This window comes from Mucilaginibacter rubeus (assembly GCF_014643835.1).
In the GTDB taxonomy this organism is placed as follows: domain Bacteria; phylum Bacteroidota; class Bacteroidia; order Sphingobacteriales; family Sphingobacteriaceae; genus Mucilaginibacter; species Mucilaginibacter rubeus.
In genome coordinates, this window is sequence record NZ_BMKD01000001.1 from 173,015 (window position 1) to 288,357 (window position 115,343).

At 43.3% G+C, this 115,343-nt stretch carries 83 protein-coding genes (2 of these 83 running past the window's edge); 58 read left to right on the plus strand and 25 right to left on the minus strand.

Annotated elements, in window-relative coordinates; genetic code table 11:
• The 11 genes from IEX80_RS00745 to uxuA form a co-directional block, all read left to right on the plus strand.
• Positions 1-1,052, plus strand: partial view of a hybrid sensor histidine kinase/response regulator gene (locus tag IEX80_RS00745; RefSeq protein ID WP_188831619.1) — the 3' portion only. 3,139 nt of this gene lie to the left of the window's left edge; only the last 1,052 of its 4,191 coding nucleotides appear in the window; its start codon lies beyond the left edge, outside the window; its stop codon occupies positions 1,050-1,052.
• A 32-nt stretch (positions 1,053-1,084) separates the two neighbouring features.
• Positions 1,085-1,867, plus strand: coding sequence for an NIPSNAP family protein (locus IEX80_RS00750; protein WP_188831620.1), 783 nt, complete (start codon positions 1,085-1,087; stop codon positions 1,865-1,867).
• Between the two features lie 366 nt (positions 1,868-2,233).
• Entirely contained in the window at positions 2,234-3,478 is a 1,245-nt protein-coding gene (locus tag IEX80_RS00755; protein WP_188831621.1) for an efflux RND transporter periplasmic adaptor subunit, read from the plus strand.
• Positions 3,479-3,597: 119 nt separating this feature from the next.
• Positions 3,598-5,055, plus strand: a complete 1,458-nt coding sequence (locus tag IEX80_RS00760) for a TolC family protein (protein WP_188831622.1) — start codon at positions 3,598-3,600, stop codon at positions 5,053-5,055.
• A gap of 87 nt (positions 5,056-5,142) precedes the next feature.
• The gene (locus IEX80_RS00765; protein WP_091175395.1) at positions 5,143-5,808 is read left to right on the plus strand and encodes an ABC transporter ATP-binding protein; all 666 of its coding nucleotides are present in this window, start codon (positions 5,143-5,145) and stop codon (positions 5,806-5,808) included.
• Positions 5,809-5,833: 25 nt separating this feature from the next.
• Positions 5,834-7,069, plus strand: coding sequence for an ABC transporter permease (locus tag IEX80_RS00770; protein ID WP_188831623.1), 1,236 nt, complete (start codon positions 5,834-5,836; stop codon positions 7,067-7,069).
• 31 nt (positions 7,070-7,100) lie between these two features.
• Positions 7,101-8,291, plus strand: coding sequence for an ABC transporter permease (locus tag IEX80_RS00775; protein WP_188831624.1), 1,191 nt, complete (start codon positions 7,101-7,103; stop codon positions 8,289-8,291).
• Between the two features lie 21 nt (positions 8,292-8,312).
• Positions 8,313-9,686, plus strand: a complete 1,374-nt coding sequence (locus IEX80_RS00780; RefSeq protein WP_188831625.1) for a sigma-54-dependent transcriptional regulator — start codon at positions 8,313-8,315, stop codon at positions 9,684-9,686.
• Positions 9,670-10,968, plus strand: coding sequence for a sensor histidine kinase (locus tag IEX80_RS00785; protein ID WP_188831626.1), 1,299 nt, complete (start codon positions 9,670-9,672; stop codon positions 10,966-10,968). Before IEX80_RS00780 ends, IEX80_RS00785 begins: the two co-directional genes overlap by 17 nt.
• Before the next feature lie 280 nt (positions 10,969-11,248).
• Positions 11,249-12,919 (plus strand): alpha-amylase family protein, encoded by a 1,671-nt coding sequence (locus tag IEX80_RS00790; RefSeq protein WP_188831627.1) that lies wholly within the window; start codon positions 11,249-11,251, stop codon positions 12,917-12,919.
• Between the two features lie 778 nt (positions 12,920-13,697).
• Positions 13,698-14,891 carry a mannonate dehydratase gene (uxuA, locus tag IEX80_RS00795; RefSeq protein ID WP_229701471.1) on the plus strand — a complete coding sequence of 398 codons (1,194 nt, stop codon included), beginning with the start codon at positions 13,698-13,700 and terminating at the stop codon, positions 14,889-14,891.
• An 83-nt stretch (positions 14,892-14,974) separates the two neighbouring features.
• Here uxuA and IEX80_RS00800 read toward each other — a convergent pair whose 3' ends face one another.
• A complete protein-coding gene (locus IEX80_RS00800; protein WP_090524628.1) occupies positions 14,975-15,337 on the minus strand; it encodes a nuclear transport factor 2 family protein in 363 nt (120 codons plus the stop codon).
• 181 nt (positions 15,338-15,518) lie between these two features.
• Between IEX80_RS00800 and IEX80_RS00805 the strand changes: the two genes are divergently transcribed.
• From IEX80_RS00805 to IEX80_RS00825, 5 genes are all read left to right on the plus strand, one after another.
• Positions 15,519-16,067 carry an RNA polymerase sigma factor gene (locus IEX80_RS00805; protein ID WP_208864721.1) on the plus strand — a complete coding sequence of 183 codons (549 nt, stop codon included), beginning with the start codon at positions 15,519-15,521 and terminating at the stop codon, positions 16,065-16,067.
• 12 nt (positions 16,068-16,079) lie between these two features.
• Positions 16,080-16,895, plus strand: a complete 816-nt coding sequence (locus tag IEX80_RS00810) for a zf-HC2 domain-containing protein (protein WP_090526173.1) — start codon at positions 16,080-16,082, stop codon at positions 16,893-16,895.
• Positions 16,896-16,909: 14 nt separating this feature from the next.
• Positions 16,910-17,773, plus strand: coding sequence for a DUF4097 family beta strand repeat-containing protein (locus IEX80_RS00815; protein ID WP_090524630.1), 864 nt, complete (start codon positions 16,910-16,912; stop codon positions 17,771-17,773).
• A gap of 11 nt (positions 17,774-17,784) precedes the next feature.
• Complete coding sequence (locus IEX80_RS00820) at positions 17,785-18,609, plus strand: DUF4097 family beta strand repeat-containing protein (RefSeq protein ID WP_188831628.1); 825 nt, start codon at positions 17,785-17,787, stop codon at positions 18,607-18,609.
• Positions 18,610-19,063: 454 nt separating this feature from the next.
• Entirely contained in the window at positions 19,064-19,474 is a 411-nt protein-coding gene (locus IEX80_RS00825; RefSeq protein ID WP_090524634.1) for an RNA recognition motif domain-containing protein, read from the plus strand.
• A gap of 88 nt (positions 19,475-19,562) precedes the next feature.
• On the opposite strand, the gene IEX80_RS00830 is transcribed toward IEX80_RS00825, so the two are convergent.
• Positions 19,563-20,906 (minus strand): FAD-binding protein, encoded by a 1,344-nt coding sequence (locus IEX80_RS00830; protein ID WP_188831629.1) that lies wholly within the window; start codon positions 20,904-20,906, stop codon positions 19,563-19,565.
• 252 nt (positions 20,907-21,158) lie between these two features.
• Here IEX80_RS00830 and IEX80_RS00835 point away from each other — a divergent pair, with 252 nt between their 5' ends.
• From IEX80_RS00835 to ligD, 4 genes are all read left to right on the plus strand, one after another.
• Positions 21,159-21,803, plus strand: a complete 645-nt coding sequence (locus IEX80_RS00835) for a carbohydrate-binding family 9-like protein (RefSeq protein WP_188831630.1) — start codon at positions 21,159-21,161, stop codon at positions 21,801-21,803.
• A gap of 31 nt (positions 21,804-21,834) precedes the next feature.
• Positions 21,835-23,130, plus strand: coding sequence for a sugar MFS transporter (locus tag IEX80_RS00840; RefSeq protein WP_188831631.1), 1,296 nt, complete (start codon positions 21,835-21,837; stop codon positions 23,128-23,130).
• A gap of 496 nt (positions 23,131-23,626) precedes the next feature.
• Positions 23,627-23,803 (plus strand): DUF3606 domain-containing protein, encoded by a 177-nt coding sequence (locus IEX80_RS00845; RefSeq protein WP_188831632.1) that lies wholly within the window; start codon positions 23,627-23,629, stop codon positions 23,801-23,803.
• Between the two features lie 7 nt (positions 23,804-23,810).
• Positions 23,811-26,537 (plus strand): DNA ligase D, encoded by a 2,727-nt coding sequence (gene ligD, locus IEX80_RS00850; RefSeq protein ID WP_188831633.1) that lies wholly within the window; start codon positions 23,811-23,813, stop codon positions 26,535-26,537.
• Between the two features lie 351 nt (positions 26,538-26,888).
• Here ligD and IEX80_RS00855 read toward each other — a convergent pair whose 3' ends face one another.
• Entirely contained in the window at positions 26,889-27,395 is a 507-nt protein-coding gene (locus IEX80_RS00855) for a ricin-type beta-trefoil lectin domain protein (RefSeq protein WP_188831634.1), read from the minus strand.
• A gap of 207 nt (positions 27,396-27,602) precedes the next feature.
• Between IEX80_RS00855 and msrA the strand changes: the two genes are divergently transcribed.
• The 3 genes from msrA to IEX80_RS00870 all read left to right on the plus strand — a co-directional run bounded on the left by msrA (position 27,603) and on the right by IEX80_RS00870 (position 29,906).
• Entirely contained in the window at positions 27,603-28,211 is a 609-nt protein-coding gene (msrA, locus tag IEX80_RS00860; RefSeq protein ID WP_188831635.1) for a peptide-methionine (S)-S-oxide reductase MsrA, read from the plus strand.
• Positions 28,211-28,729, plus strand: coding sequence for a peptide-methionine (R)-S-oxide reductase MsrB (gene msrB, locus IEX80_RS00865; RefSeq protein ID WP_188831636.1), 519 nt, complete (start codon positions 28,211-28,213; stop codon positions 28,727-28,729). Before msrA ends, msrB begins: the two co-directional genes overlap by 1 nt.
• Before the next feature lie 145 nt (positions 28,730-28,874).
• Positions 28,875-29,906 carry a class I fructose-bisphosphate aldolase gene (locus IEX80_RS00870; RefSeq protein ID WP_188831637.1) on the plus strand — a complete coding sequence of 344 codons (1,032 nt, stop codon included), beginning with the start codon at positions 28,875-28,877 and terminating at the stop codon, positions 29,904-29,906.
• 47 nt (positions 29,907-29,953) lie between these two features.
• Here IEX80_RS00870 and IEX80_RS00875 read toward each other — a convergent pair whose 3' ends face one another.
• Positions 29,954-31,051 carry an alginate lyase family protein gene (locus IEX80_RS00875; RefSeq protein ID WP_188831638.1) on the minus strand — a complete coding sequence of 366 codons (1,098 nt, stop codon included), beginning with the start codon at positions 31,049-31,051 and terminating at the stop codon, positions 29,954-29,956.
• Positions 31,052-31,058: 7 nt separating this feature from the next.
• A complete protein-coding gene (locus IEX80_RS00880) occupies positions 31,059-32,621 on the minus strand; it encodes a M20/M25/M40 family metallo-hydrolase (RefSeq protein ID WP_229701472.1) in 1,563 nt (520 codons plus the stop codon).
• A gap of 206 nt (positions 32,622-32,827) precedes the next feature.
• On the opposite strand from IEX80_RS00880, the gene IEX80_RS00885 reads away from it, so the two are divergent.
• From IEX80_RS00885 to IEX80_RS00915, 7 genes are all read left to right on the plus strand, one after another.
• Positions 32,828-34,114, plus strand: a complete 1,287-nt coding sequence (locus IEX80_RS00885) for an esterase-like activity of phytase family protein (protein ID WP_090524657.1) — start codon at positions 32,828-32,830, stop codon at positions 34,112-34,114.
• 417 nt (positions 34,115-34,531) lie between these two features.
• Positions 34,532-37,732, plus strand: coding sequence for a SusC/RagA family TonB-linked outer membrane protein (locus tag IEX80_RS00890; protein ID WP_188831639.1), 3,201 nt, complete (start codon positions 34,532-34,534; stop codon positions 37,730-37,732).
• 26 nt (positions 37,733-37,758) lie between these two features.
• On the plus strand, positions 37,759-39,498 hold the full coding sequence (locus tag IEX80_RS00895) for a RagB/SusD family nutrient uptake outer membrane protein (protein ID WP_188831640.1): 1,740 nt from the start codon (positions 37,759-37,761) through the stop codon (positions 39,496-39,498).
• A 97-nt stretch (positions 39,499-39,595) separates the two neighbouring features.
• Positions 39,596-43,165, plus strand: a complete 3,570-nt coding sequence (locus IEX80_RS00900; protein WP_188831641.1) for a VCBS repeat-containing protein — start codon at positions 39,596-39,598, stop codon at positions 43,163-43,165.
• Between the two features lie 144 nt (positions 43,166-43,309).
• Positions 43,310-45,145: a 3-keto-alpha-glucoside-1,2-lyase-like domain-containing protein gene (locus IEX80_RS00905; protein ID WP_188831642.1), complete on the plus strand. Its 1,836-nt coding sequence runs from the start codon at positions 43,310-43,312 to the stop codon at positions 45,143-45,145.
• Positions 45,146-45,157: 12 nt separating this feature from the next.
• On the plus strand, positions 45,158-47,122 hold the full coding sequence (locus IEX80_RS00910) for a c-type cytochrome (RefSeq protein ID WP_229701473.1): 1,965 nt from the start codon (positions 45,158-45,160) through the stop codon (positions 47,120-47,122).
• Between the two features lie 118 nt (positions 47,123-47,240).
• Positions 47,241-48,011, plus strand: coding sequence for a 3-keto-disaccharide hydrolase (locus tag IEX80_RS00915; RefSeq protein ID WP_188831643.1), 771 nt, complete (start codon positions 47,241-47,243; stop codon positions 48,009-48,011).
• A gap of 261 nt (positions 48,012-48,272) precedes the next feature.
• Here the strand turns inward: IEX80_RS00915 and IEX80_RS00920 are convergent, their stop codons facing one another.
• Complete coding sequence (locus IEX80_RS00920) at positions 48,273-49,502, minus strand: MFS transporter (RefSeq protein ID WP_188831644.1); 1,230 nt, start codon at positions 49,500-49,502, stop codon at positions 48,273-48,275.
• Between the two features lie 56 nt (positions 49,503-49,558).
• The gene (locus IEX80_RS00925; RefSeq protein WP_176623919.1) at positions 49,559-50,212 is read right to left on the minus strand and encodes a FadR/GntR family transcriptional regulator; all 654 of its coding nucleotides are present in this window, start codon (positions 50,210-50,212) and stop codon (positions 49,559-49,561) included.
• Between the two features lie 186 nt (positions 50,213-50,398).
• Between IEX80_RS00925 and IEX80_RS00930 the strand changes: the two genes are divergently transcribed.
• The 5 genes from IEX80_RS00930 to IEX80_RS00950 all read left to right on the plus strand — a co-directional run bounded on the left by IEX80_RS00930 (position 50,399) and on the right by IEX80_RS00950 (position 58,900).
• Complete coding sequence (locus IEX80_RS00930; RefSeq protein WP_188831645.1) at positions 50,399-51,007, plus strand: RNA polymerase sigma factor; 609 nt, start codon at positions 50,399-50,401, stop codon at positions 51,005-51,007.
• Between the two features lie 48 nt (positions 51,008-51,055).
• Positions 51,056-51,994, plus strand: coding sequence for a FecR family protein (locus tag IEX80_RS00935; protein ID WP_188831646.1), 939 nt, complete (start codon positions 51,056-51,058; stop codon positions 51,992-51,994).
• A 110-nt stretch (positions 51,995-52,104) separates the two neighbouring features.
• Positions 52,105-55,458 (plus strand): SusC/RagA family TonB-linked outer membrane protein, encoded by a 3,354-nt coding sequence (locus tag IEX80_RS00940; protein WP_188831647.1) that lies wholly within the window; start codon positions 52,105-52,107, stop codon positions 55,456-55,458.
• 33 nt (positions 55,459-55,491) lie between these two features.
• Positions 55,492-57,006, plus strand: coding sequence for a RagB/SusD family nutrient uptake outer membrane protein (locus IEX80_RS00945; protein WP_229701474.1), 1,515 nt, complete (start codon positions 55,492-55,494; stop codon positions 57,004-57,006).
• 58 nt (positions 57,007-57,064) lie between these two features.
• Positions 57,065-58,900 carry an alkaline phosphatase gene (locus IEX80_RS00950; protein WP_188831648.1) on the plus strand — a complete coding sequence of 612 codons (1,836 nt, stop codon included), beginning with the start codon at positions 57,065-57,067 and terminating at the stop codon, positions 58,898-58,900.
• Positions 58,901-58,978: 78 nt separating this feature from the next.
• Here the strand turns inward: IEX80_RS00950 and IEX80_RS00955 are convergent, their stop codons facing one another.
• Genes IEX80_RS00955 through IEX80_RS00965 form a run of 3 tightly spaced genes read right to left on the minus strand, consistent with a single transcriptional unit; the run spans position 58,979 to position 62,887 of the window.
• Positions 58,979-59,710: an MIP/aquaporin family protein gene (locus tag IEX80_RS00955; RefSeq protein ID WP_188831649.1), complete on the minus strand. Its 732-nt coding sequence runs from the start codon at positions 59,708-59,710 to the stop codon at positions 58,979-58,981.
• 24 nt (positions 59,711-59,734) lie between these two features.
• A complete protein-coding gene (gene glpK, locus IEX80_RS00960; RefSeq protein ID WP_188831650.1) occupies positions 59,735-61,249 on the minus strand; it encodes a glycerol kinase GlpK in 1,515 nt (504 codons plus the stop codon).
• Positions 61,250-61,306: 57 nt separating this feature from the next.
• Positions 61,307-62,887 (minus strand): glycerol-3-phosphate dehydrogenase/oxidase, encoded by a 1,581-nt coding sequence (locus tag IEX80_RS00965; protein WP_188831651.1) that lies wholly within the window; start codon positions 62,885-62,887, stop codon positions 61,307-61,309.
• Positions 62,888-63,040: 153 nt separating this feature from the next.
• Between IEX80_RS00965 and IEX80_RS00970 the strand changes: the two genes are divergently transcribed.
• Positions 63,041-63,805: a DeoR/GlpR family DNA-binding transcription regulator gene (locus tag IEX80_RS00970; protein ID WP_176623938.1), complete on the plus strand. Its 765-nt coding sequence runs from the start codon at positions 63,041-63,043 to the stop codon at positions 63,803-63,805.
• 17 nt (positions 63,806-63,822) lie between these two features.
• Here IEX80_RS00970 and IEX80_RS00975 read toward each other — a convergent pair whose 3' ends face one another.
• Together IEX80_RS00975 and IEX80_RS00980 are read right to left on the minus strand one after the other, a co-directional pair.
• Positions 63,823-65,007: a tetratricopeptide repeat protein gene (locus IEX80_RS00975; RefSeq protein WP_090524694.1), complete on the minus strand. Its 1,185-nt coding sequence runs from the start codon at positions 65,005-65,007 to the stop codon at positions 63,823-63,825.
• Between the two features lie 27 nt (positions 65,008-65,034).
• On the minus strand, positions 65,035-66,069 hold the full coding sequence (locus IEX80_RS00980) for a LacI family DNA-binding transcriptional regulator (protein ID WP_188831652.1): 1,035 nt from the start codon (positions 66,067-66,069) through the stop codon (positions 65,035-65,037).
• Between the two features lie 258 nt (positions 66,070-66,327).
• Here IEX80_RS00980 and IEX80_RS00985 point away from each other — a divergent pair, with 258 nt between their 5' ends.
• The 5 genes from IEX80_RS00985 to IEX80_RS01005 all read left to right on the plus strand — a co-directional run bounded on the left by IEX80_RS00985 (position 66,328) and on the right by IEX80_RS01005 (position 74,788).
• Positions 66,328-66,948: an RNA polymerase sigma factor gene (locus IEX80_RS00985; protein WP_176623942.1), complete on the plus strand. Its 621-nt coding sequence runs from the start codon at positions 66,328-66,330 to the stop codon at positions 66,946-66,948.
• A gap of 79 nt (positions 66,949-67,027) precedes the next feature.
• Positions 67,028-68,062, plus strand: coding sequence for a FecR family protein (locus tag IEX80_RS00990; protein WP_188831653.1), 1,035 nt, complete (start codon positions 67,028-67,030; stop codon positions 68,060-68,062).
• A gap of 11 nt (positions 68,063-68,073) precedes the next feature.
• Complete coding sequence (locus tag IEX80_RS00995) at positions 68,074-71,526, plus strand: SusC/RagA family TonB-linked outer membrane protein (RefSeq protein WP_188831654.1); 3,453 nt, start codon at positions 68,074-68,076, stop codon at positions 71,524-71,526.
• A gap of 17 nt (positions 71,527-71,543) precedes the next feature.
• Complete coding sequence (locus IEX80_RS01000; RefSeq protein WP_188831655.1) at positions 71,544-73,076, plus strand: SusD/RagB family nutrient-binding outer membrane lipoprotein; 1,533 nt, start codon at positions 71,544-71,546, stop codon at positions 73,074-73,076.
• Between the two features lie 83 nt (positions 73,077-73,159).
• Entirely contained in the window at positions 73,160-74,788 is a 1,629-nt protein-coding gene (locus IEX80_RS01005; protein ID WP_188831656.1) for an alpha-L-fucosidase, read from the plus strand.
• A gap of 57 nt (positions 74,789-74,845) precedes the next feature.
• Here IEX80_RS01005 and IEX80_RS01010 read toward each other — a convergent pair whose 3' ends face one another.
• From IEX80_RS01010 to IEX80_RS01035, 6 genes are read right to left on the minus strand one after another with little or no spacing between them, the layout of a single operon-like run.
• A complete protein-coding gene (locus IEX80_RS01010) occupies positions 74,846-78,484 on the minus strand; it encodes an ABC transporter permease/M1 family aminopeptidase (RefSeq protein ID WP_188831657.1) in 3,639 nt (1,212 codons plus the stop codon).
• A 22-nt stretch (positions 78,485-78,506) separates the two neighbouring features.
• Positions 78,507-79,394, minus strand: coding sequence for an ABC transporter ATP-binding protein (locus tag IEX80_RS01015; RefSeq protein ID WP_188831658.1), 888 nt, complete (start codon positions 79,392-79,394; stop codon positions 78,507-78,509).
• Positions 79,395-79,411: 17 nt separating this feature from the next.
• Positions 79,412-80,149: a hypothetical protein gene (locus tag IEX80_RS01020; RefSeq protein WP_188831659.1), complete on the minus strand. Its 738-nt coding sequence runs from the start codon at positions 80,147-80,149 to the stop codon at positions 79,412-79,414.
• Positions 80,133-80,540: a GntR family transcriptional regulator gene (locus IEX80_RS01025; RefSeq protein WP_112655279.1), complete on the minus strand. Its 408-nt coding sequence runs from the start codon at positions 80,538-80,540 to the stop codon at positions 80,133-80,135. The genes IEX80_RS01020 and IEX80_RS01025 overlap by 17 nt, the downstream gene beginning before the upstream one ends.
• Before the next feature lie 11 nt (positions 80,541-80,551).
• Complete coding sequence (locus IEX80_RS01030) at positions 80,552-81,322, minus strand: hypothetical protein (RefSeq protein ID WP_188831660.1); 771 nt, start codon at positions 81,320-81,322, stop codon at positions 80,552-80,554.
• Positions 81,315-82,163, minus strand: coding sequence for an ABC transporter ATP-binding protein (locus tag IEX80_RS01035; protein ID WP_188831661.1), 849 nt, complete (start codon positions 82,161-82,163; stop codon positions 81,315-81,317). Before IEX80_RS01035 ends, IEX80_RS01030 begins: the two co-directional genes overlap by 8 nt.
• A 123-nt stretch (positions 82,164-82,286) precedes the next feature.
• Between IEX80_RS01035 and IEX80_RS01040 the strand changes: the two genes are divergently transcribed.
• Together IEX80_RS01040 and xth are read left to right on the plus strand one after the other, a co-directional pair.
• A complete protein-coding gene (locus IEX80_RS01040) occupies positions 82,287-82,478 on the plus strand; it encodes a hypothetical protein (protein ID WP_139159915.1) in 192 nt (63 codons plus the stop codon).
• 110 nt (positions 82,479-82,588) lie between these two features.
• Positions 82,589-83,368 (plus strand): exodeoxyribonuclease III, encoded by a 780-nt coding sequence (xth, locus tag IEX80_RS01045; protein ID WP_188831662.1) that lies wholly within the window; start codon positions 82,589-82,591, stop codon positions 83,366-83,368.
• 654 nt (positions 83,369-84,022) lie between these two features.
• On the opposite strand, the gene IEX80_RS01050 is transcribed toward xth, so the two are convergent.
• Positions 84,023-84,634: a hypothetical protein gene (locus IEX80_RS01050; protein WP_188831663.1), complete on the minus strand. Its 612-nt coding sequence runs from the start codon at positions 84,632-84,634 to the stop codon at positions 84,023-84,025.
• Positions 84,635-84,640: 6 nt separating this feature from the next.
• Here IEX80_RS01050 and IEX80_RS01055 point away from each other — a divergent pair, with 6 nt between their 5' ends.
• Positions 84,641-84,796, plus strand: coding sequence for a hypothetical protein (locus IEX80_RS01055; RefSeq protein ID WP_175489910.1), 156 nt, complete (start codon positions 84,641-84,643; stop codon positions 84,794-84,796).
• On the opposite strand, the gene topB is transcribed toward IEX80_RS01055, so the two are convergent.
• The 3 genes from topB to IEX80_RS01070 all read right to left on the minus strand — a co-directional run bounded on the left by topB (position 84,786) and on the right by IEX80_RS01070 (position 88,955).
• A complete protein-coding gene (topB, locus tag IEX80_RS01060; protein ID WP_188831664.1) occupies positions 84,786-86,645 on the minus strand; it encodes a DNA topoisomerase III in 1,860 nt (619 codons plus the stop codon). The genes IEX80_RS01055 and topB overlap by 11 nt on opposite strands.
• 115 nt (positions 86,646-86,760) lie before the next feature.
• Complete coding sequence (locus tag IEX80_RS01065) at positions 86,761-87,846, minus strand: phosphotransferase enzyme family protein (protein ID WP_090524726.1); 1,086 nt, start codon at positions 87,844-87,846, stop codon at positions 86,761-86,763.
• A gap of 83 nt (positions 87,847-87,929) precedes the next feature.
• A complete protein-coding gene (locus tag IEX80_RS01070; protein WP_090524728.1) occupies positions 87,930-88,955 on the minus strand; it encodes a LacI family DNA-binding transcriptional regulator in 1,026 nt (341 codons plus the stop codon).
• 389 nt (positions 88,956-89,344) lie between these two features.
• Here IEX80_RS01070 and IEX80_RS01075 point away from each other — a divergent pair, with 389 nt between their 5' ends.
• The 9 genes from IEX80_RS01075 to IEX80_RS01115 all read left to right on the plus strand — a co-directional run bounded on the left by IEX80_RS01075 (position 89,345) and on the right by IEX80_RS01115 (position 105,219).
• The gene (locus IEX80_RS01075) at positions 89,345-90,685 is read left to right on the plus strand and encodes a DUF3472 domain-containing protein (RefSeq protein WP_229701475.1); all 1,341 of its coding nucleotides are present in this window, start codon (positions 89,345-89,347) and stop codon (positions 90,683-90,685) included.
• A gap of 24 nt (positions 90,686-90,709) precedes the next feature.
• Positions 90,710-92,059: a Gfo/Idh/MocA family protein gene (locus tag IEX80_RS01080; RefSeq protein ID WP_188831666.1), complete on the plus strand. Its 1,350-nt coding sequence runs from the start codon at positions 90,710-90,712 to the stop codon at positions 92,057-92,059.
• A 590-nt stretch (positions 92,060-92,649) separates the two neighbouring features.
• Positions 92,650-95,760 carry a SusC/RagA family TonB-linked outer membrane protein gene (locus tag IEX80_RS01085; protein WP_188831667.1) on the plus strand — a complete coding sequence of 1,037 codons (3,111 nt, stop codon included), beginning with the start codon at positions 92,650-92,652 and terminating at the stop codon, positions 95,758-95,760.
• Between the two features lie 40 nt (positions 95,761-95,800).
• Positions 95,801-97,321, plus strand: coding sequence for a RagB/SusD family nutrient uptake outer membrane protein (locus IEX80_RS01090; RefSeq protein ID WP_188831668.1), 1,521 nt, complete (start codon positions 95,801-95,803; stop codon positions 97,319-97,321).
• An 87-nt stretch (positions 97,322-97,408) separates the two neighbouring features.
• Positions 97,409-98,809, plus strand: a complete 1,401-nt coding sequence (locus IEX80_RS01095; protein ID WP_188831669.1) for an aryl-sulfate sulfotransferase — start codon at positions 97,409-97,411, stop codon at positions 98,807-98,809.
• A 10-nt stretch (positions 98,810-98,819) separates the two neighbouring features.
• Complete coding sequence (locus tag IEX80_RS01100; protein WP_229701476.1) at positions 98,820-99,836, plus strand: c-type cytochrome; 1,017 nt, start codon at positions 98,820-98,822, stop codon at positions 99,834-99,836.
• A 153-nt stretch (positions 99,837-99,989) separates the two neighbouring features.
• The gene (locus IEX80_RS01105; RefSeq protein ID WP_188831670.1) at positions 99,990-102,971 is read left to right on the plus strand and encodes a glycoside hydrolase domain-containing protein; all 2,982 of its coding nucleotides are present in this window, start codon (positions 99,990-99,992) and stop codon (positions 102,969-102,971) included.
• A gap of 314 nt (positions 102,972-103,285) precedes the next feature.
• The gene (locus IEX80_RS01110; protein WP_188831671.1) at positions 103,286-103,846 is read left to right on the plus strand and encodes an inorganic diphosphatase; all 561 of its coding nucleotides are present in this window, start codon (positions 103,286-103,288) and stop codon (positions 103,844-103,846) included.
• A gap of 251 nt (positions 103,847-104,097) precedes the next feature.
• Positions 104,098-105,219, plus strand: a complete 1,122-nt coding sequence (locus IEX80_RS01115; RefSeq protein WP_188831672.1) for an XrtY-associated glycosyltransferase XYAG1 — start codon at positions 104,098-104,100, stop codon at positions 105,217-105,219.
• A 106-nt stretch (positions 105,220-105,325) separates the two neighbouring features.
• On the opposite strand, the gene IEX80_RS01120 is transcribed toward IEX80_RS01115, so the two are convergent.
• Genes IEX80_RS01120 through IEX80_RS01130 form a run of 3 tightly spaced genes read right to left on the minus strand, consistent with a single transcriptional unit; the run spans position 105,326 to position 107,663 of the window.
• Complete coding sequence (locus tag IEX80_RS01120) at positions 105,326-105,649, minus strand: hypothetical protein (RefSeq protein ID WP_188831673.1); 324 nt, start codon at positions 105,647-105,649, stop codon at positions 105,326-105,328.
• A 35-nt stretch (positions 105,650-105,684) separates the two neighbouring features.
• Entirely contained in the window at positions 105,685-106,617 is a 933-nt protein-coding gene (locus IEX80_RS01125) for a cation diffusion facilitator family transporter (RefSeq protein WP_188831674.1), read from the minus strand.
• A 5-nt stretch (positions 106,618-106,622) separates the two neighbouring features.
• Positions 106,623-107,663, minus strand: a complete 1,041-nt coding sequence (locus IEX80_RS01130; RefSeq protein ID WP_188831675.1) for an AI-2E family transporter — start codon at positions 107,661-107,663, stop codon at positions 106,623-106,625.
• A 227-nt stretch (positions 107,664-107,890) separates the two neighbouring features.
• On the opposite strand from IEX80_RS01130, the gene IEX80_RS01135 reads away from it, so the two are divergent.
• The 5 genes from IEX80_RS01135 to IEX80_RS01155 all read left to right on the plus strand — a co-directional run.
• Entirely contained in the window at positions 107,891-109,129 is a 1,239-nt protein-coding gene (locus IEX80_RS01135) for an MFS transporter (protein WP_188831676.1), read from the plus strand.
• A gap of 7 nt (positions 109,130-109,136) precedes the next feature.
• The gene (locus IEX80_RS01140) at positions 109,137-109,991 is read left to right on the plus strand and encodes an ROK family protein (protein ID WP_188831677.1); all 855 of its coding nucleotides are present in this window, start codon (positions 109,137-109,139) and stop codon (positions 109,989-109,991) included.
• 12 nt (positions 109,992-110,003) lie between these two features.
• Positions 110,004-112,664: a glycoside hydrolase family 2 protein gene (locus IEX80_RS01145; protein WP_188831678.1), complete on the plus strand. Its 2,661-nt coding sequence runs from the start codon at positions 110,004-110,006 to the stop codon at positions 112,662-112,664.
• Positions 112,665-112,827: 163 nt separating this feature from the next.
• Positions 112,828-114,630 (plus strand): M61 family metallopeptidase, encoded by a 1,803-nt coding sequence (locus IEX80_RS01150; protein WP_188831679.1) that lies wholly within the window; start codon positions 112,828-112,830, stop codon positions 114,628-114,630.
• A gap of 120 nt (positions 114,631-114,750) precedes the next feature.
• Positions 114,751-115,343: the start of a S41 family peptidase gene (locus IEX80_RS01155; protein WP_188831680.1), read on the plus strand. 1,642 nt of this gene lie beyond the right edge of the window; 593 of the gene's 2,235 nt are visible here — the first part of the coding sequence; it begins with the start codon at positions 114,751-114,753; its stop codon lies beyond the right edge, outside the window.

Below are 115,343 nucleotides of genomic sequence, written 5' to 3' on the forward strand. Positions count from 1 at the left end.
AACTGGAGCGTTTGTTTAAGCCGTTTTCGCAGGTTGATTCAAGTACCACACGTAAGTATGGGGGCACCGGTTTGGGTTTGGCTATAAGCGAAAAACTGGTTAAGCTGATGGGTGGCGAAATCAGCGTACAAAGCGAAATAGGCAGGGGAACTACTTTCTCGTTCACCTTAAAATCAAAAGTGGGACAAAAGGTAAAACGAAATTACGTTTACCTTAACCTTACCGAGCTTGAAAACAAGCGTATTTTATTTGTTGATGACAATGCTACCAATCGCGATATAATTGACACGCAGCTGAGGCAGTGGAAATATGAGCCTGTAGTTGTGGCATCGGCAACTGAGGCATTGAAAGTGCTTAACGATCAGGATGAGCATGTTGACCTGCTGATAACAGATATGAGCATGCCCGAAATGGATGGCCTGCAGCTGGCTAAAGAAGTAAAACGGAAATTTCCTGAAATGCCCATTGTATTATTAAGCTCGATAGGCAGTGAACAAAGTAAACGGGAAGACAACATATTTAATGCGGTATTGACTAAGCCTACAAAGCATAATCTGTTACATAAGCATATTGTTGAGCAGTTAAAAGCCGGCAGCGGTATTAAAACTGAGTACCAGCAGGTACAAACAGCGTTTTCTAAGGATTTTGCTAAAAATTACCCCATGAGCATTCTGATAGCCGAGGATAATTTAATAAACCAGAAACTTGCTATGCATATGTTAAGTAAAATGGGCTATAGCGCTGATATTGCGGAAAATGGGCATGTTGCGTTAAATGCTATGGTAACAAAACATTACAGCCTGATTTTGATGGATGTACAAATGCCCGATATGGATGGTTTGGAAGCAACGCGCTTTATCCGCAGTAACATGCAGGACCAGCCGGTAATTATTGCCATGACCGCAAACGCAATGCCTGAAGATAAGCAGGCATGTATTGACGCCGGGATGAATGACTATCTGAGCAAGCCCATGAAACTTTCTGACTTAATGGAGATGCTTGAAAAATGGGGTAAATATATAAACGGACATAATGCAGGTTTAATGAATTGACATTATATTTACTTCGAAAATATAACGCAGTTATGAACCCTTTTGTTAAATCATCTATCGCTTTTTTTACCTGTTTATTTATCGCTGCAGTGGCATTGGCAAATGCACCGGCGCGTAATTATTATCAACTTAAAATATACCATTACAAAACCCAGGCACAGGAAAATACCATTGAAAAGTATTTACAAAAGGCCTATATACCTGCGCTGCACCGGGCCGGTATTAAGAATGTGGGTGTGTTTAAGCCTGTAAGCCAGGTAGATACCGCGAAGCTGTTATATGTATTTACACCCTTTCAATCATGGGATAAGTTGATGGGTATCGATCAAAAGTTACAGGCCGATGCGGCGTATCTTGCCGATGGAAAGGATTACATTGACGCCGCTTATAATGAGCAGCCTTATACCCGTTTGGAAACAATTATACTACAGGCGTTTCCGGGCATGCCTTCAACAGCGGTGCCTAATTTGACCGCTAAAAAAGCCGATAGGGTTTATGAATTGCGTAGTTATGAAAGTCCTACCGAAAAATATAATGTCAATAAGGTAACCATGTTTAATGTGGGCGATGAAATAGGCCTGTTTAAACGGCTTGGTTTTAATGCCGTTTTTTATTCGGAGGTTATTGCGGGCAGCCATATGCCTAATTTAATGTACATGACCACTTTTAACAGTAAAGAAGACCGGGACAAGCATTGGGACACTTTTGGTAAAGATGCTTACTGGAAAACGCTTTCGGCTAAAGCTGAGTACCAGCATAACGTTTCCCATGCTGATATTATCTTTCTGCGCCCGGCAGATTATTCTGATTTTTAAGCGAACTTCTTGCTAATGAGCTTGATCTACAGGTGAATTTTTCGTCCCCTCAGGGTCTCTCGCAGAGGACCCTGAGGTATACGCCATGCTTATTCGCCGTTCTGGATAATCAATCCGGTAGATATTTAAATTGCGGTGAATTGCATTTTTAGTGTGCCAGAGGTACACAACATCTCCGCCAGGAACAACTCAACGGTATAAAAATAAATCAGCGGAATCAACGCGATCAAAAAAGAATCAACGGTCGGTATTGAATATTTTGTCCGATATCGATCACTTTTTTAAAAGTTGAAAAATATAACTTATTGATATTTAATGTTTTAATATTGGTATAGCTCTTGCAAAACCTTATCCAAATTTATCACAATGGATAAGGAAATTACACTTGAAGTTACAGCTGCCAAACGCAAAAAAAGCGCGGTTATCATCATTATCAGCATAGCTGTTTTGGTGCTTGCCGTAATGCTTTTGCGCGGATATATTAAATCAACCATTACCAGGGCCGAGATTACAACCGCCAAAGTTGAAATCGGCAATATCGAAAATACCATCAATGCTACCGGCGAGGTTTTGCCTGAGTTTGAAGAGATCATCACCAGCCCGATAAATGCATCTATCAAGAGTGCGCTGATGGATGCGGGTAATAAGGTCAAAGCCGGCCAATCGATATTAACGCTGGATAAATCGGCTACCCAAACCGATTTTGAAAAACAAAAGTTTCAGCTCGAAACCAAACGCACCGAGATCAGCAAACTCAAGCTTGATCTGAACAAAAGCTTCTACGACATTCAATCCAATAATGATATTAAACAACTCCACATCAGCAACCTTGCCGATGCCGTTGAAAATGCCAAACGCCTGTATAAAGCCGGCGGCGGTACCCGCGAAAATATTGAACAGGCCGAGCTGAACCTCAAAGTTGCACAGCTTGAAAAAAAACAGCTGGAAAACGAGATCAAAAGCAAGCAGCAAACCATGCAGCTGGAGATTAAAGAAGCTGAAATAGCGGCAGATATCCAGCAAAACGATTTGAAAGAATTACAACGTAAACTTGACCTGGCCAATGTGGTGGCAACACGGGCAGGAGTGATCACCTACGTAAACAAAAATATTGGCGCCAACATTCACGAAGGTGAAACCCTGGCACGGATTGCCGATCTGGGCAGTTTCAGGATCCAGGGCAGTATTTCTGATAACTCTGCCGATCAGCTGCATAGCGGCTTGCCGGTTATTGTACGGATCAATGATGCCCAGCTAAGGGGGCATGTAAGCAATATATCCCCATCGGTACAAAACAGCATCATTTCGTTTGACGTGCAGCTGGATGACCGGGCCAGCAAATTGCTCCGGCCCAACATGAAAGTCGACGTTTTTTTGGTGACGGCCACGCATAATAAGATCATGCGGGTATCCAACGGTCCGGCATTTAAAGGCCCTTCCGTTCAGGATATTTTTGTGCTGAACAATGGTAAAGCCGAACGCCGCACGGTACACATTGGTCTCACCAATTTTGACTATGTAGAGATCCGGGACGGCGTAAAACCCGATGATGTGATAATCACATCAGATATGAGCGAATATAAAAACTCGAAGGAAGTGACGGTAAAATAAGCATCAGCACCACCCAAACCCTCCCCAGAAGGGAGGGCTTAAAAGAGAGGGCTATAAAAAAGTCTCCCCTTCCGGGGGAGATTTAGAGGGGGTGGCTGTTTATTTAAAAAGATATTATCATGAAATTTCTATACACCATATTATTATTAACCATAACCGCAGGAGCGTTGGCTCACAGTGGCACCGATACCCTGCGGCTAACGCTGCAGCAGGTGGTTGACATGGCCAAGGCCAACTCAATAGCTGCTAAGCAGGCTGCTACCGTACGCGAAACCAAGTATTGGGAATACCGCACTTATAAATCAAACTACCAGCCGCAGCTGGCCTTAAGCGGTACTTTACCGGGCTATACCAAAACATTTTCGCAGGTGCAGCAGCCCGATGGCACTATACTTTTCCAGCCTATTCATAATGACAACTCGTCGTTACAACTTAACTTTAGCCAAAGTATTACAGCTACCGGCGGTACTATTTATGGTACCACACAATTACAGCGGTTTGATGATTTTGACAGGCATAATGTATTGTATAACGGTATCCCTTACGGTATAAATTATTCACAGCCGCTGTTTCAGTTCAACAGCCTTAAATGGGATAAAAAAATTGAACCTTTAAAGTTTAACGAAAGCAAGCAGGTTTACATTGAAGCCCAGGAAAAGATAGCGGTTGACGTGGAAGGGTACTTTTTTGACCTGCTGCTGGCCCAGGTAAACCTCAAGATTGCCGAAACCAACTTAACTAATACCCAGGGGATATTAAAGGTAGCCAACCTCAAGTATGAGTTAGGAAAAGTATCAAAAAACGAGATCCTGCAACTACAACTGGAAAAGATCAACGCGCAGAAAGCCGTTGGTACAGCCAGGCGCGATATGGAGATTGCTACACTGAACCTGCGCAGTTTTACGGGGCAGGAGGGGAGTGAGCGGATAGTACTGGTAGTACCGAAAAATATTAGCCAGATGACCGTTTCATCAGATAAAGTGCTGGCCGAAGCTTACGCCAACCGCTCAGATGCCATCGCTTTTTCACGCCGTATTGCAGAAGCAAAACGCGATGTGGCTAAAGCCAAAGGGCAAAATGGTTTAACCGCCACGCTTACCGCCAGCCTGGGCTTTTCAAATACAGCTACCAATATTCCTGATGTATACAAGAACCCTCAAAACCAGCAATTGCTGCAGGTACAGCTTTCTATCCCGATACTGGATTGGGGCAGGTCCAAATCCCGTGCTAAAACGGCTTTAGCCAACCAGCAGTTTACCGAGTATGCTGTTGAGCAGGATAAACAAACTTTTAAACAGCAGATAGTAACCCAGGTATCGCTTTTTAATGTAATGAAAGAGCAACTGGTTTATACCGCGCAGGCCGATAGCATAGCCGCCGAAAAATACCAGATAGCACGTGAACGCTACGTTTTAGGCGATCTGAGCATTACCGATCTCGGCATCGCCTTCCGCGAAAATGACCAGGCCCAGCGCGATTATGTAGCCGCCCTCCGTGATTTTTGGGGTGCTTACTACCAGTTGCGTTACCTTTCGCTCTATGATTTTGAAACAAACAAAAAAATCACCTATAACTAATTCAATATTTATTTTAACAGAAATCTAAACACATAAACGATAAAAATCACTAAATCACTAATTCATTAAATCAATAATTAATCACTCATGATACGTTTACAAAACATTGAAAAGGTATACCGTACCGATACCGTAGAAACCCTGGCCCTGAACAGCGTAAGCCTTGACATTGCCAAAGGCGAATTTTTATCCATCATGGGCCCCTCGGGCTGTGGCAAAAGCACCCTGCTTAACATCATGGGCCTGCTCGACGCGCCCTCAAAAGGACAGATCAGGATTGACGATCAAAAAACAGAAGGCATGAATGATAAGCAACTGGCAGCTTTCCGCAATAAAAAGCTGGGTTTTATTTTCCAAAGCTATCATCTTATTAACGACCTGCAGGTGCTTGATAATGTAGAGCTGCCGTTGCTTTACCGGGATACCACCGCCAAACAGCGCCGTGAGCTGGCTGCCGAAGCACTGGAAAAGGTAGGGCTTGCTAACCGTTTGAAACATTTTCCTACACAACTGTCCGGCGGTCAGCGGCAGCGTGTGGCCATAGCCAGGGCCATTGTAGGCAAGCCCGAAATTATTTTGGCCGATGAGCCTACCGGTAACCTGGATAGCGCCATGGGCAACGAAATTATGGAGATCCTCCTTAACCTTAACCGTAACGATGGTACAACCATAGTAATGGTTACGCACGATGAAAATATGGCGCATAAAACCCACAGGCTGGTGCGCTTATTTGATGGTGCACAAGTTCAATAATTAACCGGTTTTAACATTAGAAGTTATGCTTAAAAATTATTTAAAAATAGCCATAGCGGTACTCAAGCGCCGTAAGTTTTTTACGTTTATCAGCTTGTTTGGCATCAGCTTTACACTTACCATATTAATGGTAGTTACCTCTTTTGCCGATAAGATGTTTGGTCCTAATTACCCGGATAACAAGCGCGATAGGTCGTTATATGTGATTGAACATGAGGAGTTTGATGATAAAACGCAGGGGATGAATAAAGGGCCCATGTCGTTTTACTTCCTCAATCACTATGCGGCCAGTATGAAAACACCGGCAAAGGTCGCCATTTCATCAATGTTCACTTTTACCAATACGTATGTGAATAATAAAAAGATCAGTATCAGCCTGAAATTTGCCAACGCCGATTATTGGGATGTACTTGATTATCAATTTTTAGAAGGAAGACCCTTTACAAAACAGCAAATTGATAATGCCGAAAAGGTAGCAGTTATATCTGAAGATACACGGAGGGATTACTTTGGCGATATACCATCAGTAGTTGGTAAATACATCGAGGCAGATAATGTTAAATACCGGGTTTTAGGTGTGGTTAAAGATGTGCCTGCAACTTTGTTTACCCTTTATGCAGATATCTACCTGCCGTATACCGTATCTAAAAATGATTACAGGAATAAAGATTTCGGCGGCAACTATTCGGCTATTTTAATGGGAAATTCAAAAGACGATCTTCCTAAAATGAAAAGCGAGTTTGCAAATGTTATCTCCCGCATTTCGATGAAAGACAAGCAGTTTAACCACCTGTATTGTTATGCCGATAGTTATTTTAACACGCTTGTGCGTACTATGGCCGGTAGAAAGGAGAATTCCGGGATGGCCACGTTCGTTGTCATCATATCTATATTCGTTTTCCTGTTTTTACTGCTGCCAACCTTAAACCTGGTGAATATCAACATCACCCGCATTATGGAGCGTTCGTCGGAGATTGGTGTTCGTAAGGCATTTGGTGCTTCGTCAAAAACACTGGTTTACCAGTTTATTATCGAAAATATTATTCTTACATTTTTAGGTGGGCTTATCGGGGTGGTATTATCTGTTATTGTTATAAAAATAATTAACGGGGCCAATCTTATAGCCCATCTTGAACTTACTTTAAACTTTACCGTGTTGTTTTACAGCCTGCTCACCTGTATTTTCTTCGGACTACTATCGGGCGTATATCCGGCCTGGCGCATGTCGCGGCTCAACGTGGTAACGGCTTTAAAGGCGTAATAAAATCAATTGACATTTTAATCAAAATATTATGTTTAAGCACTTATTTAAACTAATCTGGAATAAAAAGAAACAAAACTTTCTACTTATTTCCGAGATGCTGATCTCCTTTATGGTGATTTTCGCAGTATTCACACTGGTTGTGTATTACTACAGTAACTACAAAAACGCTATGGGCTTTGACTATGACAAGGTTTGGGTAATTAATTATAGTAATTCTGTCAAATCAACCCGTGCCGATTCATTGAGCTTGTTTTATGAAACTTTAAAGCAAACTATAAAATCAATGCCTCAAATTGAGGATGCGAGCTTTGTAAGCAGTAACTCGCCCTTTTCGTTTAACCAAAGCAATGGCGGAGTTGAATATAAAAAGAGACATCTTAATAGCGTTGATTTTTTTACAGCGGATAATGATTATCCAAATGTTGTGAAAGTTAAAGTACTTGAAGGGCGTTGGTTTGGCAAACAGGATATAGTATACAAAAATAAGCCCGTGGTTATTAATCAATCGCTTAAGGAAGAGGTATTTGGAAAAGAAAGCGCTATAGGTAAGATTTTAGGTAATGAAAAAGATAAAGAAGCCGATAAAATGCGCATTATTGGCGTAGTGGCCGATATGAAAATAAGAGGCGATTATAAACCTGCCGGCCTTGGCCTTTATAATAGACTGGATACCGGCTCATTCAAGTGGATAGGTACTATACTGGTAAAGGTGCGCCCTACTGCCGACGCTGCTTTTGAAAGCCGTTTGTACAAAACCGTATCGAACGCCATGAAAGAGTCAAATGTAGAAATAGAGCATTTAGATAATAAACTTAAAAAGATAAATCAGGTATCCATTGTACCGGCCATCATTTTGCTTGTAGTGGCTACTTTTTTGATTATCAATGTAGCTTTGGGTTTGTTTGGTGTGTTATGGTATAATATTAACAAGCGCCGCTCGGAGATCGGGCTAAGGCGGGCAATTGGCGCAACTGGTAAATCGGTATCATGGCAACTGGTGAGCGAATCATTGATATTAGCTACAATATCATTAGTTGTGGGTTCGTTTTTCGCGGTGCAGTTCCCGCTGATGAATGTTTTTGATATGCCGGCCACCGTTTACATTATGGCTATTTTGTTGTCGGTTGTTTTTATTTATGCACTGGTGCTTCTTTGCTCATTGTATCCCGGCAAACAGGCTGCGGCTATTTACCCCGCTGTTGCTCTACACGAAGAATAATTACGATATTAACCGCCTGTTATGATATTGGTTATTGATGATGATATTGCTGTACGCACCTCGCTGATCCTGCTGTTAAAAAGCGAGGGGTATGATGTTGCAGGTACCGATGAGCCTGCCGAAGCCTTGAAGATCATTAAGAAAAAGGCTCCTGAGTTGGTCATTTTAGATCTTAATTTTTCGATAGATACATCAGGACAGGAGGGAATGGAACTGCTTGCAAAGATCAAAGCTTTTAACAGCGCTATCCCCGTGATTCTTATCACCGGCTGGGGGAGCATTGAATTGGCAGTTAAAGGTATGAAACTGGGCGCCAATGATTTCATCAATAAGCCGTGGAATAACGAGTACCTTATTCAATCAGTTAAAACCCTGCTCGATCTGCAGGATAAAAAAAACGAGCACCATACCCGTAAGCAACTGGATAAAACCTACAACTTTGAAAATATTGTAGGCGAAGATCCCCGGATGCTCGATATCCTGGAAACCATTGGCCGGGTAGCCTCAACCGATGCATCGGTGCTGATTATGGGCGAAAGCGGTACAGGTAAAGAGCTGATAGCCGAGGCCATTCATCAAAACAGTCTCCGCCGTAATAAGCCATTCATCAAGGTGAACCTTGGGGGGATTTCTACCTCTTTGTTTGAAAGCGAAATGTTCGGCCATATCCGCGGAGCGTTTACAGATGCCCGGTTTGACAGGGTAGGCCGCTTTGAAATGGCAAATAAAGGCACCATTTTTTTAGATGAAATAGGCGACCTGGATGCCGGCAGCCAGGTAAAGCTGCTCCGCGTATTGCAGGACCGCACCTATGAAGTATTGGGCAGCAGCCGTACAAAAACGGTTGATACCCGTGTTGTTTGCGCCACAAATAAAAATCTTAACGAGATGGTGGCCCGGGGTACTTTTCGCGAGGATTTATTGTACCGGATCAACCTCATTACAGTTTACCTGCCGGCCCTGCGCGAGCGGCCAAAGGATATTCCATTGCTGGTTAGCTTTTTTATTAATAACTTGAAGCAGATCTATAACCGGCCCAATTTGTCGGTAGCACCATCGGCTATGAAGTGGTTACAGCAGTTGCCTTTACCGGGCAATATACGGCAGTTGAAAAACCTGGTGGAGCGCTCCATTTTGGTGAGCCGCAGGGATGAACTGAGTATCGATGACTTCCGGTCGCAGTTGGAAATGTCGCCCATAAAAAAGGGGAATATCCAGTTGCCGGGCGTAGGTACTTTAACTTTAGAAGAGGTTGAGGTAGAGATGATAAAACGGGCTTTAGATCATCATAAAAACAAGATAAGCAAGGCGGCCGCTGCTTTGGGGCTTACGCGCAGCGCCCTGTACCGGCGGCTCGAGAAATACCAGATCCCGTACGATGAAGCTGAGGACTAAATACATTTTATTCGTAGTGATCCTGCACCTGCTAACCCTGGTGCTTACTTATTTTATTTTCAACGATAACAAGATCTATTTTATCATATCGGAGGTGGTTGTGATCATCTCTTCGGTAATTGCCGTGCAGCTTTACCGGCAGCTCATTCAGCCACTAAAAATGCTGATGCAGGGCGTTGAGGCTATTAAAGACAAAGATTTTAATGTGAAATTCCTTTCAACCGGCAAGCACGAGGTTGACGCGCTGATTGATGTTTATAACCAAATGATGGACGAGCTAAGAACCGAACGGACACGACAAGAGCAGCAGCATTTCTTTTTAGAAAAGCTGATCCATACCTCGCCAACAGGTATCATCATCCTTGATTTTGATGACCGTGTGCAGCAAATAAACCCTAAAGCTTTGCAGGTTTTGGGTATTGATGAAAAAGCGGTGGTTGGTGAATTGATTGGTGAATTAACCAACCCGATTTTTGAACATATCAAAGCTCTTAAATCGGGCGAAACGGAGGTAGTTAAGCTGGACGGTATCAACTCATTCAAACTCCAAAAATCGCATTTTATCGACCGGGGATTTTCGCGCCATTTTATTATGCTGGAGGATTTGACCGCTGAGATCCTGGCAGCTGAGAAGAAGGTTTATGGCAAAGTGATCAGGATGATGGCACATGAGGTTAATAATACCATAGGCCCGGTAAATTCCATCGTGCAATCGGCCATGAAAACCGATCAGCTTTGGGCCGGTCATGATTTCGACCCTATAAAAGATGCCCTGCAGGTTGCTATGGACAGGAACCAGAACCTCAACCTGTTTATGCGCAATTTTGCCGATTTGGTGAAACTGCCGCCGGCCAACAAACAGCCTGTGGTATTGCAAAAGCTCTTAGCATCGGTAGTAAAGCTGATGAATATCCGTGCCAAAGAAAAAAATGTGGCATTAGTCCTTCATTTACCCGAAGAACCGGTTAATATCATGGCTGATGAACAACAACTGGAGCAGGCATTCATCAACATTGTAAAAAACGCCATTGAGGCTATTGATGGCCAGGGATTAGTAACCTTTACCATCAACCCAAAAGAAAAGAAGCTTATCATTACCGACACAGGAAAAGGCATCTCGGCCGAACAAAACGCCAACCTGTTTACCCCATTCTTCAGCACCAAAAAAGACGGGCAGGGAATAGGCCTCACCCTGGTACGTGAGATCATGCTGAACCACGGTTTCGAGTTTTCACTGAAAACCGTGGCTGAACAGCAGACGGAGTTTGTGGTATATTTTTAACAACGATTTAAATACCTTTTAGAGATTCCCCTCTTGAGAGGGGGCGCGAAGGGAAAGAGCGGTCGCAGGGGTGTGTTTCTGCGATTGGCTTATCAGAGCAGAAACACACCCCTCCGCCCCTCTCAAGAGGGGAATCGCGCAATCCCTTGCTTTAGATTACAGTGCTATATCCACGTCAACAAAAATAATAATTGTATTAGTTTTTGCTTAATCCTTTTAGTAATGTTGTAAACCAATTTAAATGTTACCTTAACAGATAATCACTGCAATTACATCTACTATGCAAAGACGGCATTTTATCAAAATTTCTGCGGCTACATCGGCTGCCATGCTTTTCAGCAAACTTACTTATTCGGCCGCAAACGGTGCCGCGATGATGAACGCTCCCGATGAGGTTTGGGCTCAATCCGGTAGCGATTGGGTTAAGCTTAACCCATCAAACGGCTCGCATTACAACTATAAAGAAATCAGCGTAACACTTAAAACTAATGGCAATGCGCTTGGTGTGTATGCTTCATCGCCAAAACAGGAATTAAACGCGATAAGATTAAAATGGAAGCACAATACCCCCGCTTCAGCTAAATTCCTGGGCGATCATTGGGAACGCTCTTATGGCGACCTGCAATGGAAAACTATAGCTGCCGGCATTAAAAATCCGTGGTATGTAATTATTCATGATGATAAGCAAACGGCCTGCTTCGGGGTAAAGACCGGTGCTAATAGTATTTGCTGGTGGGGCGTAAATAATGACAGCATTGAACTTACCCTGGAAACAACTTCGGGTGGAGTGGGAGTGCTGCTGGGCGACAGGCAATTGCATGCTGCCGATATCATAACTACCAATGCTAAAACAGGAGAGAATACTTTTGCTGCAACCCATCGCTTTTGTAAAATGATGTGCGAAAAGCCGCGGATCCCCAAACAACCGGTATACGGGATTAACGACTGGTACTTTGCTTACGGAAACAACTCGGCCGAACTGATCAAAAAAACCACCGCTATGATGGCCGAACTGGTTACCGATCACAGCAATAAACCTTTTTCGGTTATAGATGCCGGTTGGGCAACTTATTCGCCGTTATTACCCGGTGATGGTGGCTGGAATGATGACTTTTCAAAGCCAAACGATAAGTTTAAGGATATGCATGCGCTGGGCGATGAGATCAAAAAATTAGGTATGCGCCCAGGCTTATGGATGCGCCCGCTTTGCGCAAGGCACGATGAAAAAGCCAGCTTGCTTTCGCCAAAGATTCCCGGCCGTGATGATCCTAAAAACCCAACGCTCGACCCTACCATCCCCGAAAATATAGCACGCATCCAACATAACTTCGATGTATACAAGCAATGGGGCTACGAAATGGTGAAGCACGATTTTTCAACTTATGATATCTCCGGTCGCTGGGGTTTTGATATGAAGGATAGCTTTACTTCGCCGGGCTGGCATTTTAACGATAGGAGCAAGACCAATGCCGAGATCATCCTGCACCTGTACCGCTCCATCCGTGAAGCCGCGGGTGATGGCATTTATGTGATTGGCTGTAATACGATGAGCCACCTGTCGGCCGGGGTGTTTGAACTTTGCCGTATCGGCGATGATACCAGTGGTCATGAATGGGCGCGTACCCGTAAAATGGGCGTTAATACGCTCGCTTTCCGCCTGCCGCAGCACAATGCCTTTTATGCGGTAGATGGCGATTGCGTAGGTCTTACTAAAGATATTGAATGGAAAAGGAACAAGCAGTGGCTGCAACTATTAGCCGAAAGCGGCGCGCCGCTGTTCATCTCCGGTCAGCCCGAAGCCATGGGCGAAGAGCAAAAGAAAGCGGTAAAAACAGCCTTTGCACAAGCCGCCAAAGTACAGCCGCTTGGCCAGCCATTGGACTGGATGGAAACATTAACGCCTGCCAAATGGAAGCTAAACGGCAGGGTGGTGGATTTTGATTGGGCGTAAACCAAGAGAGGGGCTTGTCACCCTGAGTGTTTAAATCCGGGGCCTTTGAAGGTGAAATGACAAAAGAGGGCCTGTCAGTCTGAGCCTGTCGAAGACTCGCGCGCAGAGGCCTGCCCGCCATACTTCGACGGGCTCAGTATGACACCCATTTTTTAAGTTGTCATAGGTAGCCAGTCGAAGGGTCGCGCGTGGAGGCCTTGCCCACCATGCTTCGACTGGCTATCCATGACATCTATTTTTTCTGAATAGCGAAGGATCTTCTTCAATATGCAGAACTGCTATACCGGGCAAGAACATGTTTTGTTATTACCCATAATAAGCTATAGAACCCAGACTTACGAAGTTTTCAAAACTTCGTAAGTCTTTCCCCGTTTCACTTATTCACTTTTCAACCTGCCGAATTCCCAAACCCATGGCGATCATTTTTTTAACTTGTCTGGGGAATGCGCGAAGAAATCCCCTTATGTATTCGTAACTCAAATTATTTGCAATTAACTGTTAATCGATTAAAAAAATATAACGATTATTGGCGCGTGATAATTGCAGCTTGATATGTGTTTACTGACATGGCTGTGTCAGTGTTCAATTTTTAAAAAGAAAGTGTTCAACGAAATAAGCTGTTAAATGTTATTTTATTGATTATTAGCGTTTTAGTTATTTTGCTGTGATATTTTGAACACTTAAGTGCTTGATTATCAATATTGGCTTTTTTTGAAGTGTTCAACCTTTCTAAAATTGAACACCCTGTTTTTGAATATTAAATCTACTACTATATAAAATGAGTGATACCAATACAAGCAATACCTTCAGCATGATCAATACCATGCGCTGGTATGGCCCTAATGACCCTGTAAGTTTGGCCGATATCAGGCAGGCGGGTTGTACAGGCGTAGTAAGCGCACTGCACCAGGTACCCAACGGCCAGGTATGGACAGTTGAGGCCATTAACGAGCGCAAGGCGATCATTGAAGCTGCCGGGCTTACCTGGGACGTAGTTGAAAGCGTACCCGTGCATGAAGCCATCAAAACCCAAACCGGCGACTACCTGCAATACATCGAAAACTATAAACAAAGCCTGCAAAACCTGGCCGCCTGCGGGATCCATATCGTTACCTATAACTTTATGCCCGTGCTGGACTGGACACGTACTGATCTGGCTTTTACTGTTGAAGATGGTTCAAAAGCCCTGCGTTTTGAAAAAGCCGCTTTTATTGCCTTCGATGTATTTATGCTGAAAAGGGAAGGTGCCGAACAGGAATATACTGCCGATGAGCTTACCCGCGCCAAAGCCCGTTTTGATGGCATGAGCGATGATGACAAGCAACTGCTGCAGCGCAATATCATAGCTGGCTTACCAGGCAGTGAAGAAAGCTTTACGCTGGATAAATTCAGGGATGCCCTTGCTGCTTATGACGGCATTGATGCGGAAAGGCTGAGGCAAAACCTGATCTTCTTCCTACAGCAGGTTATCCCGGTTGCCGATGCCAATAATATAAAAATGGTTATCCACCCGGACGATCCGCCGTACGCCATTTTGGGCCTGCCAAGGGTAGTGAGCACCGCCGAACATATCAACGCGCTTATTGAGGCTGTGCCTTCATTAAACAATGGTTTATGCTTCTGCACAGGTTCATACGGTGTAAGGCCGGATAATGACCTGCCGGCCATGGTAAAACAATTTGGCGACAGGATCAATTTCATTCACCTGCGCAGCACCCGCCGCAATGAGTTTGGCGATTTTTATGAGGATAACCACCTGGAAGGTGATGTGGATATGTACGCCGTGGTAAAAGAGTTGGTACAGGTAATGAAGCAACGTAAATTAAGTATCCCTATGCGCCCCGATCATGGTCACCAGATGCTTGACGACCTTAAAAAGAAAACTAATCCCGGTTATTCGGCCATTGGCAGGCTTCGCGGTCTTGCCGAATTAAGAGGGCTTGAGCTGGGTATTATCCGCTCAATGGAATAGTGATCTTTATTGCTCCGAAAATAAAAACAAAAGGCCTTTGCGGAGAGCGAAGGCCTTTGTCATTTATTATTGGTTAGGTGCGCTTAGCCCATATTATAAAAAAACTGCTCGGCTATAATTTTTCCGTCTTTCACTTCATAAACCGCAATTTCATTCATTGGCATACGGCCGCCTTCTTTATAGGTAACATCCATATCCATGGTTACCGCGAAAAAATTACCGGTAACAATCGGGTCAGATACCTCGCCGCTGTGAATCTCCTGAACCGAGGCATACCAATATTCTGTTTTGCCTTTAACTGCCTCTTTACCTTCAGTAAGCTCCATTGGCGAACCTTTTGGCTCCCGGCTCACAATATTATCTGCATAAAGCTCATCAATAGCCTGGGTATGTTTGCCTTCACGGCAATACTGAACTAATTTTTCTGCTACTTCGGTGGTGGTCATGATCTTATGGTTTTAATTGTTTATATAAAGTTAGTTAATAACACTTCAAACCAATTGCCTGTTTGGTTTAAATTTCTGTTAAGTTTGATCTGCAATTGCATCTTCCGAAAAAAAATAAAATTTTCTGTAACCATTTTACGCCGCCGAAGTACTTAAGGTATATTACATAATTACAAACTGATTGAACACGCTTACAGACAATGCCATTATGCTAAAGGTGAAAGCCGGCGACCTTGACAGGATGGGTATGCTCTTTGAACGCTACAATCGGCAGTTGTACGGTTTTCTGTTCCACATGACCTACCAGCGCGAACTAAGCGAGGACATGGTACAGCAGGTGTTTTATAAGATGCTCAAGTACCGGCACACCTTTACCGGCACCGGCGAATATATCCACTGGATGTACTCTATCGCCCGCAATGTGTTAAAAGATCACTGGCGAAAAAACAAACAGCAGGTACAGCATGAGGGTGTGGAAGCAGCCGAAACCATAGCCGGGGGCTTGGTACCTGACGAAGCTTTTGAAAAAAAGCAAGCCAAAGCCGAACTGCACCGGGCCATGGAAAAACTAAGTGAAAGCCAGCGGGAAATTTTGGCCCTGAGCCGTTTCCAGGAACTAAAGTGCCAGGAAATAGCCGAGATACTGGGTATGACCGAAGGTACGGTAAAAGTGCGCATCCACCGCGCTATGCAGGAGCTTAAAAGTATTTATGTAAAAATGGAACGATAAAACAGTAATAAGATGAAATGTGAGTTATATGAGGAGCTGTTTACCGGTTGGATAAACAAAGAATTAAGTCCTGAAGAAAGTGGGGCTTTAGAGCGCCATATTGCAGGCTGCGCCAATTGTCGCGAAGAGCTGCAGGGACTTCAGCAAATGTGGGATACAATGGGTCAAATCGAAACGCCCGAACCATCGGCCAATATGGGAGTGAAGTTTTATGCCATGCTGAATACTTACAAGGAATCGGTGAATGAGCAAAGGAGTTTATGGGCTGATATTAAATACCAGGTAAGCCGGATCTGGGAGTGGCAGCCACGCTGGCCCATGGCCTATAACCTGGCAATGGTTGTGATTTTAGTGGGTGCAGGGTACCTGTTTTTCGGTAAAAGCAAAAGTGATGACCAGGATAAACAACTGAAAGCCCTAAGTTCACAGGTGCATGAGCTTAAACAAACCATGATGCTGGCCCTGCTTGAAAATCCATCAGCCTCCGAGAGGATCAGGGGGGTGAGCTATACCAGCGAGATCAAGCATGCGGATAAGCAGGTGATAGATGCTTTACTGGCTACATTGAATAATGACCCAAATGTAAATGTACGCCTGAGCACGCTTGATGCGCTGACACACCTTACCGGTTACCCGGAAGTAAGGGAAGGCCTTATCAAATCAATAGTTGAGCAGGATTCGCCGCTGATGCAACTGGCCATTGCTGATGTCATGCTGAAACTGCAGGAAAAACGATCAGTAACATCATTTAAAGAACTGCTGAAGCAAAAAGGCCTTGATAACGGCGTTCGCGATAAAATCAAACAAACGATAACCCAACTTATTTAAAAATAAACCAAATCATGAAAAGATCACTATTGCCTGTTTTAGCAGGTCTGGGGCTTTGCCTTGCCCAAATTTCGGCCCATGCCCAGGATTATAAAGAGCATATCAGTAAACAATTCACTTTGCAGGGAGCGGCTTCGGGCACTACGCTGGCTATTTACAATATTTGGGGTTCTATAACCGTGCAGGGATATTCAGGCAACCAGGTATCAATTGAGGTAGATGAAACCATTCGGGGCAAAAGCGCCGGTGATGTTGAAACCGGTAAAAAAGAAGTAAAACTGGGATTTGATCAAAAGGCTGATAGTATTATCGCTTACACGGCCGAACCCTATGATACCCGCCCGCGCCGCAACTGGAACCGGGAGGATCGTCATCATATAGACTATACGGTAAAATTAGAGTATACTGTTAAAGTGCCCTATGGTATGAACCTGTGCGTATCAACCGTAAACGATGGTAATGTTGAAGTTAAAGATGTATATGGGGCATTAAAAGTAAACAATGTAAACGGCGGCATAACCATTGCCAATGCCAAAGGTACAACCAGTGCACATACCATTAACGGGCCGCTTAATGTAACTTACCTGTCGGTACCACCGGACGCCTCAAGTTACTATACACTTAATGGTAAACTCGAAGTAACTTACCCCGGTAATCTGGCCGCGGATCTGGAATTTAAAAGCATGAATGGTCAATTTTATACCGATTTTCCAGATGCTGAGATTTTGCCTACAAGAGTAAGTAAAACCGAATCAAAAAGCGGCAGCAGCACTACTTACAAGCTTAGTAAAAATAATGGCGTGCGAATAGGGGCGGGCGGAAAGCTATTTAAGTTTGAAACACTTAACGGCAATATTTATATCAAAAAACAACAATAAAAAATAACAACATGAAAACGATAAGATTTACAGGTATATTACTACTAACTGCGCTGTTAAGCACGAGGCTTTGGGCGCAGGATGGAGAAAAAGGGCAGTTGGTTGTGCCGTTAAGTGATCCGGGAAAGCCATATAAACTGGAAGTAGGACTGATCAATGGTTCTATAACCATAACAGGGTATGAAGGCAAGGATATTATTATTGATGCCCAGGGCGAAGAAAGAAAACACCATGAAAAGGAAGCGGCCCCGGGCGGAATGAGGCGTTTATCGGCTGGAAGCAACCTGGATGTTCAGGCCCAGGAAAACAATAACCAGGTAAACGTTCATGGCAGCCCTAATAAAACTACTAATTTGACTATTAAAGTGCCCATGAATAGTACCAGCGTTAAATTATCCACAGTAAATAATGGTAACATCAATGCCAGCAATCTGAGCGGTGACCTGGAAATACGGAATGTTAACGGCTATATCAAACTAAACAATATATCAGGATCTGTTGTGGCCAATACGGTTAACGGCAATGTCGAGGTCACCTTTAAAAGCATTGATGCAAAAGCGGCCATGGCATTTTCAACGCTCAACGGTAAGGTTGATGTTACGTTCCCGGCAAGCCTTAAGGCCAATGTAAAGTTAAAATCAGACCAGGGTGATATATTTACCGATTTTGATGTGGTAACCGAACAACGCAAACCGGTTGTTACAAAAAATAACGGTGAAAAAGGAATGTACAGCCTGAAAATGGAGGATTGGGTTTACGGGAAGATAGCTGGTGGCGGTCCCGAATTATTGATGAAAACCACCTTCGGCAGTCTTTATATCCGCAAGGCAAAATAATTAAGCGGCGTTTAATAAGTTTTAACCAGGCATTACAATATTGGGGAACTATGGGTAAATTTATCAGCAAATTTCACCAGTTAAATGGTAATGCCTGGCTTTAAGAGCATTGATAAAAGAAAATGAAGCAGTAAATTGTCAAGCGGTACCCCATACTATATCGATTCTTTGAATAGCATCGATTCACAGGCATAACACTCGCGTATATGTGAGCAGCTAAATAAAAGTAAGTGATTGATTATGAGTTGAAATAATAATTCGGACGCTAAAGAGGCTTGAATGGGAGTAATCCAATACAATTGGCTACACAATTAGTGTGAAAAAGCATTCCGGGATAAGATCCGGAACGCTTTTTTTGTAAATAAGCCTTTAACAGATGGTTAAGCAATAGGCTAAACCATTTTTGTGCACTATATTTGCTGACTGGTTACCTATTGCAATTACTTGGTAGAGTATGATTAAGCTTTTTATCGTGGGTTTTCCGCGGGACATGGAAGAAATTGAACTTGTTGAACTGTTCAGTGCTTATGGCACGGTAAGTACCGTGCGGATAATTACCGATAAAGACAGCGGCATTAGTAAAGGTTATGGTTTTTTAGAAATGACTGATGAGGCAGGCGCTCAACGTGCAATTGACGCTATGAATGGTGCTACTATCGATGAGCGTGAGATAAGCGTGAGGATAGCAGAACAAAAGCACCAGCCGCAACAAAAGCAGCAATTTTCAAAACCTAAGCCGGGTTTTAACAAAGTAAAGCCACAAGGTTACAACAAACCCCGCTTTCCGCGCGAAAATAACCGCTATGAGCAGCAGGACGCTGCGGCTCCGGTAAGAGCAAAACGCCCGCGCAGGCAGCAGCCATAAACTTTTTCGAAAAGCTTAAAGCAAAATGCTCGAGGCTAAAGGTTAATAAATTGATTTTTTAATTAGCAGCAGCCTTAGCCCATTGATTTCAGGAAGTATAAAGCTCGTTTGCTAAAAACTGGTTCCTGAATTTCCCATGCGGATCGTATTCGGCTACCAGAACTTTAAAAGCATCCATCTTTTCGTAACGTGCCGCTAATGTTTTAGCAGGAATAGTGAAGATTTTACCCCAGTGCGGCCTTGCCTTAAACGGAGAAAGTTCCCGTTCAATTTGTGGGAGCAGTTTCATTACTGCTTCCGTTTCCTGTTTCCAGGTGAAATGGATAGCCACCGATTTCTGATTGTGCGCAGGGCTCATCCACAGGTCATCAGCGGCAATGGTGCGGATCTCGGTAATAAAAAGGTGCGGGCCAATCTGCTTCCCTAATCGCGCCACAGCTTCAATAGCTTCAACTGCATGATCAAAAGGCACAAAAAACTCTGATTGCAACTCCTTTCCGCTGCTTGGTGTAAAGCCCATTTTAAAATGCGGCAACCGCTCATACCATGGCCCCGGAACGCCCATTTGCTCGGTGCAGTTTTCGGCAGAGAGCCCTATGATAGGATGCAGGTTTTTTGTAGCTGCTTTTGCTCCGTAAAATTCCTTCAGGTTTTCGTCTTTATCTGTACCTATCCGGCTTTTTATCCAAACCTCATTAATATGGTCGCTTTGCCAGTCGGTAAAAAGGCTAACACTATACCCGGCCGAAACAATCTTTTCAAAATGCTGCTTTAGTTCGCTCATAGGCAAGCCGGTAAATACATATTGCTTCATCATATAAGTTGGCTGTATTTGCAGCGTAACTTTAGTAATTACACCCAATGCCCCAAGGCCGACTACAGCAGCGTTTAGCTTAGCTGCATCTTTGGTTTTCGAAAGATGTACAATATTGCCATCGGCTTTAACAATTTCCAGCCCCACTACTGCGCTTGATAGGTTACCGTTTTTTACGCCCGAGCCATGTGTTGCTGTTGTAATTGAGCCTGCTACTGATATATGGGGCAACGAGGCAAGGTTATGCAGCGCAAAGCCCTCTTTATCAAGATGCGGGGCAAGCTCGCCGTATTTTATACCTCCTTCAACCGTAACCGTATGATTTTGCTTGTCGATGGATACCACTTTGTTCAGGTTGCGCGTGGAGAGCAGGTTATCTTTACTATCGGCAATGGTATTAAAGCAATGTCTGGTTCCCAATGCTTTTATTTTATCGTGCTTATTAATGAGCTGCTGTACCTCTTCAACCGATTTTGGGTAAAATACATTGCCTGTGCTGTAAGTTAAATTACCCGACCAGTTTTGCAGACGGGGTTGTTGCGCGAATGATTCGAATGATGATAATAAGGGAGACGCCATCAAGGTAGTACTTAATTGAATGAAAGTTTTTCTTTTCATAACAAATTGGTTAGTACAAGGTAGCTAATTATTAAGCAGAACTGAAAGAGAAATTGCAGGTGGTTCTCCGGTAAGTACAAGGATTGAAAAGTTTTTATATTTTTTTAATAAGTAAATAGAGATTATTAAATAATTTATAAACTTTTTATTTATTTTGGTAGAAAAATTAACATTAGCATATTAATTCTGCATGAATCATTGATTTGGGATGCGCTTTTGGTAAATTAAAACTTAACATTTTATAAAATAACAGTGAAGGAAGTTTACGCCCCCTTTATTCCGGGTAGTTACAATGAAAATAACCTTGATGAGCTATCGGTTTTGCTCGAAAAAGGAAAAAAGTACGCTATCGATAATCTTTTATGGAGCGATACCGGATATTTTCCATCAGTTAATTTTTCAATAGCTCATGTCGAAAACGGTGTCGCCCTAAAATATTTTGTAGAAGAGCAGTATACACAAGCAACTTATAAAACAGTAAATGATCCGGTTTATAAAGATAGCTGCGTAGAACTTTTTATAAGTTTTGCTGACGACCAAAATTATTACAACCTGGAATTTAATGCCCTCGGGACTGCATTGGTTGGTTTTGGCAAAGACCGCAATGGAAGGCTGGCTGTACCTGATGATACGTTGAGTGGCATAAAAGTATTAAGTAAGATAAATTGGGCTGAAGATTTAGCCAGTTTTAATAAATGGGAGCTAACGTTGCTGGTTCCTTTTGATGTTTTTATTTATCATGATATTCAAACATTGAATGGCATAACCAGCCGGGCAAACTTTTTTAAATGCGGCGATGACCTGCCCGAACCGCATTTTATAAGCTGGAGCAACATAGATAGCTCCGTGCCTGATTTTCATTTGCCGCAGTTTTTTGGTACAATAAAGTTCATTTAAAATAAAATACCTCTAAATAAAATAACATACTATGGCCCAGGCAACAAGTTCAGTAATCGAATCGCCGGTAAAAAGATCAGCGATAAATCCAATTGTAATTATCGGCGCTTTATTTTTCATTTTTGGTTTTGTAACCTGGATGAACGGAACACTCATTCCCTACTTAAAAATAGCGTGCGAGCTGACTACCAAGGAAGCGTATTTTGTAACTACAGCTTTTTATATTGCTTACGTTGTTATGGGTATTCCCGCCGGAAAAACCATCAAAAAGTTTGGATTTAAAAACGGGATGGCCATAGGCTTGTTTGTAATGGCCATAGGTGCATTGATATTTATCCCCGCTGCAATGACCCGTACTTACGGGATATTTTTAATTGGCTTGTTTGTTCAGGGCACTGGGCTAACCGTGCTGCAAACCGCTTCAAACCCCTATATCACTATTTTGGGGCCTGCCGAAACTGCTGCCCGGCGAATTAGTATCATGGGGATCTGTAACAAGATCGCCGGCGCTTTAGCACCTGTTATTTTGGGTACTGTAGTACTCGCCAATATTGATTCGATAACCGAAAAGCTTAAAACTTTAAGTGCAGCAGAAAAAGCACTGGAGTTAAATGAGCTGGCATCAAGGGTGATTATGCCTTACAGTATCATGGTGGTAGTTTTGATTTTGCTGGCCATCCTTATTTATTTTTCATCATTACCCGAAATCAACACCGAGCATGAAGACGAAACCGTAGCTGCCGCAAATACCAATAAAACGAGTATTGTACAGTTTCCGCATTTGATGCTTGGCGTAGCAACCCTGTTTGTTTATGTAGGTGCCGAAGTTATTGCCGGCGATTCAATTTCACTTTACGGCACTTCTCAACATATCCCATTATCAACAGCTAAATTTTTTACATCATGTACTTTGATCTCCATGATCGTTGGTTACCTGGTTGGTGTTTTCTGTATCCCGAAACTGATCACACAACAAAAAGCGTTGGTAGCTTCGGCAATTTTGGGTATCATTTTAACCATTGCAACATTGTTAACCCATGGCTATGCATCGGTATTTTGTATTGCATTGCTTGGTTTGGCCAATTCGTTAATGTGGCCGGCTATATGGCCGCTGGCACTGGCCGGTTTAGGCCGCTTTACTAAAATAGCATCTTCATTATTGGTTATGGGTATTGCAGGCGGCGCTGTTTTACCCCCGCTCTACGGTTATTTTTCTGAAAAATTTTCGGCGCAGTCTGCTTATATTTTACTCATTCCTATTTATCTGTTTATCCTTTATTATTCCACAATAGGGCATAAGGTAGGCAGGCAAAACATAAAAGCCTGATCGTAACATTCCTTTAAGCGTTTTATCTAAAAGCCTGAGAAGCGAAACTTCTCAGGCTTTGTTGTTTGAAACTGTCCTGAATGCGATTTAAAAACTGTTTATAGCACCAATATAAGGGTTGGTTGCTTGTCACTAATAATCGTTATATAATCGTCGATACTCGAAATATGGTCAATTTTAATTCGTGGTATTGGTGTAACTCGTTGGTATTTAAATAGTTGATAAACGGCACGCGGTATGCATAAGTTTTTACAGCAAACCAAATTAAAACATCTAAAAAAATAACTATGGAAACATTTATATTCTGGGTAACCCGCTTGGTATTGCTTGCCTGCCTTGCCATACTGGTTTATATGATGATGCCAAACTACGCTGAACAAAGTGATGAGTGGGAGTAAGCAGATGCTGATTAATAAATTTTATTACAATAATTTATTAATTAATAATCAAACCTTTAATTGGCCGATCTGTTAATATATCAATCATAAAACTAATCATGAACAACAGGAACAAAGCCGCATTGCATGACAACAGCCTCATCAATACCAGCGAAAATTATGAGGTTGAGTACTGGGCGAACAAATTTGGTGTTCGCCCGGAAAGGTTAAAAACAGCGGTACGTGCCGTTGGAAATTCAGCCGCCGCGGTAGCCAAATTTTTGAATAACAAATAGTATCACTATGAGCCTGGAAAAATATGCGGAAAAACGCGATTTTAGCAAAACCCGTGAACCTAAAGCGGGGAGGAGCAAAGACAAAGACCACCTGATGTTTGTAATCCAAAAACATGATGCTTCGCGTTTACACTATGATTTCAGGCTTGAAATGGATGGCGTGCTTAAAAGCTGGGCAATACCCAAAGGCCCCTCAACCGATCCTAAAGTTAAGCGCCTTGCTATGATGGTTGAGGATCATCCATTTGACTACCGGAATTTTGAAGGCCTGATCCCCAAAGGTGAATATGGCGGCGGTACTGTTATAGTTTGGGATGAGGGTACTTATGAACCCATTGAAGAGATCAAAGGCAAAAAAGCCCAGGAAAAACACCTGCTTAAACAACTCGAGGCCGGCTCGGTGAAGATCAAGCTCCATGGCGAAAAGCTGGAGGGTGAATATGCCCTTGTTAAAACCCATGGTATGGGCGAAAACGGCTGGCTGCTCATTAAGCATAATGATCAATTTGCGTCGGTTAAAGACATTACCAAAAAAGATAAATCCATTCTTTCCGGCAAAACCATCGAAAGTATGGAAAAAACGAGCGAAAAGGTTTGGCAGCACGGGCATGAAGAAGATGTAGAAAAGCCTGAAAAAACAGGTAAAAAAAAAGTCCTGAACGAACCGGTTGAGCAACTGGAAAAGAAAGTAGACACTAATGATACGGAGGATTTTGATGTTGAGCAACTTCTGAAAAAAGCCCCTGAATCAAAAGCGCCAGCTAACATAAAGCCAATGAAGGCCACCCTTGTAGACGAGCCTTTTGATGACCCCGATTGGCTTTACGAGGTTAAATGGGATGGCTACAGAGCCATTGCCATAATCGACAAGAAAGGAGCGGAGCTGATCTCCCGTAATAATCTTCCTTTTGATAAATATTATCCAATTAATAAATTGCTGAAAGACTGGCAGATCAATGCAGTAATTGATGGCGAGATCCTGGTATTGAATGATAAAGGTGTTTCCGATTTTGGAGCGCTGCAAAACTGGCGGAGCGAGGCCGACGGCAATTTGGTTTATTACGTTTTCGATATCCTTTGGTACGAGGGCAAAAATCTGATGGGATTACCACTTAAACAACGCCAGGCTATCTTAAGTGCGGTTCTGCCCACCAATGATGAGCGCATCCGTCAAAGCAAAGTTTTTGATACAGGCGGGATCGAATTTTTTAACGCCGCCGAACGGATTGGACTGGAAGGTATTATCGCTAAAAAGGCCAGCAGTGTTTATACTTCTGATCTTCGCTCAAAAGAGTGGCTTAAAATAAAAGTGCAGCGCAGGCAGGAAGTGATCATTGCCGGCTTTACAAAAAACGCGGGAACTTCCAAATCGTTCAGCGCGTTGGTGCTTGCTTTATATGATGATAAAGGTAAACTGCAGTATGCCGGTAAAGTAGGTACAGGCTTTTCCGATAAACTGCAGAAAGAAATGATGGAACAGTTTAAGCCGCTTATTACCGATAAAAGTCCGTTTGAGGTGGAGCCTGATGTGGATAAACCATCAAGGTTCAGGCCGCAGCGCTTAGGGGCTAAGCCCACCTGGCTTAAACCAGAATTGGTTTGCGAGGTGGCATTTGCTGAGGTAACCGGCGATGGGGTGTTCAGGCAAGCCTCTTTTAAAGGGATGCGTAGCGATAAAAAAACAAAAGATGTTGTACTGGAAACTCCGAAACATACAGCCGAAACGGTTGAGGAAGCCGAAGGAGCTGATAATGATACACACGCTAAAGCCATTAAACCCGTGAAAAATACTGATCGGAAAACCCTGCTTAATCCTAAAGATGAAACCCAGGTACGCAAAATTTGCGGGCATGAGCTCAAATTTACACACCTGAGCAAAGTTTACTGGCCCGAAGATGGTGTAACCAAGCGGGATATGTTCAACTACTATTACCAGGTCGCTGAATATATTTTACCTTATTTAAAAGACAGGCCTATGTCGCTCAACAGGTTTCCTAATGGTATTCATGGGCCAAGTTTTTACCAAAAGGATGTGAAAGGCAAAGCACCCGATTGGATTACTAAAACTTTCCCTTACACCACCAGCGAAGGAGAACATAAAGAATATTTAGTAGGTTCTGATGAATCTTATTTACTATGGATGGCATCACTGGGATGTATTGAAATGAACCCCTGGTTTAGCCGGGTACAATCGCCGGATAATCCTGATTACTGTGTGATCGACCTCGATCCGGATAAAAACACGTTCGACCAGGTTATTGCGGCCGCTTTGGAGGTGAAAAAAGTGCTGGACGCTATAGATGTACCTTCATACTGTAAAACATCGGGTTCAACAGGAATGCATATTTATATCCCGTTGGGCGCGAAGTATGATTATGATCAATCGCAGATGTTTGCGCGGCTCGTGGTAGGCATTGTTCACAAGCAAATTCCCGATTATACAAGTTTGGAACGTATGGTAGCCAAGCGAAATGGTAAAATGTACCTTGATTTTCTGCAGAACCGTCCAGGAGCTACAATAGCGGGGCCGTATTCCTTGCGACCTAAACCTGGTGCTACTGTTTCTATGCCCCTGCATTGGGACGAAGTGAAACCCGGGCTCACCATGAAAGATTTTACCATTTTTAATTCCATCGACCGCCTTAAAGAAACCGGCGACCTTTTTAAAGGTGTACTGGCAAAAGGCATCGACCTGGAAAAAACTATTAAGAAGGCGAAGAGTGTGTTTGAGTAGAATTTAATAGATTGTGATGCTGAGTGTTTAAACCCGGAGGCCTCTGAATGTGAAATGACAAAAGATGGCCTGTCAGTCTGAGCCTGTCGAAGACTCGCGCGCAGAGGCCTGCCCGCCATGCTTCGACGGGCTCAGCATGACACCCGTTTTAAGTTGTCATGGGTGGGAACGAAGCATCTTCTTCGCCCTGTATAGCAGTTTTGCTTATCGAAGAAGATCTTGTGCTATCGCTGCCATTGACAAGTCGGCAATATGCTGATTATCAGATACAAAAAATGTCATCTGCAATGCGATCATTTGTGCGCAAATAAACCCTACTCAAGGCGACAATCGGTTAAATTCAATGCTGTTTCACGCCACAGCAGCCGATAGTATTATCCCATTATGCGCATTCACTACACCGTTGGCATAGCCATTATTATCTATGAACATCTTTTCGTTTTCTATCAGGAAATGCGCTCCGCCAACAAAGAAATTTCCTTTAATGGTTAATACATGGTCAGGATGCTGCGCGTGGATCTCATTCAGCACATGGCTTGATAAACCGCTGTATTCATGCGGATCGAACTGGTAAACATCCAGCAAAGGCTCCGCGTGTCCGGGTTGAAATATCTTAATACGACCTTTAGTTACATCAAGGTGTATATCAGCGCCGTTTTCATTGGCATTAGCACTTATCCTGATCGTTTCGCCATTTGGAGCGTTGATATTGGCCTCGATGGTAAGCACTTTGCCCTTTTGTTCATTATAAAATGAAAGGATCCTCAAAAACTCAATATTACTAAGCCCATCGCTATAAGTAAGCGTATTTTGCTCGCACAAAAATATGGTAGTCCCAAAAATGAATGCATGTTTCATGACGGAAATTTTAATTGGTTAATTGATATTGATACAATTAGCAAAATCTCAAAATGTTTTAAATTTCCATTATTCTTTCGAAGTAAAACAGCATGTTTTGTCAAACAACTATCACAAAGCATTAATATGATAATTTTGCTCAACGCTATGCATGTTTTTTACGTTAGTTGCTATAGATACGCATCGTATAAAACCTATATGTTATACATGAAAAAAATAACTTGTTTCATAGCCGTGCTGTTAACGGCTTGTTTTTCTGTTTTGGCATCTGCACCTAAAAAGGTATTAGATACCGCCACTTTTGCTACGGGGTGCTTCTGGTGTACCGAAGCTAAATTTCAGCAATTAAAAGGGGTTGAAAAAGTGATCTCCGGATTTTCCGGCGGGCATGTGGCCAACCCATCTTACGAGTTGGTTTGTACTGGTACAACCGGTCATGCGGAAGCCTGCAATATTATCTACGACCCGGCAAAAATTACCTATGACGAGTTGCTGGCTGCATTTTTTGTGGCGCATGACCCAACGCAATTAAACAGGCAGGGTAATGATGTAGGCACGCAATATCGATCGGCTATATTTTATCATGATGCCCGGCAAAAGCAAAAGGCCCAATATTACATTACGAAGCTGAATGCCGAAAAAGCTTATAAAGATCCGATAGTGACACAGGTAGTTCCATACAAAGCTTTTTACAAGGCCGAAGACTATCACCAGAATTATTTTAACCAGAATGGCAGCCAACCATACTGTAAATATGTGATCCAGCCCGAACTGGAAAAGTTTAAAAAAGTGTTTAAAGATAAACTGAAGCAATAATGAAAGCGGTATTTATAATAGCAGCGCTGTTGTTTTTTACAACGGGAGTGTTTGCGCAGCAAGTAAAGACAATAAAGGGGCACGAAAACAACCCCTATTATTCCAATACCGATACAAAGCATTTGAATATATCAAATGCCGAGTGGAAAAAGATCCTGCCGCCAGCTTTGTACGCCACCGCGAGAGAACAGGAAACCGAACGCGCATTTACCGGTAAATACTGGAACAAGGATACTAAAGGCACTTATTACTGCGCGGTATGCGGCAATAAACTTTTTCGCTCGGATGCCAAATTTGCAAGCGACTGCGGCTGGCCGAGTTTTTATGAACCTGTGCGCAAAAACAGTGTAATTTATAAAGAAGATAACTCGTACGGCATGCAGCGTACGGAGGTGATCTGCGCCCGCTGTGATTCGCACCTGGGGCATATATTTGATGATGGTCCGCCGCCAACACATAAAAGGTTTTGTATGAACTCCGTTTCTCTTGATTTTGTACCTGAGGGATTTGGACTGTAAGCTGGTGTGACAATTATTAACGACCGGTTCGTTACATCAATTTACCTGCTAAAGTCATCCACAAGTAAACCTGCAATATTCTCTTTGCCGCTTAAAACAAGTATGAATTAACTTGTGTTATTCAGCAACAATCAAGCAAATTACTATGGAACTGCAAAGCCTGAAAGATATCGCAAAACAGCTGATGGCCGGTAATAAAGGCCTTTTGGCAATGGACGAAAGCACCGCTACCTGTAACAAACGTTTTAAAGCACTGAATATCCCGCAAACGGAAGAATACCGGCGAAAGTACCGCGAGCTGATTGTGACTACGCCGAGGCTTGAGGAAGCCATTAGCGGTGCTATTTTGTTTGATGAAACCATAAAACAAAGTACTGTGGATGGTAAGCTGTTTATAGATATATTGAAGGAGAAGGGCATTATCCCTGGCATTAAGGTAGATGAAAGCGCGAGGGATATGGATGGCTTTCCCGGCGAAAAAATCACTGAGGGCCTCGATGGCTTGCAGGAACGTTTGGCCGGATATTATGAAGCAGGTGCGCGTTTTGCCAAATGGCGGGCGGTTATAACCATAGGTGAAAATACCCCGACAAGTGGCAGTATCAAAGCAAACGCGTTTTTATTGGCCCGTTACGCTGCTATATGCCAGGAAGCCGGGATTGTTCCTATTGTGGAGCCCGAGGTTTTGATGGATGGAGATCACTCGCTTCAAACTTGTGCTGAAGTAACTAATGAGGTTTTGCATGCTGTATTTAACCAGTTGTACCAGCAAAGGGTAAATTTTGAGGGTATGATATTAAAGCCCAATATGATAGTGCCTGGTATTAAAGCTACCCAACAGGATAGTGCAGATGTGGTAGCCGATGCTACTATCAATTGTTTCCTTCGATGTGTGCCTGCTGCTGTGCCCGGTATCGCATTCCTTTCGGGCGGGCAATCGCCCGAACTGGCATCCGAACGGTTAAACGCTATGCATGTACGTTTTAAAGATAAAATGCCCTGGGCATTAACTTTTTCATATTCAAGGGCGGTGCAGCAGCCTGCCTTGGAGAAATGGGGCGGTAAAGATGAAAATATTGAAGAGGCACAAAAGCTGTTATATGAACGGGCCCATATTAATACTGTAGCCCGTGATGGCAAATATACGCCAGAGCTGGAGAAGCATCCGGTAGCATAAAACAAAAACGCCGCCTTTTTTCGGGCGGCGTTTTTGTTGGCTTGTTTTTATAGCCCCTTAACTTTGTAATGGGTATAGGTAGTAAAACCTAAAAAGGTATTGTCTATAGGGACGCCAAGCGGTGCTTGTAAATCTCTTAAATATTTTAAGTTACCGGTATTGTAGTAGCCATAGGCAACCTCAATTCCCGGAAAAATTCGGCTGTTTAAGTTGCAGTAATCGCAGCCGGTTTTCTGCTCATAGGCTTTCCGCATAAAATCATATCCAAGACTGATGTTTTTATTGCCGATCTCCCATAAACTGCTATCTCCCCTTATTTTGGCGATGGCAGCAGCATACACATAGGCCGTTAGCGAATATTGGTAATGAACGCAATCTTTACGAACGCATAGTTCAGGCAGCGTACCGTCTGGCTGAATGATGTTGGGCAATTCTTTTACCAGCAAATCATACCCAGCACGATAAACCGAATCCTGATCTAAAAATACACCGATAGCCATTTTTGCATATCCTGCCGATGCATCCCAGTTGTTTTTATAGTCGGGGATCTTGCTGATGTAATTATCCTTTACATTGATAAGATATTTATTAAACTGCTCAATGTCAGCGGCCGTCCATCCCGCTGATTTACCCTTAACTTTATAATACCTGATAATCTCGGCGGCGGCAACAAAACACGGGGTAGTCCATGAAGCTTCCAAATCGGGTTGGTTTGGATTGGTTTTTCCTTCCAGCAAGCCATACTCCTTGAAAGCATATGCCCAACCGTTAAGTAAGCCTATCGCCTTTTTTGCATAATCAGCGTTACCGGTAGCAGCCCAGGCCAATGCAAAGGCGTACACCAGCTCGCAATCTTTTCTGATCTGCGTTTTTGATGGTGATGTAGCCCCATTTGAACCTACAACGATGGTGGATGGGAACGACTCCGGGTACTCATGATCTTTAATAAAATCCAGCACCTTTTGGTAGGCCGCGGTGCGCATTGTATCACCAGCCTTTAGTTGTGTGCTGATGAGGTCCAAACTGCCCCTGGTATTTAAAATACCAGGATGCACAAATTTGGTTTTATTGTTTTCCTGTGCCTGCAAACTAAAGCTTAAGAGCAGCAACAGGAATGTAAATAAGGCCGTTTTATTATATCTCATCTTCAGCCTACTTATCCAATCCGCCGCGGCGCGTTGCTTTAACCTGCGCCGGCCATTTAATGCCTTCGGTTTTGGTATTAACGGTTTTTTGCGGGTCTTCGCTGGCCATATAAGCCATGATGGCGGCTAAAATGGCATTGTTTTTCAGGTCGTCAAAAACAACTTTGTCATAAGTGTCGCGGTTGGTGTGCCAGGTGTAAGACCCGTACGACCAGTTAAGCGAACCCAAAGAAAAGCCGGGTGCACCAACAGCTACAAACGATGCAAAATCAGACCCGCCACCGCCCGGCTGACCAGGAAATACAGTTTTGATCCGGTTTTTGATCGTATCCGGTACAGCGGCAAGCCATCTGCTTAAATAATCCTTAGCTTCCACAAAACCTTGCCCGGTAAGGTTTACTACGCGGCCGGTACCATTATCCTGATTAAACAGGGCTTGCAGATTACTAACAATTTCGGGATGGTCCTCAACAAAAGCACGTGAGCCGTTCAGGCCTTCCTCTTCGCTGCCCCAATGGCCTACTAATATGGTACGTTTTGGGTGTGGATAGAATTTTTTCAGCAGGCGCATGGCTTCCATCATGGTCAAGGTACCTGTACCATTATCAGTAGCACCCGTGCCGCCATCCCACGAATCAAAGTGCGCGCTCAGCATTACATACTCATTAGGTTTTTCGCTTCCTTTGATTTCGGCAATGGTATTAAAGGTTGGCACTACGCCTAATTCTTTTGATTCGCAATGAATACTGATCACCGGCTTGTTGCCTGATTCGCTCAGGCGGTAAAGCATACCATAATCTTCTAATGCAATATCAACCGTAGGCACAATTTTGGTATAAGCAGCAAAGATCTTATCAACCCCAAACCCGGCCGACCAATTATTGGTCAGGATACCTGCTGCGCCCGCATTTTCCAATGCTACAGGCAAAGTTTTATTGGTAAACCCGGTTTTGCTGATGCGTTTTTTCCAGGCATCGGTTTGGGCGGTGCGTTCGGCTTTCATTTTGTCAAATGATTCCTTCAGGGCAAACTCCTGCCAGTTATAATCGGGCCTGCCGGTTGGCTGCAGCATGGAGATCATTACAAATTTACCCTTTACATTGGGGAGCCATTGTTGAAAGGCTGCTGAGTCAGCCACGTCCGGCAGAATAATTACCTCGGCAGTGGTGGTCTTTTTACCCATGCCCGGGCTCCAGGCCAGTTGGGTGCCTTCTAAGGATTTTACCCTTGGCGATACCATATCAATATGCGAGATCCCTCGTTCCCAGCCGCGCCATTCGCCCCATTTTTCGTTTTTAGCCTGGATGTCCCAGCTTTTGTATTTAGCAACTGCCCAGTCGTTTGCCTGTTTCATTTGCGGCGTACCAACCAAACGGGGGCCGATACCATCAAACAGCTCATGCGCCAGCTTTTCCAGTTGAGAGTTGGTGGTTTCTTCGGTCATGATGCTGTTAATAACCGGGTTAGTTGATTGTGCCGAAGCTATGCCGCTGCAAAGCAGCATGCCCAAAACAAAAGGCCTTGCCTTGTTCCAAAGGTTGTTGCAGGTATAATGGTAAATATGTTTCATAAGGTTAAAAATATGAAAAAGCGGATGAGGTAATACGTTTTATCTTAAACGATATTGGTAAGTAACATAAATATTGCAAAATGTTGAGTTGTTGACATGTTAAGATTTAATAGAATTTGTACCTGTAGGTTAAATTATTGTTATAGAATTAACAATAGGTTTACATATGGCCGATTCCTTTGTAAAACTAATCGATCACTTATCAAATGAAAAAACAATTCCTTAGCGTCATCGCGTTATCCGCGGCGATCCTTTCTTCCTGCCACGATGATAATAAGATAAACCCATTCAGCTATCCTGATATGGCCGAGGCGCAAAATCCGGCTATCCTTTTCACCACTGCCGACGGTGTAAAGGTTTATAATGGCGGCTTTGGATCGGCAGTGGCAGCAGATCCTAACCAGAAAGATGTGTTTTACCTGCTTACCGACCGTGGTTCAAACGTTGCCGGGCAGACAGCCAATTCCATCATCATCGGTAAACCAGACTTTGATCCGCAGATAGGTAAGTTCAGGTTAAAGGATGATAAACTGGTATTGGAACAAACCATAGAGTTAAAAAATGCCAACGGCGGGAAATTAAATGGTTTACCAAACCCCGCCGGAATGGGAGCTTCGGGCGAAATTCCGTTTGATCTGAGCGGAAATCAGTTATCACCAAGTGCCGATGGTATTGATTCGGAAGGTTTGGTTTTGGCAGCCGACGGTACTTTTTGGGTAAGCGATGAATACGGTCCGCATATTGTTCACTTTGATGCCAGCGGCAAAACCATCGAACGCATTAACCCTTACGGATCAGGAACCGGTGGCCGTAAAATCCCGGCTGTATTTGCTACCCGCAGGGCTAACCGCGGTATGGAAGGGTTGGCTATCACACCCGATGGCAAAACACTGGTTGGCATGATGCAATCGCCAATGTATAACCCATCTAAAGCAAAGGTTGCTAACTCAACTGTATTGCGCATCCTTACCTTTGATATTGCAACGGGCAATACAAAACAGTATGCTTACCTTATGGATAATACTTCATTAACAGGCGTTAGCGATATAACCGCTGTTAATGCCACTACATTTTTAACTATTGAACGCGATGGTAAGTTCGGAGGTGCGCCTACCGATCCAGCTACGTTTAAAAAAGTATTTAAAATAGATATCAGCAATGCTACCGATATCTCCGACCCCGCGAACGGTGCTAACGGCAAATTATATAACACCAAAACTGTTGAAGAGCTTAATGATGCCGCCGGTTTACAGGCAGCCGGTATTACCCCGGTTACCAAAACACTGGTGCTCGATTTACTTAAAGACTTGCCAAAGGTATACCCTCATGATAAAGCCGAAGGTTTGGCTTTGTTGCCCGGTAATATCCTCGCTATATCAAATGACGACGATTTTGGTGTTGTTGATAACGGTAAAAATGGCTTTGCAGCTAAAATTCTGCCTGCTACAAATTCGGTTGACAGGAACAGGATCTATTTTGTGAAGCTAAAATAGGGGATTTAAAAAGTTAAAAATGATCAATGCCTTCCGGTGTTAACTGGTAGGCATTTTTGTTTATACAACCTGCACAACGTTAGGGTAATGTTTTAAAATTAAAATCAATTTTATTGTTAAAATAACATTTATTCGGTGATTTAATTTTAACATTGACATGTATTATTTTATCACGATGGCGATAATATATTGGCTTTTGGTTTTGCTTTGAAGTTTTAACTAATTGATAGTTAGTTATTTGAAATTTTAAATTTATATTTTTAGGTTATGTTAAAATAATACAAAAAACCACTCATATCGTATTATAATCGATTGTTACCTCTGGCTACTTTTACTTAGCATATAATCTCTTTGGCGACAACTGTTAAGAAGTGATCATGTGCTTTAAACCAATTTTAACAAATTAAAGTAAAACGTATGAGAGGAAAACTACGTATCAAAAAAGTTGTGGCCTTATTCTGTACAAGTTTATCATTTGTGTTGATAAGCCTGTCGGGGCAAGCCCAAAGTAAATTGATTACCGGTAAGATCACCGGTTCGGACAACGGACTACCTTTGCCGGGTGTTACCGTTAAGATAAAAGGGAGCACGCAGGCTGCGGGCTCAAAGGCCGATGGTACCTACTCAATAACCGCCGGTAACAATGAAACACTTGTTTTTAGCTTTGTTGGCTTCTTAAACCAGGAAGTTGCCATAAACGGCAGATCGGTTATTAACGTATCGTTAGTGCCTGATAATAAAACACTAACCGAGGTAGTTGTTGTGGGTTATGGTACTACTAAGCGTAAAGATTTAACCGGGGCTATTAGTTCAATCAACGCCGATCAGGTAGGTAAAGTACCTGTGACCAGCGTTGATCAGGCTTTGCAAGGCCGGGCAGCGGGTGTACAGGTTACTAATAATGATGGCGCACCCGGTAGCAGCGTGAGTGTATTGATCAGGGGGGTAGGTAGTTTGGCTACAAATGGTAATGAGCCTCTATATGTGGTTGATGGTTACCCGATCAGCGGAGGCTTAAATAACGTTAATCCTAATGATATAGCTAATATTGATGTGTTGAAAGATGCTTCGGCAACAGCTATTTATGGTGTTAGGGCAGCAAACGGCGTTGTCATCATTACTACAAAAAAAGGTCGGAAGGATGGTGGGGTGCAGGTATCGTTAGATGCCTATGGTTCATTGCAATCAAAACCAAAAAAGTATAAAGTTCTTAACGCTCAGCAATGGGCAACCCTGGCCAATGAAGATCACGCATCTGAAGGTAATTTTACAGAATTGCCTGAATGGGCAAATCCTTCGGCATTAACCAGTGTTGACTGGCAGGATGCAATTTATCGCCAGGGGGCAAAACAGAGCTACAACCTTGGTATACGCGGAGGCAACGAAAAAATTCAATCTGCCTTTTCAGCTGGTTATTATGACCAAAAGGGGATTGTTTTAGGTTCATATTTTAAGCGGTTAAACCTGGGTATGAATATTGATTATACCGTAAGTAAATGGCTTAAATCATCTACCAGTGCTAAGTATTCAAGGCAGGATCAAAATAATCCATTTGGTTCAGGATCATTGCAGCAATTAACAGAGCTTATCCCTACGCTTGATGGTGGTAATAAGTTAACCAACCAGATAAAAGACAAAAATGGGAACTATGGTTTTTATAACCCGATCAATATTTACACAAAAAGCTGGAACAATCCATTATATACTATTGAAAAAAACGATTATAAAAACCTAAATAATTACCTTTTGGCAAGTAGCTCATTAGAGGCGACTATTATAGACGGGCTTAAGATCAAAACCAATGCGGGCCTAAACGTAAGCGACTATTCGGGTTACTTCTTTCAACCGGAAGACCTTCGCTGGCAGGAGCAATATGGTTTAAGCGGTGCTAATCAAAATTCTGTTTATTCGCAAAGCGCAAATAACACTTTTGAGTGGTTATGGGAAAATACCATATCGTATGATAAAACCTTCGGAAAGCATGCTATTAACTTTGTTGGTGGTGTTTCAGCACAATCAAATACCTACCGGTATATGACAGGTACCGGAGATAAATTGATCAATAATGCCCTTCGGGATCTGGCGCAGGTTAACGATCTTGTTGTTACAGGCAGCCAATATACAACAACTTTTGCTTCACAATTTGGACGGTTAATCTATAAATACAATGACAAATATATTGTAACAGGTACCGTTAGGCGCGATGGTTCGTCGAAATTTGCTAACGGGCATCAATATGGTGTATTCCCTTCGGGTTCCGTAGCCTGGAAAGCTAAAGAAGAATCATTCCTGAAAAACGTTGCATGGCTGTCTGATCTGAAGTTCAGAGGAGGGTATGGCGAAGTTGGTAATCAGGGCTCTATTCCATTATTTCAATATAATGCCTTATATTCATCAGGTGGTGCAGCTACTACCGGCACAAACGTGGGCTATCCATTTGGTAAAAATGGTTCGTCAGGAGAGGTCTATCAACCCGGTTTGGCACCAACACAACCTGCCAACCCAGACCTGCGATGGGAAACTGATTACCAAACTGACATTGGTATGGATGCTGCCTTCCTGAATGGCGCGCTTACTTTTACAGTTGATTATTATAACAGGAGATCGAAAGACTTTTTGTTAAACCTTCCTGTATCGTCACAAACTGGCTTTAGCCAAAACCTGGCCCAAAATGTTGGTGAAATCAATAACAAAGGTTTTGAATTTGCCGTAAACTATAACCATACTGTAAATGATTTCAGGTATGGTTTGGGTTTAACCTTTACCACAGTTAAGAATAAATTAGTTAGCATTAACAAAAGCTTAACCTTTATTGATAACCTTACCACGGTTACCGGTCTTAACGGTAATGGCTGGGGCCAATTCAGCGAAACCAATATCGGGCAGGCTGTAGGTGAATTTTTTGGTTATAAATCGCTGGGGATTTTTCAGTCGCAGGCGCAAATTAATGCTTTAAACGCCGCGGCTGCAGCTAAATTCCCAAGTAACCCATATTACTGGAAAAGCGTTACCCAACCCGGAGACCGTTACTATGCGGACACTAATGGCGACGGACAGGTTACCCCTTCAGACAGGACAAGCCTCGGTAGTCCGATCCCTAAATTTTATGGCGGTTTAAACCTCGATTTTGCCTATAAGGCATTTGATCTTAACGCATACTTCTACGGCTCTTACGGAAATAAGATCCTGAATTATCAGCAAAGGACGCTTGAAAGCTTTCAGGCCCCGGGTTTTGTTGGTGTTGAAAACGTAGGTTACGATTATTATGTTAATCACTGGACTCCAAGTAATCCATCAAATCGTTACGCAAGGCTTACATATAATGATGATACCAGCGCAAATAATGTACCATCAAGTGTGTATGTTGAAGATGGTAGCTATCTCCGTTTAAGGAACCTTACCCTGGGTTATACATTACCGTCTGACGTCACCAAAAGGTTAACCCTATCAAAGGTGAGAATTTACTTTTCTACCCAGAATTTGTTTACTATAACCGGGTATAAAGGTCTGGATCCTGAAATTGGCACAGCTAATGGAAGTGCAACAGCATCTGGTATTGATGCGGGTAATTACCCTTCATCTAAGTTTTATACACTTGGTTTAAATGTAACTTTCTAATTGGGCAGCGATAAAACAGTAAAGAAATGAAAATCAATAAAAAATATATCACACTAATTGCTCTCGGTGCCACACTTATGGTTCCATTGAGCTGTAAAAAGAATTTTCTTGACCAAACAAGCTATACACAGCTCACTAAAGATGCTTATTTTAATAAAGCATCTGACGGTATAGCGCTTGTAAACTCAATTTATGATACCTATCAAAATGCCGACTTGCTAAAAAAGTCGATCTGGTATTATGCTAACTTTCAAACCCATGATTTTTTTAACTGGGGAAATGACCGTTTTTATAATTACTACGCAATAACTACAGATTTTGGCCCGATCAGGACTTTTTGGCAACGTGCTTATGTGGGTATATCTCGGGCTAACTCTGCAATTGAAATCATTCCCGAAATGAAAGCCAAAGGGATTCTTGACGAAAGTTTAGCTAACCGATTGCTTGGTGAAGCCTACTTTTTACGCGGAATGACCTATTACTACCTGGCGGGTAGTTTTGGCGGTGTGCCACTGGAGCTTAAATCGGTAACTGATGGTTTAACCGCAAGAAGTACACAAGAACAAGTATTTGCACAGGTAATTGCCGACACCAAGCAGGCTGCAACTTTATTACCATGGAGGGAAGATTTGCCGGCTTCTGAACTTGGAAGGGCAACAAAAGGTGCTGCTTTAGCTTATGAAGGTGCCGCGCAAATGTGGAATAAAGATTACGCCGGTGCATTGGCAAACTTTAACCAGTTGGATGGGCATTTTTCACTGATGCCTAATTTTATAGATGTAAATGAGTACAATCATCAAAATAATGCTGAGTCGATATTTGAGGTGCAGTTTACAGTAGCAGGTACCCAAAGTTGGGGTGCAGGTAATGAAGTAGCCTGGATTTCGGATTTTAGCTGGCCGGAGGAGGTTTCAAACTTCGGTTATGATTATGCCAATCCGGGATTATATTATTCATATCAGGCTGGTGACAAACGTAAACTGGCAACAGTGATTGGCCCCGGCGATGAGAACATTAGTCCGGGAATTATAGGTCGGGGTGGCATTAAAGTTTATCCTTTAGTAGTAGCAGGTTTTGCGAGCTCCGATCCTAAGGTAAAAGCTAAATACACCGGGGATGACGGTAAAATCATCAATACCTGTGGTACCCATGCCAATCCATGGTATGGTTCTGACGGTGATGGCTTACGTACCGGTTTCTACTGTGCTAAAATGTGGCGTGACCCCAACCTTGATGCTAACTCCGGTAATTCAACAATTTTTGGCGCTCAAAATCAAATACTGTTACGTTATGCCGAAGTATTGCTTGATAAAGCCGAGTGCCAGATCCGTACAGGTGACGCAGCAGGTGGCCTGGCCACGATTAAAAAGGTAAGGGACCGCGCGTGGGGCGGCACTGCTCCGGCTGTAATGCAGGATGGTGCAAATTATGACGGTTCGGCTTCAAGCCCAATCACAGACCCACTACAAATGGTTTACAGCGAGTACAGGCATGAACTTTCGGGTGAGTATTCTGTGTTTTATAACCTGCGCAGGGCTGGTGTAGCTGCCGAATTCATTAAAAAAGCTTACGGTACAGTCGACAACAATACAAACATGATCCCTAACCCTAACACTGCAGATGCAAAGCTTGATGCAGATAACGGTTTAAAGCTTCATGGCTTGTATAATACATCACTTCCGGTAGGTCGTGATCTTTATCCTATTCCGCAGCTTGAGCGTGGGCTAAACCCTAACTTAACTCAAAATCCGGCATACGGTAATTAGCATATTGTTATCATTTAACAGAAAAGGCTTCTCCCGCAGGGAGAAAGCCTTTTTGTGTTAATTATTATCTTTAAAGAATAAACCAATCCCCTAATCGATGAAGAAAATTTTATCCATCGTTATACTATGTTCATCTGTCTTATTCTCCTGTAAAAAAACTTCACTTTTTCAGCAGGTTTCATCATCTCATTCGGGCATTCATTTTAAAAATGAGATCATCGAAAACGATTCTATAAACCCGTTAGACCTGGTGAATATTTATAATGGAGGGGGCGTAGGGGTTGGTGATTTTAATGGCGATGGCCTGCCCGATTTATACTTTACGGGTAATATGGTGGCAAGTAAGCTATATCTTAATAAAGGTGATTTTAAGTTTGATGATATTACCGATGCCGCGGGTGTAAATGGCGCGGGCCGATGGGGAAGGGGTGTTGCGGTAGTTGATATCAACAATGATGGTTTACCAGACCTTTACATTTGCAATACCATTACCAAAGACTCGCTGAAAAGGCGGAATATACTATACGTTAACCAGGGGAAAGGCAACGATGGTATTCCTCATTTTAAAGATGAGGCTTCAGAATATGGTCTGGAAGCAGGCGCACAATCAACCATGGCAAGCTTTTTTGACTATGACAACGATGGCGACCTGGATATGTACCTTACTGTGAACAGCGCCACGGCAAGTTACAACCCTAATTTATTCGGTAACTCAAATTATACGGCAAATCATAGCCGGGGCAGGTTGTACCGTAACGATTGGGATGAAAAATTACATCATGGCGTGTTTCATGATGTATCCGCACAGGCAGGTATTAACCTGGATGGTTACGGCCATGCAGCCACGACGGTCGATTTTAACAACGACGGGTGGAAAGACATTTACGTATCGGATGATTTTATATCAAACAACATCCTTTACATCAACAACCATGATGGTACCTTTACCAATCGTACCAAAGAATATTTTAAACACACATCCTACAACGCTATGGGGCAGGATGTTATCGATATCAATAACGATGGCTTGCCCGATGTTGTTGAACTGGACATGAATCCGGAGGATAACTATCGCAAAAAGATGATCCTCGGTCCCAATAGTTACCAAACTTATCAAAACTTTGATATTTATGGTACACAATATCAATATGTACGCAATACCCTGCAATTAAACCAGGGGCCGCGTTTAGGACAGAATGGTGCTATTGGCGCCCCTGCTTTTAGCGAAATAGGCTTTTTAAGTGGCATTGCTCAAACCGACTGGAGCTGGACACCGCTGATCACCGATTTTAATAATGACGGCTATCGGGACATGATCATAACCAACGGCTTCCCTAAGGATGTGTCTGACCATGATTTTATGACTTACCGTGAGCAGGCCTATGCCGTTACTTCCAAACAAAAAGTTTTGGATCAAATCCCCGAAATTAAGCTGCATAACTATGCTTTTGCGAATAACGGCAACCTCACCTTTACCGATGTGAGTAAGGATTGGGGCTTAAGCCTGCCTACTTTTTCAAACGGTGCAGTGTACGTGGACCTGGATAATGACGGGGCTATGGATATGGTGGTTAACAATATCAACGATGAAGCTTTAGTTTATCGCAACACATCTCGCGATGATAAAAATAACCTCGATAAAACGCACTACCTGCAAATCAGCTTTAAAGGTGATAGGCAAAATATTAACGGCTTAGGTGCTACGGCCGAGATATTTTACGATAAGGATAAGACACAGGTATATGAAAATGATCCCTACCGGGGATATATTTCATCGGTACAAAGTATAGCGCATTTCGGTTTGGGTAAAGTTACCGCAATAGATTCGGTTTTGATCAAATGGCCCAATGGCAAAAGAGAAAAGCTGACAAAGCTAAAAGCAGATCAGTTAATAAAGGTTGATATAAAAAATGCTCAAGACCCTTATTCCTTTGTTCAGCCGCAAATAGCCGCGAACGCTTTATTTAAAGAAATAACAGATTCCATAGGGATCCATTATACCAACAAGGGAAGCGGTTTTCTTGATTTTAATATCCAGAAACTACTCCCGCACAAACTTTCGGAGTATAATCCGGCTTTAGCCGCGGGTGATATCGACGGCAATGGCTTTGATGATTTGATCATTGGCGGCACCGCTTACGATCAGGCGCAGGTTTTTTTCCAGATGCCCGATGGCAAATTTAACCGCCGCAACCTGTTAACAGGTAATATTAATCCTGTCCATAATTTTCAAGATGAAGGTTTGTTGCTTTTTGATGCTAATGGTGATGGCAAGCTCGATTTATATGCGGCCAGTGGAGGTTACGAATTTGCAGCAAATGGTCCAGAATACCAGGGCAGGCTTTATATCAATGATGGCAAAGGCAATTTTACGCTTACTGCTGATGCTTTGCCTCCAAATCTCACCAGCAAACTTTGCGTACGGGCTTGTGATTATAATAAAGATGGCAAGCCCGACCTGTTTGTATCAGGAAGAGTTGAGCCATGGAAATACCCCAACCCTGTTTCGAGTTTTATTTTGCGGAACGATAGTGAAAATGGTCACGCAAAATTTACGGATGTTACAGCACAGGTAGCCCCGGCTTTGAAAAACATAGGCATGATTTGTGATGCCCTGTTTACCGATTATGATAACGACGGCTGGCCCGACCTGGTCATGGCCGGCGAGTGGATGCCGGTAACATTCCTTAAAAATGAACATGGTAAGTTTGTTAATACCACAGTTCAATCCGGCCTGGGCAATAAGCTGGGTTGGTGGAACTCATTGGTAGCCGGAGATTTCAGGCATACCGGCCGTACGGATTATATTGTCGGGAATTTGGGCGAGAATAGCCTGATCAAAGCCAGTGACCAATATCCTGTTTACATTACAGCTAAAGAATTTGATAAGAGCGGCATCTACAGCGCGATTCCGTCTATTTTCCTACCCGATCAAAACGGGGACAAAAAAGAGTACCCAATGTACGGTCGCGATGATATGCTGAAGCAAATGATCAGCATGAGAAAAAAGTTTACCAATTATCGCTCGTACGCTTTGGCAACTATGGATGAGGTGCTTTCATCCGAACAGAGGAGCGGGGCGTTGAAGCTGAAAGCTAATACCTTACAATCATGTTTTTTAAGGAATGATGGCAATGGTAAATTTACAGCTATCCCGCTGCCGGTTGAAGCCCAGGTATCGGTATTAAACGGTATGGAAACCGGAGATTTTGACGGGGATGGAAACCTCGATGTAGTTATCAATGGCAACGATTATGGCAGTGATGCTACTATCGGGCGTTATGATGCGCTTAACGGTTTAATGCTGAAAGGTGACGGCAAAGGCAACTTTAAGCCATTAAGTATTATGCAAAGCGGTATTTATATTCCGGGGGATGGTAAGGCTCTGGTTAAGTTCCGTGATAAAAATGGGCAGGTAATATTGGCCGCCAGTCAGCATAAAGATGTTTTAAAAGTTTTCAGATCAGAAAATAAAACAAAAGCTATCCCGGTTAAGGACAATGATGTTTATGCACTGATTAAATATAAGAACGGCAATACCTCAAGGCAGGAATTTTATTTTGGCTCATCTTTTTTGTCGCAATCAGCAAGGTTTATACAGCTTAATGACAAAATATTAAGCGTTACCGTTTTTGATGACAAGGGTAATCAAAGGCTTGTAAATTAGGTGTTTTACCATCGGGTGAAATTACACCGGAAATTGATTAAAATATTTCGTAATCGATTGCGTAAATTAATTATCTTGCGTCGCTAATATAAGGCCGCATTGTTATGCGCTTTAGCCAATAAACCATATTATAATTAAAAATCAATGCATTGCTTTAATCAATCTCCTAAGCTCTTCGGCAGAAAAAAGTTTTGGATAGCGTGTGTTTGCCTGTTGGGTTGCCAGCAACTCAGGGCGCAAAACACGGTATCACTTAATGATCTTTCTTTTTTTGATAATCCATCACCTAACTGGAAAGTAGCGGCCGGCGTACAGGCTGATATTGCGCAGAATGAAGTTTTAACCCTTAAAGACGGTAACGGGATTTTGGTAAATCTGCCCGGCAAAAAGGACGCGAAAGACCTGTTTACCAAAACCACTTATGGCGATGCCGATCTGGAGCTTGATTATATGATGGCCAAAGGTTCCAATTCGGGTATTTATTTGCAGGGCCGTTACGAGATCCAGTTGTTGGATAGCTGGGGAACGGTAAACCCAAAATCGGGCGATAATGGCGGTATTTATGAGCGCTGGGACGATAGCAAGCCCGAAGGTCAGCAAGGTTATGATGGCCATGCGCCGAGGCAAAATGCCAGCCGTGCGCCGGGTTTGTGGCAGCACATGAAAATTTCGTTCCAGGCGCCGCGCTTTGATGGCAACGGCCAAAAGATTAGTAACGCCAAGGTTCTTTACATCTGGCTCAATGGTGTTTTGATCCAGGATAATGTGGAGCTTGCCGGACCAACCCGCGGAGCTTTTGATACTAAGGAGGCCGCCACCGGTCCGCTGCGTTTACAGGGTGATCATGGTCCGGTAGCTTTCAGGAATATCAGGATAACCAGTTTTGACAAGCCTCACCCTGCACTTTCAAACCTGAAATACGGGGTTTATAAAGATGGGATTATTGAGGGAGATAGTTATAAGAAACTAAAACCCGAATCAGAAGGAACTTCGCCTGTATTATCATCAAACCAAGGTAAGCTTTCCAATGATTTCCTAATCCGTTATACTGGCAATATTCAAATTAAAGAAGCTGGTGAATACGTTTTTAAACTAAATGTACCGGGTGGTAAAGGCAAGTTGCGTATTGACGGAGTTGATGCGGTTATGTTAGCCGAAAACAGGGGAGAGGGCAAGGCCCAGTTACAGCCCGGCGATCATCCGTTTGAATTACTCTACTCAAAAACTGTCGAATGGGCCAGGCCGGCTTTAGGGCTTACGGTGTCAGGCCCGGGCATCCGCGAGTATTTATTGAGCGATGCCAATGTAAGCAACAATGATCCTGTTGATCCTATTTTGATTAATGCAACTTCAAATACTGTATTACGGAGCTTTTCTGATTTACCGGGAGGTATCAGGGTTACCCATGGTGTAAATGTAGGCAGCCCTGAACTGTTGCATTACACTTACGATTTGGATAAAGGAATGATTGTTGAGATTTGGCGTGGTGGTTTCTTAGATGCCACACCCATGTGGCATGACAGGGGCGATGGCTCATCGCGCCCGGCTGGTTCTGTACAATACCTTGGCAAACCTGTACCCGCTATCGAAAAGCTGAGCGATGCAAATGCCGCCTGGGCTTTGGATACTGCAGGCACAGGATACAGGCCAAAAGGCTATGTTTTGAATGCCGACGATGTTCCGGCATTTAAGTACAATATTTATGGCACTTCGGTAAATGATGCCAGCAGTGTGATGGATAAAGGGCAAGGTATTCACCGGGAAGTAACGCTTGCCAATGCAGTAGACGGCCTGTTTTATCACCTGGCATCCGGCAATATCGAAACGCTGGGCAATGGATTATATGTCATTGATGATAAATCCTATTATATCCGTATTGATGATGCGGCAGGCGCCAAACCTATTGTTCGGGATGCGGGAGGGAAGCAGGAGCTTATCATCCCCATTCAAAAGAAATTAACCTATTCTATCATTTTTTAAGCTGCCTTGATCATGAACAATACTTTAAAACAAATGATAAACAAGGGCACGTTTTTATTTACGCTTATAATTATCGCGCTGTTGAGCGATATCAAAAATACTTTTGCCCAGGCCGAATCGCCTAAAGAAGATGACTTTTTTAAGATCATGAAAGTGCCCGCGCCTGAGGGTACTATCCTGGAAGTTGGCGGTTTGTGTACGCTGCCTAATGGCACCCTGGCGGTAACTACCCGTCGTGGAGATATATTTATGGTCGAAAATCCAACCGGTCAGCATCCTTTTTTCCGCAAGTTTGCTTCGGGCTTGCATGAGGTGCTGGGTGCCGCCTGGAAAGATGGTGCGTTGTACGTTGTTCAGCGCGGCGAATTGACCAAGCTGGTTGATACCAATATGGATGGTAAGGCCGATGTTTTTGAAACTATTTATGCATGGCCATTATCTGGTAACTATCATGAGTATAGCTTCGGGCCTAAAATAGCGCCCGATGGCTCATTCTTTGTGACTTTGAACCTCGGCTTCCCGCCCGATTGGTGGCACCCGAAAAGCTTTGTGCCTTACCGGGGCTGGGCTTTAAATATTAAGGAAGATGGCACTGTTACGCCATGGGCGGCGGGCTTGCGTTCGCCTTGCGGTATCAGCATGATTGATGGCGAACTTTGGTATTCAGATAACCAGGGCGACTGGGTTGGTTCAGGTAGTATCATGCCAATCAAAAAAGGAGCTTTTATGGGGCATCCTTCAAGCCTGGTTTGGACGGGTTTGCCTAACTCGCCGCTAAAACTCACTTCCGAGCAATTCTTTGCCAAAAACAACCCGAGGATAGAATTTGATAAAAACGGCCAACCAGTAAAGCCGCAGGATATTGTTAATGAAAAATTTAAAACGGAGTTTGAGGCTAAAAAGGAAATCCCTGAATTACAACTGCCCGCGGTTTGGTTACCGCATGGGATCTTAGGAATCTCCAACTCCGAAATTGTTAAAATCCCGGAAGGCGCATTCGGTCCTTTTGCCGGGCAATTACTGATCTGCGACCAGGGCCAAAGTATGGTCGACAGGGTGTTTTTAGAGAAGGTTAACGGCGAATACCAGGGCGCGGCCTGGGCTTTCAGAAGCGGTTTCCAGTCGGGCATAGTAAGGCTGGCCTGGTTACCTGATGGTTCATTGGCTGCAGGCGAAACTAACCGTGGCTGGGGATCTGCAGGGGAGGCCACTATGGGCTTGCAGCGATTGGTATGGAACAATAAAGTTCCGTTTGAGATGCGTGCTATCCGTGCAATGCCCGATGGTTTTGAGATAGAGTTTACCAAGCCGGTTGATAAGAAAGTAGCTGAAGATATTGCTTCATACTCTGTAGAAAGCTATATCTATAAATACCATGGCGTATATGGCAGTCCGCCGGTAAATACCGAAAAATGCCCGATAGTAGGTGTTAAGGTATCAGCAGATGGTTTAAAAGCGCGATTGATTGTGAATAACCTGCGTAAATATTATATCCACACCATTACGCTTGCAGGCATCCGCGATAAGGAAAACTATTTCAATTTAGTTCACCCAACGGCTTATTATACGTTGAATAATATCCCCGAAGGGCAAAAACTTTCCATGACGGAGGTAAGTACGATTAATTCCGCCAAAGCCGCAGCTGCGGCCGATCTGAAAAAGGGCGTTGCCGGTAAAAAAGCTGCGGCAGTAAAATCTGCAGTTGGGTTAAGCGCGGTTCCTACTTATGCAGAGGTGCAGCCGATCCTGCTGAAAAATACCTGTCTTTCGTGCCATAACGCTACAAAAAGACAGGTTGGTCCGGCTTACGTGGATGTAGCTAAACGCAAATATAGCGTGGCCGAATTGATCCAGCTGATCCGTAGTCCGAAGCCCGAGCACTGGCCAGATTATTCAACGCCTATGCCACCTATGCCGCAGGTTCCTAAGGAAGAGGCCCGTAAGATAGCTTTATGGATCAAATCGCTTGCGAAATAAAGCTGAAAGCCGAAGGCTTAAAGCAAAAAGCTAAAGGCCCTGCCTTAAAAGCTTTTAGGCTTTCAGCTAAACATGAATTAGTTATCTGATTATTTAACCCTGATCAATTGTTTTAAAAATGAAACGCAAACTTATTTTCACTGCTTTATTAGCAAGCAGTTCTTTAACAATATTCGCGCAGCAAAATGCTAAGCCGGAGGATACCGAGATCTGGTCGCCGGTGCCGGCTGTAGTTACCCCTGGTAAAACTCTGGGAGATGCACCTTCTGATGCCATCATTTTGTTTGATGGCAAAAACCTCGACGAATGGGTAGCCACCAACGATAGTACATCAAACCATAAATGGAAAGTTGATAATAAAATTATTACGGTAGATAAAACCGCAGGCGATATCCAAACCAAACGTAAATTCATGGATTTTCAGTTGCATATCGAATATCGCATCCCATCAAACATAACCGGCAGCGGACAAGCACGCGGTAACAGCGGCATTTTCCTGGCAGCCCTGCCATGGGGAGCCGGTGGTTATGAGTTGCAGGTGCTTGATAACTATAATAATAAAACCTATGTGAACGGGCAGGTGGGCAGTTTATATAAACAAGCCATCCCCTTGGCAAACGCTTGCCGCAAACCCGGCGAGTGGCAAACTTATGATGTGATCTGGACAGCTCCCCGTTTTAATGAGGATGGTTCGTTAAAATCGGCCGCCCGCGCTACCGTAATTCACAATGGTGTGCTGGTTCAAAACAATACCTCATTAATAGGAGATACCCCTTACATTGGTAAGCCTGAATACCGTAAACATGGTGCTGCTCCCATAAAGCTGCAGGCGCACGGTGATAAAAGTGAACCGATCAGTTATCGTAATGTTTGGGTAAGAGAGTTGTAAAAAAAACGTCGTTGCGAGGAACGAAGCAATCGCAAACTGTACAGAGAGACTTGTATAGCTGCTTTGCTAATAGGGGATTGCTTCGTTCCTCGCAATGACGGTTTTAATAAATTGATGCCGTTTTTAAGGCGATCATCTTGCGCTCGTTTATAACGAGCGCTTAATATGGTTCGGCGATTGTATCGCCATTGCGTTATAAACGCAAACCCACGTTACGCACTCGTTGAAAACGAGCGCGAGATATTAAGGGCATTTAAAATCTTAACTCACTGCCTTCTTCCCTTCAATATTAGGCAATAAGCCGGTGAAGATACCTATCAGCGGCAAGTACGCGCAAACCTTAAATACATAGTTGATACTGGTCATATCAGCAACTTTACCCAATATAGCCGATCCTAAACCGCCCATACCAAAAGCCAGGCCGAAGAATAAGCCCGCTATTAAACCTACCTTTCCTGGTACAAGTTCGGTAGCGTAAACTAAAATTGCCGAAAATGCCGATGAAAGGATTAGGCCGATAAACACAGATAAAACGCCCGTCCAAAATAGCGATACGTAGGGCAGGAGCATGGTAAAGGGCGCTACACCCAATATCGAAATCCAGATGATGTATTTACGGCCAAAACGATCACCTAACGGCCCGCCGAAAAGCGTTCCCGCAGCTACTGATCCTAAAAACATAAACAGATAAATTTGTGATTGCTGAATGCTTAAATGGAACTTATTGATCAGGAAGAAAGTATAATAGCTGGTGATGCTGGCCAGGTAAAAATATTTGGAGAATATAAGCACCAGCAAAATGCCCAGGGAGAATATCACCCTTCTTTTGGAGATGTTCAACTGAACGGTTTCTTTAGCATTTTTGTTTTTTGCATTAAAACTGAGGCGTTCGGCATACCATTTAGCTATGCGGAGCAATACCAAAATTCCGGCGAAGGCGATAAGGCAAAACCAGATCACGTTTGATTGTCCGTAAGGGATCACGATAAGAGCTGCAAGCAGCGGTCCAATTGCGCTGCCGGCATTACCACCCAGCTGAAAAATAGATTGAGCCAGTCCTTTTTTTCCTCCCGATGCTAAATGTGCCACCCGGGATGACTCCGGGTGAAATATGGATGAGCCAATACCAATAAGGCTTACGGCCATCAGCATAATATAAAAGTTACCGGCAAAAGAGGCAAGCATCAGTCCGGATAGAGTGAAGCCCATGCCAATTGCCAATGAATATGGTTTGGGTTTTTTATCGGTATAAAGCCCTACAAAGGGTTGCAAAATAGAGGCTGTAATTTGATAAGTAAACGTAATAAGCCCTATTTGGGTAAAATTAAGACTAAACCGTTGCTTGATAAGCGGGTATATAGACGGGATAACCGATTGCAGCATATCATTAATAAAATGGGCCAAACTGATTGTGAACAAAATTGAATACACAGTTTGCTGAACTAATTTTTTAGGGTCCGTGGCAGAGATTGTTGGGGATGTAGATTCCATTGGTGACAGATTAAATTATAAAACATTATAACATCAGATGAATTTGATGAAATTTTTTAATATTGATGAATTTCGATAACGGTATTCCAGGCCTGTTTTGAATCGCAATCGAGAATGTTTTTCAGGAGCTTTTCGTGCAGGTGCTGAGTTTCGATAAAAATGCGCGTATCAGGGTGGATTTCAGTGAACCAGTTTTTTAAATGTACGGCTGCCGTTTTATATAGATCGCTCAGGATCTCGTTTTTTGATGCTTCGGCAATAGCGATGTGAAACTTAACATCAGCGTCAATGCACTCTTCCAATAGCCCGGCTTCGGCAGTTCTGTTCCTGGTTTCTAAATGGCTTTTCATGTTGAAAATATCTTTTTGCGAGCGGTTTATAGCAGCTTTCTCGGCTATTTTCATCTCCAGTAATTGTCTTACCTCATCAAGGTCCTGTGACCGGGCGCGTTTAATACGGGCTTCCATTGGCTCCGGATTAACAGTACTGCGCTCTACAAAAGTACCCGCACCCTGCTGGATCCTAAGCAGGCCTGATTGTACCAGGCTTTTTGTTGCTTCGCGAATGCTTGAGCGGCCAACACCAAACTCGGTCATAAGCTCCGGTTCGGTTGGTAGTTTATCATTTATTTGATACCTTCCTCCGGCAATCTGCTCCTTCAGTTTCTCAGCAATCTCTTCAGCCAGCGACCTTTTAATAATTTTACTCATTTGTGTAAATCATCAGATGAATTGCAAAGGTATAGGTTTGTTTGAGAAATAAAAGTTATTTTGGGGCAAAATCTATTTTAAAAAAAATAGTGCCAATTATTAGCCGGTGTTTTCTAAAGCATTAATATATATTTAAATTTAGCTTAACATTTGTGCCGTTACTTTGATGCCATAAAAATACCCCTTGTGAAACAATATTCGGATGCACAACTTTTACTTGAACTGCAGAGCGGTAACGACGGGGCATTCAGGGAAATTTATGAGCGCTACGCCGATAGGTTAATTGCCTTCGCGTTAAAGAAAACGCAAAACGAGGATGAAGCGATGGATATGGTACAGGAGCTGTTCCTCTCCATATGGAAAAATCGTAATACCATCCAGGTAAATGGTGCGCTTGAAGCCTACCTCATGGTTTCTGTTAATTACATGAGCTATAAGTGGTACAAAAAGCAAAGCATCAAGCCGCGACCGTTAGATGATGTTTCCAAATTACAGGAAACTTATGAACACAGCACCGACCAAAAACTTTCCCTTGCCGAATTGCACCTGTTAATCAATCAGGAAATAGCGGATATGCCCGAGAAAATGCGACAGGTTTATTTGTGTAGCCGCGAGCAGGATATGACCGGCCCGCAAATAGCCGAATTTTTAGGCTTATCGCACCAAACCGTGCGCAACCAAATTAGTAATGCTTTAAGCAGGTTGAAGAAATCTGTTCAGAAGTATTATGATGTCATCCCCTTTGATAATTACAGCAGATTTTTGCTGTTGATAATTTTTTTCAAAAAGTTATAGTACACTCCTCCGTCTCGGGTCACTTATCAGGTATAAAGCCCCTGTTAGGTGAATCAAAGAGAAATAAAAAAACTACTAAATAAGTTTAACGCCGGCAAATGTACCGACGAGGAATTGCAGCTTTTACAACAACTGATGCATAACATTGACACGGACGCCAAAACCGGCGACAATGTTAAAGCCCTTAAGCAACCGCTGTGGGAACGGATAGAAAAACAAACTATAGATAAAGGTAAAGTCCGCAGGCTAAATACCAGATGGTTAAGAGTTGCCGCCGCTGTTTTGGTAGCTGTATGTGCCGGACTGTTCTACTCCAAATTAGCTACCCACAAAAATGAGCAAATAGCTTACCAGGTAATCACCGCTCCTAAAGGCTGCATGAAACAGATAATGCTGCCAGATAGCTCAACTGTTCAGTTAAACGCAGGCACATCGTTAAAGTTCCCGGTTAGTTTTGGCGATACGAAAAGAGAAGTAACGCTGATAAATGGCGAGGCGTTTTTTGACGTGAAACATGATGTGAAGCGGCCATTTATGGTGCATGCCGCAAAAGTTATTACTCAAGTACTTGGTACATCGTTCAATATCAAATTTTATAAGGAGCTGCCCGACATACAGGTGTATGTGAACAGCGGGAAGGTAGAGGTGCATGATCAGCGCCATACATTGGGTTTTTACACACCCAGGCAGCAGTTAACCTATAACAAACAACATGAAAGCTTTACGCGCCAGGAACTAACGGCTGATCATTCGCTGAGCTGGATGCATGAGGAGTTGATACTGGATAATGTGTCATTTAAGGAAATTACCGTTTATCTGCGAAACCGCTATAACGTGAATTTTAAATACAATGAAAAACGATTGGCGCAGCAGCATTATTCGGTAAGGTTTTCAAATAACTTGAATATCAGGCAAGTGCTGGATATACTTCAGTTTATTGATGGCCGAAAGTATAAGTTAAACGGAGATACAGTAAATATTAAATAACAATATGAAAGGAAAACCAATGCCTGCTCCAACAGGCACTGGCTCAATTAAGTGTAGCTGCCAAAACTAAAAGCCAACAGGCAGTTACTAATCACTTTAAAAACAAATGTATGGAAAAATCTTTAACCCGGATTTCAAGAAGATTAATCTCAGCAATTTTGTTGCTGGTAACAACCCTGACGGCAGTATTGCCCTCACGCGCCTTCGCCGAGCGTAGTGTATCGCTGATGGATCAGCCGGTAACCGTAAAGTTTGCCGATGAAACCATGGACGCCTCGCTCGAGAAACTCAAAAAAGCGGTAAATACCGTCGCATTTAACTACAAGATGGATGATGTGGCTGTGGTAAAAGTAAAGGCAAATTCATTTGTTAACAAACCATTAAAAGATGTGCTTAACGCTTTAACTGCCAATACGCAATTGGAGTACCGCGAAAAGTACGGCACTATCATCATCTCGCACAAAAAGGTGGTACGTGCACCCGAAAAAATTACGGTGACCGGAACAGTGACCGATAAAGACGGTCCGCTGGCCGGCGTGGCTGTACGCAGCAAAACTTCAACTGCTGCCACTTCAACCGATGTTAATGGTAATTTTAAAATTACTGTTGAAAAGGGCGAGGTGCTGGTTTTTAGCTTTATCGGCTACAAAAGCCGCGAAGTTGCCGCCGGTCAATCGCCGCTTAGCATTACTTTGGAGGCCGACGTTACGGGTTTAAACGCCGTAGTAGTGGTAGGTTACGGTACTCAAAAAAATACCGATGTAACCGGTTCGGTAGGTTCATTAAAAGTTAGTAATGTTAAAGATCGTTCGGTGGGTTCGGTGACCGAAATGCTGCAGGGACAAATTGCAGGTGTTACAGTTTTGAACGAAGGTGGTGACCCAACTTCGGGCCCAAGCATCAGGTTACGCGGTCAAAGCTCTTTCAATAATGAAGGTCCGTTGATGGTTGTTGACGGTACCATTTATAACGGCGGCCCCATCGATCCTTCGGACATCGAATCTATCGACGTATTGAAAGATTCATATGCTGCCATCTATGGTGCCAAGGCTGCCGGTGGTGTAATTTTGATCACTACCAAACGCGGTAAACAAGGTAAAACCAATCTTGACATTACTGCAAAAGGCGGCGTACAAAACGCCTTGAAAATATTACAGGCCTTAAACGCTGCCGATTATGCAGATGCTATAAATACTGCTTATGATAACGCAGGCAAAACCCGTTTGCCAGCTTTTGACGCCACTGTAAACCCTGATTCGCGTGTAACCCGTACCAACTGGACAGATGCCTTGTTCAGAACAGGCTACATACAGGATTATAATCTGAATATCAGCGGCGGTAGCGAAAAATCTACTTTTTATATTTCGGGAGGGTATCGTAAAAATGATGCTATCCTGTTAAATACCAATGCTATCCGCTATAACTTTCGGGTAAACTCCGATCATCAGATCAATAACTGGTTAAAGATTGGCGAAAGTTTCTCTTATTCATATAACAACGGTCAGGGTGCTAATACTACAAGCGCTTACACTGGTGCTATCTTATCGGCTATATTTTATCCGCCAAACGCTTCTATTTACAATGCCGATGGCAGCTTTGGTGGCGTACCCGCCCAATATGCAGGTTCATATGGCGACGTTATCAACCCGGTTGCTTACTTAAAGCGCCTGGATAACAGTGATGCTGTAAACAGCTTTAACGTGAACCCCTATGTAGAAGTAAGCCTGATCAAAGGTTTGAAATTTCGCTCAAATCTGGGCATAACCAAAAATTCTGAAACTATCAAAAACTTCAGCACACGAGTGCTGGAGCCCGGTAAAAAGTTTTTTGATAACTTCCTTTTCCAGGAGCAAAACAATACACGCACTATCCTGGCCGAGCAGACTTTAAACTTCGACAGGACCTTTGGTAATCACCACGTAAGTGCTTTGGCAGGTTATACTTATCAGAATGATACCCAGGAGTTTTTTAGCGTTAACACAGATAACTACCTGAGCGAAGATCCTGCTTACCGTTATATCATCAACGGTAGTCTTAACCCAACAGGCGTACCGCTACAAGGCAACAAAAACGAATCTGCTTTGATCTCATACCTGGGCAGGATCGGTTATGATTATGCAAGTAAATACTTTATCAACGGTATCATCCGTCGTGATGCTACTTCATTGTTAACAAGTAAAAACCGCACCGAGGTTTATCCTGGTGTATCTGCAGGCTGGTTAATCAGTAAAGAATCATTTTTTCCTACCGATGCATTGGTGTCGTTTGCTAAGTTAAGGGCAAGTTATGGCCAGTCAGGTAACCTTGCAGGTTTGCCAAGCTTCCCTACTTCAGTTTCTTTAAGTAAAACCGCAGGTTATTTAGGCAATCCGGCTACAGCTATTACTGGTTCGGCTGTTGATGGTTTGGCCAACCTTAATCTTAAATGGGAAAAAGCTACGCAAACCGATATCGGTGTTGATTTAGGCCTCATGAACGGTAAGATCAATGTTACTGCCGATGTGTTTCAGAAAAGAAATACCCGCTTCCTCTTCCAGCCACCGGTTGCAGCTGTTTATGGCGTGTCAAACCCTCCGTTTGTTAATGGTGGTCAGATCACAAACAGAGGTATTGAGTTGGCGGTTAAATACCAGGGAAGCGTTGGTGAATTCCATTATAATTTAGCAGCTAACGGATCATACATCAAAAACAAAATTGATAACATACTTCCAGGTCAGCAAACCATCCTTTCTGGTCCAACAGTAAGGGATAACCTGGTACCTGTATGGTTACAACAGGGGTATTCTTTGTATTCGTTCTTTGGATACAAAACCGCGGGCTTATTCCAATCGCAGGATGAGGTAAATAATTATAAAGGATCTTCGGGTACGCTTATTCAACCAAATGCAAAACCAGGCGATATCAAATTCCAGGACCTTAATAATGACGGTAAAATAACCGAAGCTGATAAAACTTACCTCGGCACACCGTTTCCTAAATTTAGCTATGGTTTTACCGCAAACTTTAGCTATGGCCCGTTTGATATGAGCGTGTTTTTGCAGGGTGTAGCAGGCAACAAACTTTTCAATGCTGTTAAATACACTGGTTTAAATGCATCTATCCAAAACTATAACCTGCTGGCCGATGCTAAAAACGCCTGGACACCAACGCATACCAACACCAATATCCCGCGCTTATCTGCAAGTGATGCAAACGGCAACTTTGGTAACGTATCTGACTTTTACGTTGAGAACGGTTCATACATGCGTATCAAAAATGTAACGCTTGGTTACACGCTGCCAAAAGCGCTGATGACTAAAATTGGCGTACGCAGCGCTCGCGTTTTTGCCAACGCGCAAAACCTGGCCACATTTACCAAATATACAGGTCTCGACCCCGAAGTTGGTATTAACCAAAACGGTGTTGATTTAGGCTTGTACCCACAGGCAAGGATCATTTTAATAGGTGTTAACGTAGGCTTATAATCAATCAGGAACCACAATTAAGAAGATACAGAGATGAAACTTAAAAATATAATTAGCAAAGGCTTAATGGGTGTAATGATTATTGCACTGGCCGAAAGCTGTAAAAAAGGCACTTTAGATAATATTAAACCAACAGGTACGCCAACAAGCACCAACTTTTGGAAAACAGCTGCTGATGCCCAGGCCGCAGCTAATGGTTTGTATGAGAAACAAAGTAACAGCGAAGACCTTTACGGTCGTGGTTTCTTTTGGTTCATTAACGCCAGTGATGATATGGTTGTAGGCCGTACATCAGCCGATAGGGAAAATATCAAAAACTTTGTGTGTACCGGTAACGAGAGTAGTATTTACGCTCCATGGCAGTTGCACTTTGTTGTGATGAAACGTGCTAATGACGTGATCAACAACGTGCCGAACATTAACATGGATGCGGCTACCAAAAACTTTATTTTGGGCCAGGCTTACTTTATTCATGCTGTAATGCACCTGGAAATTGCCGATCTATACGGATCGGACAAACAAGGCGCTCCTTTGCAAAATCGCGCCAATCCATTAGCGTTCCCGGCGCAATTGCCTTCAGTTAAAGATAACTACGCTTATATCGAGGCTGATTTGAAAAAGGCAGCTTCTTTACTGCCTTACTTTGATAAGCTTGCCGCTGCCGATAAAGGCCGCGCTCATAAAACTGCTGCTTATGCTTATTTGGCTAAAACTTACCTGCATGCTAAGGATTACGCTAACGCCGAAAAATATGCCGACTCGGTTATCCTCAGCGGAAAACATGCTTTGCTAAGTAATTATGCGGATGTGTTCAAGATCGCTAATAACTATAGCTCTGAGTATATCTGGTCGGTTGCAAGTAACCTGAATGGCCAGAGTATTTTGCCTGGTGCAATGCTGGAGAACAAAGGCTGGGGTTTATATAACGGCTTCGGTTATTATCAGCCGACCAAAGAGCTTGTTGATGAGTTTGAAGCAGGCGATAAAAGGCTTCCGGCTACTATCCTGCAAAAAGGCGATAGCTTCCAGTATTTCGGTCAAACTTATACTTACCCAATTGGTGGTAAAAGCAACAGCTTAACCGGCTACCAGTTTAATAAATATATGGAACCGTTTAGCTATGCAGGTGGTATTCACGTAAGCCCTAACGGCGATGAGCCATCTACAGATTTAAACGTACCATTGTTGCGTTATGCCGAGATCCTGCTGATTAAAGCCGAAGCGCAGATCATGCAGGGCAAAAACGGTGATGCCGCGCTTAACCAGGTGCGTGTACGTGCAGGATTGCCCCCGATTACTAATGCCACAATGGCAAACCTCAAACACGAACGCCGCGTTGAATTGGCGGGAGAGTGGAGCGATCGCAATTTTGACCTGGTACGCTGGGGCGATGCACAGGCAATTTACGCAAAACCGTTACACGGTTCAGATGGCTCAGTTGTGTGGAAAGCTCGTAACTTTGACCCGGCGAGGGATAACGTTTGGCCAATTCCGCCAAAAGATATCCAGATAAGCCAGGGCCAGCTGAAACAGAATGCCGGCTGGTAATTGACATATTGAAACTTACAAAACCGGGCACAGCCCGGTTTTGCTATATCTATACCAAATGAAAAAAAGTACTACCCTAATTACGCTGGCAGCGCTGCTGGCAAACGCCGGCCTCACGGCCAATGCGCAGGTTAAAAACTACACCGTAGCCGACGCGCACTCCCATAACGATTACAAAAACAACATCCCTTTTTACCGGGCCTATGAAAAAGGTTTCGGTTCTATCGAGGCCGACTGTTATGCGGTTAATGGGCAGCTGATGGTGGCTCATGATAAAAAGGAGATTGACGCTAAAAGGTCGTTAAAAATCTTGTACATCGATCCGCTGATTGAAAAATTTAAACGCGACCCACAGCGCCATTTAAGGCTGCTTATCGAAATTAAGGAAGATCATAAGGCGGTATTGCCCTTGGTGATCAAAGAACTGAAACCGTTAGAACAGTATTTTAATTATGAAGGTCACCCGGGACGGCTATCTATAGTTATGACAGGAGCAGTGCCCCCTGCGGCAGAGATGACCAATTATCCGGCCTGGATCTCGTTTGATGTTGACCATATGAACGGCTTTACACCGGCGCAATGGAAAAAGATTGGCATGGTAAGCTTTCCGTTTGGTAAATATATGCACTGGAATGGTAAAGGTGTATTGAATAACGAAGAGATTGCGAGGATAAAAGCGGGGATCGATAGCGTACATAACTCCGGTAAAAAGGTGCGTTTTTGGGAGACTCCCGATACTAAAAGCAGTTGGCTGGCGCTAATCCGTTTAGGCGTTGATGTAATTGGCACCGATAAAATAGAAGAGCTTGGCGATTTTCTGAACAAGAAGCCAGCAGGTGAATATACCGCGCCACAAGGGTATGGCATTTATAAGCCAACTTATAAATCGGACGGTGCGGTTAAGAAAGTTAAAAACATCATTTTGTGTATCGGCGATGGCATGGGCTTATCGCAGATTTATTCGACCTATACCGCCAACCGAGGCCAGTTGAATATTTTCCAGATACTCAACATTGGCTTTTCAGTAACTAATTCTGCCGATGCTTATATCACTGATTCGGCGGCCGGCGCCACCGCTTTTGCATCGGGCCAAAAAACTAACGACAGGGCAGTAGGTGTTGATCCGTCAGGCAAACCATTGAAATCATTGGCTGATTACAGCGCCGAAGCAGGCAAAAAGACTGCCGATATTGTGGCCTGTGAATTGACAGACGCTACCCCCGCGGCCTTTTATGCGCACGACTCGGAGCGGAGCCATTCTACAGCTATCGCCAGTCAAATTACTTCATCGCCAATTGATATTTTCTTAGGTTCATCTTATAAAGATTTCATCTGGCCGGTAAATGGCGAAAGTACTGTCGATAAAATGAAAAAGAGGGGATACTTGGTGATCCGCAACTTTGATGAGTTTTTGAATAGTTCGGCCCCAAAAATCCTTGCTTTGATGGATGACAGCGTAACTCGCCCGAAAATGGAAGGCAGGGGGAATTATCTGTCGCTGGCATTTAATAAAGTAACCCAAACGTTCAAAAATGCCCCTAATGGTTTCTTTATGATGATTGAGGGTTCGCAGATTGACCATGGCGGTCACGCTAACAACTTAAAACAGGTGATCACCGAAAATAGCGACTTTGACCGTGTTGTTGGCGATGCTCTGAAATTTGCCGACGAAGATGGCGAAACCCTGGTAATTGTAACTGCCGATCATGAAACAGGCGGCTTAACCCTGCTTGACGGCAGTATCAACGATGGTTACGTATGGGGCGATTTTAGCACCAATGATCATACCGGTACCCCTGTTCCGGTATTTAGCTACGGCCCGCATTCCCTGGATTTCAGAGGGGTTTATAGTAATACCGAGATCTTTAACAAGATTAAGTCGTTGTTACAGTAGCTGCCGTAGCTTAATGGAGCGTTTAAAGCCTAACGATGCCTTTAAAACTTCGTTAGGCTAATGCTGTTTTGACGAGATTTATAGCTTAATTGAAAGATACAATACAGCGGCAATGGAAGCCCCAACCAATGGGCCGATAATCGGGATCCATGCATAAGCCCAATCGCTCGTTCCTTTGCCTTTTATCGGTAATAGCATATGCATAAAGCGCGGCCCAAGATCACGGGCCGGGTTGATAGCATAGCCGGTAGTGCCTCCTAATGACAAACCGATCACCCAAACCAGTAATGCTACCGGGATAGCGCCTACTGAGCCCAGACCAATAGGGGTTTTAGCAGGCGTGATTTCGGCACCGGCTATGTAGAAAATGGTGAAGAGCAATACAAAAGCACCTATTACCTCGCTGGCGATGTTTGATATGTAATTGCGTACGGCGGGACCAGTGCAAAATACAGCCAATATAGAAGCCGGATCATTTGTGCGTTTAAAATGATCGTAATACATTACCCAAACTAAAAAGGCGCCGATACAAGCGCCCGCAAACTGAGCGATAATGTAAGGAACAACGTTGGTCCATGCAAACTTACCTGCAATAGCAAGTGCTATGGTTACGGCAGGGTTGAGGTGCGCACCGCTATACGGCCCGGCAACAACAACCCCAACAAAAACGGCTAATCCCCAGGCGGTGGTGATCACTATCCATCCGCTGTTATTTCCCTTGGTATCTTTTAAAACTACGTTGGCTACTACACCATCACCTAATAATATCAAGAGCATGGTGCCTATCAGCTCAGCTACAAATGGAGACATGTTAAAATATTTTAAAGATGGATATTAAATAACTGTTACAGGATGCCCGGAATTTGACCAGCATTGAGCAGTGCTTACCGCACGTTTCCAACCCGCAATGCCCGATTTTACTTCATCAAGATCGTCAGCCGGAGTAAATTCCGCTTCGGCGGCCCACAAGTGCTGAATTTCGGCTATATCTTTCCAATAGCCTACAGCCAGCCCGGCCATATAGGCTACACCAAGTGCTGTAGTTTCGGTAACTTCGGGCCGGATCACTTTGCAGTTTAATACGTCTGACTGAAACTGCATCAGCAGGTTATTGGCAGTCGCCCCGCCATCCACACGCAGTTCTTTTATCTCCATGCCTGCATCAGCTTCCATCGCTTTAAGCACATCCATGGTTTGGTAGGCTATTGATGATAATGCGGCCCTTGAAATGTGGGCTGCTGTAGCACCCCTGGTTAAACCAACTATAGCCCCCCGGACTTCCGGGTCCCAGTAGGGAGCACCCAAACCTGCAAACGCGGGTACAAAGTAAACGCCCGCGGTATCTTTTACTGAGGTAGCCAGCTTTTCAACATCTGCCGACGTTTTGATAATGCCCAGCCCGTCGCGCAGCCACTGCACTACCGCACCGCCTATAAAAATACTGCCCTCAAAGGCGTAGGTGATCTCGCCGTTTATTTTCCAGGCGATGGTGGTAAGCAGGTTGTTTTTTGATTTGATAAACTCATGTCCGATATTCATCAGCATAAAACAGCCTGTGCCATAAGTGTTTTTAACCATCGCTTTATCAATGCACATCTGCCCGAACAATGCTGCATGCTGATCGCCGGCTATACCTGCAATCGGGATCCTTTGCGCAAACAAATTATTGGCTGTTTGTCCATATAGCTCGCTTGATTGTTTTACTTCGGGCAAGATACTTTTTGGGATATTGAACAGTTGTAGCAACTCCTCGTCCCATTGTTGTGTGCGGATATTGAACAGCATGGTACGGGCGGCATTGGTTACATCGGTAGCGTGAACTTCGCTGCGGGTTAACTGCCAGATGAGCCAGCTGTCAACCGTGCCAAAAGCCAGTTCACCGGCTTCGGCCTGTGCCCTGGCACCCTCAACATTGTCCAGGAGCCATTTTATTTTTGAGCCGGAAAAGTAAGCATCTATTACCAGGCCGGTTTTATCGCGGATCATTTCGCTATGACCGTTTTGCTTTAGTTCATCGCAAAAGGCGGCGGTACGCCTGTCCTGCCAAACAATGGCGTTATGAATTGGTTCGCCGGTTTTGCGGTTCCAAACTATGGTGGTTTCGCGCTGATTAGTTATACCTATGGCTTTAATATTGCCGCCACCCAAGCCTGCTTTTGCAATAGCTTCTGCGGCAACCCCAATCTGGCCTGCCCAAATCTCATTAGGGTCGTGTTCAACCCAGCCGGGCTTAGGAAAGTATTGCTTAAATTCTTTTTGTGCCGAAGCAATAATTTTACCTGTATGATCAAAAACTATTGCCCGCGAACTGGTAGTGCCCTGGTCGAGCGCTAAAATATATTCCTGCATAATTTGGTTTGGTTTACCTTGGTTTATTTATTGAATATCACATTAAATTTGCTCATTTTAATGTAGTGTTAGTATATAATTTTTTGCTGTTTCGTTAAATGCATTAATTTGTGCGGCTTCCCATGCTGCATCTTTTCCCAACTCAGCGGCCATAAGGTGTGCTACTTCGGCAGTCATTTCGGTAGCTAAGCGGGCATCTAAAAATAGTACACGGGTACGGCGCGCCAGGATATCCTCAACAGTACGCGCCATTTCATTCCTTACCGACCAGATTACCTCAGCCTTAGTATACCTATCTTTAGGGTGAACCGGGTTTCCCCAATCCGGGTTTTCATTTTGCAGTGCTACAATCTTTTCAATGTCGGCACCATAAACAAACATAGGGTTGGTACGGTCGGGGTTAGGGCGACTGCCATGGATAGATAATGAAGCGGTTTTACAGGGCTCGTTTTTAAGCCCGCCAAACTCAATGGCCTTATCAACAATATCTTCGGCCATTTTGCGATAGGTAGTCCACTTACCGCCGGTTATGGTAATTAAGCCGGACGCGGAAACGATTAATTTATGGCTTCGGGAAATTTCCTTTGTTTTTGATGATCCATCTTGTGGGGCGGCAAGCGGTCGTAAACCCGCAAATACACTTAATACATCGGCACGGGTAGGGGCTTTGGTGAGGTATTTGCCCGCGGTTCGTAGTATAAATTCCACTTCTTCGTCCAGTGCCACCGGCTCAAGGCTGTGCGAGTTGATTGGGGTATCTGTAGTGCCTATCAATAATTTCTCATGCCAGGGAACTGCAAAAAGTACGCGCCCATCTTCCGTTTTTGGGATCATCAGCGCATCGTCGGCCGGTAAAAATGAACGGTCGAGTACAAGGTGTACGCCCTGGCTTGGCCTAACCATGGGCTTCTTTTCGGGGGTATCCATTTTTAGTACATCATCAACAAAAACGCCGGTGGCATTGATCACTGTTTTTGCCTTTAATTGATACCCGGCGCCTGTCTCTGTATCAGTGGCTTTTACGCCTATGATTTTATTAGTAGTATCTTTGATTAATCCGGTTACTTTAAAGTAATTGAGCAAGGTTGCACTCTGTTCAACGGCGGTTTGCGCCAGGTTAATTGCCAGCCGAGAATCGTCAAATTGCCCGTCGTGATAAACCACCCCGCCATGAAGCCCTTTTTCCTGGATGCCGGGCAGTCGTTTAATGGTGTCTTTTTTTGAAATATGTTTTGCACGGCCAAAGCTTAGCTTGCCAGCTAATAAATCATAAATGCTGAGACCTATCGTATAAAAAACACCATCCCACCAGCTATAATTGGGAATAATGAAGCTTTCGTTTTTTACAAGGTGTGGTGCGTTTTGTAATAATAATCCCCGTTCACGCAAGGCCTCGCGCACCAGGCCGATATCGCCCTGTGCTAAATAGCGCACCCCACCATGAACCAGTTTGGTAGCACGGCTCGACGTTCCTTTGGCAAAATCGGCCTGCTCCAGTAATAATGCAGAGAAGCCGCGCGAAGCTGCGTCGACTGCAGCGCCAAGTCCGGTAGCTCCGCCGCCTATGATGATCAGGTCCCAGATCTTTTCGATATCGTTGAGGTGGCTAAGGTTCGCTTCTCTTGTAAATGAGTTCATTTTATTTCGATATTTATTCAAATATATAAAATCGAAATAAAAACAAAACTAAATGAAATTAAAAATAATTTTATTTGGTTACATTTGACTAACACGGAGCACAGTAAGCTTTGCAAAACATTACAGTTAATTTTTCTGTTTAATTTAGCGATTATGAGTAAAAACACCGACCGGCATAAGTTTATCCTGCAAAAGGTTGAGACAGATGGTTTTGTGAATGTGCAGGATCTGAGCAACCTGTTAAGTGTTTCGGAAGTTACCATCCGAAAGGACCTGAAACTTTTGGAAGATAAAAACCTACTTTTCAGAACGCATGGTGGTGCAAGCCAAACTAACCCTTATGCTAATGACAGGCCGGTAGCCGAAAAGGAGAAACTGAACGGCCCCGAAAAAAGAAAAATTGCCGCAGAAGCAGCGATAAGGATAGATACCAATGATTCGGTTATTATAGCCTCAGGTACCACAATGCTCGCCCTTGCCCGTGCCATGCAGCCTAATAAGCATCTTACGGTAGTCACCGCAGCTTTGCCGGTAGCGCTTGAACTTTTGCAGCATCCGCAGGTTGATATTGTTCAATTGGGGGGACAAATGCGAAACACATCCTCATCGGTAACCGGTAATTATGCCGAACTGATGCTGGACGATATGTTATGCGGCGTGTTGTTTTTAGGAGTAGATGGCATTGATCCTGAAATAGGCTTGACTACTACTAATTTATCCGAAGCCCGCCTTAACCAAAAAATGATCAATGCGGCCCAAACTACCATTGTATTGGCCGATAGTACCAAATTTGGTAAGCGGGGCCTGGCAAAAATTTGCGCGCTTGATCAAATCAACGAAATTATTACCGATAGCGGTATTAGCCCGGCAATGCTCAATATGCTGGAAGAAAAAGGGGTGAAGGTAACGGTGGTTTAATGGTATATAGTTAGAAGTCAATTAATCTGCTTTATTAATTGCAGTACTTCGTCTCCATATTTTTCTGTATAACCAAATTTTAATGCAAGGTCAAAGTTTTGTAAGGCATCTTCATTGTTGCCTTGTTCCATTAAAATGATCCCTTTGTTTTTATAAGCGTAAGCATTACCCTTATGTAATGCTAAGGATTTATCGATGAGTGCCATGGCACCGTTTACATCCCCAAGTTTAAATTTTGAAAAGCCAAGGTTATTCAACGTAAAAGAAGCAGTTGCATCCATGGCGATGGCTTTTTCAAAGAAAGGAATAGATTCTGTGTATTGTTCTTGTTTTGAAAGATTGAAACCCTTATGGTTTAAAAGTTCCTTGTCGTCGGGATTCATGGCGAGCAGTTTATCAAGGATAACTGCAGATTTATCATGGTTGCCAATTATATCATAGATATAGGCCTTTGTAACTTCATAATTAATATTATCCGAATCAGGTCTGTTTTCAATTAGTTCGTCTATTAACTTTATTGCCGATTGGTAATCACCTGATTTGTATTTGCCACAGGCTATCAAGTTTTTAAAACTCAAGTCACCCGGGGATAGGCTTAAACCGGTCTCGCAAATTTTAGTCACATCTTCAAACTGATAATAGTAATAGAGAGCGACCGCAGTTTCATAAATCTGCTGTATTTTTTTATTCTTTTTTCCCGTTATTTCGAGTAAGAAAATCTCAACCTTGTTATATGTTTTGGCTCGAATGACATCGAAAGGGGCAGAGAATTTTTTAATTTTCTTTTTGAAATAGTCTTCGGTTATATCTTCAATTAAAATGCCAGCCCTCTCAATAGGCCCTGTTATTGTTTTATCTTCAAAACTGAGGATAGCCAGCAGCAAATGGATACTGTTTATTGACCGCTGTTCATTTATTCTGGCAATAGTGTACGCGTGCTTTACTGTACGTTCAGCCCAAACCGTTAACGCGAAGTCGTCTTTTATTGTTTGAGTGCCATTAGCCGGATATAAGTCTCTTATCTGTTTATCTAAAACCTCTGCATCAATGGCCTGTAAGTATTTACCCGCTAAACATGTCTCTTTCAACATCGCCAAAAACAAATGGACACAATCAATAAAGCCGTGTTTCATCTCCAAGGCTAAAAGTCTGGATCTTGCTGTTATTATGGTAAAATCATCTTTGGGCTTTGAATATGGCATTATTGGGTGTGTTAACCGAAGCTAATTTTAAACTATACCTTTCGCTGAAGATGACCTCACAATCAATTGCGTATCCACTTTCTCAGTCGTAAACTCTTCAATAGGCCATTTGCTTTCTATTGTTTTAATAAGCATTTCTGTAGCGATTTGTCCAATCTGGAAGGCAGGCTGGCGAACCACAGTTAACGGCGGATCAAACAGGTCAACAACATCTGAGTTGGTAAAGCCGGCTATCGCGATATCTCCCGGAACTTTTAAGCCCCATTTTTTTAATATCGATATACTGCTGATGGTAAGCCTGTCGCTGCCGCTAAAAATAGCCTCCGGCTTGTCATCCAATGCCAGCAATTCTTTCAGCACAAGCTCCACTTCGTCGTGGATCATGCCGCCATGGTTGCAATGTTTAAGGTATTCGGGCCTGAACTCGATGCCATGTTTATCAAGTGCCGCCTTGTAGCCTTCAAAGCGCTCGTGGCTGATAAGCAGGTTATTTGAATTGGTGAGGTGTGCTATTTTGGTAAAACCCGAATTGATCAAAGCTTCGGTGCCGTTAAATGAGCCCTGAAAATTATTGGCTATCACTTTGTGAGTATTCAGGTCAGGCGCTGCCCTGTCAAAAAATACGATAGGGAAACCTTTATCCAGCAGGTATTTATATTGAGATGTATCGGTTGTTTGCGCTGATAGCGATACCAACAAACCATCCACATGCCGCGATAATAAATGTTTTACATTGGCACTTTCCCTGTCAAATGATTCGTGCGTTTGGGTGATGATAACGTGATACCCGCGGTTATAAGCTATAGATTCAATGCCGTTAATAGCCTGCGAAAAATAATCGTTAGCCACTTCGCAAACCACTACGCCTATGGAGTGGCTTTTTTGTTCTTTAAGACTTAAAGCAATAGGGTTAGGCCGGTAGTTGATTTTTTCAGCGTACTCAAGGACAAGCTTTTTGGTTTCGGTGCCTATTTCGTAGCTTCCGTTCAGCGCCCTTGATACCGTTGATGTTGACACACCCAAAGCCTTGGCAATATCCTTAATAGTAACTGATTCAAACATAATTTAGCGTGGCGATCGGTTTTTAAATATCAGGAAATATTTGATACGGGCTAAGTTATTTTAAAAATTGAAATATCTGAGTGTTTTCCATTGTCAAAAGGGTGTGGCTTTTTGGCGATAACTTCTTCAATTCCGGCAAAAGCAATTTTATATCAATTTAATTGTATTATTGATTTTTAATTAGGTGTAAAATTATTGTTATAATTATTACATTGTACCTGATTTCAATTGTAAAACGTTTTATCCCCTGGTTAAGCTATGTCTCACGAACAAATTGTTCATGACGATCATAATACTGCTGTCTGGCTTGCTTTTAAAGAAGGCAATTGGGATGCTTACACGCAATTATATAACCAATATTTTAAGGTACTCAACAACTACGGGCACAAATTTACCAGGGATGTTAATGTAATTGAGGATGCCATACATGATCTTTTTATTAGGCTTTGGACAAACAGGGCGGGGCTTGGCAATCCTGTATCGGTAAAAAACTATCTTTTCAAATCGTTGCGCAGCATTATTTTCCGTAAGCTGCAGTCGAAATCGCGCTTTGTTGATATTGAGGATGAAGCGGAGCATAACTTTCCCTTTGAAATTTCATTCGATCAGCAGCTCATGGCCGATGAGGAAGAACAGGAATTGCAGAAGAAGATTAAGTTTCATGTTAAAGCTTTGCCGGCACGGCAGCAGGAAATTATATACCTGCGTTTTTATGAGGGTTTAGGTTATGATGAAATTGCCGATATCATGGAAATAAACATTAGTTCGGCCTATAAACTGATCTATAAAGCATTCGATAACCTCCAGGATGTGCTAAAAACTTCAAAATTGGCTATTGTTTTAGCCCTGTATTCGTGCTTCTGCATAAATAATCATTAAAAAATAAATTTTTTTTCAGTTTGTAGGGATAATTGGGGTAGGGTGCTGTCTATAAGGAGTAAATAACACCTTATAAACAATGCAGATAGCCAAATACAGTAATTATACCCTGCCGGATTTTTTAGAGGACGATGATTTTCTCCGTTTTGTGATCAATCCCACACATAACGACACTGTTTTTTGGCAGCAGGTCACAGCAGAATATTCGCAACAGAAAGAAATAATTGCCGAAGCTTCAAAAATTATTAAAGCATACCGTAAACAGGATGTTTTTACCAACGAAGAAAATCAATCGAAAGTTTGGCAGAGGATTGAATCAACGTTGCAAAAAGATCGGGTTAAGCCAAAGATCTTCACATTAAACGGGTTCCTCCGTGTTGCTGCGATGTTGTTGCTTGTATCCTCCATAGGTATCGCTTTATGGCTGATAAAAGGCAGGCAAAATGAAATTGATACTACTTATGGAGAGTTGAGCACTGTCACCTTGCCCGATGGCTCAACCGTGGTGCTCAATGGTAACTCGAAATTAACTTACTCCGATAACTGGGATAAAAATTCAAGAGAGGTTTGGATAAATGGAGAAGGATTGTTCAATGTAACGCATATCAATAAAGACCCAGCCCATATTAAGCCTTCTGAAAGATTTATTGTGCATTGCCCTGATATGGATATTGAGGTGTTGGGCACAACTTTTAATGTCAGAAGCAGGCATAATAAAACCAACGTAGGTTTAGTTCAGGGAAAGATCAGGCTTGATTACGTTGATGCCGTAACGGGGAAACAATCGCTTATTATGAAACCGGGCGATTACGTGCAGCATACTTATAAAAAAGCACTTACCCGCATTACTCTTCCCGCTCCTGAAAAAATCACCAAATGGACAAAACACCAGCTTTTATTTAATGATGCCAGCCTGGCGCAGATCAGCGAGATCATGACCGATGATTACGGCTATCAGGTTGATTTTTCAAGCCCCGACTTAACCAATTTCAAAATAGAAGGTGAGATCAACGTGCCTAATGTTGAGGAATTAATTGAAACTATATCCACCACACTTCCGGTGAAAATTACCCGAACAGACAAAAATATCACTATAACAAAATTAAACCCCTAAACGAATAACTTATGAGAAAACTCGACTCATTCATTTTTTTAAGATGTTGCTGTTTCCTGATGGTATTGCTTGGCCGGTCGGCATACGGCTATGCCCAAATGGCATTAACCAGTAACAACAGGATCCACGCAAAAAGTTACGGTTATACAGCTCCGCAGGCTGTTGAAAACAAGGTACTCCTAAAAGATGCGCTGGATAACCTGAAAAAACAATTCAATGTTCAGATAGCTTACCAGGAAGGTTTGCTTGATAACAAGTTTGTACCGGCAAATTTAACAAGCAATATAAGCCAGTTAACGCTTGACGATAATTTGAAACAATTGTTATCTGCATTTCAGTTAACATATCGCAAAATAAATGATAACCAGATCTCGATTTTTACGATAAAGGACTTTATTTCTTCAACCAATGCAGCTGTTGCAGCAGTTACATTAACAGGTAAGGTAGTGGATGCAGGCGATGGTCAGCCGGTTGTTGGCGCATCGGTTTATTTAAAAATGGATAATAAGGTGGGGGCAATTACCGATATTACAGGCAGCTTCAGATTGATAGTGCCAGATAAGTACACGGGTAAGCCATTGACGCTGGTGGTAGCCTATGTAGGATACAACCAGGAAGAAGTTTCCGTAACTGACCCTGCATCACCTTTGCAAATTAAACTGATGCAAAATAACAAAGCCCTTAATGAGGTTGTGGTTACTGCTCTTGGTATCAGCAAGCAAAAAAAATCATTGGGCTATTCGGTGACTGAGGTTAAGGGTACCGAATTTACTCAGGCCCGTGAAAATAACGTGGCTAATGCGCTTACCGGTAAAGTAGCCGGTGTTAACGCGGCGGGCTTATCAACCGGTCCGGGCGGTTCAAGCCGCGTGGTGATCAGGGGTAACGGCGGTCTTGCCGGTGATAACCAGCCATTATATGTGGTGAACGGTATGCCGATTGATAACAGCGTACCCGGTGGCCCTGCTACGGTTAATGGTATTACCAATAATGTTGACCGCGGTGATGGTATAGCAGCTATAAACCCTGATGATATTGAGTCGATAAGCGTACTTAAAGGTGGTACAGCTGCGGCCCTTTACGGCTCACGCGCAGCAAATGGCGTTATTTTAATCACCACCAAAAAAGGCCGCATTCAAAAAGGTGTGGGAGTAGAATTTAACTCGACGGCCACCTACGATAATGTGGCTGTATTCCCAGATTACCAGTACGAATACGGGCAGGGAGACGGCGGTGTAAAGCCAACTACCCTGGCTGCAGCACAGGCAAGCGGAAGACGCTCGTGGGGGGCGAAAATTGACGGCTCAACCGATTACGTTGCTGTCGACGGGCTTACTCATCCTTATGTTGCACAGAAAAATAACCTTAGAAATTACTATCAAACAGGAAGCACTTATACCAACAGCCTTGCATTTTTAGGCGGTAACGAGGCTTTTACCTACAGATTTTCGGCTGCCGATTTGAACAGTAAAGGTATTTTGCCGGGTACTACCTATGATCGTAAAACTTTTAATCTCGCCCTGAACGGCAAACTGAGCGATAAGCTATCGATAGAGGCTTTAGCACAATACAACGTTGAAACCGGCCATAACCGTACAGGCGCAGGCGATGCTTTGGGTAACCCAAACTGGACCCCGCTTGAGGTTGCTAATACCGTTGATGTTCGCTGGTTAAAGCCGGGTTATGATGCTTTGGGCAATGAACAGATCTGGAACGATGCATCCATCGCGTCAAACGGATATTTTGTGATCAATAAATACAAGGAAGATGATGTGAAGAACCGTTTTATTGGCCAGGGATCGGTTATTTATTCGCCTATAAAAAACCTTACTTTCAAAGCCACCATCAGCCGCGATTTTTTTAATTACAACTATACCAATATACTACCAACCGGTACATTGTACATACCTAATGGCCAGTATGCAGGCATTAAATCGGATGTTTCTGAAACCAACGAGTTAGCTACCGTTAGTTATAAAACAAAGATCATCAGCGATTTAAATGTAAATGTTTTGGGCGGCGTAAACAGCCGTAAATACGCAACCAATCAGCTAACATTTAGTGGTTCGCAATTTATTATCCCGTATTTTTACAGCTTTACCAATCTTGCGGTTTCATCAACTACACCTTACAATGCCAAAATCGTGACCAACTCGGTTTTTGATTCGGCCGATTTTGATTACAAAAGTTTGTTCTTCTTATCATTCACGGGCAGGAAAGATTGGTTTTCAACACTGAGCCCTAAAAGCAACAGTATATTTTATCCAAGCGTAGGCGGTAGCTTTATCCTGTCTGACGCGGTTAAACTTCCTGAGTTTTTTAACCTTGCTAAATTGCGCGGTTCATGGGCACAGGTAGGCGGCGGTGCTCCTGATCCGTATGTTATTAACCTTACGTACAGCAACGTGCCAAGCGCAGGGCAGCCATTGCAAAATGTAACCAGCAATAACATTACTAATAGCAATCTTAAACCATACACCTCAACAACGTTTGAAGGCGGCTTTGAGTTGCAGATGCTCAAGAGCCGTTTAGGTTTAGACGTTACCTTGTATGATCGTAAAACAACTAACGATATCGTAAATACAGCTATTTCTTCAACATCGGGCTATAATAATGTGATCCTGAACGTTGGTGAGGTGAGCAACAAAGGTATTGAGGTATTATTGAACGGTACACCTGTAAAAACAAGCAGCTTTACCTGGACTGCAAGCTACAACGTAGCTTATAACGATAACAAGGTAGTTAAACTGGCACCCGGCCTTAACACTATTCAGCTGGCTACTTCGGTAGGTAACTGGGGGATTTTAGATAATATTGAAGGTAAACCCTTTGGTATGATTGTGGGTACACGTATGCAAAAGGACGCTCAGGGCAACGTGGTATTTAACGCTACCACCGGCTTGCCTGTACAAACACCTTTACAGCAACTGGGCAAAAGCGTTGCACCGCTTACCATGGGTTTAACCAATGAATTCAGGTATAAACGGTTCTCGTTAAACTTCCTGGTTGATGGCAAATTTGGTAATAAGGTGTTTTCGGTTATGGAGGTTTACGCCACCCGTTTGGGCTTGATGAAATCAACGTTGCCGGGTCGCGAAAACGGCTTAGTATTGAACGGTGTTGATCAAACCGGCGCGCCTTATACCCGTACGGTGCCGGTGAGCGGGTTAAGGTCATACTATGATAATTATAAAACGTATTCCGACTTGTTTTTACACGATGGCAGCTTTGTTAAACTTCGCCAGGTTATCCTGTCGTACGCGCTTCCAACAAACCTTTTAAACAAAGTTAAGATCCAGTCGGCCAGTATCTCTTTTGTGGCCCGGAACCTTTGGACTATTTATAAGCAAACAGACAATTTTGATCCGGAGCAAAGTTTTACCAACAGTAATGCACAGGGCTTCGAGTCTATCGGTTTACCACGTACCCGCTCACTTGGCGTAAACCTGGCTGTTAAGTTTTAACAATTAAATTGAATACGATGAAAAGACATTTAACCAAATATATTTATTGTTCCCTGGTAATGCTCGGCATTATCGCCACGCAATCGTGTACCAAAAATTTTGATACGCTTAATGTTAACCCGGATGCATCTTCAAAAGCGGTACCACAATACATTTTTACCAAAGCCCAGTATGATGGTACGGCCCGCATACTTGATTTGTTGCTGGGCACCATGCAGTACACCACCAGTTTTAATGACGTGGCCGGTTTCGGGTCAAAATATGTATTGAGCCAGGGCCCGCAGTCGGCGGCAGCTTTCACCAATGCTTATCCTAATGAGATCAACGAATTAGGTGAGGTTTTAAAAGCGGTTGGCACCGATGCTTCACAGGTAAACCTGCAGGCCGAAGCGAGGATCTGGAAAGTATATTGCTTCAGCAGGCTTACCGACTTGTATGGCGATATCCCATATTCGCAGGCTGCACAGGGTTATAATCAGGCTATATATAAGCCGGCTTACGATGCACAAAAAGATATCTATGCCGATTTGTTGAAGGAGCTTGACCAGGCGGCCCAAAGCCTTGATGCTGCCAAGACAACTTTCGGTTCGGCCGATTTAATTTATGGCGGCAATACCGTAAAGTGGAAAAAGTTTGCTTACTCGCTTATGCTCAGGTGTGCCATGCGCATGACCAAAGTTGATATCGCTCAAGCGCAAACATGGGCAACAAAGGCTATAGCAGGCGGTGTTATTTTAGATGATGCCGATGTGGCCAAAGTAGCTTACGTTGGTGCCGGCCAGGACATCAACAAAAACCCTTTAGCGCTTGATCTTTATAACAACGATTATATTGCAGGTAACGGCAGTACCAATACCGAAGGAGGCAAGTACCAGGATGTGTTTATTAATTATCTGAAAGCCAATAAAGATCCGCGCCTGGCCGTAGTATCTGTAGTGTGGAACGGCGGCGTAGCTGATACTACTTCAGCTATTCAAAAAGGTATGTCAGCAGGATTAAATGCCAAACCTGCCGATTTTGTAACCTATTCAGAGCCAAATCCTAAAACGATATTGCTGTTAAATTCTCCGCGATTGGTTTTTACCGCTGCCGAAAGTTATTTCCTGTTATCTGAAGCTGCCGCAAGGGGATGGTATACCGCTGCTACCGCCGAGTCATTATACCAAAATGGCATTGCCGCATCCATGCGTCAATGGAGCATTATTGCCGGTAGCGCAGGTACTATTACAACGGCCCAGATCAACTCATACATTAACGCGCATCCTTTTAATACAGGTGGCACGCTTGATCAAAAAATGGAGCAGATATATACCCAGTTTTGGGTTGGCATATTCCCTGATGCGCAGGAGGTTTTTGCAAGCTACAGGCGTACAGGTTATCCTGCTCTGGTGCCTAATAATTATGTTGGTAATGCTACAGGCGGTAAAATATTCAGACGGATGTTATACCCTGTTGGCGAGCAAAACCTTAACGCAGCATCATATGCCGCTGCTATCTCCCGTCAGGGGCCGGATGATTTTTTAACCCGGATGTGGTGGGATAAACAATAATGTTAAAGTTTGATTTGTTAAATTAGTTGATGTTGTTTCGGGGAGGGCGTGGGGCCTTCCCTGATTTTTTTAACCTTTTTTTGATGTATAAGAAATACTTTTTTTTCCTGCTGCTGCTTTGTTGTATTCAGCGCGTATCGGCACAAAATGATTTGGTTAAGGATGATAATGCAAGTAATTATAACCTGAACAAACCCGAGCGCGAACTGTGGCTTAAAAATACCGGCTTGGGCTTGTTTATTCATTTTAGTATGGATAGCCAGCTGGGTGTGGTGATCAGTCACTCGCTGGTTGGGGCAAGTGACGATTACGTAAACCGTTATTTTAATGAGCTACCTAAAACCTTTGATCCCTCCAAGTTTGATCCGCGCCAGATAGCGACGCTGGCAAAACTGGCGGGGATGAAATACATCGTTTTTACCACCAAGCATCACTCGGGTTTTTGTATGTGGGATACCAAAACAACCGATTTTAATATAACCCATACACCATACAAGAAAGACCTGTTAAAAGAGTTTGTGGATGCCACACGCGAAGCAGGATTGCAGGTGGGTTTTTATTTTTCGCCCGAGGATTTTAATTTTCTTCACGATCATCATATACCTATTAGTCGTACCGATGTGAAGATGGATACCCAAACCCGCCATGAATATGACGAATACACCCGGAAGCAATGCGAGGAACTGATGACCAATTATGGTAAAATAGATATACTTTTTATAGATGGCGATCCTAAGGAAGTGGTAAAGCAAACCTGCTGGAAGTTACAGCCGGACTTGCTGATAACCCGCGGCGCCATCAAAACGCCTGAGCAGATCATGCCGGGTGCCATGATCAATGAGCCATGGCTGTCATGCATTACGATGGGAACTGCCTGGGGATATCAGCCAACTAACGAGCGCTATAAATCGGGCACCCAGTTAATTGGTTTATTGATAGAGGCGAGGGCCAAAGGTGGCTCCCTGTTGTTAAACGTTGGCCCGAAGCCTGATGGCGCCTTGCCCATTGAACAGGAAGAGCGGTTACGGGAAGTGTCGACCTGGTATTTTGTTAACCGCGAATGTATTGACAGTGTGCGAAGCTGGGTGATCAGCAAGGAGGGCGATACCTGGTTTACCGCTAAAAACGGGCATACACTTTATGCCATTGTTACCAATGCGGCTGATTGGAAGGAGGGGAGCCGCAAAACTTTTCTGATCCGTTCGGCCATCGCCACTAATCAAACTCAGGTTAGTGTATTAGGGCAAAATAGTAAGGTTATTGAATATAAAACCGATGATGTAAGCTGCCGGTATAAGCAAACCGATAAGGGGCTTGAAGTATCTGTTGTAAAGGCGCAGCGTATTTATGATGATCACCGCTGGCCTAATCCGGTAGTGATCAAACTGGAAAATGTTGACCCCGTTTTTAAAGAAGCCGCCATTGTTGAAACAGGTGCGGGTTCAAAAATAAAGACCGGTGCAGTTTTAAAAGGTAAAATCCTGAATTACAAAAGTATTTCGGCAAAAAGGGCCCGGTTTGATTATCGCCCTTACCATGGACAGGTAGAAACTTTATATGCAGGTAAGTGGACAGCCGGCACCTGGGTAAATATTAAGACTGATGGCACTTTTGAAGCGACCATTCCACTAAAAGCCGATTACGAATACAAGGCTATAGTTGAACAGGCTAATGTTGAAATAGAAGGGGAGAACAAATTATTTAAGCCGTAAAATTTGGTGAGATTATGAAAAACGGGGGTACGTTTTGCGCAACCCCGTTTTTTGCTTTTAAAGGTCTTTGATATTATCGTTAGGATTTCTGTCAATGAGTTTACTGAACGGATCGATGCCTACAGAGGCGGGCTGGCCTTTAACAATAACACTGATTTGCTGTACCCCGCGTTTAAGCTTATACTTTTTGATGTACAGGGTATTACTCACCATCCGGTTACCGGCACCTTGAACCTGCTTACCGAAAATCCCGATATCAATATAATCGTTCATGTTTACAGCCGGGATATCGTTGTTTTTGGCATCCTTCCAAACTTTGCCAACATCAAGCTTAAAAGTAATTTTATATTCATTTTTATTACCTGTCGGTTTGCTGCTGGCTTCAACCACCCTGTTATCATATAGTGTGATCTTTTGCCAGGTATCGGTAAGGTAATACTGCAGCGAATCGGGCACATGCTTTTGAAGGCATTGATAAAGATTGTTGGCGCCGGCAAACGGGCCGTCTGTTTTAAAAGTATAGGCCTTTTTAAATTCGCGCAGTGCCACGTTCAGACTGTCTTCGCCAATCAGGTCGCGCAAACCATACAGTGCCACGCTTGCTTTTCCACCCCATAAAAACCATTGATTGGCCTTGATCAAGGGATGCTCGTTTTCATTAAGGTGCCGCCTGATAAACAGGTAATACCATAACTGGTCTAAAACGATATAACGCATGTTGTCCTTACCGTATTTATGTTCGGACATTACCAGTTGATCATAGTTTGAAAGGCCCTCGGGGATCACTAAACTTCCTACAGTGCTGTTTGGGGCTGTCTGGAAACGCCACCATTGTTGCGACAGCAGCCTTGTTGTATTGGCATAGCAATAATCAAAGCTATTGGGATCCCTGAAATCGGCATTCCAGCCAAAGTATTCTGCGTAAGTGTCCAGCGTTGTCATGGAGGCATCCTGCGGACCGTAAACAGACGTTTCCACCAGTCGGATATCATTAAACGGATAGGCACCATAAACCTTGCTGTAATAATTTAAACCATCTTTATAAGCCGCGATATACCTGTCGATATTGGTGCTGTGCTCAGGATTATAATAAACCTCGATATTTACGTTGTGGTCCAGTTGAACAGCGGCTTTTTTTACGGCCAGTCTTTCTGATATAATACCCATTGGCATATACATACCGGGCTTATCCTGCACATAATGGAAGTAGTTACGGCCATTCTGCTGCCAGTTTTTTACGAGCTGCCCCGGAGCAATAGCTGTTTGACCGGCGAGTGTGCCAACTGTAACATCAAGTTTCAAAAGATCGGCGGCCCTACCTGCTTTAAGTGTATTGATGCCTTCGGGGTTATTTTGCTGTATTTCCTCCTCCTTTTTTTCGGGCAAACCAGCTTTTTTGCGTTCATAAGGGCTGTTTAGCTCATCATCTTCATCATACCCAAGGCCAGGCAATCCACCGTTAAAAAATGTGCCGTTGTTAATGAGAGCTGCAGCATACATGCCATTGGTAAACCCTTTATGCACTATTTCTGAGTTGATCTCTAATGTTAATGAATCGCCCGGCATTAGCGGTTTTATGAACTTGTATAACCGGAAGTCAGCAGTATCTGTCTTCGGCCTGAACCAGTTGAAAAATCCGCGGGGATAAAGCAGCGGGGTAGTAAACGGAACCAATACGCCATTGGTTTTAAGCGAATAATTGGTGAGCTCATCGCCGTCGAGCAGCATTTGTGATATGGCAACTTTGTTTTTATTGATGATGGTTACCAATGCGTGTGTGGCTACCTGTTGTTTATCCGGGTAAAGCTCTACCTGCATTTTTATGCTGGTTACTTTAGGCAGGGGAAGGTGCTCATATTTTTTGAGCGATTTTTCATACTGCACGGCCCTTGCGGTATTTTCATACTTGATGAGATAGTTGTTTAAAAAGCTCACATTGTAGTAATTCCATGCGCCTACAGCCAAAAATGCTATGGCTACTATTACAGTGATCAAGGCTGTACTGCGATTGAAGCGCTGAGGTAGCAGGCGTAATCGTTCTTTAAAGGACGATGTTACGCCCCGGTAATAAAATAATCCCGAAACAACGATCAGCAAACCAGCAAACAACATCCAGTACAGGTTGAACCAGCTAATGGGCGCTGCCATATGCCCTATGCCGGTCATATCAGATATTCCCGACGATGGCGTATAGGAATACAGCAATAGGTTATAATCAAAAGTGCCGGTTTTGCGCAAAAAGAAAACAATCACCCATAAAAACACGCCTATGCCATGGGCTGCAAATTTGTTATTGATAACAACGTGTACAACATAGCAAAATACAACCATCTCCAGCAGTGCAGGCAGCAATATGTAGGCTATGTAGAGAAAGTACACTGATAGATTCAATGTGTGATAACCTTTTAATAATTGAACGATAACCCCGGTTAGTATGGGTAGGAAGGATAAGCCGGTACTAATAAGTAATAAGGTGATGAGCTTCGATCCGTTCAGGATCCAGTTTGGAGGCGGGAGAGAGTCATTAATAAAAGCATAGCGGGTTGCCCTGTCGCGGTGCAGGGTTTCGCCGGTATAAAACATCAGGATAAAGAAAATGAAAAAGGGAAAGGCATCGTTGAAGATCGCCAACAACGTAACTGTACGCGGAAAATCCGGTACGCCATTCCTGTTGTCGCCAAGCCAGAATACAAAACCGAGGAATAAGCTGCCGGCGATTAATATGATCCAGAAGTAGTTATCGCGGATGATGTTAAGCAGCTCAACCTTTACCAGGTTGTATAAGGTATTCCTGTTGTATTTGCCTGTAAAGATAACAACTGGTTTAATAGTTACCTGGGTTTTAGTTTTTGTGCCTGCCTCGTCAATAGCAGCCTTATCACGCCTGCCGCTAAAGAAACGCTCAAAGCTAAACCTGAAATAAGTGAAAAGCACAATAACTATCCCAATACCGCCCCATAATACACGGTTGAGCATAAACGTACCGGTAACCGGGAATAAGGTAGTATTTTGCTCAATGATGCTTGAAGAACTGGTTTGCATCCTGATACCGTTAAGCCCAAAAGGATCGCTGAGGTTTATTACCGTGGGGTTGTTAATATGGTTAAGAAAAAACAACGCGATGAAGTAAAAAAGGAACAGCAGGATACCGCCAAAGTAAATAACCTTTACATTGCGGGTGATGGCTACAAGTCCAAAAAACAATGAAGAAGTGAACAAAACGTTAGGCAGCCCGATTGTGAAAAACGGGTGCAGATAGTAAATGAGGTTATTGGGGCCGTATTGTTTTGCATCCGTCCATCCCATAGCAGGGCCCAGCTTGGTGCCTATGAAGGCGCCAATGATAACCGCTGTTGAGATCAGGAGCATGAAAACGAACGAGCCCAGGTAACGGCCCCAGAAATAACCTGCTTTGGTGATAGGGTAGGTTAGGTAATAATCTTTTGTGTTGTATTCAATGTCGCGGTATAAGGCAGTGCCCATAATTGATGAACTCACAAGCGTCATCATCATAGTGATGCCCGAACACCACAACGCAAGTACATAAGGCGCGTTGATGTGCTCTTTTTCGCCTAATGGTAACGAGCCTGTTGAAAAAGTGAACACTGTAAATATCAGTGCTGCCAAAAAATAAAGGTAAACGGCTGGCCTGCGGACCCGATTCCGGATCTCGAACAGAAATATTTTAAGGAACATAAACTATTGGTTTATAGTAGTTTTAAATGGTATCTACATCTATACGTGTGGCGATGTTGCTGAAGTACACATCTTCCAGGTTTGGCGTGCTGCTGATAAAACCGTTGCCGGGGTCGGCTTCGTTTATAATGCGGATGTGGAGTTTGCCGGTTTTAAGTTGCGTTGATATTACCTGGTAATCATCTTTGTAAAAGCCCAGTTCTGATTGGGTTATCACTTTGCTGTAAATTTTCCCATTCAACTCATTTACCGCGCTTTCCGGATCGCCCGCGTATAAAACCTCGCCCTGGCAAATAATAGCGAAATTGGCGCAAAGCGTACTTACATCCTCAACAATATGGGTCGACAGGATCACGATGGTATTTTCACCCAGACGACTCAGCAGGTTGTAAAAACGGTTTCGCTCAGCCGGGTCAAGGCCTGCTGTGGGTTCGTCAACAATAATCAGTTTGGGATTACCGATTAGTGCTTGTGCTATTCCAAAACGCTGTTTCATACCGCCGGAGTAGGTGCCAAGGTGCTTTTTCCGGTCTTTATAAAGGTTTACGCTTTCTAATAATTGCAGCACCAGGTCTTTGCGCTCGGCGTTGTTGCCAACTCCTTTTAGCTGGGCAATATGGTCGAGCATTCGTTCGGCCGATATTTTGGGATAAACACCAAACTCCTGTGGCAAGTAACCGAGTAGCTGTCTAACTTCGGTTTTGTTTTTCAGTACATCCAGTTCATCTAAAAAAATGCTGCCTTTATCGGCTTCCTGCAGAGTGGCTATAGTACGCATCAGTGATGACTTACCAGCGCCGTTTGGGCCAAGCAGGCCAAACATGCCGTTATTAAGGGTCAGCGAAACATCTTTTAAAGCATGTACGCCGTTGGCATAGGTTTTAGAGAGTGAGTTGATTACTAATTTCATGATTTGCTAAGTTTTGGTCATTTATTATTACGGATCATCCTTGTATTTCCGTTCAGGACGAGTTTAGCGCTGTCGGCAAGTTTATAGGTTATGTTGCTGAGGCTATCGTCCTTGATCCACAAGCGGCTTTTGTTCCGGATATCGAGGTTGGTTTTACTGAATTGGTTACCTGTTTCAATAGATAGATTTGAAGAGCTATTGTTGCTTTTACCGATAATGGCATTTAATACATTAAACTTGTTGTTTTTTAGCAGGACAGTGGAAGCATGGTCCTGGATAATGTTGAGCCCGTCCCCGCTGAAACCACTGATGGTAGTAGCGCGCCATTTGAAGTCTTGCGCGGCAGTGGTATCGACAATTTCAGTGTCGCCTGCCTTATATTTTGCATCGGCGTAAAACGCATTTAATTGCGGCATGGATATGTACAGAACGTTTGGGGCTTGTACATTATGAAAGTTATCTTTAAACACGGCACGAATAAAGAGCGAATCGTGCCGTTGTTCAATTTTCATGAACTCCATGGCGGCAGGGTCAGCAAGTATCTTGAATGGCCCTTGAACCAGCATAATATTGATAGCCGTCGATGAACCAAGCTCAATAACCTTGAAATTTCGGAAATTTAGGTTGTTAAAGCCATTATAAGGGTTTTTATACTCACCTTTAAAATATTCTGCTTTCAGCTGAAAGTCATAGATCCCAACCGAAACTAACAGTAATAATACCGCGGTAAGTAAGAATTTATTGCTTGTTTTCATCGTTGCTTGCCTGGTTTAATTCATTATTTTGTTGCGCCTGGAAATGTTGATATTGCAGGCTGATCTCATCTATCGATATACCTAACAGGTACATGTTTTTAAAAAGCTCGGGTAAGTTCTGACGCACAAAGTTTTCTTTGCGGTAAGCTTTTACTTTGTCAAAGCCATCCTCTGCCACAAATAAACCCAGGCCGCGTTTATTATAAATAATTTCGAGCCCCTGCAAAAATTCGTACGATCGCATAACCGTATTTGGGTTCACTTCCAGCTCAACAGCCATATCGCGTACCGATGGAATCTTTTGCCCGCCGGGCCATTTGCCCATCAGGATCTGATCGCTCACAAAAGCCGCTATCTGGAGGTATATCGCTTCGTTATCTTTAAATTCCATGATCGTCTTTTTTAAGCCTGTTTCTCCTTAAACCTAAAATATGCCGCTATCCAGATCAGCAGCGATATAATAGGAATCACAATAAAAGCCCAGGCAGATTGCTGCGCATTTAAACCAATGGAGTAAAAGTTCATACCATCCTGGAAATTGAGAAATGAAAAAGGCGTTACCGGTTTGATTGGCCTGCCAACAATAAATCTTACGAACACTGTATTCACAAAGATTAGCAGTGCATAAAAAATAAAGAAACTGAAACCTGTTTTTATAAAGTGTAATTTTTCGAACCGGATTGCTCCATATATCGTCACGGCATGCAGCAAGGAAAACAATATCATCACCAGTACAAATTTATCCTGAAATAGGGTGAGTATTTCAATTTGATGCGCCGGCCAGGGTTTGAGATTGATCAGGATAAATAATACCAGGTAAAAAACGCCTGTGTACACCAAAAGGAATATAACATACGAATAAACCCAGCCGACCATAAACTTCTCGAGTTGTGATGCAGGCAGGGTTAACATTGGAACTGCTCGGCGCTTATCACCCAGATCAGTAAAAACAGTGCTTGTAAATAATGGCCCTGCGATAATCATGAGTACTCCAAACATGGCCATCTGAAAGCCGGCATCTACCGGACCCGGGATCATATAAAACACAAACGAACCGCCAAGTAAAAATACCCCTGCCAAAACCGCTGCCGACATTAAATAGGCGCGGTAATGCTCTACAGTGTGCTTCATAAACAACAGGCCAAAGCGCTTTAAACTGAAGTAATTATTCATGATTTGTGCTTGGTTTTAGTGCGTTTAGTAATTTGCTGCTATTGGTTGTTGCTGCGTTAAATAATAACTCAAGGTCCATTTTTCCGTACTTGCCGGTGGTGTTTTGTACAATAGCGTATTTGCCCATGAGGGTTTCTTCTTCGTACAGCGCATTCATCCCGGTAAGGTCTTTAAAAACACCGAAAAATAATTTCTCGGTAAGCTCATCTATCGAGTTCTCAATTACGATGCGGTGATCGTCCAAAATCAACACGGTATCAATAAGACTGTCCAAATCCCTCACCTGGTGGGTTGAAATAATAATGCAGCGCTCATCATTTAAAACAGATGCTATCAATTTTCTGAACTGAACCTTTGAAGGAATATCAAGCCCGTTGGTGGGTTCATCAAGTATCAGTACACTGGTATTGGTAGCCAGCCCGAAAGCGATGATCATCTTTTTTTGTTGTCCATATGACATTCTGGTCATTAACAGATCCGGATCAATATCCAATATTTTCAGATAACTGTAAAAGTCGGTAATGCTGAAGGCAGGGTAGAAGCTTGCTGTCCGGGCCAAAAACTGTCCCGGAGTTAACGCCGGCACGTAAACCTCTTCCGCAATAAAATAAAGGTTTTGTAAGGTTGATACCAATCGTTTTGAACTTTCTGTTCCGTTGATAAGACATTTGCCCGATTGCGGAAAAGCCAGGCCGGCAATATTTTTCAGCAGGGTTGATTTCCCTGCTCCGTTTTTACCCAGTAGACCATAAATATGGCCGGCCTTTAGTGAAAGGTTTAGATTTTTAAACAACGGCTTCCTGCTGTTATAGCTAAAATTCAAATTACTTATTTGAATCATTTTATAGTGTATTAGTGTGGTAGTACACTGCAAATGTAATTAAACATTTTTAAAATGCAAGTGATATTTTGGTTAAGAAAGATCTTTCTGAAAACCAATCAATCCCTTAGCAGTTATTAAGATATGTCAAAGAAGAGAACCATGCCAAACGAGCCAGATGAAATGCCGGTAAACCCGGAGCGGCCGGAGATCAGGCAGCCTACGGACCCCGGAGAGCCGGAAATGCCCGAAGAAGCGCCGGAAAATATCCCGAATGAAATCCCCGATACTGAGCCAAGCCAGCCTGAAGTGGACCCGGATGAGTTTGAAAAGTAAGGGAATAATTTACCGCTCATGAATCATTGCAACTAATTGCTTGCGATGGGTGGCCGTGCTTTTAATATTTTGGAACATGCATGATATAACCTAAACTATTAAATTGCATCATGAAAATAGCTACGTATAACGTAAATGGTGTAAATGGGCGCCTGCCTGTTTTACTCCGCTGGTTAAAGGAAACATCCCCTGACGTTGCCTGCTTGCAGGAACTTAAAGCTCCACAGGAAAACTTCCCGGAGCAGGCCATACTTGATGCAGGTTATAAAGCCATCTGGCATGGCCAAAAAAGCTGGAACGGCGTTGCGATACTGGCAAAAGACAGGGAAATTACTGAGGTATGCCGGGCACTTCCCGGCGATCCTGAAGATGAGCATAGTCGTTATATTGAAGCACTTGTTGATGGTATTACCATTGGCTGCCTGTACCTGCCTAACGGCAATCCTGCACCCGGACCCAAGTTCGATTATAAATTAGGTTGGTTTGAACGCCTTAAAATTCACGCAGCCGGTTTACTTGCTGCTGATAAACCGGTTATATTAACCGGCGATTATAACGTAATGCCTACCGAGCTCGATGTTTATAAACCCGAGCGCTGGGTAAATGACGCGCTCTTTCGCCCTGAAACACGCGAAGCCTTTAAAACACTGGTAGAACAGGGCTGGACGGATGCTATCCGCAAAATTTATCCTACCGAAGTGATTTATACCTTTTTCGATTATTTCCGCGATGCCTACGGCCGTAACGCCGGTTTACGGATCGATCATTTTTTACTGAGCCCTCACCTGGAAAAACGTCTGGTAGCTGCAGGTGTAAACCGGGATGTACGAGGCTGGGAAAAAACAAGCGATCACGCACCGGTTTGGATTGAACTGAAAGACGCTGAATGAGTTTAAGAATTGAAGACTTACGATTTTCTAAAACTTCGCAAATCTCGGTTCAATCTATGGTCTTAAAGGTGAAGTAATGTAACTTTTGGCTATTGGTTGTTTGAATCGAGTGAAAGGGCTTGTCACCCTGAGCCTGTCGAAGGGCCGCGCACAGAGGCCCACCCACTATGCTTCGACGAGTTACCCATGACAAGATAAAAAATGTGGTTTTTCGCAGCAGATCAGCTTCGGGTGAAAACGAGCAGAACGATGGTGGGCGGTGCGGCTGCAGGGGCATAGCAAGTTTTTGCAGAAGCGGAGGCATTGCGTGCGAATCGGGGCAAAATAATTGCAGCCCGTGGTTCTGTTCGTTTTGCAGGGTGAAGGCCGCGCCAATGGCTATGGGGCCAGGTTGCGCGCAAAGAAGCCTTTCTGCTGCAAGCCTTTTTGGTTACTTTTGTGGCGACAAAAGTAACTGGCCCCGCGCGGCCAGGAGCGCGACGATGTAAGTCAAATACTAATGAAGCCCGTTACCAGCCTGTCGGGGATTGCTTCATTCCTTACAGCAATTACTTGAACGCAGATGTCCTTTTACCTTCAGAGGCCACCGGATTTAATTTTACTTAGCATTGCACCCATCTTTAATCACGTCAATGGTAGGAGCGAAGAAGACGCTTACCTCCGCATACCAATGTTTTCGTGCACCCAATTGGCCTCTTCTTCCGGGGTTACTTTATCAATGGTACTGTTTACCCTGCTAAAAGTAGCCCCGGGGAAATCATAAGGTTTGCTATCGTCAAAAAACGGACCGACAACGCCAAGCATCCACCCGTTTTTAGCAGCCCAGTGGGGTGGGTTTACACGGTATTTAAACACCTCGTAGTGGATAAAATTGTTTCTGCCGTCAAAATCAATGGTAACCCGTTTAATATGTTCAATTTCGTCGGGGCAGGCATCCAATTCGGTAGGGAATTCCAGCCATTGGGCCAGTGAGCTTTCCGCTCCTTTAATAAGCGTAAGGTATGCCTCCGGGAACAAGTGTAATTCCTCAAGTTCTTTTAAATACAAAAAGGTGTCGTAGCGGGTAAGCGGGTTTTTGGCAAAGGGCAAAACATCTTCGGCGGTTAAACCTGCAGCTGCTTCCGCCTTTTTATAAAGTGGTAAAATCCTTGCTGATCGCTCCAATTCAAGTTTCTTCTTTTTCTTCTTAACATCAAATAACCTGAAAGCCGCAAATGCTATAATAAAAACTATAATGGTAATGACAATAAGCGTGGTTAGATCCATAATGCAATGAATGTAAGCTTTTATACGGACGAATATCAAATTTATCGTGTTACCAAAGTAAAATCGACACTTAACGTTTTAACCAGCGCCGGAGTAGTTGCAGTTAAGGCCCTGTTATTCTTATTGATAGCGCTATTCATGTCGCCATCCTTTAGGTTGTAACTTTACTCCCGACTTCTTCCATAGCCGGGATTTTTAATGATTTGCCTTGTGCTAAAAGCTCAGAAGTAATAGCTCGTGTATAGGTTTTGATCTCGTTCTGGAATTCGGTAACCGAAGCTCCTGAGCGGATCTCTTCGAGGCGTTTCTCCCAAGTACCTGTAAGTTCGGCCTGGGCTATCTGCTGGTTTTTTACTACTTCATAAACAGCAATGCCGGTAGGGGTGGGCACCAGGTTTTTCTTTTCCCTGATAATGTAATTGCGTTTTAGCAGGGTTTCAATAATGGCCGCCCTTGTTGCCGGCGTTCCGAGGCCGCTATCTTTCATGGCATAACGCAGCTCTTCGTCGTCAATCTCTTTGCCTGCCGTTTCCAATGCCTTAAGCAGGGTGGCTTCGTTGTATAGTGGCCGGGGTTTGGTTTGCTTTTCGAGCAGGGCTTTGGCTGTTATCGGGAGGTTTTCGCCCTGGGTTACTTTAGGCAGCGTTGCGTTCTCTTCGTCCTTTTTGTCGTCTTCCTTATCGTTAAATACAGAACGCCAGCCGGCAGTATGGATCACCGTTCCGCTGGCGTTGAATTTAGCGCCCGATTGCACCACAATTTTTGTGACTTCCTTAATACAATCCTGATGAAATGCTTCGAGCATACGGCCGGCCACCATGTCGTAAACAGCTTGCTGATCAGGCGAAAGCTGGTGCGGGTTTTCGCCGGTAGTAAGCACGGCGTGGTGATCTGTTACTTTTTTTGCATTTACACTTCGTTTGTTAAGCGTAGCGCTGCCCAACGCAATGGCTTGTTTGCCAAACAGCGGATGTTGTTCCAGCTTTTCAATCAGTGCAGGCACGCCTGCAAAAACATCGTCGCCTATATAGCGGCTGCCGGTACGGGGATAGGTAACCAGTTTGTTTTCGTAAAGGTTTTGGAGGATGGTAAGGGTTTGATCGGCGGTGAAACCTTTGCGTTTGTTGGCTTCCTGCTGCAGACTGCTCAGGTCGTGCAGCAAAGGAGGTGGTTCTTTACGTGGTTTTGCTTCTACCTGTAAAATATGACCGCCCTGCGGAAAGCCGCCTTCAATATCCTGTACCTTGTCAAGCACGGCCTGTGCTTCATCTTTTGTTTTATAATTTTCGGCAGATATCGCTTTAAATACCTGCCCGTCTTTATCGGGGTGAATGCTTACCTGGTAAAATGTTTCGGGTACGAAGTTTTTGTTTTCCAGGTACCGAGAACAGATCATGGCAAGGGTGGGGGTTTGCACCCGGCCTAATGAAAGTACCGCGCCACGGATCCCCGATGAAAGACTAAGTGCCTGCGTGGCGTTCATACCTACCAGCCAGTCCGACTGGGAACGGCAATGGGCCGAATTGAACAGTGTATCATAATCGCTGCCGGGCTTCAGGTTACGGAAGCCCTCTTTGATAGCCTCATCAGTTTGCGATGAGATCCAGAGCCTTTTAAAAGGCTTTTTGCATTTTAAGTAATAGTAAATATAGCGAAAGATGAGTTCCCCTTCGCGCCCGGCATCCGTTGCTACAATGATCTCAGTGGATTCATCAAATAGCTTTTGAATGGTATCCAGTTGTTTTTTTACTGATGGATCATCCACCAAACCATCCTTGGTTTTTACTTTACGAATAGAGAGCTTAAACTTTTGAGGCAGCATCGGCAGGTGCTGAACGCTCCAGCCGTAATAACCATACTCCTGCGGGGCGGCAAGCTGCAGCAGGTGACCGAAAGCCCAGGTAAAGGTGAAACCCTTGCCTTCAATATAACCGTCTTTCTTTGTAGTTGCCCCAAAAACTTTGGCAATTTCCCTGGCTACAGATGGTTTTTCGGCTATAATAACTTTCATAAATGTTGTTTCCCATGCCCCGGTTTAGGCCGGTTGCTGCCAATACGGGCGTCGAAAGTATGAATTTAGCGAGGCCTGTGCAAGGTTTGTTGGTAACATTGTGCGGCCCGACAGGTTAAATGCCGTTGGCAGTGGTCAGTAATTCTTTATCTACACCGGCAATTATTTCACTAAATACAGGTTCGGCATTGATGTAACCTTCAAGTAGTTTAAACTGGTTTTTAGCCCTGATCAAATTATGCCCTTCATATTGTGTACCATAGTAAATATCGTTATTTAAAAAATCGGTTAAAAAACGGAGGCCCTGCATATAGATCATTAGTTTGCCCGAAAAGGTGAAATACTGTTTTTCAGTTTCAGTAAGGATGTTGCTCATTTCACTCATATAACCTTTATATATCGCTCTGAAAAAATCTGTCCTGATGATAATTTTATCCAGATCTTTTTCCTCTTCGTTGGCGGGCGATAAATAGGTACGCATCATGTCGCCAACATCGCTTAAATAATAGCCGGGCATTACTGTATCAAGGTCAACAATACATAGCGCGTTTTGCTCTTTGTCAAACAGCACATTATTTATTTTGGTATCGTGGTGGATCACCCGGAGCGGGATTTCGTTATTGGTTGTAAATAGGTTATAGGTATGCAATATGTTGATATGATCATCAGCAGCTTTTACTTCCTTAGCTGCCTGTTCCAGTTTTCGGCGTTCGGCTGTTTTTAAAGCCTGTTCAAACTGTGCAACCCGTAATTTTAGATTATGAAAATCCGGAAGCGTGTATTCGAGTTTGCTGATGTCAAAATGATTTAACAAACGGGTAAACCGGCCAAACTGCACCGCGGCGCTATAGGCTTCCTTTGTATCCTGCAAAAAGTTTACTGTATGTGACCCTTCAATAAATGGGAAAAGCCGGTAAAACTTACCGTCGGCGGCTTGAATGATCGATTTCCCGTTTTGATTCTTTAGCGGGGCTACAAATAAATAACCTGGCTTGTGTTTATCAAGATACTCTTTGATTAGTACAAGGTTGCTGTCGATATGATGGGGCCTTTTGAAAACAGCGACGTTGATTTGCTGAAGAATATAGGAATGGTTAGCACCACTTATTTTATAAGTATAGTTTATTAAACCCGAACCAAAAGGCCGGATATGGTATTCAGAAACGTTTAATCCAAAATTTATAAGGATATCATCAAACATATTATAGACGTTAACTCATCAAACATAGCTAATTTCATAAACGATAGCCATGCGCAAACGTTTGAGTGTTTTTTTGTTTAGGTTTATTTTTTGTTTTCAACCAGTTGCGATTCAATGATCACCTTGTAAAAGGCGCTTGGTTCATTGCCGCCGGTACCCTGGTGGTGCAGCAGGTCCATCAAAATATCAGTTGCTTTTTGTCCCTGTAAATATGGGAATTGTTCAACCGAAGCGGCGGGAATATTCTCCATATAATTGATTAGCGGTAAATTGGCATAGCTTACAAATTCAAGATCCTTATTGATCCTGATGTTTAGTTTACTGGCATGTTTAATAGCAAAAAGTGCTACATAATCATTAAAGGTTACTATAGCGGTTGGTTTGCGTTTGCTGGCCAATAATTCATCTAACGCTTTCCTGGTGCCTTCTTCGGTAAGGTCGCACGAAACTATGAGTGAAGGGTCATATTTAAGCCTGTTTTTGGTCATGGCTTTGATGTAGCCCTCTTTACGCTCACCGGTAGCAACCATGGTTTGCGGCCCGTTGATCATGCCTATTGCCCGGTGACCTTTTTTTAGCAGGTAACTCACTGCCTCAATGGTGCCGATTTCCATATTGCAGGCTACATAATGGATGTTGGGTATAGCCGGGATCCTATCGAAATAAACTACCGGGATATTGTATTTTTTTAAGTTTTCAAAATGCTGGTACGAGGAGGTATTTTTCCCTACCGATACAAGCAGGCCATCAACCCGGTGGTTTTTCATTTTTTCAACCAGCTGTTTTTCCTTTTGCTCATCATCATGTGATTGTGCCAGCAATACGGTATAATTTTTTTTATAGGCAGTATCTTCAATAGCGCTTATGGCCGAGGAGAAAAAAGCCTCCGAAAGCTCGGGTAAAATGACCCCGATGGTGAGGGTTTTGCCCTTTTGCAAAAAAATAGCGGTTTGGTTAGGCTCATAGTTTAACTCGCCGGCCAGCTTTTTAACTTTCGCCCTTGTGGTGAGTCCTATGCTCGGATGATCATGCAAGGCCCTTGAAACTGTAGAAACCGAGATGCCTAATATTTGTGCTATCTCTTTTATAGTAGTTGGCTTTGTTTGCATTAATTACGGGCTAATGTTGTTTTTATAGTTAAAGTTAAGCGATTATTATGAAATAGCTTGTATTAACTGCATTGCAAACGTTTGCGTGGCTAAATCATCGGTTTGCATAGGTTGGCCGGTTAGTATAGTGGAGATTTGAATATTGGCAATGCCATATAGTCCCTTTTAATTTTATTTAGAGAGCCTCGCTTATCTGCAATAAAGAAATAATCGTTTAGCAGGCATATTTACCTCCAATTTTAGAAGCCGAAGTCATCAACCCATAATGTTTGATAAATATCTGTTTTTCAATTAATGCCAGTTAAGGGATAATTATGCCCATTTTTCAAACGTTTGCGTTGAAATTGAAACATTTATTTTTTCTTAAAGCCACTAATGCGAGTACATTTATGAAACGATACTTGTGTTATAACCCAATGATGAAGAAAACCGTTATAATTTGTCTTTCAATATTGTTTATTTGCATAGGAAATAGAGCTGCCATTGCACAGACGGTACACATTGATGCTTCAAAACTGCGTCATGTTATCCCTTTTGGTGATAATGCCTGGGTAAGCGCGCCGGATACTATAACCGATGAAGGTTTGATTGGCCTGAGAAGCATAAAATCAACCTGTAATATTTATTTCAGGGTTAGTGTTGCACAGGACCTTGAGCTTGCGCTGGTGGTACGGGTACCGCAGGGGAACAGTACGCTGCTGGTATCGGCAGGAAAAAATGCTGTCGTCAAAAAAATAAGCAACACAAGCTTTGATACTGTCAGTTTTGGGAAGGTTCACATCAGTCGGCCGGGTTATGTAAAGATCAGTTTAAAAGGCATCAGTAAAACCGGGACTGTTTATGCAGATGTATCTGACCTGGTAATTACCCTGCAAAAGCCGGATAATGATATTTCATATGTTGCAAAAGGCAGCTCATTTCATTTTGGCAGAAGGGGGCCTTCTGTGCATTTACGCTACCCAGTCCCCACCGACAAAGAGAATAAAGTAAAATGGTTTTATAACGAGATTATCGTGCCCCAAGGCCAGGACGTGATAGGCTCTTATTTTATGGCAGATGGTTTTGGAGAAGGATATTTCGGTATGCAGGTAAATTCCGCAACCGAACGAAGGGTGCTATTTTCAGTATGGAGCCCTTTTAATACTGAAGATCCGAAGAGTATCCCGGATAGCATGCGCATTAAACGGGTTAAGAGTGGCAGTAATGTGCATATAGGTGAGTTCGGGAATGAGGGCTCGGGAGGCCAAAGTTATATGCGTTTCCCATGGAAAGCCGGGCAAGCTTACGCCTTTTTGCTTAGCGCCGAGCCGGATAATGCAAAATACACAACCACTTATACCGCATATTTTAAAGATGTAACTGCCGGGAAATGGTTTTTAATAGCCAGCTTTACCCGCCCGCAGAAGGCCACTTATTTAACGCATTTGTATTCGTTTGTGGAAAATTTTGAACCTGAAAATGGCGATAAGATCCGCAAAGCTTATTTTACTAACCAGTGGATAGGTGACAGCGAAAACAACTGGCAGGAGCTTACCCATGCCATTTATACCGGCGACGCTACGGCTAATGCCAACTATCGTAAGGATTATGCAGGAGGAAAGGAAGGCGACAAGTTCTTTCTTCAAAACGGAGGTTTTTTTAACAATTACGTACCGCTTAAAACTCCGTACGATCGCAACGCAACAAAGCAAAAGCCTGTAATTGATTTTGAAAAACTCCCTAATAAATAAGCCCCAAAAACCTCAATATTATATATGGAAAGAAGACAATTTTTGAAAACCAGCGCGATTGCGGCAGCCGGTTTTAGCATTTTACCGTCAGGAAGGCTGTTTGCATCGGCACCTGCGAAAGTCCGTTTAGGTTACATAGGCGTAGGTGCCCGCGGCATGAGCCATATTGCCGAAGGTTTGCTTCGCGATGATGTGGAGATCGTTGCCATTTGTGATACACAGGAAAGCTCACTGAAGATTTGCCGCGAATACATCGCCAAAAAAGGCCATGCACCCGTAAAGGAATACACCGGCGGACTGGATGCCTACAAAAAACTGCTCGACCATAAAGATATTGACGCGGTAATTATAGCCACACCATGGCAGTTTCACCATCCGCAAGCTATCGACGCCATGAAAGCCGGAAAGTATGTGGGTTGCGAAGTAATTGCCGGTCTTACAATTGAAGATCACTGGGATATCGTTAACACTTCAGAAAAAACAGGTATCCCATACATGACGCTTGAAAACGTTTGTTATCGTCGTGATGTGATGGCTGCTTTAAATATGGTACGCCAGGACCTGTTTGGCGAAATCATCCATTTGGAAGGAGGATATCAGCATAATTTAAGAGGTGTATTATTCAATAATGGTAAGCAATATTATGGCGGCGGCGTTGAGTTTGGCCCTAAAGCCCTGAGCGAAGCCCAATGGCGTACGCAGTTTAATATCGATGTGGATGGTGATATCTACCCAACCCACGGCGCAGGCCCTTGTATGCATTATGCCAATATCAATGCGGGTAACCGTTTTACTAACCTGGTATCATTTAGCAGCAAAGCAAAGGGTTTGGCAGCATATGTAGAGGAATTATCGCCTGGTCACCCGAATGCGAAAATCCATTACAAAAACGGCGACGTAACCACTACTATGATCAACTGTGCCAACGGCGAAACAGTGTTGCTGAGCCATGATACACACCTGCCTCGTCCATATTCATTAGGTTTCAGGGTGCAGGGTACCAAAGGTTTATGGATGGATGTAAACAAAAGTGTTTATATCGATCATAAATCAAAAGAAGATGATTCATGGGATCCGGCAAAAGAATGGTTTGATAAATATGACCATCCGCTTTGGAAAAAATACGAAAAGTTTGCCGAAGGTGCCGGTCACGGTGGCATGGACTGGTTTGTGTTTAATGCTTTCGTAGAGTCGGTTAAGCAAAAACGCCAAACACCTATTGATGTTTATGATTCTGTTACCATGAGCGTAATTACGCCCTTGTCAACAAAATCATTGAAAGAAGGCAACGCCAGTGTGGCGTTTCCTGATTTTACCCGTGGCAAATGGAAAGAGCGCAAAAACACCTTCGCGCTTGACGACAGCGGCTTTTAATTATCGTTTATATTTTTTTGCATGTTTTATGTTTAGCCCGGCCAAAAGCCGGGCTTTACTTTTTTAAGGCAGTATGGCTACCCCTGCTATAGCTAAGCGGTGGCTTTTGGTGTAACCCTGTGATTTGTTTATATTGTTGATTTTTAGGTTGTTAAGTTTAAATAATTAAAAAACTGTTAACCCTGTTAACCCCCCTTTGCCGCCAAAGTTAACGGCTATAGCTGGAGCTGGGTGGCGGCTGATACCACAGTGAGGTTGCGTTTGTAGATCTTATTCCAATCCACTCATAATCAAATTCTTCAAGCTTAGTCCTCAAATACGCAGAATCCATAAAATTGGCGCCTGAATCATCCCGGTTGCGACCTGCTCAATACCACAAAAACCTTCAGGAATCAATTTTTTTCGCAGCAAAATACTTTGAGTCAAACGTTTGCATAAGCCTGATTTGGTTCAAAACAAACGTTTGCGCTGTGTTTGCAGGGGCGTTTTTTTGCTTTCGAAACCCTGTATCTCTAATTTCCAATATTCAAAAACAAGGCTCACCACCACAACAGAAAACTAACAATTAATTAATACTAACACCACCACGTATGATTAAAATTTACTCAAACCCCGACAAGGGCTTCAGCAAACACATTTATTTAAGGAGGCAGATCAACGGCCTTTTTAAATTGATGTGCTGTTGCCTGCTACTATTATTGCCAGTAGTTGCCAACGCGCAAACAACAATCAGCGGCAGCGTAAAAGATAAAGACGGCCCCGTAATTGGCGCCACCGTTACCCAAAAAGGTGTCAAAAACACTACTACAACCGATGTTACCGGTAAGTTTAAAATTACATTGAAGGGCAATTCAACAGTGTTGGTTGTTTCTTATGTAGGGTATAAACCACAGGAAGTATCAATTAACGGATCCTCAGACGTTACTATCACTTTACAGGAGGACCTTAATAAACTGAACGAAGTAGTGGTAGTAGGTTACGGTACCGTTAAAAAAGGCGACCTTACCGGTTCCATCAGTTCAATCAAAAGTGATAACCTGACGCTTGGTGGTACTACGGCCAACATTGGGCAGGCTATCCAGGGTAAAGCAGCCGGTGTACAGGTACAACAAGCCAGCTTTGCACCAGGCGCTGGTATTAATATCACCGTGAGGGGTGGTAACTCTATCAATACTTCTACAGCACCATTGTATGTGGTTGACGGTTTCATCAGTGAGGCAGGTAGCCAGGTAAACCCGAACGACATTGAAGACATTCAAGTACTGAAAGATGCATCTGCAACTGCCATCTACGGTTCAAGAGGTGGTAATGGTGTTGTTTTGATCACTACCAAAAAAGGAAAAAACGGTAAAGTTTCTTTAGATGCCGATATATCAGGCGGTACCCAATATTTAACTTATAAGCCTAACCTGTTAACCGGTCAGCAGTATACCGATATCCAAAATGCTACTGCCCTTGAAGATGGTAAGCCACAGCCTTATCCATCAAGTTTCAAGGTGGCCAACACAAACTGGTTAAAACTGGCGACCCGCAACGCTACTGTTCAAAATCAAAGCCTTAGTTTAAGTGCCGGCGATCAGAATTCAAAATTATATATCGCAGGTAATCACATTAAACAAGTAGGTGTGCTGCAACATACCGGTTATGAAAGATATACTGCGAGGATTGGCGCCGAAAAAACTGTTAACGAGAATATTAAGATCAGCGGTAACTTTTACGGTGCAAATTCAACCTCAACTTTACAGTCATACAGTGGCGATATCACTGCACCATTGTTCAGCTTATTGACTGCACCGCCCAACGTAGCACCTTACAATGCTGATGGTACTTATAATTATTATGTTACCCAAGGTACAAAAACCAATGCTCTGGCTGGTCTATTAGAGCCAACTAATAACAGCGGTAATAAGCTGATCAATGCCAATGTTGGTTTGGATTATAAGATCATTAACGGTTTAACTTATCACCTTACCGCCGGTACAGAATATAATCAAACCACCACCGGGCAGTACCTGCCAACAACTACAATTGCAGGTGCAAAACAAGGTGGTGTAGCTGCCGAACAGATCTATTCAAACTTCAGGTGGATTGCTGAGAACTATTTGACTTATAAGTTCAATATCAAAAAAGACCATGATTTTACCGTATTGTTAGGTACATCAAACCAAAAAGATGTTGCTGAATCATTATTATCCGGTGCAAAAGGCTTTTCAACCGATGCGTTCCTGTACTATAACTTAGGTGCAGGATCATTAAGTAACGGCTATGGAAGTAGCAAGGCAGAAGCTTTTCTTACATCGTACTTTACAAGGTTAAATTATGCTTACAAGGACAAAATTTTGGCGTCGTTCTCTTATCGTGATGACCGTTCGTCGCAATTTGGTTCAAACAAACGTTCTGGCTTTTTCCCGGCGGGTGCTGTAGCTTATAAATTAACTGACGAGGATTTTGTAAAAGATCTGAATACTTTCTCAAATTTAAAGGCACGGGTTAGCTATGGTGTTACCGGTAATGACCGTATTCCCGCAAGCTTATACCTTGCTACATTTGGGCCGTACAGCACAGTGCTTAACGGAAGCGGCCAGCTACAAACAGGTATCGAACCTAAAAACCTTGCAAACCCTAATCTTCAGTGGGAGGCAACAAGGCAATTGGATATTGGTTTAGATATGGGCTTTGCTAATGGCCGTATCAACGCAAGTATTGATTATTATAGTAAAAAAACTACCGACCTGTTGATCCAGGTTCCGATTGGAGCACAATGGGGGGCTACAAATGGAACCCAATATATCAATGGAGGAGCTGTTCAAAACAGGGGTATCGAACTTTCGCTAAATACAAGCAACCTGCGCAGTAAAGACCTTTCATGGAATACTACAGTTACGTTTGCTTATAATAAACAAAAGACACTGAATTTAGGTCCGGGGGTTTCGATAATAAGCACAAACACTGCCAACCCAAGCGGTACCGTTTCGGGGCAGGAATTTACAAGGGTTGTACCAGGTATTGAATTAGGCGAACTGTATGGCTATGTTTACGAAGGTGTTATAAAAACCGGCGAAAAATACGGCCCGCAGCTAAACTCAAAAGCAGGTGACCCTAAATATAAAGACGTTAATGGCGACGGTGTAATTACCCCGGCCGACCGTACTTATCTGGGCAACTCTAACCCGCATTATATGGCAGGTTTCGGTAATGATTTTCATTACAAAGGCATCGATCTTGGTATATTTTTCCAGGGAGCGTTTGATTATTACCTGTACAACATGAACGCCATGGTACTGGAATCAACAACCGGTGCGGCTGCATTAAACAGGTTTGTTGCAGGTAAAAACGAAAATACATCTGTTCCGCGTGAGGGTTATTACCTCAGCACCTATGGCAGCTACGTAAACTCGCGTTTTGTTGAAAATGCTTCTTACGTGCGTTTAAAATCCCTTACGCTGGCATATAACTTCCCTGCCTCATTATTTCAGAATATGAAAATTTTACAAGGTATCAGGATCTATGCCGAAGCTCAAAACTTGTGGACTATCACCGGTTATAAAGGTACCGACCCGGAGGCAAACGTACATGCAGATGACACCAATGGACATCCTGGCCAGGTAGCCTTAAGGTCTGCTACTGCCGGTGGTTTGGACTTCAACTCGTTCCCGGCATTCAGAACCATAACATTCGGTATTAAGGCATCAATCCATTAATGAATTATCCATTTAAGGGATCAACAAAATTTAAATCAAAATGAAAAAATATAATATTCTACTCCTTGCAACTGCGGTTATTACACAATTTTCGTGTAACAAGTCCAGCCTTGAACCAAAGATATATAGCAGCTTAACAAGTCAAAATGCATTTTTAACCAAATCAGATGCTATTGCTGCCGTGAATGCAGTTTATGCCCGCCTTAAAGGTCCGGCGGTTGGTGATAACTTTGATTATTGGACAGTAAGGCACTTCGCCCTCACCGACTTAACTACTGATGTAGGTCACTGTAGCTACGCCGGTGACCCGGGCCAACTGTCACTGGTGCAATGGAACTCGGCCAACGGTTTGATAGCTGAAGATTATAGGCAGATCTATAAATTGGTGGCCAACGCAAACAACGCTATCTATAATATTTCGGCAATGAAAAGTATTACAGATGCCCAGAAAAATCAGTTTTTAGCCGAAATGAAATTTTTACGTGCCATTGCTTATTCCGATCTTACTGATGCCTGGGGACCGGTGATCTTAACTACGGAAAAAGATATAGCCAATCCTGATTATAAGGCGCAAACTGCGCCAAGCCCTGTTGCGGATGTTGACGCGCTGATGATCAGCGACCTGCAAAATGCAATCAATGTTTTGCCTAAAGATTACACAAAAAGTGATATCTACACAACTAACGATGTTGGCCGGGCCACTAAAGGTGCGGCGATGTTCCTGCTGGCTAAGGTTTATCTGCGTGAGCACCAATGGCAAAAAGTTGCTGATTTAACCAAACAGGTAATGGATTTGGGTATTTACCAGTTATATCCAACCTATGATGGTTTGTTTAAAGAATCAAACACCTGGTGTGCTGAAAATATCTTCTCGGTATTAAGCGATGCTAACGTTAACGGAACAGAGTTATTGAACCACTTCGGTCCGCTAAGCCATCCGGTGTTAACCGACAGGTGGCAGTACTACGCTGTAACCTGGGATTTTTACAACAGCTATGGCGATGAGGATGACCGTAAAAAGATGTTCTTCACCCAATACCAGGGCGTCGACGGCTTAACCCACAAACAAGCCCCTTCGCAGGGCGCTACCGCTCCGGATGGAGTATTGTATATGCCGGATGTTGCAACCATGAAGTATGCCGATCCAAATGGGGCCAACACTTACTATGATGGCCATAGTGTGGATGTTTTACGCTATGCAGATGTGTTATTAAGTCGCGCCGAAGCTTTAAACGAATTGAATGGTCCAACCGCAGAGGCTGTTTCATTAGTAAACCAGGTTAAAGGCCGCTCACATGCCAAATTATTGGTGCAGGCTAATTTGACCCAGGCAACTTTCCGCGATGCATTGTTACAGGAACGCGGCTGGGAGCTATATTATGAAGGCAAAAGAAGGGCCGACCTGAAACGCTTTGGCAAATATGATGTGATCGTGAACGCCTATCTGAAACGTGTTGGCCAAACCAATACCGTACAGTTGCCGCGCGACGAGTATTTCCCATATCCGCTTAACCAGGTTAACATCAACCCCAAGCTGAATAATGCGGGCAGGCAGCAATAAGCATAAAATTCAAATATTAGTAAAGAGTATACAGCCTTCAATGGGGTGTATATTCTTTACTGTTTAACCGGTATTACAAAATTAGTGATGAAGGATTGGTTTAAAGTTTTAGCGAAGGGGCTGTTGATTTCGATCATCTGTGGTTGCTCTGGTGGTAATCTGATAAAAGAAATTCACATAGGCCTGTATAATAATAACGAGCTAAAAATTAAGCTTGATGTTATGACCAGCAAGCCTGTTGATCTGTACGCCGAATACTGGATAGAAGGCAAGCAGCCGGTTAAATACCGGTCGACTACTACCAGTAACGGCACATCATATAAGCTTGTACTTTGCAATATTTTGCCCGATACCACTTATTCATACCATATTGTAACCGTTGACGGTGGAGATACGGTTGTCAGCAAACCTCATACTTTTAAATCGCACGAGTTGCCATTGTTTTTACAGGAACAGTTTCATGCAAAAACTGCTGCAAAAGCAACACTGCCGGTACAGTTTAATGACGGCTTAATGCTTATCAACAAACGTTATGCGCCCGGTGTGGCGTTTTTGGTTGATGCCAAAGGGCAAATCAGGTGGTACCACATGATTGACAGGTTGGGTTTTAAGGTGATTAACTTTACAAAGGAAAAAACCCTGCTCTCTATTTTAGGCCGTAATGACGAACCCACCAGCTATGGCAGCGAGATACTGGAGATCAATATGCTGGGCGATACTTTGCTGCACCTCCCCAAAGGGCAGGGTGATTTCAGGCAAACCATTCATCACGAAATCCTGAAGAATGATAAAGGCCAGCTGGTAACCATTTTTGTTGATCAAAAAATCATGGACCTCACATCAGTTGGTGGCAGTAAACAGGATACGGTTAACGGAGATGGCATTATGGTGATGGATAAAGCCGGCAAGCAGCTTTATAAATGGAGTGTGTTTGATGTAATGGATCCGCTGAAAGATCCCAAAATCCTGAAAACTAAAAAAGATTGGATGCATGCCAACAGTCTCAGCTATGATACAGACGGCAATTACCTGATGTCGTTCTACAACAACGGGCAGATCTGGAAAATTAACTCGCGCGATGGTAAGGTTATCTACAAATTTGGTAAAGGCGGTACCATAGCCATGCCTGCCGATTGCAACTTTACCCAGGCCCATGCCGCCCATATCAATAAACAGGGCAATCTGATGTTTTTTGATAATGGAGTGGAGAAACACCAGTCTGGCGTGTATGCAATGAAAATTGATGAGAAAAATCAAACGTCGACCATTGCCATGCACATTAAACTACCTAAAGAAATTTTTAACGGACGTATGGGCAGTGCCTATATGATCAATGATACAACCACATTGGTATGTTGCTCCAAAAGGCATATTGTGGTGCTGGCAAATGATAAAGGCGTTTTGCAATGGACGATGGAAACATCGGTGCCAACTTACCGTGCAGGTTTTATAAAATACGAACAGCTTGATCCATATTTAAAACCATAGATCATTAAAAATGAAAAAGAAATATCAATATATAGCTTTGCTGATGTTGTTAGCCGCTTTGGCGAGCGTTGCTCAGTTAGTGTCATGTAGCGGGAGCAAAGCCGAAGAGGCAAATAAAGCTGATTCAGCGGCTGTGAATAACCTGGTTGCTGTGGATAGCTCCAAAATGCCCGGCGGTAAATACGGCGATGCGGTGCGTTATGGCCGCGAACTGATGTTGCATACCGCATACTATATTGGCCCCGAAGGGGTTAACGGCCATTACACCGGCAATAAAATGAATTGTACCAATTGCCACCGCGATGCAGGTACAAGACCATACGCTTTTAATTTGGTTAGGTCATTTCGTGATTATCCGCAGTACAGGGCAAGAGAGGGCAGGATCTTATCTTTGGCCGAGCGTATCAACAATTGCGTAATGCGCCCTAACCTGGGCAAACCATTGCCGTTGGATGGAAAGGAAATGATCTCGATCATGGCTTACCTGAAATTTCTGAGTGATTCGTCAAACATATCTAAAACTACCAAAGGGTTAAAGAATATGGAAGTCGAACTGCCGGATGTTGCGGCATCATCAGACAGGGGCGAAGTGCTATACGCGCAAAACTGCGAGCGCTGCCATGCCAAAAACGGCGAAGGCAAAATGCGTTTTGATAATGTAACTTACGAATATCCACCGGTATGGGGATTATTGGCCTATCGCCCGGGTTCAAGTATGCACAGGGTTGTTAAATTAGCGCAATGGCTAAAAGGCAACATGCCTTATGATAAAACAGCCGAAGGCAAACCCTTCCTGACCGATGCCCAGGCGCTTGATATAGCTGCTTTTGTTAATGACGATAAAAAGCATAAACGTCCTTTGCCTAAGACTACTAAGGAGGTTGATTATCCGCATTACGAAGAAAAAGCGATTGATTACGACAAAGGGCCGTTTAAAGATCCTTTTTCCGAACTGCAGCATAAATACGGACCATACAAACCTATTATTGACTATTGGGAAGGCCAGGGGATTACACCGGCTATTTAGAAGATAATACCAAACCCAACTATGTCATTGCGAGGAGGGACGACGAAGCAATCTCGTAGTTATGCATCTTCGGTATGCATTAGCTACGCGATAGCCACGCTATGCTTATAATGACATAGTTTTTATTATAAAAAGACTGACTAAATTTATTTCATGAAAAAACAATTTTTAGCTATCACTTTCCTTTTATCGGGCCTTGCTGCTTCGGCACAAAAAGTGCCTTATACTAATTGCGATAAATGCTGGCTGGCCGATTCTTTAGGTAATCATCGTGTAGTGTTAATTTTTAACGGTACTGGGAAAGTGGCTAAAGCAGTGATCAACTGGCGGCGCAGGGATAATGAGCCCGAAAACAAGCGGATCATTATTCAGGACGCTAAAACCAAACAAAAGATCACCAATGTAAAAGTTGGCACAGTAAACCGAGAAAGCGGTGAACTGTATTTTGAGCCAACATCGGGCAAGGGCACTTACTTTGTGTATTATATGCCTTACAAAAATGAAGGGCGCTCAAACTATCCTAAAGGTGTTTATCTCAAACCCGAAAATACAGCTTCTACAGAGTGGCTTAACGCAGTAAGCGGCAAGGCGCCTGTAGCTTCGGTAAAAGAGTATCAGTCTATTGATGCTTTTAACAGTTTTTACCCGATGGAGGTGATTGCTACTAAAGCAGAAACTGAAGCGTTGATTAGTAAACATAAAGCAGAAGCGTTTTTAGTTTTCCCGGAAGACAGGATGAACTCCATCCGCATGACCAAAGATTTACCGCAACGCTGGATTGAGCTTGGTGCGAGGAGTACATATGCCGGTGAAGCAGCCCGCGGTGAAAACTTTGCATTTCAGTTGGGCATTTACGCGCTGCAAAATATCGAAAATGTACAGGTAACATTCAGTGACCTTAAATCGGCTACTGGTAAGGTAATCCCGGCTTCGGCACTATTTTGTATCAATACCGGGGGCACTGCTTATGATGCAAAACCACTTACTAATATTGTTAATGTTGCTAAAGGCGACATCCAGGCATTATGGTGTGGAGTAGATGTACCTGCCACAGTTCTTCCTGCTATTTATACCGGTAATGCCACTATTAGCATCAACGGAAAACCTGCAAAAACAATTGCCTTATCTGTTAAGGTAAATAGCAAAATATCGAAAGATGGCGGTGTAAGCGAGCCTTATAAAATGACCCGCCTGGGCTGGTTAAACTCAACCATGGCGCAACAAAATACCGTTATTTCGCCGTATACCCCGCTTGAAATAAGCGGCAATACTATTAGCCTGCTTGGCCGTAAAGTGGAGGTGAATAAAGATGGTTTCCCCAAACAGATCCAGACTTACTTTACCCCAGAGATGACGGAGTACGCGGCAACACCTAATAACCTGCTTACCGAGGGCATCCACTTTCATTTTATTGATGCCGCCGGTAAAAAGATAAACCTGAAAAGCCAGGGTGTGCAATTCACTAAAAAAGAGGCAGGCACAGTGCAGTGGACGGCAGTAAGCGCTAATGATAGTTTACAGATGGATGTAACCGCCTCGCTGGAGTTTGACGGCTTTATGGCTTATACCGTGAAAGTAAAAGCCCTGCAGGATGTTAGCCTGAAAGATATTACCATGCACATCCCTTTTAAAAAGGATTTTGCCAAATATATGATAGGCCTTGGTCAAAAAGGGGGCTACCGACCCGAAAACTTTGAATGGAAATGGGATGTTGCCCATAAAAACCAGGATGGTGCCTGGATAGGCAATGTGAACGGCGGTTTGCAGTATTCGTTAAGAGATGAAAAATATGTCCGTCCGCTGAATACTAATTTCTATTTGCAAAAGCCTTTGTTGTTACCAACTTCATGGGGTAACGATAACAAAGGTGGTATTAAAGTGGCATTTGACGGTAAAGCGGTATTGGCCAATAATTACAGCGGCGAGCACGACCTGAAAAAAGGGGATGAGCTTTATTATAACTTTACTTTATTGATAACGCCTTTCCATACCATCAATACCGATTTTCAGTGGGCTACAAGATTTTATCACGCGTACAAACCTATTGATACTATAAAAAAAGCTGGAGCAACGCTTATCAATATTCACCACGCAACGGTAATAAACCCAACTATTAACTACCCGTTTATTGCATGGCAAAAAATGAAGGCCTATGATGACTCGGCCCATGCCGCCGGGTTAAAGGTGAAAATCTACAATACCATCCGCGAGCTATCAAACCATGCCTATGAAACTTTTGCGTTACGCAGTTTAGGCCATGAGATCTATTCACCGGGCAAGGGTGGAGGTTTTAGCTGGTTACAGGAGCATGTAGGCGATGACTATATTGCCGCCTGGTTTGTCCCTGAAATCAAGGATGCCGCTATTATTAACAGCGGCATGAACCGCTGGCATAATTACTACGTGGAAGGTATGAACTGGTTAACCCAAAACGTAGGTATCGACGGTATTTACCTTGATGACGTGGCGTTCGACCGTGTTACCATGAAACGTATCAAACGTGTATTAACCAAAGATGGTCATCCCGGCATTATTGACTTACATTCTGCTAACCAGTACAACAAAAGCGACGGATTTAATAACAGTGCTAACCTGTATATGGAGCATTTCCCTTATCTGAACCGTTTATGGTTTGGTGAGTATTTTGACTATGAAAAAAATGATCCTGATTTCTTCCTGACCGAAGTGAGTGGTATTCCGTTTGGTTTAATGGGCGAGATGCTGCAAGGCGGAGGCAATAAATGGCGTGGCATGGTTTACGGCATGACCAACCGTATGCCATGGAGCGACGGTGCCGATCCGCGCCCGATCTGGAAAGCCTGGGATAATTTCGGTATGAAAGGCACAAAAATGATTGGTTACTGGGTTGACGATAATCCGGTGAAAACCGATAAAGCCAAAGTGATAGCCACCGTTTACAAAAAAGATGGTGCCGCCATGGTTGCCGTTGCCAGCTGGGAAGATGCTGATACCGATTTTCAATTGAATATCAACTGGAAAAAATTAGGTATCAATCCGGCCGGAGCAACAATTACTGCTCCTGAGATAAAAAGTTATCAGCCTGGCAAAATATTTGGCTTGAATGACAGGATCCCGGTTGAAAAAGGCAAAGGCTGGTTGTTGATCATTAAATAACAGTTAATGGATAAAAAATGGTTTATAACCATATACTTTTACATTGGCAGATCACTGAGTTAAACCCGCAGCCTGCCTTTGTGGTTTATTGATTGCTGGTTTATTATGTTAGTTTGCAGTGGTGGTATGTACCAAAAGCATGCATACCGCCTGCATTTTTATAAAAGCCGTAAACCCTTGAAACTGAACGGTAACAAGCTCTTTGATGCATTTGGGTAATAAAGTGAATTGAAATAAAATGAAAATATTTTAATCGAATCGGTAAATTGTTGGTACTTTCATAAAAAAATAACCAAAATATTGAATTACTACCAATGAATACACAGCATCCATGGCATGAAGTTTCAACCGGACCTAAAATTCCCTATATTGTAAACGCCGTTATTGAAATCCCTAAGGGTTCGAAAGCTAAATATGAGATTGATAAAGAATCCGGGCTTTTAAAGTTAGACCGTGTTCTTTTTTCGTCCGTAATGTATCCCGCCAATTATGGATTTATCCCACAAACCTATTGTGATGATCAGGATCCGCTTGATATTTTAGTTTTATGCTCGGTTGATGTTTTTCCGCTGTCTGTCATCGAAGCTAAGGTGATAGGGGTAATGCATATGGTTGACAATGGCCAGCAGGATGACAAAATCATCGCTGTTGCCAATAATGATATGTCGGTTAATTATATAAATGATTTAAGCGAACTGCCGCCGCATACTATTAAAGAGATTGAGTGCTTTTTTAAAGATTACAAGGTTTTGGAAGGCAAAAATGTAACTGTTGAACGCTGGATGGGGGTAAGCTACGGCCATCAGGTGATAGAAGATAGTATGGTATTATACGATGTTAATTTTAAACCCGTCCAAACCAAAGTTGCCGGTTAAAAATATTAAGGTCTGATAAAAAATGTTTAACCCTGCTTCTTTTTAATTGAGTTGCGGCGTTAAACATTTTTTATTTTTGCTTCGTACCGGCGGGGAGCGCAGCGCAGATAATCTTTATGAGTACCGTTGGTTTCCTTCGGGATTTGCCTGCTCCGTTTATACCTCGATAATTTTAGGTTTAAAATTGCAGCAGGCTAAATAATCCCTCCGCGGGATGCATATTTGCATTCTCATATTGCTAATGATGTTTTATGAAAATATTGCACATTATACCTGCTTATAAACCCGCTTACGGCTACGGAGGTCCAACTGAATCTGTATCGCGGCTATGCGAGGGATTAGCAGCTAATGGGCATAATGTTGATGTTTATACCACCACGGCCAACGGTAAAACCGAACTGGATGTAATACCAGGCGCAGTAATGGATGTGGAAGGGGTTAATGTAACATATTTTAAACGGATCACCGGCGATCATACACATGTTAGCCCTGCATTGTGGCGCAGGCTTGTTAAAACTGCCAACCACTATGATGTGATCCATATCCATTCGTGGTGGAGTATTTTAAACGTAATTGCTGCACGGCTCGCCTTGTTAAGTAAAGCCAAGGTTATTTTGGCGCCCCGCGGCATGCTAAGCGGGTACGTATTTGAAAGCGGGAACAACAGCTACAAAAAATTGATCCATAAATTAGGTGGTCGTAGAATTTTAAAGAAATGCGTGCTGCACGCTACCGCCCAATCCGAATATATCGAGTGCAGGAAGTTGATTCCGGGCTGGCAGGGCTTTGTATTACCCAATATTTTATCATTACCTGATATCGAAATAAAGGAACCCCGCAATGAGTGTTTCACGGTTGTTTTTATGTCGCGCATTCATCATAAAAAAGGACTTGAAAAACTGTTTACTGCTATAAGCAAACTCTCTTTTAATCTGAAACTTGTCATTGCCGGCGATGGCGAAGAAGCATATATACAGCAATTGAAACGACTTGCAAATGAGTTAAATATACCTTCAAAAATTGACTGGATAGGCTGGGTGAACCGGGAGGAGAAATTTGAACGGCTTAACCAGTCTGACCTGTGTGTCCTCACCTCCTTTAATGAAAACTTCGCGAATGTGGTGGTTGAATCATTGCATATGGGTACAGCTGTTTTAGTTTCCGAAAATGTAGGTCTTTCTGATTTTGTTGGTGAAAATAACCTGGGCTGGGTCTGTACATTAGATACCGACAGCATTATCGAAAAACTGAACGAAGCCCACTTTGGAAAGCAAAAATTAGATCACATCCGTAAGCACGGCCGCGAAATTATCCGAACGACATTTCATGAGCAGGTGCTGATAACAAAGTATTACGAAGAGTATTTAAAATAATCCCTCTTTTCTTTCGGTCAATTTACTATCCCCGATGGCTGCCTTCCTTTAAAGCTAAGGCCGAAATGTGCGTTGGAAGCGAGGCTGGTATGGTTAAAAGGCCAGACTATTGCCGGCCCTGCTGATACTTATAATGTAAATTCTTTAGCGTTTCTATAGTCGCCTCATCTGTCGAGATCCCATAGCCCGTTACCAGTGTGCCTTTAATACCTTCCGCTGAGGCAAGGGCGTAAACAATAGCCTCATCGGCGGGGTCGGAGGGGCCTTCGTAGCGGTACAGGTCCACTATTTCAAATTCTTTTACCGGGAAGTTTTCCGCGCCTGCCTTAAGATGGTCACCTTCCAGGCTAAATTCATGGGTATAGCCCTGTTCTTTTAATTTGGTTATAGCTTCGGTTACCGTTGCGTAATGAAATTTTTGTTCTTCCATGAGATAGGTGTTTGTTATCAATAGCTAATATACAATTAAAGTACGCTGCCTGTTTCAGTAATTTCTGCCGAAAATGTTTCGGGCTGTACCAACACAAAACGTACTAAACTAAATTCCTGCTTAATGCATTCGCGAATCCGGTCGATAGCCTCATTGATTTGCTGTGTATCAAGATCTTCCTTAAAGGCTACAATCAGCATCAAAATAATTTCATCGGGCGATTGATAGGTTGACAGCATGTGCATCACCTTTAAAACGGCATTATCCTGTTCAACGAGGGTGCTTATCTTCGTACGCGATTCAGACGAAATACCTTCGCCCATAAGCAAACTCCTGCTCTCCCGGGCTAATATGGCCGAAACACCAACCAAAATTAAACCAACTAATAATGATGCTATACCGTCAAGCACGGGGATGTGATAACGATGGTTCAGGAACATGCAAATGCCAACAATAAAAAGCCCTGCAACGGCTGCGCTATCCTCAAACATCACTAAAAAGGTTGATGGGTCTTTGCTTTTAACTACGGCATCCCACCAGGTTTGATCGCCCCTTATGGCGTTAAATTCTTTCAGGGCGATGATGAGCGACGAGCCTTCAAATATGACGGATAATCCCAAAACGATATAACTCATCGTAGGATCGCCAAGGGGTTCGGGTTGGCGGATATGTAATATTCCCTGGTAAATAGATAGCCCTCCGCCCAGGCCAAATATCATGATAGATACAATGAACGACCAAAAGTATAGCTCCTTACCGTAGCCAAAAGGATGGGTTTTATCGGGCTCTTTGCGGGCCCTGTGCAGACCAAGCAACAGCAGCAATTCGTTAGCGGTATCCACTACAGAGTGGATTCCCTCGGAGATCATAGACCCGCTTCGGCCTATAATGCCCGCTATAAATTTGGTTATTGCTATGAGCAGGTTGGCAATTAGTGCGCTATATATCGATTTTTTTGATGAGGTCATATTCCTTAATGCGCTATTACCTCGGCATCGCCAAGTTTTTTAACATACAATTCATCAACCAAAATCACAATAATGGCCACAATAGGAACTGCCAATATGATACCCAGTACCCCCGAAAGCGTTCCCATAACCACCTGGCTGATGATGGTAAGCGCGGGAGGAAGGTTGATCATACGGTTTTGTACTATAGGCACTACGATATTACTCACTACGGTTTGCGATACAACATAAATGAGCGCCACTATAATAGCGGTATTTGTGCCAATGGTAAGTGCAAGTAATACACCCGGTATCATGGCTATAACCGAACCCAGGTTAGGGATGATCTTTAACATGCCTGCAAATAAGGCTAATATCAATGCCGCCGGAATTTCCATAATGCTTAAGCCCGTGGTAAGCAGCAAACCCAATAATACCATAGAGAGCAGCATCCCTTTAAGCCAGCCTTTTAATGAAAGACTGATCCTGTCCATAATATCTTGTCCCAAAGGCTTTTTTTGATCTGATAGCAGCATTAATATGCCATTTTTATAAACATCGGGATTGGTAGTGAAAAAAATACTCAGGAACAGTATGATATAAATATCACCCAGCACGCCAAAGCTGGTACTGAAAAAGTGCTGTACCGTAACCACAACTTTATCGGGATCATTATCGCCCGAAAAATAATCAAGTATTTGCTGCCCCGTTGGGTTTGAAGCCAGCTTAGCCTTAAAATTATTAACCGTATGCGGAAGCGTATCTTTAAGTAAAGTTATCTGGTGCTGTATGGTTGTGCCCATTAAATAAAACAAGCCTGCTACAATTAAAAATGAACCAACTACAGATATGATCATGGCATACCGTCTGGGCATTTTAGTGTTACGCTCTATCAGGTCGCCAAGGCCATGAAAATAAGTCGCGATTAGTGCGCCTGAAAGTACCATGAGCAGTACGTTAAAAGCCACCCGGGCTATCAGTATCACTACAACCAATAAGGCAACAATAGCAACAGTGTGCCATACTTTTTCGATATAAGTAAGCTCTTTCTCTTTTTTTGGGGTCATATAGCAGGTATTTGTTCCATTAACACATTCATGTACTCTAAATGTTTTGATTGAATTAAGTTAACAAGATATTACGAAAGAGATTTAGATCGATTGCTTTTAAACTTTTTAAAATGTTTTAGAAAGGAAGTGTAACAATTTAAATAAGTTTTTATGAAATTATTCCATCAAAAGATTTTTAACGATATTTAGGTTATACCGAACCAAAAACCATAACCCTCCAGTTGATGAAGAAAAACTACTATATCGTAACGCTGATCATGCTTACGTTTTTTGTTATTTCGTTTTTAACCAATATTATCGGGCCGTTATCTCCCGAGTTTATTAAGGATTTCAAGTTGAGCGATGTAATGGCAGGGGTATTGCCCTTTGCGTTTTTTATTGCCTATGGGGTTATGTCAATTCCGTCGAGCATGCTGGTTCAAAAGTATAATGAGAAAACCATTATGGTTGCTGCTTTTGTGGTGGCGTTCTTTGGCTCTTTACTATTGGCTGTTTATCCTAATTATCTTACTGCCATTATATCCTTGTTTTTAATTGGCTGCGGTATGGCTATGCTGCAGGTGGTGATTAATCCGCTGCTCCGCACATCAGGCGGGGAGGAAAATTACGCTTTTACTTCAGTATTGGCACAGCTCATATTTGGCGGGGCATCCTTTGTTAGTCCGCTGGTTTATTCATACATGGTTAAAAACATGGGGAGCAGCAAGGGTGGTATTTTCCCTTTGCTTGAGGCGCACGTACCCACAGCCATGCCCTGGATTTCGTTGTACTGGCTGTTTGCGGTTATTTGTTTAGGTATGTTGGTGATCATGCTGATATCTAAATTTCCGAAGGTTGAACTGGCCAGCGATGAAAAAGCCGGGCCATGGAAAACCCACATCGACCTTTTTAAAAAGCCCGTTGTTATAGCTTACTTTATAGCTTTGTTTTGTTATGTGGGCAGCGAGCAGGGCGTATCCTACTGGATGTCGCAATTTTTACTTGTTTACCACAAGTTTGATCCGCAAACCACGGGTGCCAGCGCGGTAGCCTATTTCTGGGGATTGATGACTGCCGGCGGCATTTTAGGCTTGTTTTTACTTAAATTGATGGATAGCCGCAAGCTGCTGGTGATCTTTACCATTTTGGCACTCATTTTCCTCACGCTTGGTTTGTTCGGCAGCGCTCAAACATCATTGTACTCATTTTCAATAGTTGGCTTCTTCATGTCGGTAATGTATCCCATTATATTCTCGCTGGCGTTGAGTTCGATAGCTGAAGATCACGGTTCATTTGCCGGGATCCTGGTTACCGGTATTATTGGCGGCGCAGTGGTTCAACTCCTTATAGGAGGCTTGGGCAGTCTGTTTGGCTTAAGACAGGGGATGTTTTTCCTGTACATTACATTTGGCTACATGCTTAGCATCGGTTTTTGGGCTAAGCCACTGGTTACCAACAAAACTATTTTTGATAATAAAGCATAATAAATAAATGAGCAATATAAAAGTTATAGGTATTGATCTGGGTGCTACCAATATCCGCGGAGCGGTTGTTAATAATAACACCATCGGTAATATTGTATCGCAACGGATAAAAAGCGACGGCAGTGTAGAAGATGTGCTGAACGATATTTATACTGTTGTTGATGCCCTGCTGCAAAACGATAAGGCCAGCGCCATAGGCATAGGCGTGCCCAGCGTGGTTGATGTAGCCGAAGGTATTGTTTATGATGTGCAATATATTCCCTCATGGAAGGAAGTGCACCTGAAAAAACTGATGCAGGAGCGATACAACATCCCGGTATATGTAAATAATGACGCCAATTGTTTTGCCGTAGGTGAGTTATATTTTGGAAAGGGAAAGGGTACTGACAGCATGGTTGGCGTGACCCTGGGCACCGGGCTTGGCACCGGCATTATCACCAATGGCAAACTGTACGCAGGCCACAATTGCGGTGCCGGGGAGATAGGTCTTTTTCCCTATATCGATAACATCCTGGAGTACTATTGCAGCGGCTCATTTTTTAGTAATGTATACGGATTGGATGGCGTACAGGTATTTAAAGATGCACAGGCCGGCAAAGAGAGGGCATTGGAGCTGTATGCCGAATTAGGAAATCATGTGGGGAATGCAGTAAAAATGATCATGTATGCCTATGATCCCGAGCTGATTATTTTAGGCGGATCGGTAAGCCAGGCTTTTGAATATTTTAAAGATACTATGTGGCAGCAGGTGAAAACCTTTGCCTACTCAAAAACGCTTGAACGTATAAAAATCGAGATCTCGGAACTGCAAAACAGCGGTATCATTGGTGCGGCTGCTTTGTATTACGATAATCAGAAGTAAAGTCAATCTATCATGAAAAAAATATTATTAATGTCGGTAATAGCCCTGCTCAGTACAAGGGCATTTGCGCAGGAGCGGCAGGAGAATTTTAACTTACTGTTGAAGGATGACTGGCAGATGCAATCGACAGTTACAGTGCCCGCCGCCGCTACGGAGATTTCGAAAGAAAAATTTGATACCCAAGGCTGGCATAAAGTAAGCGTGCCATCAACCATTTTAGCGGGCTTACTGGCCAATCATGTATATAATTTCGATCCGTTTATGGGCAGGAACCTTGAAAAACTGGCGGATCCTAAATTGGATAAACCATGGTGGTTCAGGAAGGAGTTTACCCTGCCTGCTGCCGAAAATGGCAAAAACGTGATCCTTCGTTTACATGGCATCAACTATAAAGCCAACGTTTGGTTCAACGGGGTTAAAATAGCCGATTCAACAAAAGTGAAGGGCCCATATCGCATCATTGATCTTGACCTCACCAAAAATATCAACTATAGCGGCACCAACACTTTAGCTATTGAAGTGCTTAGGCCTTTTACCCCAAACAAACGCGATGGCGACCTTGCCATTGATTATGCCGACTGGATTCCCTATCCGCAGGATTATAATGGTGGTATCATCAACAACGTTGAAGTGAGAACTTACAATAAAGTAGGCGTAAAGTTTCCATTGGTTACAACAGATTTCGATCTGCCATCGTTAACTATCGCTCATTTAACGGTAGACGCCCAGGTGACCAACTATACCAATAAAACTCAGGATGCGGTGATCAAAGGCAGGATCAATGAAAATATATCCTTCGAAAAAAAAGTACACCTGCTGGCTAACGAGTCGAAGAATGTAAACTTTTCACCTTTGGAGTTTAAGCAGCTTAATATTAAAGATCCATCCATCTGGTGGCCCTGGCAATATGGTAAGCCAAACCTCAACCGCATTGAAGTGTCGGCTGTGGTTAATAAAAAGCTGAGCAACTCGGTGAGCGAGAATTTTGGGATCAGGCAGTTTACATCCAGGATTATTGATAATAACCAGTCGCGCGAGTTTATTGTGAATGGCAAGCCTATTATGTTAAGGGGGGCGGCCTGGTCGCCTGATATTTTCCAGCGCCGCTCGCCCGAAAGGCAGGAGCAGGAGATCCGGTTGGTACGGGATATGAACATGAACATTGTACGCTCCGAAGGTAAAATGGAAGACGATAATTTTTACGATCTGTGCGATAAATACGGCCTGATGGTGATGAACGGCTGGATGTGCTGCGGCGCCTGGCAACACCCCGAAAAATGGGAAGCGGCCGAACGAAAAGTTGCCATGGCGTCAGATAGCAGTGTGATGTACTGGCTGCGCAACAAGGCCAGCTTGTTTGTATGGCTCAATGGCAGCGATATGCCGCCGACAGATACCTCGGTTGAGCGCGATTACCTGAAGATTGAAAAGCAGTTAAAATGGCCTAACCCCTTATTAGCAACCGCTAATGAAAGTAAGTCAAAGGTATCGGGCTATAGCGGTGTAAAAATGGCCGGCCCGTATGAGTGGGTGCCCCCTGTTTATTGGGAAACCGATGCCGCCAAAAAGTATGGCGGTACTTACAGTTTTGCCACCGAGATTTCGCCCGGCCCGTCAATCCCGCCGTATGAAAGCCTGGTGAAATTTATCCCTAAAGATTCGCTGAACGTAACCTCGGCCGCCTGGAACTACCATTGCGGTACAGGCTCATTTGGCACCACAAAGGTATTCACCAAAGCGCTTTACAATCGTTACGGCGAAACTGCATCCATCAAAAACTATGTAGCCAAGGCACAGGCCCAAAACTATGAAGCCCACCGCGCTATGATGGAAGCATATGGGTTGAATAAATATCAAACTGCTACGGGGATAGTTCAATGGATGCTGAGCAATCCGTGGCCGGGACTGATCTGGCATACATATGACTATTACCTGTACCCTGCGGGCACTTATTTTGGCATGAAAAAAGCGATGGAACCACTGCATGTGCTGTATTCTTACAAAACAAATGAGGTAGCAATTATCAACTCCTTTTTAAAAAGCTTTACCGGTTTAAAAGTTAAGGCTGATGTTTATAACCTCGATGGGTCAAATAAATTCAGCAAAACCGCAACTGCCGATATAGGTGCCGATGCATCAAAAAGATTATTCGCCCTGCCCGCCATTACCGGTTTAACGGATACTTACCTGTTGCGCCTTGAATTAAACGATAAAAGCGGTGAAACTAAAAGCATCAACTGGTATTGGCTCTCCAAAAAAAGCGATGAGCTGAATTGGAAAAAATCAAACTGGTTTACTACACCACAATCGGCTTATGCGGATTATTCAGCCCTGCAATCTTTACCCAAAACTAAATTAGTGGTTAGTCAAACCGGTAAAGCTGAAGGGGACAGCACCTCGCATATGGTAACTATCAAAAATACAGGCAGTGCAGTTGCGTTTTTTGTACATCTGCGCGCTTTAAAAGGGCAAGGTGGTGACGATATTTTACCAGTGATCTTCAGCGACAACTATATCTCATTGGCACCGGGCGAAAGCAGGGTGATTAAATGTACCTATAGCACTAAGAATGCCGATAGTACAGCGCCTTATTTCCTAACTTCGGCCTGGAACCTGGATATAGCTGCGAGCAGTGGCGATTTTGGGTTTGAAGATGGGCTGCCGAAGAAGTAGTTTATCCTGGAAATAAGCTGATCATGGCCAGTTTTCTTAAGTTAAAATATCTGGTAAAATTTATCCCCAGTGGATAAATACAGGCATTTTTCGGGCTAATTTCCGGTGATTGGTGAAATAAATAAACCGCTGTTTATTAGATTCGGCAAAACCCAAGCAGATAATGAAATTACTATCTAATTTAACCCTGTCATTTTGCCTGTTTTTTTGTGCCGGCGTTTGGGCCCAGCAACCTGTTAATATGCAATATTCGGTGTCGATGGAAAAGGCGGCCGACCATTTGTATCATGTTGAGTTGACCAATAAAACCCACCTCAAAACGCTCGATTTTAAGATGTGCGTTTGGACACCGGGATATTACCAGTTAATCAATTTTGCCGGAGCTGTACAAAATTTTACTGTTGCCGATGCAAAGGGTAATTCGCTTAAATTTGATAAGCCTACTAAGGATACCTGGAAAGTTATTAACCCTTCGGCCGGCGATGTAAAGATCTCGTACGATGTTAAAGCTGTTGTGCCGTTTGTGGGCAACGTTTACCTTGACGAAACAAGAGGCTACATTACCCCCGGGGGCCTGTTCATGTACCTCGACCAGGAATTACGCCATCCAGTCACCATCCAAATGAAACCTTACAGTAAATGGAGCGATCTGGTAGCAACCGGGCTGGATACCCTGAAGGGACAATACCATGTTTACAAAGCAGCCGATTTTGATGTGCTTTATGACAGCCCTTTTTTAATGGGCGAGCTGGAAGTTTTGCCGCCTTTCAGTGTGCAGAATAAACCACACAACTTTATCGGTTATAAGTTGCCTGCTTTTGACAGGCAGGCGTTTATGGACGACCTAAAAAAGATAGTAGTGACCGGCAGCAACATCATAGGCGAAATTCCTTATACGCATTATACCTTTTTATCCATTGGCGCGGGTGGGGGCGGTATTGAGCATTTAAACTCAACCTCGTTGAGCTTTAGTGGTGGCGAAGGGTTTAATACGCCAGAAGCCCGTAAAAAGCTGTACAACTTTATAGCGCATGAGTATTTTCATCACTATAATGTTAAACGCATCAGACCGGTGGAGCTTGGGCCGTTTGATTATTCGAAAGAGAACCATACCAATATGCTTTGGGTATCAGAGGGCTTCACCGTTTATTATGAATACATGATAACCAGGCATGCCGGTTTAATGAGTAATGAAGATATGTTTGGCGATTTTCAGAATAACCTGCGTAACTACGAAAATGAGCCCGGCCATTTGTACCAATCTGCAACGCAAGCAAGCTATAACACCTGGGATGACGGACCTAACGGCAGGCAGGGCGACGATTTTAATAAAACCATTTCATACTACGATAAAGGGCCGATTCTTGGTTTGATGCTTGATTTCAGCATCCGCCATGCAACACAAAATAAAAAAACGCTTGATGATGTAATGCGCCTGCTTTATTATAAGTATTACAAAAAGCTGAACCGTGGTTTTACAGAACGGGAATTCAGGAACGAATGTGAGAAAATGGCAGGCATACCTTTAACCGAGGTATTTGAATATGCGTCGACCGTTAAACCGCCTGATTATCCAAAATATTTCGCTTACGGAGGACTAGCTGTTGATACTGTTACTAAAGTGGTATCGGAATCATGGGCTGGCCTTAACGTGCGACAGCAGGGCGACACCTTGCGGATCAATACTGTTGCTTATAAATCGCCGGCCTGGGATAAAGGCATCAGGGGACGTACGGTAATACTTACAGTTGACGGCGCTCCTGCAACAAAAGATGTGCTTTTTAAAGCCTTCGAAACAAAAAATACCGGAGACAACCTAACGTTAGGTTTGCTAAAAAATGGGGAAAGGAAGGATGTAACTATCGTTTTGGGAAGATTGCGCGAAAAAACATTCAAAATAACTCCACTGCCTAATCCTGATCAATTACAGACTGCTATTTTTAAAAGCTGGACAGAAGGGAAATAGCGATTTGCCAGGCCTTTTTGTTGGGAGGATAGATGGCCCGCTAATTTTTATGATTTGCAACATATTAAATCATAAAAATTAGCGTTTTGCTTTCATTATAAACTTAACCTATCCAAATCAATGAAAAAGTCTCTGGTACTTTTATGTCTCATAACATGTTTGTTTAGCTGTAATAAATCAAATGGCCAAAATCAACAAGATTTATTAAATGGCGATTTTGAAAAAATAAATCGCACAAATAAATATCCTGAAGGCTGGAAACATTCCGACGGTCGTGATTATAAATATGCAGTAGATAGCATTGCTGCGCAGCACGGTAAATATGCACTGTCAATCGCCTCAGCGGTAGATACCGCCGGGTATGGTATTGTTAGCTTTGTTATTCCAAAAAGATTTGAAGGGAGTGAGATTGAACTAAAAGGGTATCTGAAAACGGAAGATGTAGGCTCTGGCTTCGCGGGTCTGTGGTTTCGTATTGACGGTACTTCTGCTTTTGATAATATGCAGCGCCAAAATATCCATGGTACAAATGGCTGGAAACAATATAGTATCAAATTGCCATACAATAGCCAAAAGGCGATTAATGTAGTTGGCGGCGCACTTCTGGTAGGTAAAGGGAAAATTTGGATTGATGATCTGCAATTATTTATTGATGGTAAACCCATTGAAAATGCTGTGCCTAAAGCGATAATCAGGGTTAAGGCTGATTTGGA

What these genes read in the sequence shown, in the direction of transcription:
- IEX80_RS00920 (WP_188831644.1), bottom strand. Translation starts at nt 49,502, where the DNA reads ATGGAATCTACATCCCCAACAATCTCTGCCACGGACCCTAAAAAATTA.
- IEX80_RS00840 (WP_188831631.1), top strand. Translation starts at nt 21,835, where the DNA reads ATGGCCCAGGCAACAAGTTCAGTAATCGAATCGCCGGTAAAAAGATCA.
- IEX80_RS00985 (WP_176623942.1), top strand. Translation starts at nt 66,328, where the DNA reads ATGTCTCACGAACAAATTGTTCATGACGATCATAATACTGCTGTCTGG.
- IEX80_RS01050 (WP_188831663.1), bottom strand. Translation starts at nt 84,634, where the DNA reads ATGGATCTAACCACGCTTATTGTCATTACCATTATAGTTTTTATTATA.
- IEX80_RS01055 (WP_175489910.1), top strand. Translation starts at nt 84,641, where the DNA reads ATGAATGTAAGCTTTTATACGGACGAATATCAAATTTATCGTGTTACC.
- IEX80_RS01090 (WP_188831668.1), top strand. Translation starts at nt 95,801, where the DNA reads ATGAAAAAATATAATATTCTACTCCTTGCAACTGCGGTTATTACACAA.
- IEX80_RS00880 (WP_229701472.1), bottom strand. Translation starts at nt 32,621, where the DNA reads ATGAAACATATTTACCATTATACCTGCAACAACCTTTGGAACAAGGCA.
- IEX80_RS00780 (WP_188831625.1), top strand. Translation starts at nt 8,313, where the DNA reads ATGATATTGGTTATTGATGATGATATTGCTGTACGCACCTCGCTGATC.
- IEX80_RS01130 (WP_188831675.1), bottom strand. Translation starts at nt 107,663, where the DNA reads ATGACCCCAAAAAAAGAGAAAGAGCTTACTTATATCGAAAAAGTATGG.
- IEX80_RS00820 (WP_188831628.1), top strand. Translation starts at nt 17,785, where the DNA reads ATGAAAACGATAAGATTTACAGGTATATTACTACTAACTGCGCTGTTA.
- IEX80_RS00830 (WP_188831629.1), bottom strand. Translation starts at nt 20,906, where the DNA reads ATGAAAAGAAAAACTTTCATTCAATTAAGTACTACCTTGATGGCGTCT.
- IEX80_RS00950 (WP_188831648.1), top strand. Translation starts at nt 57,065, where the DNA reads ATGAAAAAAAGTACTACCCTAATTACGCTGGCAGCGCTGCTGGCAAAC.
- glpK (WP_188831650.1), bottom strand. Translation starts at nt 61,249, where the DNA reads ATGCAGGAATATATTTTAGCGCTCGACCAGGGCACTACCAGTTCGCGG.
- IEX80_RS00980 (WP_188831652.1), bottom strand. Translation starts at nt 66,069, where the DNA reads ATGTTTGAATCAGTTACTATTAAGGATATTGCCAAGGCTTTGGGTGTG.
- IEX80_RS00990 (WP_188831653.1), top strand. Translation starts at nt 67,028, where the DNA reads ATGCAGATAGCCAAATACAGTAATTATACCCTGCCGGATTTTTTAGAG.
- IEX80_RS00845 (WP_188831632.1), top strand. Translation starts at nt 23,627, where the DNA reads ATGAACAACAGGAACAAAGCCGCATTGCATGACAACAGCCTCATCAAT.
- IEX80_RS00760 (WP_188831622.1), top strand. Translation starts at nt 3,598, where the DNA reads ATGAAATTTCTATACACCATATTATTATTAACCATAACCGCAGGAGCG.
- IEX80_RS01000 (WP_188831655.1), top strand. Translation starts at nt 71,544, where the DNA reads ATGAAAAGACATTTAACCAAATATATTTATTGTTCCCTGGTAATGCTC.
- IEX80_RS01115 (WP_188831672.1), top strand. Translation starts at nt 104,098, where the DNA reads ATGAAAATATTGCACATTATACCTGCTTATAAACCCGCTTACGGCTAC.
- IEX80_RS00925 (WP_176623919.1), bottom strand. Translation starts at nt 50,212, where the DNA reads ATGAGTAAAATTATTAAAAGGTCGCTGGCTGAAGAGATTGCTGAGAAA.
- IEX80_RS01080 (WP_188831666.1), top strand. Translation starts at nt 90,710, where the DNA reads ATGGAAAGAAGACAATTTTTGAAAACCAGCGCGATTGCGGCAGCCGGT.
- IEX80_RS00750 (WP_188831620.1), top strand. Translation starts at nt 1,085, where the DNA reads ATGAACCCTTTTGTTAAATCATCTATCGCTTTTTTTACCTGTTTATTT.
- IEX80_RS01075 (WP_229701475.1), top strand. Translation starts at nt 89,345, where the DNA reads ATGAAACGATACTTGTGTTATAACCCAATGATGAAGAAAACCGTTATA.
- IEX80_RS00945 (WP_229701474.1), top strand. Translation starts at nt 55,492, where the DNA reads ATGAAACTTAAAAATATAATTAGCAAAGGCTTAATGGGTGTAATGATT.
- IEX80_RS00955 (WP_188831649.1), bottom strand. Translation starts at nt 59,710, where the DNA reads ATGTCTCCATTTGTAGCTGAGCTGATAGGCACCATGCTCTTGATATTA.
- IEX80_RS00895 (WP_188831640.1), top strand. Translation starts at nt 37,759, where the DNA reads ATGAAAATCAATAAAAAATATATCACACTAATTGCTCTCGGTGCCACA.
- IEX80_RS00785 (WP_188831626.1), top strand. Translation starts at nt 9,670, where the DNA reads ATGAAGCTGAGGACTAAATACATTTTATTCGTAGTGATCCTGCACCTG.
- IEX80_RS00765 (WP_091175395.1), top strand. Translation starts at nt 5,143, where the DNA reads ATGATACGTTTACAAAACATTGAAAAGGTATACCGTACCGATACCGTA.
- IEX80_RS00800 (WP_090524628.1), bottom strand. Translation starts at nt 15,337, where the DNA reads ATGACCACCACCGAAGTAGCAGAAAAATTAGTTCAGTATTGCCGTGAA.
- IEX80_RS01035 (WP_188831661.1), bottom strand. Translation starts at nt 82,163, where the DNA reads ATGATTCAAATAAGTAATTTGAATTTTAGCTATAACAGCAGGAAGCCG.
- IEX80_RS00790 (WP_188831627.1), top strand. Translation starts at nt 11,249, where the DNA reads ATGCAAAGACGGCATTTTATCAAAATTTCTGCGGCTACATCGGCTGCC.
- IEX80_RS01005 (WP_188831656.1), top strand. Translation starts at nt 73,160, where the DNA reads ATGTATAAGAAATACTTTTTTTTCCTGCTGCTGCTTTGTTGTATTCAG.
- IEX80_RS01085 (WP_188831667.1), top strand. Translation starts at nt 92,650, where the DNA reads ATGATTAAAATTTACTCAAACCCCGACAAGGGCTTCAGCAAACACATT.
- IEX80_RS01140 (WP_188831677.1), top strand. Translation starts at nt 109,137, where the DNA reads ATGAGCAATATAAAAGTTATAGGTATTGATCTGGGTGCTACCAATATC.
- IEX80_RS00910 (WP_229701473.1), top strand. Translation starts at nt 45,158, where the DNA reads ATGAACAATACTTTAAAACAAATGATAAACAAGGGCACGTTTTTATTT.
- IEX80_RS00815 (WP_090524630.1), top strand. Translation starts at nt 16,910, where the DNA reads ATGAAAAGATCACTATTGCCTGTTTTAGCAGGTCTGGGGCTTTGCCTT.
- msrB (WP_188831636.1), top strand. Translation starts at nt 28,211, where the DNA reads ATGAAAGCGGTATTTATAATAGCAGCGCTGTTGTTTTTTACAACGGGA.
- IEX80_RS00775 (WP_188831624.1), top strand. Translation starts at nt 7,101, where the DNA reads ATGTTTAAGCACTTATTTAAACTAATCTGGAATAAAAAGAAACAAAAC.
- IEX80_RS01100 (WP_229701476.1), top strand. Translation starts at nt 98,820, where the DNA reads ATGAAAAAGAAATATCAATATATAGCTTTGCTGATGTTGTTAGCCGCT.
- IEX80_RS01030 (WP_188831660.1), bottom strand. Translation starts at nt 81,322, where the DNA reads ATGAATAATTACTTCAGTTTAAAGCGCTTTGGCCTGTTGTTTATGAAG.
- IEX80_RS00905 (WP_188831642.1), top strand. Translation starts at nt 43,310, where the DNA reads ATGCATTGCTTTAATCAATCTCCTAAGCTCTTCGGCAGAAAAAAGTTT.
- IEX80_RS01150 (WP_188831679.1), top strand. Translation starts at nt 112,828, where the DNA reads ATGAAATTACTATCTAATTTAACCCTGTCATTTTGCCTGTTTTTTTGT.
- IEX80_RS01135 (WP_188831676.1), top strand. Translation starts at nt 107,891, where the DNA reads ATGAAGAAAAACTACTATATCGTAACGCTGATCATGCTTACGTTTTTT.
- uxuA (WP_229701471.1), top strand. Translation starts at nt 13,698, where the DNA reads ATGAGTGATACCAATACAAGCAATACCTTCAGCATGATCAATACCATG.
- msrA (WP_188831635.1), top strand. Translation starts at nt 27,603, where the DNA reads ATGAAAAAAATAACTTGTTTCATAGCCGTGCTGTTAACGGCTTGTTTT.
- IEX80_RS00855 (WP_188831634.1), bottom strand. Translation starts at nt 27,395, where the DNA reads ATGAAACATGCATTCATTTTTGGGACTACCATATTTTTGTGCGAGCAA.
- IEX80_RS00965 (WP_188831651.1), bottom strand. Translation starts at nt 62,887, where the DNA reads ATGAACTCATTTACAAGAGAAGCGAACCTTAGCCACCTCAACGATATC.
- IEX80_RS00810 (WP_090526173.1), top strand. Translation starts at nt 16,080, where the DNA reads ATGAAATGTGAGTTATATGAGGAGCTGTTTACCGGTTGGATAAACAAA.
- IEX80_RS01110 (WP_188831671.1), top strand. Translation starts at nt 103,286, where the DNA reads ATGAATACACAGCATCCATGGCATGAAGTTTCAACCGGACCTAAAATT.
- IEX80_RS00755 (WP_188831621.1), top strand. Translation starts at nt 2,234, where the DNA reads ATGGATAAGGAAATTACACTTGAAGTTACAGCTGCCAAACGCAAAAAA.
- ligD (WP_188831633.1), top strand. Translation starts at nt 23,811, where the DNA reads ATGAGCCTGGAAAAATATGCGGAAAAACGCGATTTTAGCAAAACCCGT.
- IEX80_RS01025 (WP_112655279.1), bottom strand. Translation starts at nt 80,540, where the DNA reads ATGGAATTTAAAGATAACGAAGCGATATACCTCCAGATAGCGGCTTTT.
- IEX80_RS01070 (WP_090524728.1), bottom strand. Translation starts at nt 88,955, where the DNA reads ATGCAAACAAAGCCAACTACTATAAAAGAGATAGCACAAATATTAGGC.
- IEX80_RS00900 (WP_188831641.1), top strand. Translation starts at nt 39,596, where the DNA reads ATGAAGAAAATTTTATCCATCGTTATACTATGTTCATCTGTCTTATTC.
- IEX80_RS00975 (WP_090524694.1), bottom strand. Translation starts at nt 65,007, where the DNA reads ATGCCATATTCAAAGCCCAAAGATGATTTTACCATAATAACAGCAAGA.
- IEX80_RS00915 (WP_188831643.1), top strand. Translation starts at nt 47,241, where the DNA reads ATGAAACGCAAACTTATTTTCACTGCTTTATTAGCAAGCAGTTCTTTA.
- xth (WP_188831662.1), top strand. Translation starts at nt 82,589, where the DNA reads ATGAAAATAGCTACGTATAACGTAAATGGTGTAAATGGGCGCCTGCCT.
- IEX80_RS01010 (WP_188831657.1), bottom strand. Translation starts at nt 78,484, where the DNA reads ATGTTCCTTAAAATATTTCTGTTCGAGATCCGGAATCGGGTCCGCAGG.
- IEX80_RS01145 (WP_188831678.1), top strand. Translation starts at nt 110,004, where the DNA reads ATGAAAAAAATATTATTAATGTCGGTAATAGCCCTGCTCAGTACAAGG.
- IEX80_RS01105 (WP_188831670.1), top strand. Translation starts at nt 99,990, where the DNA reads ATGAAAAAACAATTTTTAGCTATCACTTTCCTTTTATCGGGCCTTGCT.
- IEX80_RS01020 (WP_188831659.1), bottom strand. Translation starts at nt 80,149, where the DNA reads ATGAAAACAAGCAATAAATTCTTACTTACCGCGGTATTATTACTGTTA.
- IEX80_RS00890 (WP_188831639.1), top strand. Translation starts at nt 34,532, where the DNA reads ATGAGAGGAAAACTACGTATCAAAAAAGTTGTGGCCTTATTCTGTACA.
- IEX80_RS01040 (WP_139159915.1), top strand. Translation starts at nt 82,287, where the DNA reads ATGTCAAAGAAGAGAACCATGCCAAACGAGCCAGATGAAATGCCGGTA.
- IEX80_RS00970 (WP_176623938.1), top strand. Translation starts at nt 63,041, where the DNA reads ATGAGTAAAAACACCGACCGGCATAAGTTTATCCTGCAAAAGGTTGAG.
- IEX80_RS01120 (WP_188831673.1), bottom strand. Translation starts at nt 105,649, where the DNA reads ATGGAAGAACAAAAATTTCATTACGCAACGGTAACCGAAGCTATAACC.
- IEX80_RS00875 (WP_188831638.1), bottom strand. Translation starts at nt 31,051, where the DNA reads ATGAGATATAATAAAACGGCCTTATTTACATTCCTGTTGCTGCTCTTA.
- IEX80_RS00825 (WP_090524634.1), top strand. Translation starts at nt 19,064, where the DNA reads ATGATTAAGCTTTTTATCGTGGGTTTTCCGCGGGACATGGAAGAAATT.
- IEX80_RS01095 (WP_188831669.1), top strand. Translation starts at nt 97,409, where the DNA reads ATGAAGGATTGGTTTAAAGTTTTAGCGAAGGGGCTGTTGATTTCGATC.
- IEX80_RS00995 (WP_188831654.1), top strand. Translation starts at nt 68,074, where the DNA reads ATGAGAAAACTCGACTCATTCATTTTTTTAAGATGTTGCTGTTTCCTG.
- topB (WP_188831664.1), bottom strand. Translation starts at nt 86,645, where the DNA reads ATGAAAGTTATTATAGCCGAAAAACCATCTGTAGCCAGGGAAATTGCC.
- IEX80_RS00885 (WP_090524657.1), top strand. Translation starts at nt 32,828, where the DNA reads ATGAAAAAACAATTCCTTAGCGTCATCGCGTTATCCGCGGCGATCCTT.
- IEX80_RS01125 (WP_188831674.1), bottom strand. Translation starts at nt 106,617, where the DNA reads ATGACCTCATCAAAAAAATCGATATATAGCGCACTAATTGCCAACCTG.
- IEX80_RS01015 (WP_188831658.1), bottom strand. Translation starts at nt 79,394, where the DNA reads ATGAAATTAGTAATCAACTCACTCTCTAAAACCTATGCCAACGGCGTA.
- IEX80_RS00870 (WP_188831637.1), top strand. Translation starts at nt 28,875, where the DNA reads ATGGAACTGCAAAGCCTGAAAGATATCGCAAAACAGCTGATGGCCGGT.
- IEX80_RS01065 (WP_090524726.1), bottom strand. Translation starts at nt 87,846, where the DNA reads ATGTTTGATGATATCCTTATAAATTTTGGATTAAACGTTTCTGAATAC.
- IEX80_RS00770 (WP_188831623.1), top strand. Translation starts at nt 5,834, where the DNA reads ATGCTTAAAAATTATTTAAAAATAGCCATAGCGGTACTCAAGCGCCGT.
- IEX80_RS00940 (WP_188831647.1), top strand. Translation starts at nt 52,105, where the DNA reads ATGGAAAAATCTTTAACCCGGATTTCAAGAAGATTAATCTCAGCAATT.